Annotated in this window: 104 protein-coding genes, 1 tRNA gene, 1 other RNA gene and 2 pseudogenes (2 of these 108 cut by a window edge); 49 read left to right on the forward strand and 59 right to left on the reverse strand. The window is 65.1% G+C overall.

Annotation, left to right across the window (positions count from 1 at the left end; translation table 11 throughout):
* Positions 1-137, reverse strand: partial view of a polysaccharide biosynthesis/export family protein gene (locus CS1BSM3_RS11295; protein WP_072387197.1) — the 5' end (the start) only. Its footprint begins 673 nt before the window's first position; 137 of the gene's 810 nt are visible here — the first part of the coding sequence; the start codon lies at positions 135-137; the stop codon falls past the left edge of the window.
* 394 nt (positions 138-531) lie between these two features.
* Between CS1BSM3_RS11295 and CS1BSM3_RS11300 the strand changes: the two genes are divergently transcribed.
* Positions 532-1,077: a transcription termination/antitermination protein NusG gene (locus CS1BSM3_RS11300; protein WP_072387198.1), complete on the forward strand. Its 546-nt coding sequence runs from the start codon at positions 532-534 to the stop codon at positions 1,075-1,077.
* Positions 1,078-1,159: 82 nt separating this feature from the next.
* On the opposite strand, the gene CS1BSM3_RS11305 is transcribed toward CS1BSM3_RS11300, so the two are convergent.
* The gene (locus CS1BSM3_RS11305; protein WP_072387199.1) at positions 1,160-2,023 is read right to left on the reverse strand and encodes a fumarylacetoacetate hydrolase family protein; all 864 of its coding nucleotides are present in this window, start codon (positions 2,021-2,023) and stop codon (positions 1,160-1,162) included.
* 91 nt (positions 2,024-2,114) lie between these two features.
* Complete coding sequence (locus tag CS1BSM3_RS11310) at positions 2,115-2,738, reverse strand: tetratricopeptide repeat protein (RefSeq protein ID WP_143149174.1); 624 nt, start codon at positions 2,736-2,738, stop codon at positions 2,115-2,117.
* Positions 2,739-2,856: 118 nt separating this feature from the next.
* Between CS1BSM3_RS11310 and CS1BSM3_RS11315 the strand changes: the two genes are divergently transcribed.
* Positions 2,857-4,008 (forward strand): acyl-CoA dehydrogenase family protein, encoded by a 1,152-nt coding sequence (locus CS1BSM3_RS11315; RefSeq protein WP_072387201.1) that lies wholly within the window; start codon positions 2,857-2,859, stop codon positions 4,006-4,008.
* Between the two features lie 133 nt (positions 4,009-4,141).
* On the opposite strand, the gene CS1BSM3_RS11320 is transcribed toward CS1BSM3_RS11315, so the two are convergent.
* The 8 genes and pseudogenes from CS1BSM3_RS11320 to CS1BSM3_RS28250 all read right to left on the reverse strand — a co-directional run bounded on the left by CS1BSM3_RS11320 (position 4,142) and on the right by CS1BSM3_RS28250 (position 9,057).
* On the reverse strand, positions 4,142-5,242 hold the full coding sequence (locus CS1BSM3_RS11320; protein ID WP_072387202.1) for a WD40/YVTN/BNR-like repeat-containing protein: 1,101 nt from the start codon (positions 5,240-5,242) through the stop codon (positions 4,142-4,144).
* Positions 5,243-5,248: 6 nt separating this feature from the next.
* Positions 5,249-5,518 (reverse strand): MoaD/ThiS family protein, encoded by a 270-nt coding sequence (locus CS1BSM3_RS11325; protein ID WP_072387203.1) that lies wholly within the window; start codon positions 5,516-5,518, stop codon positions 5,249-5,251.
* Positions 5,519-5,540: 22 nt separating this feature from the next.
* Positions 5,541-6,026: a VOC family protein gene (locus tag CS1BSM3_RS11330; protein WP_072387204.1), complete on the reverse strand. Its 486-nt coding sequence runs from the start codon at positions 6,024-6,026 to the stop codon at positions 5,541-5,543.
* A 3-nt stretch (positions 6,027-6,029) separates the two neighbouring features.
* A complete protein-coding gene (locus CS1BSM3_RS11335; protein WP_072387205.1) occupies positions 6,030-6,449 on the reverse strand; it encodes a VOC family protein in 420 nt (139 codons plus the stop codon).
* A gap of 52 nt (positions 6,450-6,501) precedes the next feature.
* A pseudogene (locus tag CS1BSM3_RS11340) lies at positions 6,502-6,853 on the reverse strand (DUF1428 domain-containing protein).
* 37 nt (positions 6,854-6,890) lie between these two features.
* Positions 6,891-7,319 carry a VOC family protein gene (locus CS1BSM3_RS11345; RefSeq protein WP_072387206.1) on the reverse strand — a complete coding sequence of 143 codons (429 nt, stop codon included), beginning with the start codon at positions 7,317-7,319 and terminating at the stop codon, positions 6,891-6,893.
* An 86-nt stretch (positions 7,320-7,405) separates the two neighbouring features.
* Complete coding sequence (locus CS1BSM3_RS11350; RefSeq protein WP_072387207.1) at positions 7,406-8,689, reverse strand: RNA polymerase sigma factor; 1,284 nt, start codon at positions 8,687-8,689, stop codon at positions 7,406-7,408.
* Positions 8,686-9,057, reverse strand: coding sequence for a YciI family protein (locus CS1BSM3_RS28250; protein WP_072387208.1), 372 nt, complete (start codon positions 9,055-9,057; stop codon positions 8,686-8,688). Before CS1BSM3_RS28250 ends, CS1BSM3_RS11350 begins: the two co-directional genes overlap by 4 nt.
* Before the next feature lie 74 nt (positions 9,058-9,131).
* On the opposite strand from CS1BSM3_RS28250, the gene CS1BSM3_RS11360 reads away from it, so the two are divergent.
* Complete coding sequence (locus CS1BSM3_RS11360) at positions 9,132-9,518, forward strand: hypothetical protein (RefSeq protein WP_174263676.1); 387 nt, start codon at positions 9,132-9,134, stop codon at positions 9,516-9,518.
* An 11-nt stretch (positions 9,519-9,529) separates the two neighbouring features.
* Here the strand turns inward: CS1BSM3_RS11360 and CS1BSM3_RS11365 are convergent, their stop codons facing one another.
* The gene (locus CS1BSM3_RS11365) at positions 9,530-10,405 is read right to left on the reverse strand and encodes a DUF4846 domain-containing protein (RefSeq protein ID WP_244540481.1); all 876 of its coding nucleotides are present in this window, start codon (positions 10,403-10,405) and stop codon (positions 9,530-9,532) included.
* Between the two features lie 159 nt (positions 10,406-10,564).
* On the opposite strand from CS1BSM3_RS11365, the gene CS1BSM3_RS11370 reads away from it, so the two are divergent.
* Positions 10,565-11,368, forward strand: a complete 804-nt coding sequence (locus tag CS1BSM3_RS11370) for a helix-turn-helix domain-containing protein (RefSeq protein WP_072387211.1) — start codon at positions 10,565-10,567, stop codon at positions 11,366-11,368.
* A 146-nt stretch (positions 11,369-11,514) separates the two neighbouring features.
* On the opposite strand, the gene CS1BSM3_RS11375 is transcribed toward CS1BSM3_RS11370, so the two are convergent.
* Together CS1BSM3_RS11375 and CS1BSM3_RS11380 are read right to left on the reverse strand one after the other, a co-directional pair.
* Positions 11,515-13,299 (reverse strand): tetratricopeptide repeat protein, encoded by a 1,785-nt coding sequence (locus CS1BSM3_RS11375; protein WP_072387212.1) that lies wholly within the window; start codon positions 13,297-13,299, stop codon positions 11,515-11,517.
* Positions 13,296-14,564 carry a tetratricopeptide repeat protein gene (locus CS1BSM3_RS11380; RefSeq protein ID WP_072387213.1) on the reverse strand — a complete coding sequence of 423 codons (1,269 nt, stop codon included), beginning with the start codon at positions 14,562-14,564 and terminating at the stop codon, positions 13,296-13,298. Before CS1BSM3_RS11380 ends, CS1BSM3_RS11375 begins: the two co-directional genes overlap by 4 nt.
* 244 nt (positions 14,565-14,808) lie before the next feature.
* On the opposite strand from CS1BSM3_RS11380, the gene CS1BSM3_RS11385 reads away from it, so the two are divergent.
* From CS1BSM3_RS11385 to CS1BSM3_RS11405, 5 genes are all read left to right on the forward strand, one after another.
* Positions 14,809-15,558 (forward strand): SDR family NAD(P)-dependent oxidoreductase, encoded by a 750-nt coding sequence (locus CS1BSM3_RS11385; protein WP_072387214.1) that lies wholly within the window; start codon positions 14,809-14,811, stop codon positions 15,556-15,558.
* 307 nt (positions 15,559-15,865) lie between these two features.
* Complete coding sequence (gene ileS, locus CS1BSM3_RS11390) at positions 15,866-18,886, forward strand: isoleucine--tRNA ligase (RefSeq protein WP_072387215.1); 3,021 nt, start codon at positions 15,866-15,868, stop codon at positions 18,884-18,886.
* Positions 18,883-19,440, forward strand: coding sequence for a signal peptidase II (lspA, locus tag CS1BSM3_RS11395; RefSeq protein ID WP_083528520.1), 558 nt, complete (start codon positions 18,883-18,885; stop codon positions 19,438-19,440). Before ileS ends, lspA begins: the two co-directional genes overlap by 4 nt.
* Positions 19,441-19,510: 70 nt before the next feature.
* Complete coding sequence (locus tag CS1BSM3_RS11400) at positions 19,511-20,008, forward strand: hypothetical protein (RefSeq protein ID WP_072387216.1); 498 nt, start codon at positions 19,511-19,513, stop codon at positions 20,006-20,008.
* A gap of 157 nt (positions 20,009-20,165) precedes the next feature.
* On the forward strand, positions 20,166-20,708 hold the full coding sequence (locus tag CS1BSM3_RS11405) for a hypothetical protein (RefSeq protein ID WP_072387217.1): 543 nt from the start codon (positions 20,166-20,168) through the stop codon (positions 20,706-20,708).
* A gap of 16 nt (positions 20,709-20,724) precedes the next feature.
* Here CS1BSM3_RS11405 and CS1BSM3_RS11410 read toward each other — a convergent pair whose 3' ends face one another.
* Positions 20,725-21,189, reverse strand: coding sequence for a DNA polymerase III subunit chi (locus CS1BSM3_RS11410; RefSeq protein WP_072387218.1), 465 nt, complete (start codon positions 21,187-21,189; stop codon positions 20,725-20,727).
* 123 nt (positions 21,190-21,312) lie between these two features.
* Here CS1BSM3_RS11410 and CS1BSM3_RS11415 point away from each other — a divergent pair, with 123 nt between their 5' ends.
* Together CS1BSM3_RS11415 and CS1BSM3_RS11420 are read left to right on the forward strand one after the other, a co-directional pair.
* Entirely contained in the window at positions 21,313-22,056 is a 744-nt protein-coding gene (locus CS1BSM3_RS11415; protein WP_072387219.1) for an arginyltransferase, read from the forward strand.
* A 220-nt stretch (positions 22,057-22,276) separates the two neighbouring features.
* On the forward strand, positions 22,277-23,107 hold the full coding sequence (locus CS1BSM3_RS11420; protein WP_072387220.1) for a hypothetical protein: 831 nt from the start codon (positions 22,277-22,279) through the stop codon (positions 23,105-23,107).
* 9 nt (positions 23,108-23,116) lie between these two features.
* Here CS1BSM3_RS11420 and CS1BSM3_RS11425 read toward each other — a convergent pair whose 3' ends face one another.
* Positions 23,117-23,494: a RidA family protein gene (locus CS1BSM3_RS11425; protein WP_072387221.1), complete on the reverse strand. Its 378-nt coding sequence runs from the start codon at positions 23,492-23,494 to the stop codon at positions 23,117-23,119.
* Positions 23,495-23,611: 117 nt separating this feature from the next.
* Between CS1BSM3_RS11425 and CS1BSM3_RS11430 the strand changes: the two genes are divergently transcribed.
* A complete protein-coding gene (locus CS1BSM3_RS11430; RefSeq protein WP_072387222.1) occupies positions 23,612-24,352 on the forward strand; it encodes a dienelactone hydrolase family protein in 741 nt (246 codons plus the stop codon).
* A 28-nt stretch (positions 24,353-24,380) separates the two neighbouring features.
* Here CS1BSM3_RS11430 and CS1BSM3_RS11435 read toward each other — a convergent pair whose 3' ends face one another.
* From CS1BSM3_RS11435 to CS1BSM3_RS11450, 4 genes are all read right to left on the reverse strand, one after another.
* On the reverse strand, positions 24,381-24,662 hold the full coding sequence (locus tag CS1BSM3_RS11435) for a hypothetical protein (protein ID WP_072387223.1): 282 nt from the start codon (positions 24,660-24,662) through the stop codon (positions 24,381-24,383).
* A 90-nt stretch (positions 24,663-24,752) separates the two neighbouring features.
* On the reverse strand, positions 24,753-26,750 hold the full coding sequence (tkt, locus tag CS1BSM3_RS11440) for a transketolase (protein WP_072387224.1): 1,998 nt from the start codon (positions 26,748-26,750) through the stop codon (positions 24,753-24,755).
* A 114-nt stretch (positions 26,751-26,864) separates the two neighbouring features.
* Positions 26,865-27,710, reverse strand: coding sequence for a sugar phosphate isomerase/epimerase family protein (locus CS1BSM3_RS11445; protein ID WP_072387225.1), 846 nt, complete (start codon positions 27,708-27,710; stop codon positions 26,865-26,867).
* Positions 27,711-27,773: 63 nt separating this feature from the next.
* Complete coding sequence (locus tag CS1BSM3_RS11450; protein ID WP_072387226.1) at positions 27,774-28,688, reverse strand: PfkB family carbohydrate kinase; 915 nt, start codon at positions 28,686-28,688, stop codon at positions 27,774-27,776.
* Positions 28,689-29,113: 425 nt separating this feature from the next.
* Between CS1BSM3_RS11450 and CS1BSM3_RS11455 the strand changes: the two genes are divergently transcribed.
* Together CS1BSM3_RS11455 and CS1BSM3_RS11460 are read left to right on the forward strand one after the other, a co-directional pair.
* Positions 29,114-30,223 carry a fatty acid desaturase gene (locus tag CS1BSM3_RS11455; protein WP_244540482.1) on the forward strand — a complete coding sequence of 370 codons (1,110 nt, stop codon included), beginning with the start codon at positions 29,114-29,116 and terminating at the stop codon, positions 30,221-30,223.
* A 139-nt stretch (positions 30,224-30,362) separates the two neighbouring features.
* A complete protein-coding gene (locus CS1BSM3_RS11460; RefSeq protein WP_072387227.1) occupies positions 30,363-31,262 on the forward strand; it encodes a cation diffusion facilitator family transporter in 900 nt (299 codons plus the stop codon).
* A gap of 137 nt (positions 31,263-31,399) precedes the next feature.
* On the opposite strand, the gene pyk is transcribed toward CS1BSM3_RS11460, so the two are convergent.
* From pyk to parC, 4 genes are all read right to left on the reverse strand, one after another.
* Positions 31,400-32,845 carry a pyruvate kinase gene (gene pyk, locus CS1BSM3_RS11465; protein ID WP_072387228.1) on the reverse strand — a complete coding sequence of 482 codons (1,446 nt, stop codon included), beginning with the start codon at positions 32,843-32,845 and terminating at the stop codon, positions 31,400-31,402.
* Positions 32,842-33,231: a DUF1036 domain-containing protein gene (locus tag CS1BSM3_RS11470; RefSeq protein ID WP_072387229.1), complete on the reverse strand. Its 390-nt coding sequence runs from the start codon at positions 33,229-33,231 to the stop codon at positions 32,842-32,844. Before CS1BSM3_RS11470 ends, pyk begins: the two co-directional genes overlap by 4 nt.
* A gap of 122 nt (positions 33,232-33,353) precedes the next feature.
* Entirely contained in the window at positions 33,354-34,682 is a 1,329-nt protein-coding gene (locus tag CS1BSM3_RS11475) for a glycerate kinase type-2 family protein (RefSeq protein WP_072387230.1), read from the reverse strand.
* A gap of 87 nt (positions 34,683-34,769) precedes the next feature.
* Positions 34,770-37,025 carry a DNA topoisomerase IV subunit A gene (parC, locus tag CS1BSM3_RS11480; RefSeq protein WP_072387231.1) on the reverse strand — a complete coding sequence of 752 codons (2,256 nt, stop codon included), beginning with the start codon at positions 37,023-37,025 and terminating at the stop codon, positions 34,770-34,772.
* A gap of 199 nt (positions 37,026-37,224) precedes the next feature.
* Between parC and CS1BSM3_RS11485 the strand changes: the two genes are divergently transcribed.
* From CS1BSM3_RS11485 to CS1BSM3_RS11535, 11 genes and pseudogenes are all read left to right on the forward strand, one after another.
* Positions 37,225-38,091: a hypothetical protein gene (locus tag CS1BSM3_RS11485; RefSeq protein WP_072387232.1), complete on the forward strand. Its 867-nt coding sequence runs from the start codon at positions 37,225-37,227 to the stop codon at positions 38,089-38,091.
* 163 nt (positions 38,092-38,254) lie between these two features.
* Positions 38,255-39,835: an ABC transporter substrate-binding protein gene (locus CS1BSM3_RS11490; protein ID WP_072387233.1), complete on the forward strand. Its 1,581-nt coding sequence runs from the start codon at positions 38,255-38,257 to the stop codon at positions 39,833-39,835.
* Positions 39,836-39,990: 155 nt separating this feature from the next.
* Positions 39,991-41,569: pseudogene (locus CS1BSM3_RS11495) on the forward strand (ABC transporter substrate-binding protein).
* 69 nt (positions 41,570-41,638) lie between these two features.
* Positions 41,639-42,616: an ABC transporter permease gene (locus CS1BSM3_RS11500; RefSeq protein WP_072387234.1), complete on the forward strand. Its 978-nt coding sequence runs from the start codon at positions 41,639-41,641 to the stop codon at positions 42,614-42,616.
* Positions 42,613-43,584, forward strand: a complete 972-nt coding sequence (locus tag CS1BSM3_RS11505; RefSeq protein ID WP_072387235.1) for an ABC transporter permease — start codon at positions 42,613-42,615, stop codon at positions 43,582-43,584. The genes CS1BSM3_RS11500 and CS1BSM3_RS11505 overlap by 4 nt, the downstream gene beginning before the upstream one ends.
* Positions 43,584-44,573, forward strand: coding sequence for an ABC transporter ATP-binding protein (locus CS1BSM3_RS11510; protein ID WP_072387236.1), 990 nt, complete (start codon positions 43,584-43,586; stop codon positions 44,571-44,573). The genes CS1BSM3_RS11505 and CS1BSM3_RS11510 overlap by 1 nt, the downstream gene beginning before the upstream one ends.
* Positions 44,570-45,580 (forward strand): ABC transporter ATP-binding protein, encoded by a 1,011-nt coding sequence (locus CS1BSM3_RS11515; RefSeq protein WP_072387237.1) that lies wholly within the window; start codon positions 44,570-44,572, stop codon positions 45,578-45,580. The genes CS1BSM3_RS11510 and CS1BSM3_RS11515 overlap by 4 nt, the downstream gene beginning before the upstream one ends.
* A gap of 75 nt (positions 45,581-45,655) precedes the next feature.
* The gene (locus CS1BSM3_RS11520; RefSeq protein ID WP_072387238.1) at positions 45,656-47,971 is read left to right on the forward strand and encodes a xanthine dehydrogenase family protein molybdopterin-binding subunit; all 2,316 of its coding nucleotides are present in this window, start codon (positions 45,656-45,658) and stop codon (positions 47,969-47,971) included.
* Positions 47,972-48,010: 39 nt separating this feature from the next.
* Complete coding sequence (gene otnK / locus CS1BSM3_RS28425) at positions 48,011-49,276, forward strand: 3-oxo-tetronate kinase (RefSeq protein WP_072387239.1); 1,266 nt, start codon at positions 48,011-48,013, stop codon at positions 49,274-49,276.
* Positions 49,273-49,905, forward strand: coding sequence for a 3-oxo-tetronate 4-phosphate decarboxylase (otnC, locus tag CS1BSM3_RS28430; RefSeq protein WP_072387240.1), 633 nt, complete (start codon positions 49,273-49,275; stop codon positions 49,903-49,905). The genes otnK and otnC overlap by 4 nt, the downstream gene beginning before the upstream one ends.
* A gap of 32 nt (positions 49,906-49,937) precedes the next feature.
* Positions 49,938-50,687 (forward strand): SDR family NAD(P)-dependent oxidoreductase, encoded by a 750-nt coding sequence (locus CS1BSM3_RS11535; protein WP_072387241.1) that lies wholly within the window; start codon positions 49,938-49,940, stop codon positions 50,685-50,687.
* A 1-nt stretch (position 50,688) separates the two neighbouring features.
* On the opposite strand, the gene CS1BSM3_RS11540 is transcribed toward CS1BSM3_RS11535, so the two are convergent.
* The 4 genes from CS1BSM3_RS11540 to ispG form a co-directional block, all read right to left on the reverse strand.
* A complete protein-coding gene (locus CS1BSM3_RS11540) occupies positions 50,689-50,946 on the reverse strand; it encodes a hypothetical protein (protein ID WP_072387242.1) in 258 nt (85 codons plus the stop codon).
* Between the two features lie 23 nt (positions 50,947-50,969).
* Positions 50,970-52,130, reverse strand: coding sequence for an acetylornithine deacetylase (argE, locus tag CS1BSM3_RS11545; RefSeq protein WP_072387243.1), 1,161 nt, complete (start codon positions 52,128-52,130; stop codon positions 50,970-50,972).
* A gap of 27 nt (positions 52,131-52,157) precedes the next feature.
* Entirely contained in the window at positions 52,158-52,550 is a 393-nt protein-coding gene (gene apaG, locus CS1BSM3_RS11550; protein ID WP_072387244.1) for a Co2+/Mg2+ efflux protein ApaG, read from the reverse strand.
* 125 nt (positions 52,551-52,675) lie between these two features.
* Positions 52,676-53,911: a flavodoxin-dependent (E)-4-hydroxy-3-methylbut-2-enyl-diphosphate synthase gene (ispG, locus tag CS1BSM3_RS11555; protein WP_072387245.1), complete on the reverse strand. Its 1,236-nt coding sequence runs from the start codon at positions 53,909-53,911 to the stop codon at positions 52,676-52,678.
* A 206-nt stretch (positions 53,912-54,117) separates the two neighbouring features.
* On the opposite strand from ispG, the gene CS1BSM3_RS11560 reads away from it, so the two are divergent.
* On the forward strand, positions 54,118-54,447 hold the full coding sequence (locus CS1BSM3_RS11560) for a hypothetical protein (protein ID WP_072387246.1): 330 nt from the start codon (positions 54,118-54,120) through the stop codon (positions 54,445-54,447).
* A gap of 12 nt (positions 54,448-54,459) precedes the next feature.
* Positions 54,460-54,858: a hypothetical protein gene (locus tag CS1BSM3_RS11565; protein WP_072387247.1), complete on the forward strand. Its 399-nt coding sequence runs from the start codon at positions 54,460-54,462 to the stop codon at positions 54,856-54,858.
* 27 nt (positions 54,859-54,885) lie between these two features.
* Here CS1BSM3_RS11565 and CS1BSM3_RS11570 read toward each other — a convergent pair whose 3' ends face one another.
* Complete coding sequence (locus CS1BSM3_RS11570; protein WP_083528524.1) at positions 54,886-55,683, reverse strand: metal ABC transporter permease; 798 nt, start codon at positions 55,681-55,683, stop codon at positions 54,886-54,888.
* Positions 55,684-55,864: 181 nt separating this feature from the next.
* Here CS1BSM3_RS11570 and argJ point away from each other — a divergent pair, with 181 nt between their 5' ends.
* Positions 55,865-57,115, forward strand: coding sequence for a bifunctional glutamate N-acetyltransferase/amino-acid acetyltransferase ArgJ (gene argJ / locus CS1BSM3_RS11575; protein WP_072387249.1), 1,251 nt, complete (start codon positions 55,865-55,867; stop codon positions 57,113-57,115).
* A gap of 105 nt (positions 57,116-57,220) precedes the next feature.
* Here the strand turns inward: argJ and CS1BSM3_RS11580 are convergent, their stop codons facing one another.
* From CS1BSM3_RS11580 to CS1BSM3_RS11620, 9 genes are all read right to left on the reverse strand, one after another.
* Positions 57,221-58,000, reverse strand: a complete 780-nt coding sequence (locus CS1BSM3_RS11580; protein WP_072387250.1) for a 3-hydroxybutyrate dehydrogenase — start codon at positions 57,998-58,000, stop codon at positions 57,221-57,223.
* A 78-nt stretch (positions 58,001-58,078) separates the two neighbouring features.
* Positions 58,079-59,473, reverse strand: a complete 1,395-nt coding sequence (locus CS1BSM3_RS11585; protein ID WP_083528525.1) for a CoA transferase — start codon at positions 59,471-59,473, stop codon at positions 58,079-58,081.
* A gap of 96 nt (positions 59,474-59,569) precedes the next feature.
* Positions 59,570-61,369 carry a patatin-like phospholipase family protein gene (locus tag CS1BSM3_RS11590; protein WP_072387252.1) on the reverse strand — a complete coding sequence of 600 codons (1,800 nt, stop codon included), beginning with the start codon at positions 61,367-61,369 and terminating at the stop codon, positions 59,570-59,572.
* Between the two features lie 230 nt (positions 61,370-61,599).
* Positions 61,600-62,019: a DUF2147 domain-containing protein gene (locus CS1BSM3_RS11595; protein WP_072387253.1), complete on the reverse strand. Its 420-nt coding sequence runs from the start codon at positions 62,017-62,019 to the stop codon at positions 61,600-61,602.
* A 128-nt stretch (positions 62,020-62,147) separates the two neighbouring features.
* On the reverse strand, positions 62,148-62,876 hold the full coding sequence (locus tag CS1BSM3_RS11600; protein ID WP_143149177.1) for an ABC transporter ATP-binding protein: 729 nt from the start codon (positions 62,874-62,876) through the stop codon (positions 62,148-62,150).
* 24 nt (positions 62,877-62,900) lie between these two features.
* Entirely contained in the window at positions 62,901-64,109 is a 1,209-nt protein-coding gene (locus CS1BSM3_RS11605; RefSeq protein ID WP_348532898.1) for an ABC transporter permease, read from the reverse strand.
* Between the two features lie 47 nt (positions 64,110-64,156).
* Positions 64,157-64,846 (reverse strand): hypothetical protein, encoded by a 690-nt coding sequence (locus CS1BSM3_RS11610; RefSeq protein WP_072387255.1) that lies wholly within the window; start codon positions 64,844-64,846, stop codon positions 64,157-64,159.
* Positions 64,847-64,947: 101 nt separating this feature from the next.
* The gene (locus CS1BSM3_RS11615) at positions 64,948-65,811 is read right to left on the reverse strand and encodes an alpha/beta hydrolase (RefSeq protein WP_072387256.1); all 864 of its coding nucleotides are present in this window, start codon (positions 65,809-65,811) and stop codon (positions 64,948-64,950) included.
* 166 nt (positions 65,812-65,977) lie between these two features.
* The gene (locus CS1BSM3_RS11620; protein WP_072387257.1) at positions 65,978-66,679 is read right to left on the reverse strand and encodes a Crp/Fnr family transcriptional regulator; all 702 of its coding nucleotides are present in this window, start codon (positions 66,677-66,679) and stop codon (positions 65,978-65,980) included.
* Positions 66,680-66,836: 157 nt separating this feature from the next.
* Here CS1BSM3_RS11620 and CS1BSM3_RS11625 point away from each other — a divergent pair, with 157 nt between their 5' ends.
* On the forward strand, positions 66,837-68,180 hold the full coding sequence (locus CS1BSM3_RS11625) for an adenylate/guanylate cyclase domain-containing protein (protein ID WP_143149178.1): 1,344 nt from the start codon (positions 66,837-66,839) through the stop codon (positions 68,178-68,180).
* Positions 68,181-68,646: 466 nt separating this feature from the next.
* On the opposite strand, the gene CS1BSM3_RS11635 is transcribed toward CS1BSM3_RS11625, so the two are convergent.
* A complete protein-coding gene (locus CS1BSM3_RS11635; RefSeq protein WP_072387260.1) occupies positions 68,647-68,871 on the reverse strand; it encodes a hypothetical protein in 225 nt (74 codons plus the stop codon).
* A 230-nt stretch (positions 68,872-69,101) separates the two neighbouring features.
* Here CS1BSM3_RS11635 and CS1BSM3_RS11640 point away from each other — a divergent pair, with 230 nt between their 5' ends.
* Both CS1BSM3_RS11640 and CS1BSM3_RS11645 read left to right on the forward strand, forming a co-directional pair.
* Positions 69,102-70,220, forward strand: a complete 1,119-nt coding sequence (locus CS1BSM3_RS11640; protein WP_083528527.1) for an HlyD family secretion protein — start codon at positions 69,102-69,104, stop codon at positions 70,218-70,220.
* A 96-nt stretch (positions 70,221-70,316) separates the two neighbouring features.
* Positions 70,317-70,403, forward strand: a tRNA-Leu gene (locus CS1BSM3_RS11645).
* A 61-nt stretch (positions 70,404-70,464) separates the two neighbouring features.
* Here CS1BSM3_RS11645 and CS1BSM3_RS11650 read toward each other — a convergent pair.
* Both CS1BSM3_RS11650 and CS1BSM3_RS11655 read right to left on the reverse strand, forming a co-directional pair.
* Positions 70,465-71,601, reverse strand: coding sequence for an endonuclease/exonuclease/phosphatase family protein (locus tag CS1BSM3_RS11650; RefSeq protein WP_083528528.1), 1,137 nt, complete (start codon positions 71,599-71,601; stop codon positions 70,465-70,467).
* Between the two features lie 153 nt (positions 71,602-71,754).
* A complete protein-coding gene (locus tag CS1BSM3_RS11655; RefSeq protein WP_072388105.1) occupies positions 71,755-72,654 on the reverse strand; it encodes a LysR family transcriptional regulator in 900 nt (299 codons plus the stop codon).
* A gap of 265 nt (positions 72,655-72,919) precedes the next feature.
* On the opposite strand from CS1BSM3_RS11655, the gene CS1BSM3_RS27980 reads away from it, so the two are divergent.
* Both CS1BSM3_RS27980 and CS1BSM3_RS11660 read left to right on the forward strand, forming a co-directional pair.
* Positions 72,920-73,132 (forward strand): hypothetical protein, encoded by a 213-nt coding sequence (locus tag CS1BSM3_RS27980; protein WP_143149179.1) that lies wholly within the window; start codon positions 72,920-72,922, stop codon positions 73,130-73,132.
* A 52-nt stretch (positions 73,133-73,184) separates the two neighbouring features.
* On the forward strand, positions 73,185-73,454 hold the full coding sequence (locus CS1BSM3_RS11660) for a DUF1127 domain-containing protein (protein ID WP_072387261.1): 270 nt from the start codon (positions 73,185-73,187) through the stop codon (positions 73,452-73,454).
* Between the two features lie 81 nt (positions 73,455-73,535).
* On the opposite strand, the gene CS1BSM3_RS11665 is transcribed toward CS1BSM3_RS11660, so the two are convergent.
* A complete protein-coding gene (locus CS1BSM3_RS11665) occupies positions 73,536-73,967 on the reverse strand; it encodes a CBS domain-containing protein (protein ID WP_072387262.1) in 432 nt (143 codons plus the stop codon).
* 353 nt (positions 73,968-74,320) lie between these two features.
* Here CS1BSM3_RS11665 and CS1BSM3_RS11670 point away from each other — a divergent pair, with 353 nt between their 5' ends.
* Both CS1BSM3_RS11670 and rnpB read left to right on the forward strand, forming a co-directional pair.
* A complete protein-coding gene (locus tag CS1BSM3_RS11670; protein ID WP_143149222.1) occupies positions 74,321-75,748 on the forward strand; it encodes an aldehyde dehydrogenase family protein in 1,428 nt (475 codons plus the stop codon).
* 71 nt (positions 75,749-75,819) lie between these two features.
* Positions 75,820-76,226, forward strand: an RNA gene (rnpB, locus tag CS1BSM3_RS11675) — RNase P RNA component class A.
* Between the two features lie 166 nt (positions 76,227-76,392).
* On the opposite strand, the gene CS1BSM3_RS11680 is transcribed toward rnpB, so the two are convergent.
* The 3 genes from CS1BSM3_RS11680 to infC all read right to left on the reverse strand — a co-directional run bounded on the left by CS1BSM3_RS11680 (position 76,393) and on the right by infC (position 81,381).
* Positions 76,393-78,078 (reverse strand): Na/Pi cotransporter family protein, encoded by a 1,686-nt coding sequence (locus CS1BSM3_RS11680; RefSeq protein ID WP_072387264.1) that lies wholly within the window; start codon positions 78,076-78,078, stop codon positions 76,393-76,395.
* Between the two features lie 177 nt (positions 78,079-78,255).
* Entirely contained in the window at positions 78,256-80,679 is a 2,424-nt protein-coding gene (pheT, locus tag CS1BSM3_RS11685; RefSeq protein ID WP_072387265.1) for a phenylalanine--tRNA ligase subunit beta, read from the reverse strand.
* A gap of 174 nt (positions 80,680-80,853) precedes the next feature.
* Positions 80,854-81,381 carry a translation initiation factor IF-3 gene (gene infC, locus CS1BSM3_RS11690; protein ID WP_072387266.1) on the reverse strand — a complete coding sequence of 176 codons (528 nt, stop codon included), beginning with the start codon at positions 81,379-81,381 and terminating at the stop codon, positions 80,854-80,856.
* 416 nt (positions 81,382-81,797) lie between these two features.
* Here infC and CS1BSM3_RS11695 point away from each other — a divergent pair, with 416 nt between their 5' ends.
* Positions 81,798-83,141 carry an LLM class flavin-dependent oxidoreductase gene (locus tag CS1BSM3_RS11695; protein ID WP_072387267.1) on the forward strand — a complete coding sequence of 448 codons (1,344 nt, stop codon included), beginning with the start codon at positions 81,798-81,800 and terminating at the stop codon, positions 83,139-83,141.
* A complete protein-coding gene (locus CS1BSM3_RS11700) occupies positions 83,072-83,677 on the forward strand; it encodes an AAA family ATPase (protein WP_210188770.1) in 606 nt (201 codons plus the stop codon). Before CS1BSM3_RS11695 ends, CS1BSM3_RS11700 begins: the two co-directional genes overlap by 70 nt.
* Before the next feature lie 10 nt (positions 83,678-83,687).
* Here the strand turns inward: CS1BSM3_RS11700 and CS1BSM3_RS11705 are convergent, their stop codons facing one another.
* Genes CS1BSM3_RS11705 through hyfB form a run of 6 tightly spaced genes read right to left on the reverse strand, consistent with a single transcriptional unit; the run spans position 83,688 to position 90,832 of the window.
* Positions 83,688-84,209, reverse strand: a complete 522-nt coding sequence (locus CS1BSM3_RS11705; RefSeq protein ID WP_072387268.1) for an NADH-quinone oxidoreductase subunit B family protein — start codon at positions 84,207-84,209, stop codon at positions 83,688-83,690.
* A gap of 9 nt (positions 84,210-84,218) precedes the next feature.
* Entirely contained in the window at positions 84,219-85,742 is a 1,524-nt protein-coding gene (locus CS1BSM3_RS11710) for a hydrogenase large subunit (protein WP_072387269.1), read from the reverse strand.
* Positions 85,743-85,756: 14 nt separating this feature from the next.
* Positions 85,757-87,220: a hydrogenase 4 subunit F gene (locus tag CS1BSM3_RS11715; protein WP_072387270.1), complete on the reverse strand. Its 1,464-nt coding sequence runs from the start codon at positions 87,218-87,220 to the stop codon at positions 85,757-85,759.
* The gene (locus CS1BSM3_RS11720) at positions 87,217-87,879 is read right to left on the reverse strand and encodes a hydrogenase-4 component E (RefSeq protein WP_072387271.1); all 663 of its coding nucleotides are present in this window, start codon (positions 87,877-87,879) and stop codon (positions 87,217-87,219) included. Before CS1BSM3_RS11720 ends, CS1BSM3_RS11715 begins: the two co-directional genes overlap by 4 nt.
* Complete coding sequence (locus CS1BSM3_RS11725; RefSeq protein WP_072387272.1) at positions 87,879-88,832, reverse strand: respiratory chain complex I subunit 1 family protein; 954 nt, start codon at positions 88,830-88,832, stop codon at positions 87,879-87,881. Before CS1BSM3_RS11725 ends, CS1BSM3_RS11720 begins: the two co-directional genes overlap by 1 nt.
* Positions 88,823-90,832, reverse strand: a complete 2,010-nt coding sequence (gene hyfB / locus CS1BSM3_RS11730) for a hydrogenase 4 subunit B (protein ID WP_072387273.1) — start codon at positions 90,830-90,832, stop codon at positions 88,823-88,825. The genes CS1BSM3_RS11725 and hyfB overlap by 10 nt, the downstream gene beginning before the upstream one ends.
* Positions 90,833-91,239: 407 nt before the next feature.
* Between hyfB and CS1BSM3_RS11735 the strand changes: the two genes are divergently transcribed.
* Together CS1BSM3_RS11735 and CS1BSM3_RS11740 are read left to right on the forward strand one after the other, a co-directional pair.
* Positions 91,240-92,538: an LLM class flavin-dependent oxidoreductase gene (locus CS1BSM3_RS11735; RefSeq protein ID WP_072387274.1), complete on the forward strand. Its 1,299-nt coding sequence runs from the start codon at positions 91,240-91,242 to the stop codon at positions 92,536-92,538.
* 46 nt (positions 92,539-92,584) lie between these two features.
* The gene (locus CS1BSM3_RS11740) at positions 92,585-93,364 is read left to right on the forward strand and encodes an alpha/beta fold hydrolase (RefSeq protein ID WP_072387275.1); all 780 of its coding nucleotides are present in this window, start codon (positions 92,585-92,587) and stop codon (positions 93,362-93,364) included.
* A 4-nt stretch (positions 93,365-93,368) separates the two neighbouring features.
* Here the strand turns inward: CS1BSM3_RS11740 and CS1BSM3_RS11745 are convergent, their stop codons facing one another.
* The 4 genes from CS1BSM3_RS11745 to CS1BSM3_RS11760 form a co-directional block, all read right to left on the reverse strand.
* A complete protein-coding gene (locus tag CS1BSM3_RS11745) occupies positions 93,369-94,244 on the reverse strand; it encodes a universal stress protein (RefSeq protein ID WP_072387276.1) in 876 nt (291 codons plus the stop codon).
* Between the two features lie 89 nt (positions 94,245-94,333).
* Complete coding sequence (araD, locus tag CS1BSM3_RS11750; RefSeq protein WP_072387277.1) at positions 94,334-96,073, reverse strand: L-arabinonate dehydratase; 1,740 nt, start codon at positions 96,071-96,073, stop codon at positions 94,334-94,336.
* A gap of 87 nt (positions 96,074-96,160) precedes the next feature.
* Positions 96,161-98,080, reverse strand: coding sequence for a TRAP transporter permease (locus CS1BSM3_RS11755; protein WP_072387278.1), 1,920 nt, complete (start codon positions 98,078-98,080; stop codon positions 96,161-96,163).
* Between the two features lie 81 nt (positions 98,081-98,161).
* On the reverse strand, positions 98,162-99,124 hold the full coding sequence (locus CS1BSM3_RS11760) for a TAXI family TRAP transporter solute-binding subunit (RefSeq protein WP_083528531.1): 963 nt from the start codon (positions 99,122-99,124) through the stop codon (positions 98,162-98,164).
* A gap of 338 nt (positions 99,125-99,462) precedes the next feature.
* Here CS1BSM3_RS11760 and CS1BSM3_RS11765 point away from each other — a divergent pair, with 338 nt between their 5' ends.
* The 9 genes from CS1BSM3_RS11765 (at position 99,463) to CS1BSM3_RS11805 (ending at position 107,259) form a co-directional block, all read left to right on the forward strand.
* On the forward strand, positions 99,463-100,665 hold the full coding sequence (locus tag CS1BSM3_RS11765; protein ID WP_072387280.1) for an ABC transporter substrate-binding protein: 1,203 nt from the start codon (positions 99,463-99,465) through the stop codon (positions 100,663-100,665).
* Between the two features lie 78 nt (positions 100,666-100,743).
* Positions 100,744-101,622 (forward strand): branched-chain amino acid ABC transporter permease, encoded by an 879-nt coding sequence (locus CS1BSM3_RS11770; protein ID WP_072387281.1) that lies wholly within the window; start codon positions 100,744-100,746, stop codon positions 101,620-101,622.
* A gap of 13 nt (positions 101,623-101,635) precedes the next feature.
* Positions 101,636-102,535 (forward strand): branched-chain amino acid ABC transporter permease, encoded by a 900-nt coding sequence (locus CS1BSM3_RS11775; RefSeq protein ID WP_072387282.1) that lies wholly within the window; start codon positions 101,636-101,638, stop codon positions 102,533-102,535.
* A gap of 3 nt (positions 102,536-102,538) precedes the next feature.
* Positions 102,539-103,285, forward strand: coding sequence for an ABC transporter ATP-binding protein (locus CS1BSM3_RS11780; protein ID WP_072387283.1), 747 nt, complete (start codon positions 102,539-102,541; stop codon positions 103,283-103,285).
* Between the two features lie 22 nt (positions 103,286-103,307).
* On the forward strand, positions 103,308-104,042 hold the full coding sequence (locus tag CS1BSM3_RS11785; RefSeq protein ID WP_072387284.1) for an ABC transporter ATP-binding protein: 735 nt from the start codon (positions 103,308-103,310) through the stop codon (positions 104,040-104,042).
* A 1-nt stretch (position 104,043) separates the two neighbouring features.
* Positions 104,044-104,949 carry a branched-chain amino acid ABC transporter permease gene (locus CS1BSM3_RS11790; protein ID WP_072387285.1) on the forward strand — a complete coding sequence of 302 codons (906 nt, stop codon included), beginning with the start codon at positions 104,044-104,046 and terminating at the stop codon, positions 104,947-104,949.
* A gap of 19 nt (positions 104,950-104,968) precedes the next feature.
* The gene (locus CS1BSM3_RS11795; RefSeq protein WP_072387286.1) at positions 104,969-105,877 is read left to right on the forward strand and encodes a branched-chain amino acid ABC transporter permease; all 909 of its coding nucleotides are present in this window, start codon (positions 104,969-104,971) and stop codon (positions 105,875-105,877) included.
* Positions 105,864-106,574, forward strand: coding sequence for an ABC transporter ATP-binding protein (locus tag CS1BSM3_RS11800; protein WP_072387287.1), 711 nt, complete (start codon positions 105,864-105,866; stop codon positions 106,572-106,574). Before CS1BSM3_RS11795 ends, CS1BSM3_RS11800 begins: the two co-directional genes overlap by 14 nt.
* 175 nt (positions 106,575-106,749) lie before the next feature.
* Complete coding sequence (locus CS1BSM3_RS11805) at positions 106,750-107,259, forward strand: hypothetical protein (RefSeq protein ID WP_244540483.1); 510 nt, start codon at positions 106,750-106,752, stop codon at positions 107,257-107,259.
* 61 nt (positions 107,260-107,320) lie between these two features.
* Here the strand turns inward: CS1BSM3_RS11805 and CS1BSM3_RS11810 are convergent, their stop codons facing one another.
* On the reverse strand, positions 107,321-108,466 hold the full coding sequence (locus CS1BSM3_RS11810) for a citrate/2-methylcitrate synthase (RefSeq protein WP_072387289.1): 1,146 nt from the start codon (positions 108,464-108,466) through the stop codon (positions 107,321-107,323).
* Between the two features lie 110 nt (positions 108,467-108,576).
* Here CS1BSM3_RS11810 and CS1BSM3_RS11815 point away from each other — a divergent pair, with 110 nt between their 5' ends.
* Positions 108,577-109,578 carry a phosphate acyltransferase gene (locus tag CS1BSM3_RS11815; RefSeq protein ID WP_072387290.1) on the forward strand — a complete coding sequence of 334 codons (1,002 nt, stop codon included), beginning with the start codon at positions 108,577-108,579 and terminating at the stop codon, positions 109,576-109,578.
* Positions 109,579-109,588: 10 nt separating this feature from the next.
* Here CS1BSM3_RS11815 and CS1BSM3_RS11820 read toward each other — a convergent pair whose 3' ends face one another.
* The 3 genes from CS1BSM3_RS11820 to CS1BSM3_RS11830 all read right to left on the reverse strand — a co-directional run.
* The gene (locus CS1BSM3_RS11820; RefSeq protein WP_072387291.1) at positions 109,589-110,662 is read right to left on the reverse strand and encodes an NAD(P)-dependent alcohol dehydrogenase; all 1,074 of its coding nucleotides are present in this window, start codon (positions 110,660-110,662) and stop codon (positions 109,589-109,591) included.
* A 40-nt stretch (positions 110,663-110,702) separates the two neighbouring features.
* Positions 110,703-112,250 (reverse strand): DASS family sodium-coupled anion symporter, encoded by a 1,548-nt coding sequence (locus CS1BSM3_RS11825; protein WP_072388109.1) that lies wholly within the window; start codon positions 112,248-112,250, stop codon positions 110,703-110,705.
* 123 nt (positions 112,251-112,373) lie between these two features.
* Positions 112,374-112,468, reverse strand: partial view of an amidohydrolase family protein gene (locus CS1BSM3_RS11830; protein WP_072387292.1) — the 3' portion only. Its footprint extends 712 nt past the window's final position; the window shows 95 of its 807 coding nt (coding positions 713-807); the start codon falls outside the window, past its right edge; its stop codon occupies positions 112,374-112,376.

The following is a 112,468-nucleotide window of genomic DNA, read 5'->3' on the forward strand; positions in this document are numbered from 1 at the left end:
GTCGCCACCGTCGGCACGGTCGCCCCCGAGGCCATGGTCGCCTCGTTCAGGTCGGCGCCGCAGCCGGAAAGCGCAAGCGCCATAGCAATTGGCGCGAGCAAAACCCCAATTCCCCTGAGAAATAAACTAATCGGCATTGCCCCACTCCCAACGCAGGCACACGTCCCCACAATCCAGTGCCCTTGGAATGCCCAATGTTCGCAACGGCTGAACGCTAACACACTCAGAAGCGCACAACGAGCAGCATCTTGAATGCGGAGCGAGCCACATTGCGACCATATTTGGAGCACATTCCCGCGGCGGTGGCCGCTAGGACAAGGGCCTTGCTGATCGGCACGCCGATTCAATCCGGCTTATGTGACAGAATGAGCACATTCCCGGACGGGCCCTGTCTGCTTGCGCCACCCATTTGACATGTAAGCAACTTATGCTGCCGCTCTGTGGCGCTTGCGCCTTCGAATAGGCCGGGTTAGCAATGGTCGGCCGTGGCGGCGGTCCAGATTTTTTTGTTGGCGTATTTAAGAGCGCTCCATGAACGATGGTTTTGGCCCCGCCCTCGATGCTCACTCATCCGAAGGCGTCCCGACGCGGTGGATCGCGATCAACACGCATCCCCATCGTGAGCACATAGCCGTCGAGCACCTCAACAGGCAGAAGTTCGCCGTCTACTGTCCCATGGAGCTGAAGCGCGTCCGACACGCGCGGCGCACGCAGGATGTCACGCGTCCGCTCTTCCCGGGCTACATCTTCGCGGAAGTGATGCCCGATCTCATGATGTGGCGCCCCATTCTCTCCACCTATGGCGTGCGCGCGATGATCCGCGTCGGCGACCGACCGGCCTTCATCGACAAAAAGTTCATTCAAGCCCTGAGGGATCGCGAGGTCGACGGCGTCATTGCGAAGCCGCTCAGGCCTTACGAGGTCGGGCAGCAGGTTCGCCTCAACGGCGGGGCCTTCGACGGCCTCATTGCAACGATCATCGAGATGGACGAACGCGAGCGGCTGGTGCTGCTCGCGAGCCTCCTCAGCCAAACCGTCCGGCTAAAGGTTGTCGCGAGCCACGTGCGCCCGCTCTAGCCGTTGAAGCCGTGGCTCGATAGCTGCCGGGCATCTGGCCGGGCGCCCCCTCAAAAGAGGGGGCCGGCCCCGGCCCTCGTACCTACGCAACCACCTTGTTCTTCAGCGTGCCGAGCCCGCTCCAGGAGATCTCGAGCTCGTCGCCGGGCACGAGAAAACGCTGCGGAATGCGGCTGCCGCCGGCACCGTCCGGCGACCCGGTCGAGACCATGTCACCCGGCTGTAGCTGCGCGAAGCCCGACACGTACGCGATGAGCGTCGGAATATCGAACACCATCTTGGAAACGGTGGTCGACTGCACCTGCTCGCCGTTGAGCTTGGTCGTGAGCTGCATCGCACCCACATCGGCGATCTCGTCGGCCGTCGTGAACCACGGTCCGCAGCCGCCCGAGGCATTGAAGTTCTTGCCCGCGCCGACCGAGTGCTTCTGCCAGCCGCGCACCGAGCCGTCGTTCATGATCGTGTAACCGACGATGTGGTCGAACGCCTTTTCCTTGGGAATGTGGCGACCCGCCTTGCCGATCACGAGCACCAGCTCACCCTCGTAGTCGAAGGTCTTGGCTGGCTCGCCCTTGGGATACTCGAGCGGCTCGTTGTGGCCGGTGAGCGCGTCGTGCGTCTTGATGAAGAGCGAGACGTCCTTGGGCGGCGGCACATCGCCGTCGACCGGATGGCGCTTCGGGTAGTTCACGCCAATGCAGATGATCTTGCCGGCATCGTGCAGCGGCGGCAGATAGCGGATCGCATCGAGCTTGAGCGACGGCGTCTTGCCCTTTGCCCACGACGCCACCTCGGCCAGCGCATCGGCGGCCAGGACCGCTCGGATGGTCGGGTACTTCTGGATGAGCGCGGCGTCCGCCGGAATGATGCCGCCGCCGGCCGCATCCGGCTCCACGACCACGCCCCAGCCCTTTTTGCCGCCCTGCTCGTAGCTGACCAGTTTCATTTCGTCTCCGCCCTGTCTGGAAGATTTTGCTGGCCATTCATGCACTAAGGCGACGGGGTCGCGCAAGGTGGCACGAGTGTCCCGCTTCCGACTAGAGCGGCTTTTCGCCCGCACGGCGTTCGAGCTCGGGAATGATCGTCGCCCGCTCCTTCAGAAAGGGGTTCACGGCCAGAGCCTGATAGTAGGCGTCCAGTGCCTCCTTCCAGCGTCCCGCCTGGGCGTGGATCATGCCGCGGCCGGCGAGCGCCCCGAAGTGGCGCGGCTCGATGGCCAGGACCTTTTCGATGTCCGACAGCGACTGCTCGTGCTCGCTCATGAGGAAGAGCACCGTCGCGCGCTTGTTCCAGGCTTCGGCAAAGCCGGGTGCAGCCTCGATAGCCTCGGAAAAGCGATCATGAGCCGCTCCGAGCTGGCGCACGGAGAGATAGCCGATGCCTTCCTCCATGAGCCTGTCGACGTCCACGCGCCCGGAACGCATCCACACCTCCCAGATGCGCGCGACCACCGCGTCCGCCTCGTCGTCCCCGCGCGCGACCTTGAGACCTTTGAAAAGCGCATCGAGCGCGCGGGCGCGCTCCTCGCCCGAGGAGCCCTGGGGAACATCCGACGACTGGCCCCAGGCTGGCAGCAGGCCCCCATTGGCGGCGGCCAACATCAGCAAAGCCAACACCAGCCAAGACGCCGCTGAGCGGCACTCCCGTCTGTGCTTCGACATGGCTCACCTCCTGCCGCGCACCGCCACCATGGGACTGTCACCCGAAACGCTAACGCACGCGGATGAACTCCGCTAGATTTGAGCGGAAGAGACCAATAACAGGGTGGAGACGACCGGCATGGCCATTCCGCGCACCGTGTTCGGCGAGGAGCACGAGATGTTCCGCGCCACCGTCAAGGATTTCATCGAGCGCGAGATCGCACCCCACCACGACAAATGGGAAAAAGACGGCATCGTCCCGCGCGAGCTCTGGCGCAAGGCGGGCGAAGCCGGTCTGCTGCTCACCGGCATTCCCGAGGAATACGGCGGCGCGGGCGCCAACTTCCTCATGAGCGCCATCCTGATCGAGGAAATGTCCAAGGGTCTTTATTCCGGCCCGGGCTTCCGGCTGCATTCCGACATCGTCGCGCCCTACATCCTGCACTACGGCAGCGAGGAGCAGAAGCGCTCGCTGCTCCCGCGCATGGCGCGCGGCGAGATCGTCACGGCTATCGCCATGACGGAGCCCGGCACAGGCAGCGACCTGCAGGGCATTCGCACGACCGCGGTCCGCCAGGGCAATGAGCTCATCGTCAACGGCCAGAAGACCTACATCACCAATGGCCAGCTCGCGGACGTCATCATCGTCGCCGCCAAGACGGATCCAGGGGAAGGCGCCAAAGGCATCTCGCTCGTGATTGTCGAGGCAGATCGGCCCGGCTTCGCGCGCGGGCGCAATCTCGAGAAGATCGGCAACAAGGCGCAGGATACGTCCGAGCTCTTCTTCGACAACGTGCGCGTGCCGCCCTCGAATGTCCTTGGGGCCGAAGGCAAGGGCTTCTCCCATCTCATGCAGGAGCTGCCGCAGGAGCGCCTGATCGTCGGCCTCGCAGCCGTCGCGATCATGGAGGCGGCGCTGGAATGGACGCTCGCCTATACGCGCGACCGCAAGGCTTTCGGAAGGCCGATCGCCGACTTCCAGAACTCGCGCTTCAAGCTCGCTGAGGTGGCGACCGAGGTGCAGGTCGCGCGCGTGTTCGTCGACAAGTGCCTTGAGCTCCACATCGCCGGTCAGCTCGATGTGCCGACGGCCGCCATGCAGAAGTGGTGGCTGACGGAAGTCGAGGGGCGCGTGCTCGACATCTGCCTGCAGCTCCACGGCGGCGCGGGCTTCATGTGGGAATATCCGATCGCGCGCGCCTTTGCCGACGCGCGCGTCCATCGCATCTTCGCCGGCACGACCGAGATCATGAAGGAGATCGTCGCGCGATCGCTGATGGTGGGGAGGTGAGGCCTTCCCCTTCTCCCCGTTCTTACGGGGAGAAGGTCGGGATGAGGGGCAGCGGCAAACGCCGACGTCAGCACGTGTCGCCGCCCCTCACCCTGGCCCTCTCCCCGTAAGGACGGGGAGAGGGGACTAGTGATCACCCAAACTGCACGGCGTAGACCGGCGGCAGCGTGTGCGAGACGCACGCCCAGCTCTCGCCTTGATCCTCGCTCACCCAGAGACCGCCCGTCGTCGAGCCCATGGCGAGGCGATCGCCGCTCTCGTCGATCGCAAGCGCATGACGATAGACCACGTCATAAGCGTGCGACTGCGGCAGCCCCTTCGTCAGCGTCTGGAATGTCTTGCCGCCATCGCGCGTGCGCGTCACGACGAGCTTGCCATCGACGGGAATGCGCTTCTCGTCCTTGATCTCGGGGACGAACCACGCCGTATCCGGCTCACGCGGGTGCACGACGACGGCAAAGCCGAACGCCGAGGGCTTCACGTCCGTCAGCTCGGTGAAGTTGTGCCCCTCATCCGACGAAACGAAAACGCCGTTGTGATGCTGCACCCACATGCGGTGCGGCGCCGCCCGGCACTGCGCGAGGCAGTGAACATCCTGCGCATTGGGTTCGCTCACCTGCTCGGGCGGCATGTATTCGGCGCGCATGCCATGTCCGCGCTGCGTCCACGTTTCGCCCGCATCCCCGGTGTGCCAGATGCCGCCGGTCGAAACGGCGATCGAGACTTGCTTTGAATTGCGCGGATCGACCAGGATCGAGTGAATACCCGGAAGATCAGCGCCGCCGCCGGCCCACATCTTGCGCAGAGGATGATCCCAGAGTGCGCGCACGAACTGCCAGCTCTGGCCATCGTCCTTCGAGCGGAAGAGACCGCCGGGGAGCGTCCCGCACCACAGAACACCCGGCTCATCGGCGCCTCCCGAGACGAGCGCCCAGATACGCACGGTGCTCCAGGGCAGCGGCCGGCCCCACATGTCGTTCTCTTCGAGCCCCTCGGGCTTTTCAGGATAGGCGGGCGTCGCGATCTCCTCCCAGCCATCCGCGGTGGAGCGATGCACCTTCACGCCGAAATGGCCGTGATCGAGGGCCGCGTACTTCCGGCCGCTGCGCCTATCGCTCAGTGCGAGCGTCACGTTGTCGGCGAGGAAGTCGACCTTGGCGATCTCCCAGCCGCGGCCTTCGCGTGCGACTGTGAACAATCCTTTGCGCGTCGATACGAGAAGTTCGTCGCTCATCGTGATCTAGCCTCCCGATAGTGCTTGAAACACGTAGATGGTGCTGCGATCGCCGACGGCATCGCCCAGATCTTTGCGATCCGAGATCATCACGCCGTCGATGAAGATCGTCATGTGCCGGCGCAGCGCCGCTTGATCATCCAGCACGTAGCTGCGCGCCTGCGGGTTCGCCGCAAACACCGCATCCAGCACCTCGCGCACAGTCGCGCCCGGCGCCTCGGCCTCGGGACACGCGACGTGCCGCTGGATGTTCGGCGTGAAGACGACCCGGGCCATGGCGGCTGCCTCCGTTGCCGAACTACTTGCCGGCGTACGCGCGCTCGAGCGTGGCGATGTCGAGCTTCTTCATCTGGAACATCGCTTCCATGGCGCGCTTGACGCCCGCCTTGTCCGGTCCCTTGAAGACGCGCGAAAGAGCACTCGGCACAATCTGCCAGGACAGCCCGTACTTGTCCTTGAGCCATCCGCACTGACTTTCAGCGCCGCCATCGGCCGTGAGCTTCGCCCAGAGATCATCGACCTCCGCCTGGCTTTCGCAGCTCACCGAAAGCGAAATGGCTTCGTTGAACTTGAAAATCGGACCGCCATTGAGGGCACTGAAGCGCTGTCCCTCGATCTCGAACTCCATGACCATCACCGAGCCGGGCTTGCCGCGACCACCCTCGCTGTAGCGCGAGACGTCGATGATCTTCCCGCCCTTGAAGACCGAGAGATAGAAGTTGACGGCCTCCTCGGCGTTGTCGTCGAACCAGAGGAACGGCGTGATCTTCTGCTTGGCCGCCATAACTCAAACTCCTTCCTTCGCGGGAACGGCGCTCATGTCCATCCAGAATGGCTCCCACACGTGACCATCGGGATCGGCGAACGCGCGACCGTACATGAAGCCCATATCCTGCGGCTCGCGCGCATCCTTGCCGCCCGCTGCAACGGCCTTGCGCATGATCTCGTCCACGGCCTCGCGGGAGTCATAGCTCAGCGCGACGAGCACCTGCGTCACCTTGTTCGCATCGGCGATCTCGTTCTTGATGAAGCTCTTGAAGTGCTTGTGCGTCAGCAGCATCGCATAGCTGTGGCCTTCGCTGATGATCATGCCGGCTGCGTCGTCGTTGGTGAAGCGCTCGTCGAACTTGAAGCCCAGCGCCGTGTAGAATGCGATCGTCCGCTTCAAATCCTTGACGGGCAGATTGACGAATACACTCGTGCTCATGATGACCTCGGGTTTTGCGCGTTGATCAATCAGCCGGACTTCGCGAAGCCGCTCAAAGCTGGACAATCGGGACGAAGCCGCCCCAGAACATCCGCTTGCCATCGAATGGCATGTTCGCCGGGTCGCCTTTGAGGCGCGGGTCCTTCATGACGGCGGCGGTTGATGCGGTCACGATCCTCGCGCGACTTGTAGGTGATCCACGAGAACACGACGGTCTCGCCTTCTTCGAGCTTAACGGCTTGCGGAAACGACGTGTGCACACCTGGCTTTACATCCTCGCCGATGCACTCGACGAACGAGAGCGCGCCGTGATCCATCCAGACTTTGCCGGCGAGCGACGCCATTTCCTTGTAGGCATCCAGGTTCTTGATCGGAACGGGAAGCACGTAACCATCGACATACATGGGCATTCTCCTTGATCGGAAAGGAAGAGAGGTCGGACTACTTCTCCGAGGCGATCGACCACATGACACCGAACGGGTCGCGCAGGACGCCATAGCGGTGGCCCCAGAACATGCGCTGCACAGGCACGACAACCTCGCAGCCGGCATCGACGGCGCGCTTCCATGCCGGATCGACGTCCTCGACCTGCAGGTGCAGCGTGTAGCCCTGTGGTTTGACGTCCGGATAGCCGTGCTCCGGGAATGGATCGCACAGCATGAGCGAGCCACCATTCACATAGAGGTGGATGTGCATATCGCGGCCCTTCTCGTCGGGCGGCGCACGCCCCACCTCCTTGGCACCGAAGGCACGCGCATAGAACTCGGCAGCTTTCGCCGCACCGTCGAGCTGAAGGTAAGGCGCTACGCCACCCCGAATCTCGACCTCTCCGGCCTTGCAGGCCTCACTCGGCATCGCTTGTTCGGACATCGATCCTCCATAGTTGGTCAAAGTTGCCGTTGGGCGCTCTGTTTGATCCGAGGACGATCTGGCGCGGCGACCGCCGACACCCGCGATCAAGAATTTTTCTCAGGCACCTTCTTTTTTCCGCCAGCTCGTGCCGCACCTGCGAGCTTGTCGAGCTGGAGGCGTATGTGCGCGGCCTCCGCCGGCGTATTGGCAAGCGCGATGGCACGATCGAAGGCGACCTTGGCCTCCTGCATCCGCTCGAGCTCGAGCAGGAATGCGCCGCGCGCACCGTGGAAGTAGAAATAGCCGTCGAGTTGGCCGGCAAGCGGCTCGATCATGGCGAGTGCAGCTTCAGGCCCCTCGGCTTTCGAAACGGCAACAGCCCGGTTGAGCGTAACGACGGGCGATGGCTGCATCTGCTCGAGCGCCCCGTAGAGCAGCGCAATCTGCGCCCAATCGGTGTCCTCGGCGCGTGCAGCACGCGCGTGGAGCGCCGCAATGGCTGCCTGCACTTGATACGGACCGGGCCGGCGATGGCGGAACGCCTTGTCGACGAGCGCGAGACCTTCCGCGATCAGACTGGAGTTCCAGCGGCTGCGATCCTGGTTCGGGAGCAGCACGGTGTTTCCGTCATCGTCGAAGCGGGCATCGGCACGCGCGTGCTGCAGGAGCAGCAAGGCCAGAAGCGCCATGATCTCGGGCTCGACCGGGAACAGATGAAGCAGCAGGCGTCCGAGGCGGATTGCCTCCTCGCAGAGTACGGCCCGCGCGCCCTGCTCGGCCACGTCATTCGTGTAGCCCTCATTGAAGAGCAGGTAGAGCACGCCGGCGACAGCGGCGATCCGCTCGCTGCGCTGGACCGCTCCCGGCGCCTCGAAGGGCACGTTGGCACCGCCGATCCGCCGCTTCGCGCGCGTGATGCGCTGCTCCATGGCCGCATCGGTCACGAGGAAGGCGCGCGCGATCTGGGCAACCGACAAGCCCGACACGATGCGCAGTGCGAGTGCGATCTGCTGCGTCGCCGGCAGCTCGGGGTGGCAGCATACGAACAGAAGACGCAGGATGTCGTCGCGGTAGTCGGATGCATCGAGGCGCTCGATCGTCGGCGTCTCGCTGTCGGAGAGATCCGAGATCGCGTCTTCCTCGGGGAGCGGCTGCAGACGGCGCTGCCGCCGCGTCGCGTCGATCGCGGCATTGCGACCGACCATGATTAGCCAAGCCGCAGCATCGCGCGGCGGACCCTGGGTCGGCCACAGGCGCAGTGCCCTGAGGCAAGCCTCCTGGCAAGCCTCCTCGGCCATGTCGAGATCGCGGAAATGGCGGAGCAGCGCCGCAACCACGCGGGGACGCGCGGACGTCAGAACGGCGTTGATCCAGCGAGTGTCCGTCACGGCGCCTGCTTTCCGTCTTTGAAGGTACCGACCGGCCGGATCTCGTAGGCACCGCCCGGATTGGCCTCGGCCAGCTCGCGCGCAACGGCGAGCACCTCGTCCAGGTTCTCGGCATCGACGATGTAGAACCCGAGAAGCTGCTCCTTGGTCTCGGCAAATGGCCCGTCGATGACGATCGGCGGCTCGCGATCCTTCCTGAGCGTCGTCGCGGCCGTCGTCGGCAGGAGGCGCGCGACCGGCCCGAGCTTGCCCTGGCGCGCAACCTTCTCGTGCACGACCGACAGCTTCGCCATCACGGCGGCGTCCTGCTCCTTGGTCCAAGCACAGACCACGTTCTCGTCGTGGTAGCAGAGGATGGCGTACTGCATCGGGCATCTCCATGTGATCACGCTTCAAGGACGAACGAGAGCAGGCGCGGCCGACAGCCGCCACCAAATTTTGCGTGCGGACCAAACGACTGATCCGCCAAGCAGTTAACCGGATATTTGCCATCGTCGGCCTAGGCTCGAGCATGGCGCGCATTCTCATACTGCTGGCGATCGCCGCGATTACCTATGCGGTCATCCTGCCGGGACCTCCCGGCGGGCCGGTTCTTGTCGACCCATCCGCTGCTGCGGCAGTAGCGCCTTCTGCGACCTCCAGCCTGCCCGGCCTGGACCTCCTGTCGCTGGGGATCGGCCTGATTGTAGGCTTCATCCTCGGCTGGCTGTGGCAGTTGCCCTGGCGGACGGTTCCGGAGCTCTTCCGTGAGGTCGCCTTCCGCTCCATCCGGGGCATCGGGCTCGTCGGCCTTGCCATGGGCGCAGCCGCCATCCTGCTCTTCTACTGACAGGGACGCGCTCATCCCTGACCGGTTCCCGTGGGCCAGCGCCTGAGGCTGCCCGGCGGAAAAATCCACTCCGGCGTGACGAACGGCTGATCAGGCCCCAGACGAAACCAGGGCGAGCCGTCCGGCGTGTCGCGGCCCTTGAGAACATGCATGTCCTGCGCCGGCATGAAGCTCTGAATGAGCAGGAAGCGGCGCTCGCCTGTCGTCGGATGCTCGGCGACGTCGGCGACCAGCACGGCATGGCCGGGGAAGCCGCCCTTGATGATCACATCGCCAATCTCGACGCGGCCATCCCGCACGGGAAGCAGCTCGCGCTCCAGTGAATGCGTGCCCGCCCACGTGAAGACCGTGTCCATGTAGCGTCGGAACGAGGCATAGCTCGCATCGGGCGGCGACCGCTTGGCCCAGACGAGGGCGCGTCCCTCCGCGCGTGGGCGCTCGCCGGCTGCCCAGCGGCTGAAGGACATGGGCTTGCTTCCGCCCGTGTCATTGAAGGCAATGCGCCGGGTCTCCCCGCGCGCGAATTGCCACTCGGCCCTGAGCCGCATGACCGCATCCGCACACTGCTGGAGGTCACGCATGCCGGTATCGATGTCGATCACCGCGGCATGGACGTCCTGGCGCCACTTCGGTGCGCCCGTGTGGAGAAGGACGGGTGTGCCATCGGGCTTCAGCGGCAAGCCGCGCAGCCACGCGGCAAAGCTCCCCTCCGGCACCGGAATGCGCACAAATCCCTCCGGCGGCACGAAGCGTCGGCCGAGCCGGTCGCTCTCGGCAGGCATCTCGGATCGCCAGGCATACTGCCCGGCTGGGGCCGCGCTGCTCGTGCCTGCAAGCGCCGCCATGACGACGAGCATGGCCGCACTCATCTGCCGGATAACTTGCATATCCCTGCCTCTGACGTTTCCTCCGGGCTTTCCTTGACCAGCAACGCGGCCACAGGGCTTTGGCATATTCATGACCCCAATTGACAGCGTGACGTCAGGAGCCAATGTCAGAGAACGAAGCAAGGGTGCGGGGCCGACGGGGAACGGGAGAGCGAGGCGATGTCGTCGCTGCTGACATCGGCGCAGAGGGAAGCCTTCGTGCGGCGCGTGCGCGTCGAGATGGCGAAGCGCGGCCTCACGCGGACGGCCCTCGCCGAGATCGCCGGCTGCAAGGAGCGCACGCTCGGCAATCTGCTGGCCGGGCAGCCGGTGCGCGACGCGACCGTTGCCGGCGTCGCACGTGGCCTATCGATCGACCTCGACACGCTGCTCGGGGGCCCCGTCGGCAATGGTGCCTCGGACGGCAGTATGCAGGGCCGTGCCGATGAGAGCTACGGCGGCTACCTGCTCTCGGCCTACGAGGACTATCTCGGCCCCTACCTCGCCTATCGCCGCGTATTCTCCCGGCGCAATGCCATCTATCGCTCCGTCTACGAACTCGACTGGGACGAGGATCTCTCGCGACTGCGGTTTCTGGAGTTGCAAGGGAATCCCAACGGCCGCGGCGCCGATGCCTCGACCCAGCACGCCGGCGGCGTGTACATCAGCCCGCACACGGGAATGCTGCAGCTTCTCACGACCTTCCAGGGGGCGCTGCGCCTCGTGACCCTCAACCGCTTTCAGCGCGGCAGCGACAAGCTTCGCGGCGTCATCCTCACGCAGAGCGACCGCGAGCGCTTCTATCAGCCCGCCGTATCCGCGATCTTTCTCCATAAACTGAAGGGCCGCCAGCGCCTTTCGGAGCTCGAGCGCCGCATCGGAACGCTGGAGCCGGATCATGCCGACTTCGGCACGGCCATGGCGGAGATCGAGGAAATCGAGCGCTCGGCCATCTTCATGGCCGGGCCGCTCAGCGAGAAGTAGCGCAAATCCTCCCCTCTCCCCGTTCTTACGGGGAGAGGGCTAGGGTGAGGGGCGGCGGCACACGCAAACGTCAGCGCAAGCGGCCGCCCCTCACCCCGACCCTCTCCCCATTGAAGACAATGGGGGGAGGGGGAAAATGCAGTCACCTAATTCTCGCCCACGCGCCGCAGATGCTCCTGCGCTGCCGCGTGCCCCGGCTGGATCTCGAGCGCGGCGCGATAGTCACGGATGGCTGCCTGCAAATCGCCCTTGCCTTCCCAGGCGCGACCACGCTCGATGAATGCCTCCGGCGCACGGCGGAAAATATCCAGCGCACGATCCGCGTCGTTGATCGCCTCGTCGAATGCGCCGCTCTCGACATGACTGCGCGCCCTGCGGATATGGGCGAGCCCGTTGCGCGGCTCCAGGGCGATGAGCTGCGTGAGATCCTGGATGGCCGCGCGGTGATTGCCGAGGGCGACGTGGATCTCGGCGCGCAGGGTCAACGCAGCCCCGAGGCGTGGATCGGCCTCGATGGCGCGCGAGACATCCTCCAAGGCGCGATCGAGCCGCGGACCCTGGGCCTGATGAAGCCGTGCGCGATTGAAGAGCGCGAGCGCGTAGCGCGGATTGATCTCGAGCGCCTTGTCGTAGTCGGCGAGCGCACCGGGGAACTCCCGGATCTGCACGCGCGAGAGGCCGCGGTTGTTGTAGAGAGCGGCATCATCGGGACGTATTTCGAGGGCACGGTTGTAGTCTGCAATGGCGAGATCGAACGAGCGTTGCGACTGGAGCGCAAAGCCGCGCTGCGCATAGGCGCGCCACTCCCGCGGATCGAGCTCGATGGCGCGTGTCAGATCGGGGATTGCCCGCGCGTGCTCGCGGGCCTGATTGCGGGCCCAGCCGCGCACGAAATAGGCCTCGGCAGCCTCGGGATAGCGCTTGATGACATCATCGCAAGCACTGATCGCCTGCTGATACGGTCGGTCGACCCGGCATGCGGTGGATCTCAGATCCGGGCGCTGGACAGCGGTGCCGCCCGACTCGTTCGGCGTCGATACAGGCGGTGGCGGCTGGCGCGCGGCGGTCTGCGTCTCACCGGTCCTACCAGAGAGACGGTCAAGCTTGCGCCGCATCTCCTCCACGATGTCGTCCGTACTCGGGCGCTTGCCCGCGGGCCCGCTTGCTGGCGGCGCAGGCTGTGCCACAGGTGGGGATGCCGGCTCAGCCGGGAATGACGGCGAGGTCGGCGACGTCGGCACCGTGAGCTGCTTGCCCGTCGCCTGCTCGAGCGCGCGCTTCGCCTGCTCGATGATCTCGTTCGGCTTGAAAGGCTTCGGCTCGGGCTCCCGGGGCGGAACGGCGTGCGAGGGTGGTGGCCGGTCAGGAAGGCGCGCATCCCTCGGCAAGGTGGTCGACGGCGGCGGGACTGGCTGTCGGGCTGCGGTCTCCCGCTCGCGGCGGCGCGCCTCCTCGTCTGCCTTTGCCTTCTCTTCTGCAGCCTTTTGCCGGCGCGCTTCCTTCTCGGCCGCGCGTTTCTCGTCCTCCCGGCGCGCTGCAGCCTCGCGCTCGGCTGACTTGCGAAGCTCTTCGCGGCGCTGCGCCTCCTGCCGCTCCGCAGCCTTGCGTGCTTCCTCCTGCTGGCGGGCGGCCTCGCGCTCGGCAACCTTACGGGCTTCTTCCTGACGCTCAGCAGCCTTGCGCGCCGCTTCTCTGCGCGCCTCCGCCTGTCCGGGCAGCGACCACACGCCGAGCACGTTCGTCGCGCCGAGGAGCAGGACGAGCGCAATGCCGATAACGATCAGAAAGCGCGCCGGCGATGTGCCACGATCGGCAAGCCCGGCCGTATTCTGGTCGAGCGTCGAGCGCGTGCGGCGCGTCTCGGTTCTCCTCGCGACTGCGGACGGGCCCGGCTCAGTGCCGGTCTCCGGCTTTGGATCGTGCTCCGTCATAATTTTTCACCGAGCCTCGTCAAATTCTCGCGTGCTGCCGTGAAATTCCCGTCGGCATCGAGGGCGCGCCGATAGTCGGCGACGGCCTGGTCGCGATTGCCCTGTCGCTCGTATGCGACGCCGCGCGCATTGAGCGCACGCGCCGAGCGCGGGTTCAGCTCGACCGCGGTGTTGAAGTCGGTCAGTGCCTTGGCAAGATCCTTCAGCTCGAGATGGCTGAGCCCGCGGTTCTCGAAGGCGAGCGCATATTTCGGATTGAGCTCGATCGCCCGGTCGAGATCGGCGATGGCGCGCGCATGATCGCCCTGGCCGAGCACGACCGACCGCGCGCGATTGTTGTAGGAGAGCGGATAGCGCGGATTGATCTCGATGGCCCGATCGAAATCGGCGACAGCGCGCGCAAAGTCTTTGAGGTCCATGTAAGCGACGCCGCGATCGTTGTAGAAGCCCGCGCTCTGTGGGCTCAGCTCGATGGCCCTGTTGTAGTCGGCAAGCGCGCGATCGAAATCGCGCATACGGACGTAGGTAAGCGCCCGCTGGGAATGCGTCGCCGCATTGTCCGGCTGAAGCTGCAGGGCGCGATTGAAATCCGTGAGCGCACGCTCGGGCTGCTGGCGCTCGCGCAGAGCCCAGCCGCGCACGGCATAGGGATCTGCATAGTCATTGTGCTTCGCGATGATCTCCGAGCAAGCCGGAACGATCACCGACAGAGGTTTCGAGGTCTGGCAGTCGCTCTCGGCCAGATTGGGCCGCGCAGGCACTGGCGGCGGGCGACCTTCCTCCTTGGCCTTGCTCTTCTCGGCCTCCTCGCGGGCGCGCCGAGCCGCGGCGTCGTCGGCGGCCTCACGCTGTGCCTCGCGCTCGCGGGCGAGCTTCTCCGACTGGATGCGATCGGCCTCGCGCCGCTCCATGGCAATGCGCTGCTTTTCGATCGCCTCCTTCACCGGGCCGGGGCGCTTGCGCTCGACTTCGAGACGCGCATCGCGCTGGCCGTCGGACTCCCAGAGCCCGGCATAGTTCGATCCGAAGATGAGAACCGTGGCGGCGAGCGCGCCGATGGCCACCCTGCGTCCGAGGCGCGCATCGCGGTCCGTGGACGCGCGACCAGCGCCGCCGAACGACCCTCCCGTATCAAACCGGCGCTGTGGCTGAACTACCGAGACGCGCGGCTTGGCCACGGCAGGCACGGAGGTTGTCGATGCCGGCTTTGCCCCCGTGTCGCGCTGCTGCCCGCTGCCCCATTTGGCCGGCTTGTCGCTACTCATGGAACGGCCATCCTCCGGCAAATTCCAGCGGGCGTGGCGAACTCGTCGATTCGCCGTCAATCCGCGCACTGTTGCACCAGCGGCAGAGTGCGCGCAACCGATAGCCATTGATAGTCAAGGGAATTGCCGCGCATGTGGCTTGCGCGCTGAGGTGTGGCGCCACCCAGCCGCCGCGCTATGGTGGGGCATGGCGCCGGCACCACGCTCGAGCGCGCAGGATCATAGCTATAAGGGAGGACGTCATATGCCATCGCTCGATGGGCGGGTCGCCATTGTCACGGGCTCGGCCCGCAATATCGGCCGCGCGACGGCGAAGATGCTGGCCGGCGAGGGTGCATCAGTCGTCATTCACGCGCGCAAGGACAAGGAAGGCGTCGACGAGGCCGTCGCCCTGCTCAAGTCCGAGGGCGCGGCGGCCATCGGCCACATCGCCGATGTTTCCACGGAAGCCGGCGCGCAGAGCCTGATCGAGGCGGCGGTCGGCCGCTTCGGGCGCGTGGACATCCTGGTCAACAACGCCGCCATCCGCCGCAACACGCCCCTCGTCGAGATGACCTATGCCGAATGGCGCGAGGTGCTGGCCAACAGCCTCGATTGCGCCTTCCTGTGCACACGCTACGCCGCCCCGCACATGATCAAGGGGGGCTGGGGCCGCATCGTCAACATCGGCGGCATCTCCATGTTCAAGGGCACGGCGGGGCGCACGCACGTCTCTGCCGCCAAGGCCGGCATGATCGGCATGGCCCGCTCGCTCGCTTCCGAGCTCGCCCCCCACAACATCACGGTGAATGTCGTCGCCCCCGGTGCCATCGATACGGTCCGCAGCGGCGCGGCCGGCGCCCGGCCGAGCGGGACGGCCTCTTCCGCCAATCCCATGGGCCGCGATGGGCGCCCCGAGGAGATCGCCCATATCGTCACCATGCTGTGCAAACCGGACGCGGCCTACACCACCGGCCAGACCATCGAGGTCAATGGCGGATCGCACTACCTCTGAGGGTGGCCACGGCGCGCCGAGGGCCTATGGCTCTCGGCCGCACACGGGTCGCAGTTGAAAGCGCTCCACCGGGCCGCTAAGAGAAGCGCATCATGGTGCTTCGCGCGTCCATATGCCGTTCCAGGCGAATTCGCGTCCCGGCCGCCTCCGGGCGCCGGGTCAGGGCACGTCTGCCAGCCAGAAGTGCACGTCAATTCAACACGTAAGGCTTACCGGACGCATCGCGGCCCGGCGCCACTACGATCTGAGACGGAGCGGGCTCCACTGAGGCCGCCTCCCGACCGTCCGAGCCCCCGAGGCTGACCTCATGAACGACACTACGACCCAAGCGCGCGACTGGAGCAAAACGCTCTTCCTGCCCAAGACCGATTTTCCCATGAAGGCCGGGCTCCCCCAGATGGAGCCGCGGATGCTCGAGCGGTGGGCGAGGATCCGCCTCTATGACAAGCTGCGCGAGACCGCCAAGGGCCGCGCCAAGTTCGTCCTCCACGACGGCCCGCCCTACGCCAACGGCAACATCCACATCGGCCACGCGCTCAACAAGATCCTCAAGGACCTCGTGACGCGCTCGCAGCAGATGCTTGGGCACGATTCCAACTACGTGCCGGGCTGGGACTGCCACGGCCTCCCGATCGAATGGAAGATCGAGGAGGAGTACATGGCCAAGGGCAAGGCCAAGCCGAACCTCAAGGACCCGGCGGCGATGAAGGCATTCCGCGCCGAATGCCGCGCCTTTGCCGAGCATTGGCTCAATGTGCAGCGCGAGGAGTTCAAGCGCCTCGGCGTCGAGGGCGACTGGGATCATCCCTACACGACCATGACGTTCCCGGCGGAAGCCCAGATCGCACGCGAGCTCATGAAGTTCGCCGAGACGGGCCAGCTCTATCGCGGCTCGAAGCCCGTCATGTGGTCGGTCGTCGAGAAGACCGCGCTCGCCGAGGCCGAGGTCGAGTATCAGGACTATCAGTCGGACATGGTGTGGGTGAAGTTTCCGGTGGTGAAGGGGAACCTGCCCACTGGAAGCGCCGTCGTCATCTGGACGACGACCCCGTGGACGATCCCCGGCAACCGCGCCATCTCGTTCCACTCGAAGATCGAGTACGGCCTCTACGAGGTCACGGCATCGCCCGAAGGCAACTGGGCCAAGGCCGGCGACAAGCTCGTCCTCGCAGACAAGCTTGCGGCCGACGCCATGAAGGCCGCGAAGGTCGAGGCTTACGAGAAGCGTGCGACCGTCAGCGCATCGGACCTCGCGAATGTCGTCTGCGCCCATCCGCTCCGCGATGCAGGTCTCGGCGGTTACCAGTTCAACGTGCCCCTCCTCGACGGCGATCATGTCACGGACGACGCGGGCACCGGCTTCGTGCACACGGCGCCGGGCCACGGCCGCGAGGACTTCGACATCTGGACAGCCTCAACGCGCCTCCTGCAATCGCGCGACGTCGATCCGGCGATCCCCTACACAGTCGACGAGAACGGCGCCTTTACGAAGGATGCGCCGGGCTTCGAGGGCAAGCGCGTCATCACCGACAAGGGCGAGAAGGGCGATGCCAACCAGGCCGTCATCGACGCGCTGGTGAAGGCCGGGATGCTGCTCGCGCGCGGGCGCCTGAAGCACCAGTATCCGCACTCCTGGCGCTCGAAGAAGCCGGTGATCTTCCGCAATACACCCCAGTGGTTCATCCACATGGATAAGGAGATCCCCTTCCTCGAGAAGATCTCGCGCGAGTTGCGCGCGAAGACAGCTTCGGCCAGTGGCACAGATCACAATCAGCCGATCCCGAAGACACTGCGCGAGGTCTCGCTGCAGTCGATCCGCGATACGGAGTGGGTGCCGAAGTCGGGCGAGAACCGCATCACGGGCATGATCGAAGCCAAGCCCGACTGGGTCATCTCGCGCCAGCGCGCCTGGGGCGTGCCGATCACCGTGTTCGTGCGCAAGAGCGACGGCGAGGTGCTGGTCGATGCCAAGGTCAACCAGCGCATCTATGACGCCATGTATGCCGAGGGCGCGGACGCGTGGTTCTCGGATACCGACGGCGCGCGCTTCCTGAAGCCCGACCACAATCCGACCGACTTCGAGAAAGTCAACGACGTGCTCGATGTCTGGTTCGATTCAGGTAGCACGCACAGCTACGTCCTCAATGATCCGCATTTCCCGAGCCTCATGGGCATCGAGCGGCAGGTCGACGGCGGGCGTGATCGCGTGATGTATCTCGAGGGCTCGGACCAGCATCGCGGCTGGTTCCATTCCTCGCTGATCGAATCCTCAGGCACGCGCGGCCGCGCGCCTTTCGACGTGGTGCTGACGCACGGTTTCTGCCTCGACGAAAAGGGGCAGAAGATGTCGAAGTCCGTCGGCAACGTGACGGCGCCACAGGACGTCATCAAGACCTCGGGCGCGGACATCCTGCGCCTTTGGGTGGCGGCCTCGGACTACTCGGACGACCTGCGCATTGGGCCGGAGATCCTGAAGAACTTCGTCGAGACCTATCGCAAGATGCGCAACACCTTGCGCTGGATGCTCGGCACGCTCGCGCATCACGATGCGGCGCAGGAAGTGGCACCGGCCGACATGCCGGAGCTCGAGCGCTACATGCTCCACCAGCTCGCTGCGCTGGAGCCGATCGTCCGCAAGGCCTATGCCGAGTACGACTACAAGCGCGTCGTCTCGGCACTCGCGCAGTTCATGAATACCGAGCTTTCGGCCTTCTATTTCGACGTGCGCAAGGACGCTCTCTACTGCGATGCGCCTTCGAGCATCCGCCGGCGCGCGGCGCTCACCTGCGTCGAGCATATCTTCCAGTGCGTGACGACATGGATCGCGCCGATCCTCGTCTTCACGTCCGAGGAAGCTTGGCTCATGCGCTATCCGAGCGAGGACAGCTCGGTGCACCTCGAAACGTTCAAGGCGGCACCCGCCGATTGGCGCGACGAAGCCCTCGCCCAGAAGTGGGAGCGCATCAGGCGTGTGCGTTCGGTGGTCACTGGGGCGCTCGAGATCGAGCGGGCAGCGAAGCGGATCGGATCGAGCCTCGAAGCGGCGCCGGTGGTCCACGTGACGAACAGCGAGCTCGCCGCTGCACTCTCAGGCGTCGACTTCGCCGAGGTCTGCATCACATCGAGCATCAAGGTGGTCGATACGCCGGCACTGGACGGCGCCTTCACGCTGCCGGAGGTCTCGGGCGTGGCCGTCGTCCCGGCTCGCGCCGAGGGCCGGAAGTGCGCGCGCTCCTGGCGGATCACAACGGATGTCGGGAGCGATCCAGCCTATCCCGACCTCTCCGCCCGTGATGCCGCCGCAATGCGCGAGCTGGATGCGGCATGAGCGAACTCGAGGAGCGAGCGGCACCAGCCAATAACCTCAGCCGGCGCAGTGGCTGGCTCTGGGGTGGGCACGCGCCGCTCGGGTTCTCGCTGCTGCTCGCAAGTTTCGTGATCGACCAAGCCTACAAGTGGTGGATGCTCAACGTCTATGACATCGCCACGCAACAGCCTGTACAGATCACGCCGTTCTTCGAGCTCGTGTTCGTCATCAACAAGGGGATCAGCTATGGCATGCTGGCCCAGGACGGACATGGCGGACAGTGGGCACTCGCCGGATTCGCGCTGCTGACCTCGATCGGGCTCTGGATCTGGCTCGTGCGCGGCGGCGTCGGGCCGCTGATTGCTGCATCGCTCGGGCTGATCATCGGTGGGGCGCTCGGAAATGCGCTCGACCGGGTCGTCCTCGGTGGCGTTGCCGACTTCTTCCACTTCCACGCGTATGGTTGGAGCTGGTACGTATTCAACCCTGCCGACGTGGCCATTGTCGCCGGCGTGGTGGGGCTGCTATACGACTCGTTCAAGCCGAGTCGCAATGAGGCCGCAAAGGGCTCATAACTAATAGGCATTCCGCCGTCTGACGCGCCCGGGGGATGGGCCGCAGAAGGCAAGACAGGGGTGGCAAGGTATGGCCGGCAAATCTGCACGCATCAGCCGTCGCATCCGAGTGGGACTTGCGGCCGTCATTTCGGGCGCCGCACTCCTGGGCGGTTGCGCGGACGGCGTCGAGGTCAACAGCCCGCTGCTCGACGCGGTGGGCCTTAGCACGGCGGCGCTCTCCAAGAGGGAAGAGCCCAAAGTGGCGCCGCGGGCCCCGCTCGTCATGCCGCCGAGCACCCAGCGTCTGCCGGAGCCCGGCGAGACGCCCGCTCCGGCTGCGGCGGCCGCAAGCGCCGACCCGGCATGGCCGAAGGATCCGGACCAGCAGCGGGTCGCCTCCGCGGCCCGGAAGAAGACGGAGCACGACCAGTACTGCCGCGATGGCAACTGGAAGGAGCGGGCCAAGGACAACGATTTCGGCGGCAGGAGCGGTCCGCAGGGTACGTGCGGCTCGATCTTCAGTGTGATCAGCGGCGGCTGGTTCGGCGGCGACGGCCCGCCGAAAGAGGACGTGCCGAAGCCCTGACCGGCAGGCCCCTCAGGTTTCGGCCTAACCCTCGGATCTGCCTCGACGCCGGTCTCTGCTCGCGCTTCATTTTGCACTGCAAAAATTGCAGTTGCTGCAATGCAAAATTACGTTTATATTGCGCGTGATATGCCAGCATAGCGCTGCGAGGCTCCCCATGAGTGCGCGTCCCTTCGATATTCCAGCTGCCTTCGCCCGCATGTGGGTCGACAGCTCGCTCCAGATGATGCGCGCAACCACCGAGCTGTGGACGAGCCTTTTGGACAACGCGCCCGCGCGCACGCCCACCTCGACCGCATCACCCTGGTGGATGCCTCCCCAGCAGTCGCGTTCGATCGTCCCGTTCGGGGTCTGGCCTCCGTACTGGCCACAGGCCACTGTGCTGCCCGCGATGCCGGTGGCATCCGACGCACTCTTTCCCTGGCTGCCGAAGACCCAAACCGCCGCCGGCAATCCCTTTGCTATGTGGCAGCAAATGTGGCTCCAGGCCGCCGCGCAGCCGGCCCAGTGGCCTTGGCAACCGGCGGCGCAAGCCGCTACGACGCCAGACGTCTGGCAGCCCATCGCCACGGCCTACAGGACGGCGAACGGCCATGCCATGGCCGCCGTGCTGCGCACCATGGCCGACGTCGTGGAGCCGAAGCCGCGCGTCCTCACGCCGGCGGACTACTGGCCCATGCCCCTCGGCACCCGCCACTGAGTGCATCCCACGCGCTTCAGGCTTTCTGCTCCCAGCGGCCGGCATCGCTCTGGCGCCAGTAGGTCGCTTTGCATCCCTGCGCCTTGACCCTCTGCCACTGAGCCCGCGCGGCGGCGACAGCCTCCTCGTCGCGCCCGTCGAAGATCACGACGATACGCACGTAGCCCGCATAGGCCTCCATGTCGGCCCCATCGAGCAGGAAGCGGACACCGGCGCCGTTGGCATTCTCCTGGTCGAGCGTAAGCAGGATCGGCTGGCGATCAGGCGGACCATCCTTGGCCGTACCATGTGGCAGGAAGCTATCGTCGGCGAACGTCCACAGATGCGCATCCAGCGCTTCGAGACGTTCCGAGTTGCCGACCTGCACGACCGCGCGCCATCCTCGCTCCAGCGTTCGCTGAAGCAGGCTCGGCAACACCCGCTCAAGCGGCTGGCGCTCGAGGTGATAGAAGAGCACTTCCGTGGTCGTCGTTTCGGCCATGCGCCCGATGCCTGCCCCTTAACGCTTTGTATCAGAAACCTGCGATCTTGCGTGTCGCTTGAAACCGCTGGGCGCGCTCACGTATGCTAACGCCCGTGCGGACCGATCAGAGGGCGGCGCTAGGTGACGGAACAACAAAAGCAGTTTCCCGAGTTCTACGTGACTGCTCCGCAGGCCTGTCCCTACCTGCCGGGGCGGGCAGAGCGCAAGCTCTTCACCCATCTCACGCACGACAAGCCGCGCGTCCTCATCGACAACCTGCTCAAGGGCGGCTTCCGGCGCAGCCAGAACATCGCCTACATGCCCTACTGCGAGGGCTGTCAGGCGTGCGTGTCCGTGCGCGTGCTCGTGAACGAATTCGAGCCCGGTCGCAACTTCCGGCGTATCCAGGAGCGCAATCGCGACCTCAAGGCGCGGCGCATTCAGGCCGTCGCGACGTCGGAGCACTTCAGCCTCTTCCGCAGCTACATCGATGCTCGCCACGGCGACGGCGGCATGGCCGACATGAGCGTGCTCGACTACGCCATGATGGTCGAGGACTCGATCGTCGACACCTTCCTCACCGAGTATCGCGTCGGACCGGACAAGCCGCACCTGCATCGTGCCGAGAGCGCACCGCTCAAGGCCGTCGCGCTTTGCGACCAGCTCTCCGACGGCATTTCGATGGTCTACAGCTTCTACGATCCCGAAGACGACGCCCGCAGCATCGGCACGCACATGATCCTCGAGCATATCGAGTATGCGCGCCGTCTCGGGCTGCCGTACCTCTATCTCGGCTATTGGATCGAGGGCTCACGCAAAATGAGCTACAAGTCCCGCTTCGTGCCGCAGGAGCGCCTAGGCGCCGAGGGCTGGACGCGGGCTTGACCGTCCGCACGGCGCGGCCCATACGGGTTCTCAGGCGCGCGTTGTATCAAAGCCCTCGTTAGCGACACCACACCACAAGAAAGATCAGGCGTTACGTGCGGACGACCTTGTCGCCCCGCCGAGGAACGCCGTCGCCGCCAACGCGCGGCTGGGAGAAGGCGCAGTTGCGCGTGGCGGTGCCGACGAAACGGCGCCACCGCACGCAGCGGGACGGGATCGAATGACGGAAGTCTTGGCGGCATTGGCGGATCTGCCAATCGCGCAACTTGCGGTGCGGATGGTCTCGGTTGCCGTCTTCATTGTCCTTGTATCGTTGATCTCCGAGCGCGTCGGCCCGTTCTTCGGCGCCATGGTAGCTTCGCTACCCGTCTATACCGGGCCCGTCTATCTGTTCCTGGCACTCGACCATCCGCCAGAGTTTCTCGCGCGCGCCGCCGTCGCATCCGTGGCTGCCCTCGGGGTCACGCCCATCTACCTTCTGATCTACGGGCTGTTCGCACGCGCCGGCCACTCGATGCCGCTGAGCCTATTGGCCGGACTTGCTGCCTGGATCGTTTGTGCCGTGCTCATCCAGTTTCATGACTGGTCCCTGATCGAGGCGCTTCTGTTCGGTGTTCCGATCTTCGCCGTCGCCACCCTGCTCGCGCCGCGCTTCACGGACGCCATACCGCTGAAGGCCGGTGAGCGCAGGTGGTCGGATCTCGTGGTTCGCGTGCTGCTCGTGACGATCGTCGTCGGTATCGTCAACGCGCTGAGCCCATTCCTGCCGACTCAGCTCACCGGCATCCTCTCGATCATGCCGACAATAACGACGAGCCTCATCGTCGTCCTTCACGGACGCATCGGCGGCCCAGCGACAGCGGCACTGCTCGCGCACTCCATCGGTGGCCTTATCGGAATGTTCTCGGCGGTCGCGCTCGTTGCCGCGACCGTCGCCGTCTGGGGACCAGCGCTTTCCCTCTCGCTTGCGCTGGCCGTCTGCGTGGCATGGAATCTCATGCTCATTGCAGCCAAGCAGGGGCGCGCACTCTTCAAACGTCGCTCGCGCTGACGCGGCGTCTCAGCCGACCACGGCCTGGCACTCGATCTCGACCTTCATGCGCGGATCGACGAGCCCCTTCACTTCGACCAGCGTCGAGGCCGGCAGATGCTCACCGAAATAGGCAATGCGGCGCGGATTGATGGACGCCCGCTCGCTGATGTCGGTCATGAAGACCTGCACTTTCGTCACGTGCTCCGGACCGGCACCCGCCGCCTTGAGGCACTCGTCCATGACATCCATGGCGATATCGAACTGAGAGACCGTGTCCGGCGGGATATGGCCATTGGCCTCCATGCCGACGACACCGGAGACCCAGACGAGATTGCCCGCCCTGACGACGTGGCAGTAGTGGCTGACCGGAGTCATGATGCCCGGAACCATGATGCGCTGGATCATTGCCGTCTCCTCCCGATGCACTGCGGATCTGCATCTGCGGACTATAGCGCTCTGCAGGCACGAGTCGATCTTTGGCCGGGCGCGATCTAGTCTCGGGTGCCAAGGAGGAACAACACCATGATCGAAGAAACGCTCGACATTCAAACGCGCGACGGCGCCATGGAGACCTTCGTCTGCCGGCCGGACCGCGGCACGCACCCCGCCGTGCTGCTGCTGATGGATGCGCCCGGCATTCGCGAAGAGCTGCGCGACATGACGCGCCGGCTGACATCGGTCGGCTACTGCGTGCTGCTCCCCAACCTCTACTACCGCGCCGGGCGCGACTCGAAGTTCGATCCCGCGACCGTGCTCACGCACGGCAGCCCCGAGCACACGCGCATGCGGGCGATCCGCACCAAGATGACGATCCCGCCGATCATGGACGATGTCGCTGCCATGATGAAGTTCCTCGAGGGGCGCGAAGGCGTGAAGCCGGGCCCCATCGGCGTGCATGGCTATTGCATGAGCGGGCCGTACGCGCTCGCCGCCGCCGCGCGCTATCCGGACCGCGTCGCTGCCGCAGCTTCCTTCTATGGCACATGGCTCGTGAGCGATGCCGAGGAGAGCCCGCATCTCACTCTCGGCAAGGCCAAGGGCGAGCTCTATATCGCCTGCGCCGAGATCGACGAGCTGGCGCCGCTGCCGATGGTCACCGAGCTCAAAAAGCTGTTCGACGCATCAGGAAACCCGGGCGAGCTCGAGATCTATCCCGGCGTGCACCACGGCTTTGGCTTTCCGCAGCGCAAGATCTACGACAAGGCCGCCGCCGAGCGGCACTGGGAGCGCCTGATCGCGCTCTATCGGAGGCGGCTCGGATAGCGAACTTCAGGCGCTTCGAGGCAAGCGGTCAGCTACACCACTGCACGAGCCGCCAGCTCTTGACCTTGCAGGTCTCGCGGCCGCGCTTGTCGGTGGTGCACACGCGGTTCGGCTCGCGCCGGTAGGAGCAGTAGACGCCGGGAGCAGGGAAACCCTCGTAACCCCGCTCGGGCTTCTTGGTATTGTACTGCCACTCCTCGTAGCGATAGCGTTGGGCTTCCGCCTCACTTGTTGTGAAAACGAGGGAGGCAAGAACGGCGAGCGACAGCCCGACGGCCGCGGTCCGCCTGATCAGATTTCTCGATCTCATTGTGTCCTCCCAGATGAAACTGGTCTGGCCCACTGCTCTGACACAATCAACCGGCGCGGCAAAGGGTTCCCTGCGACCCGCAATCGGCCGCTAACCACCAAGCTTCGCCGCCACCTCGGCCACGCGCTCCGGCGTGAGGCCGAAGTGGGCGAAGAGCTTGCCTGCGGGCGCCGAGGCGCCGAAATCCGAGAGGCCAACAAAGGCATCGCTCGGACGCAGCCACTCGCGCCAGCCCTGCTCGATGGCAGCTTCGATCGCGACCCGCGGCGCATCGCCGAGGACCGCCTGCTGATAGGCCGCGCCCTGCTTGCGGAAGAGCTCGAAGGAGGGCAGCGAGACGACCGCCGCCGCGATGCCCTTGGCCGCCAGCAGATCCGCCGCCTTTGCGGCAAGGCCGACCTCGGACCCGGTCGCGATGAGCGTCACGGCGCGCTTGCCGCCCGCTGCCTCGCGCAGCACATAGCCGCCCTTCGCGCTCGAATTCTCGCCGAGCGGGCCCTTGCGCAGGTTCGGCACGTTCTGGCGCGTGAGCGCGAGCACGGATGGCGTGCTGCCCTGCGCCACGGCAAGCGCCCAGCATTCCGCCGTCTCGACGCCGTCGGCCGGGCGGAAAACGTTGAGATTGGGGATCGCGCGCAGCGCCGCCAGATGCTCGATCGGCTGATGCGTCGGGCCGTCCTCGCCGAGGCCGATCGAGTCGTGCGTGAAGACATACACGACCTGCTGCCGCATGAGCGCCGCGAGGCGGATCGAGGGCCTGCAGTAATCCGAGAACACGAGGAACGTGCCACCGTACGGAATGAGACCGCCGTAGAGCGCCATGCCGTTCATGGCCGCGGCCATGCCGTGCTCGCGGATGCCGTAGTAGAGGTAGCTTCCCGAGAAGTCGCCCTTCACGATCGGCTTCTGGCTCTTGGCCTTCGTGTTGTTCGAGCCGGTGAGGTCGGCCGAGCCGCCGATCAGCGCGGGCTGCGCCGCGACGAGTGCCTCGAGCGCCCGCTCAGACCATACACGCGTCGCCCGCTCGGCAGTCTCTGCAGCGGCGGCGGCTTCACGGAGGTTCGCCACGGCGGCATTGACGGCCTCCGTGCGCGCGGCCGAAGGATTCTCGAAGGCTTCGCGCTCGCGCGCGTCGAGCTTCTTCCAGCGCTGCTCCCAGGCCTCGCGCGCCGCGCGACCGCGCGCGCCTGCCGCGCGCCACGCATTCAGCACCTCCGCGGGCACCTCGAAGGGCGCACTCTTCCAGCCGAGCTTCTCGCGCGTGCCGGCAATTTCTTCAGCGCCGAGCGGCGAGCCGTGCGTCGAGGCCGTGCCCGCCTTCTTCGGCGCGCCATAGCCGATCACGGTCTTGCAGGCGATGAGCCACGGCTTGCTGTCGTCGGCCTTCGCTGTCGCGAGGGCCTTGCGCACGGCGTCCATATCGTGGCCGTCGATCGCGAGCGTATTCCAGCCGGCAGCTTTGAAGCGCCCGATCTGATCCTCGCTCGTCGAGAGCGACGTCGGACCGTCGATCGAGATGCCGTTGTCATCGAAGAGCACGATCAGGCGGCCGAGACCGAGATGGCCGGCGAGCGTGATCGCTTCCTGCGAGATGCCTTCCATGAGGCAGCCGTCGCCCGCGATCACATACGTGCGGTTGTCGAACAGCTCGCCATGGCGCGCATTCCAGATGCGCTCGGCGATCGCCATGCCGACGGCATTGGCGAGCCCCTGGCCGAGCGGGCCCGTCGTCGTCTCGATGCCTTCGGCATGACCGTACTCGGGATGTCCCGCCGTCTTCGATCCGAGCTGACGGAAGTTCTTGATCTCCTCGATGGTCATGCCGGGCGTGCCGGTGAGATGGAGGAGCGAATAGAGCAGCATCGAGCCGTGCCCGGCCGAGAGCACGAAGCGGTCGCGCGCCGGCCAACGGGGCGCCGACGCATCGAATTTCATCACCTCGGCAAACAGCACCGTCGCCACATCGGCCATGCCCATGGGCATGCCGGGGTGACCGGACTTCGCCGCCTCGACGGCATCCATTGCCAGCGCCCGGATGGCATTTGCCATGTCGCGGGTCGCGAGGGCGCCCTTCGCCTTGTCAGTCATACGCGCGGTCCCTGCTGGTCGTGTGCCCCAAAACTCGATGGAGAACCGGGAAGATGGCGCACCATTAACGGTGCGGCGGGCAGGCGTCCACCATCCTCGGCTGGCTTATCCCGTTCATGCGGTCGCAGCGGCGGCCAGCTCCCTGAGGCGCACCAATGAACGCTGTGTGGCGCCGACAGGGTCGTCGGGGACGTGGGTTTCGACGGAGAGCGTCAGCGAGCGCTCCGGCGCGGCGGCGAGACAGGCCGCGATGAAGGCTCCGTAGGGCACATCCCCCTCGCCCACGGCGACATGCCGCCGCCCGGCGCGGATGGAGAAGTCCTTGAAATGCATGTGATCCACGAACGGCATGAGCGCCGCCATGCGTTCCGCGTCCGGGGTGGTGCCGGTCGCATAGATATTGCCGATGTCGAGGAGCGCCTTGAGGCGCGGGTGCCGCCGCGCCTGCATGAGCGCCATGAGGTCCGTCTCATCGCGGACATTGCAGACGGGCTCATTCTCGACATGGAGAACCAGGTCCTCGCGCTCAGCCACGGCCAGCAGCTCGTCGAGCGCAGGCCCGAGCTCGGCGAGCTTGAACCCCTCGTAGGTCAGGAAGCTGAAAATGCGGACGTTGCGCGTGCCGAGCCTGTGCGCCGCCTCGGCCGTCAGCCGCGCGATTTCGCCAAGAGAGCGGGAGCCGATCTCGAAGCCGAACTGGTCGCCCAAGCGACCGGCGGACCGGCCGGGCGCCGCCCATTTGAGCAGGGGCGAGGCGAGCCCGACCACCTTGAGGCCCGCATCGGCGATCTGTCGCGCCGCATCCTTCTGCTCGTCCGGCGAGAGGGCGAGGAAATTGCGGCCCTCGATGGAGCGCATTTCGAGCGCGCCGACGCCATTCTCCTGCGCGAAAGCGATTGTTTCGGCGAGCGGCGCCTTCAGCTCGTCGTTGACGAACGCAATGGTGTGTTGAGCGGCCATGCGAGACCTCGTGCCGGCATCCCTACGCCTACAATGCAGGCGTAGGATCACGCAGCAAACCCGTCAACCGTCGTGCAGTGCAACAAAGAGCTCGAGCTCGGTGCGCGTCGGCAGGCCAGCCCGGCTGCCGAGCCGGGTGCACTTCAACGCGGCGACGGCGGCCGCGCGCCGCACATTGGCCTCGACCGGCAGATTTTCGGCTACGCCCAGCGCAAATGCACCGTGGAAGGCGTCGCCGGCGCCCGTCGTGTCGACGACATCGATCTGGAATGCGGGCTGATGACCGGTACGACCGTCGCGCTCGGCCCAGAGATAGCCGCGTCCCCCGAGCGTCACGCCGGCATGCCGCGGCCCATGACGGAGCACCTGCTGGAGCGCATCGGCGTCACTCATACCGCGGGCAAATTCGTGCAGCGACGGCGCCGAGAAGACCGCATAGTCGACAAGGCCGAGCAGCTCGGGCAGGGCCTCGCGGCCCCCGAGATCGGCATCGAGCACTGTCGGCACGCCCTCGCGCCGCGCCCGCGTCAGCACGACCCGCACGGCCTCCAGCCATCGCAGATCGCAGAGCACGGCTTTCGCCTCCGCGATCCGCTCGATCGGCAGCCAGCTCGTGCCCGCCGGGATCGAGGTATCGCGCTGCGTGATGATCATGCGCTCGCCCTGGCTGTCGACGATGACGGCCGAGGTCGACGAGCGGGCCTCCTCGAAGGCGTGCACATAGCGGATGTCCACCTTCTCCGCCTTGAGACCATTGCGGATGGCGACACCCGCCTGATCGTCGCCGACGCGCGACCAGAGCTCAGCTTTGGCGCCCAGGCGTGCGGCCGCAACCGCCGCATTGGCGGCCATCCCCCCGCCAACCTCGATGTGCTCGAGCGCGCGGATCTTGGTCGGCTCAGGCGGAAAGCTCTCGATCCTGTAGATCCGGTCGAGGGCCGCATGTCCGACGCAGATGAGGGGAACCGGCTGAGCCATTGCATTCCGCTGGGTGAGGGCGCACCACCAGGAGCGTGGCGGACGCTGCAAACCGAAATTCCGAATGAATTTCGGCGTTTCGACGATCGCCAGCGAGGCAGAAACTTGGCAACGGCGCACAGGCCACCGCCATCAAGCAGCGCCTCCGCCACACACCCGAACCGCCGCACAAACAATCGTTCGAACCATAACGTGCGTACGACAACCTGACCAGCGCGCAGATTTCGGCGGCAAACCGGTCGCCCGGCGACGCTTTTGCACAACCGGCGCACGTTTCCCACGCCCCCCGCGCGGCCATGTCCCAGGACAGGACGGCGAAAACATGCTTATTCACGCCGAAAATGCCGCGGGGGGCGGCGGGGGCGCGAAGGCTTCCGGTTGCCATCATCGCCAATCGTTCACACCGTTTGGAGGCATCCGTCGCTTTGCCTAACTCAGAGATGCTCGCCACCCGCGATCCGGTGGAGCACCGAGCTGAACCCAGCCACGCCGATACGCTGAAGATCGAAGCCCGGCGGCTTGCAGCCCATTGCGCCAAGTACCGCGGCGCCGACCTCAGCCGCGCCCTCATCCAGCTTTTGACCACCACGGTGCCGTTCCTGGCTCTGCTCGCCGCGATGTGGGCGACCGTGGATCACGCCTATTGGCTGACCATACTTCTCGCCGTACCCGCTTCCGGCTTGCTGGTGCGCTTTTTCATCATCCAGCATGATTGCGGGCATGGCTCCTTCCTGCCGTCCGCGCGCGCCAACGACATGCTCGGGCGGATGATCAGCCTCTTGACCATGACGCCCTACGGGCTCTGGCGGCGCGTCCACGCGAGACACCACGCAACTTCGGGCAATCTCGACCGCCGCGGCTACGGCGACATCGAGACGCTGACGCTCGCCGAGTACCGCGCCTGCTCGCCTTGGCAACGCCTGCGCTACCGCATCTACCGCCATCCCCTGTTCCTGTTCCCGATCGGCGTGCCCTTCTTCTTTGTCGTGCTGCAGCGTACGCCTTGGGGGCATCCGCTCGAGCCCAAGGAGGGCTGGCGAAGCGTCGTCGGCCTCAACATCGCGATGATCGTCTTCTATGGTCTGCTCGGCGCTGCCATCGGCTTCTCCAAGCTCGCGTGGATCGTCGCCCCGATGATCCTGATGGCTTCGGCCCTCGGCGGGTGGCTGTTCTTCATCCAGCACCAGTTCGAGGACGGCCACTGGGACGCGAGCGAGGAATGGGACTTCCAGGTCGCCGCCATTCGCGGCTCCTCGTACTACGTCCTGCCGAAGCCGCTCGAGTGGTTCACGGGCAACATCGGGCTGCACCACATCCACCACCTGAATAGCGTCATCCCGAACTACCGCCTGCATGACTGCCTCGCAGCATCACCGGAGTTCCAGGCCATGAACCGCGTCACGCTCTGGGAGAGCTTCAAGTGCGCGCGCTTGGCGGTGTGGGACGAGGCGCAGCGCCGGCTGCTCACATTCCGCGAAGCGCACGCCACGATGGCCGCGGACGCGGCAGGGATCCGCGCGTCCGCGTCGGGCTGACGGCTCGCGCTATCGCCAACCATTTGCAATTACTGGCAAAAGTGCTTTCGCCAGTTGATTTTGCACGATCCTACGTGTTCAAGGATCCGTGCACGGCGCTGTGTCGGGCGACATCGAAACGCGAGATTGCGAAGCACCTATGCCCACGGTCGAAGCTCGCACCCATAAGATGGCGATTGCCAGCATTGCCGTCGCCTGCGCGGTTCTGGGCATCAAGTACGTCGCCTACTGGGTGACGGGGAGCGTCGCCCTCTTCTCGGACGCGCTCGAAAGTATCGTCAATGTCGTGACGGCCCTCGTTGCGCTGATGGCGGTCCGCATCAGCGCGCGGCCTGCTGACCGCCGCCACCAGTTCGGCCATCACAAGGCGGAGTACTTCTCGGCCGTGATCGAAGGCGTGCTGATCATCCTCGCGGCGCTCATGATCCTGCACGCCGCGTGGCAGGCGCTGCGCGAGCCGCGCGCCTTCACCGAGCCCTGGCTCGGCCTCGCCATCAGCGGCGTCGCCACGGTCCTCAATGCCGGCTGGTCCTGGGCGCTCATCACCTATGGACGGCGCTGGCGGTCACCCGCACTCGTCGCGGACGGCTGGCATCTATTTTCCGATGTCGCGACCTCGATCGGCGTCATCGTCGGCCTCATCCTTGCCATCGTGACCGGCTGGCAAGTGCTCGATTCAGCTCTTGCGGCGCTGGTTGCGGTCAACATCCTGGTCGCCGGCTGGCGGGTCATGCGCTCGTCGATCAGCGGGCTCATGGACGAGGCCGTCGACGGCGATATCGGCCGCCGCATTCGGGCTGTCATCTCGGAGAGTGCGGCGGGCGCGATCGAAGCCCACGACATCCGCACGCGCACGGCCGGACGCGCGACCTTCATCGACTTCCATCTGGTGGTGCCGGGCGCCATGAGCGTCGCCGATGCGCACCGCATTTGCGATCGCATCGAGCAGGCCCTCGAAGCGGAGATCGAGGGCGCCGAGATCGTCATCCACGTCGAGCCGGAGGGCGAGGCCCGCCACCGCGGCGTGGTGGTGATTTGATGCGCTCCTTCCCCTTCTCCCCGTGTTTACGGGGAGAAGGTCGGGATGAGGGGCGGCCGCTTGCGCTGACGTCGGCGTATGCCGCCGCCCCTCACACTAACCCTCTCCCCGCGAAGGGCGGGGAGAGGGGATGAGGTCTAGACCGACAGCGATGTCGCTTCGCCGTGCTCGTTGACGTAGGCAATGCGGACCATGTTGGTCGTGCCCGGCGAACCGAGCGGGACACCGGCCGTGATGATCACGCCGCTGCCTGCGCGCACAAAACCCTCTTCGAAGGCAATGCGGCACGCCTTTTTGACCATGTCGGCAAGGTTCTCCGGGTCGCTCGTCAGCACGCAGTGGACGCCCCAGACGGCCGCGAGCCGCCGCGCCGTCGCGACCACCGGCGTCAGACCGATGACCGGCAGCCCCGGCCGCTCGCGCGCGACGCGCAACGCCGTCGAGCCGGTCGCCGTAAAGCAGATGATGGCCGAGAGCTTCAGCGTATCGGCGACGGCATGAGTTGCAGCGGCGATCGCATCGGCGGCCGTCGGCTGCGGCGGCGTGCTCGTCGCGTGAACCAGCACGTCGTAAGTCGGATCAGCCTCGGCCTCGATCGCAATGCGGTCCATCATGCCGATCGCTTCGATGGGGTACTTGCCGACGGCCGACTCCGCCGACAGCATGATCGCATCCGCGCCATCGAATACGGCCGTCGCCACGTCCGACACCTCGGCGCGCGTCGGGACCGGCGCGCTGATCATGCTCTCGAGCATCTGCGTCGCGATCACGACCGGCTTGCCAGCCGCACGGGCCTTGCGCGTGATCTGCTTCTGGAGGCCCGGCACGCGCTCCACCGGCATCTCGACGCCGAGGTCGCCACGCGCCACCATGATCGCATCCGATTGCGCGATGATCTGGTCGAGATCGGCGATCGCGGAAGGCTTCTCGATCTTCGACATGATCGCGGCGCCCTGGCCGATCATCCGGCGCGCGAGCGCCACGTCCTCGCCACGCTGCACGAACGAGAGGCCCACCCAGTCCACGCCGAGCTTCAGGACGAAATCGAGATCGGCCTTGTCCTTGTCGGTCAGCGGGTTGATCGGCAGAACCGTGTCGGGCATGGACACGCCCTTGCGGCTCGCGAGCGGGCCGCCGACGATCACTTCGGCCGCAATGCGCGAGGGATCGGCCTCGATCACGCGCATCCGGATCTTGCCGTCGTCGAGCAACAGCGTGTGGCCCGCCTCGACCCCCTCGAAAATCTGCGGATGCGGCAGGAAAACCCGCTTGTCGTCGCCTTCGCGCTCCTCGGTATCGAAGATGTAGGTCTGACCGGTCTTGAGCTCCACGCGGTCCCCGCCGAGCTTGCCGACGCGGAACTTCGGGCCCTGCAGGTCGGCGAGAATGCCGATCGGGCGGCCATGCTTGAGCTCGGCAGCGCGGACAGCCGCATGCAGGCCACGCACCATGTCGAAGCTCGAATGGCTCATGTTGATGCGGAAGACGTCGACGCCGGCTAGGAAGTAGCTCTCGATCACTTCGGGCGCCGATGACGCCGGGCCCAGCGTCGCGAGGATCTTCACTCTCCGGTTTCGTCTCATCGTCCCTTCCCGCCGCTGTCGCCCGGATCTGTCAGGCGGATCGTCCAGTCATTCGAGTTCTGTGTATCGACTTCGAAGAAGCCTGTCCGCTTGAACCCCCGCCGCATGCAGTCCTCGACGCCACGAATTGTAAAGACCTTGTCGGCCGTGCACATCATGTTGGTGCCGCCCCACTCGCCGCCGCGGTCGTAGTCTACCGCATGCACGTAATAGAAGCGGCTGCCAAGCTTTCCCTTTAACAACGTCTCACAAGTCTGTGACGCGATGTTCCACCAACCCTCGGTCGCCCATCCTTTCGGGTCCTGGTAGCCGATGGCGACGCCAATTCTGCTCGACGTTGCATTGCAGAGTTTCAAGTCTGCACGCGCGACGCTTGCGCCAAGCATGACGGTCAACACCGTGAGGCACGCGGTCGTTGCCGGTCGAGAACAAAATAAAGGCAATAGGCGACGCGCATCAGCAGGCTTCCGGCCGTGGTCGGCCCCTTCATGTGCATCGGTCATGGGTGTCAGATCGGTTCGACGAGTATCGCGCGGAAATCATTGACGTTGGTATGTGTCGGCCCCGTGTGCACGAGGTCGCCCAGCGCCTCGAACAAAGTCGTGGCATCGTTGTTATCGAGGGCCTTTCGGGCGTCCGCGTGGCACGCCTGGGCGCGCACCAGCGTATCCGGACCGATAATCGCGCCTGCAGGGTCGTCGACACGGCCTTCGCCGCCATCAATGCCGTCCGTGTCCGCAGCAACGGCTGCGACGCCCGGCAGGCCATCGAGTGCACAGGCGAGTGCGAGCGCATATTCCTGGCTGCGTCCGCCGCGTCCGGCCCGGTTGCGTACAGTGACCTCCAGCTCGCCACCGCTGATGATCGCAAGCCGCCGGCCTTCCGCCTTGGCTTTTCGGGCGAGTTCGGCATGGGCAGCCGCGACGTCGCGCGCTTCACCCGTCACCTGGTCGCCCAAACTCAAAACCTCATATCCGCGCGCCCGGGCGAGCGCTGCCGCCGCCTCCAGGGCTGCAACCGGCGTCGCGATGATCTGATAGCGGTCGCCGGCAAAGAGCGCGGCCCCTGGTTTCGGCGTCTCGTTGGCCGAGTTCTCGAGCGCGCGATAGACGCCATCAGGCACCGGCAGATCCAGCTCCGCCATGCGCGGCGATCGCCGTGCAATGACCGCGCAAGCATCCGCGAGCGTCGTCGGATCGGGCACTGTCGGTCCCGAGCCAATCGTCTCGGGATCGTCGCCCGGCACATCGGATATGGCGAGCGTGATGAATGTGCCGGCCTTGGCCGCTGCTGCGCGCAACCGCCCGCCCTTGATCCGCGAGAGATGGCGGCGCACCGCATTCATTTCGTGGATATCGGCGCCGGACTTGAGGAGGCCGCGCGTGAGCGCCGTCTTGGCCGCGAGATCGAGCCCGGCCGCAGGTGCTGCCCACAATGCTGAGGCCCCGCCCGACAGCAGAACGAGCACCGTATCGTCAGGACCTGCCGACCGCGCCAGCTCGAGCGCACGCTCGGCAGCGGCGAGCGACGTTTCATCCGGTGTCGGATGGCGGCCTTCCAGGATTTCCAGGCACTCGGGCTGGGTGCCGGCATAAGCCGCCGCATAGCCTTGCGGCGCCGTCGCGACGCCCGTCAGGCGATCGCCAATGCCTGCTGCCCGATAGTGCGCCTCGGCGACGGAGGCCATGGCAATCGCAGCCTTGCCGGCGCAGAGCACGATCAACCGCCCTTTGGCCGGCACAGGCGGCAAATGCGGCGCGAGGCAGGTCCGTGGATGGGCTGCCGCCACCGCCGCCTCGAACATCTCGAGCAGGAGCCCGCGCGCTTCGGCCGGCATGATCTGGGGAGCCCTCGAGCAGAAAAAGTTGTCGCCGCCATTACTTGCGGTCGGCGACAGCGATACGTCAAGCGCTGAAGACCTAAGCTAGAAGGCTGGCCCGAAGCGGTTGGAGCGTGGGAAACCCTTCGGCGCCGTACGGCCCGCCTGGGCGCGCTGCCCCACCCATTCCTTCAACTCGCTGCTCTCGAGCGTATACGTGCGCCCCGCGGAGTCGAGCCACGTCAGACCGGCCTTCTTCTCGAAGGGCCGGACATCCGAAAGCCCGCCATCCTTGAAACGCTGCAGGATGATGCCCTTGCCGCGCGTCATCTCGTTGATTTCTTCAAGGCTGAAGACGAGCATCCGGCGGTTCTCGCCGATGGTCGCGCACATGTTGGCGCTCGGCGGTACGGGCACGCAGACGCGCGCCTCTGCATCCGCATCGACATTGAGGACCTGCTTGCCCTTGCGCGTCGAGGCCAGCACCTCGTCCTCGGGCACGATGAAGCCGTGCCCCGACGTGGCCGCCACAATGAGCTTGCGCCCCGGTTCGTGCACGAACATGTCGACGATCTCGTGGCTTTCCTCCAGATCGACCATCAGGCGCACGGGCTCGCCGTGGCCGCGCCCACCTGGAAGCTGGCTGCCTTCGAGCGTGAAGAACTTGCCGTTCGTCGTGAAAACCAGAAGCTTGTCCGTCGTCGAGGCGCGCACGGCCCGCTTGAGACCATCGCCGTGCTTGAAATCGAGCTTGGAGAGATCCTCCGGGTGGCCCTTCAGAGCGCGGATCCAGCCCTTCTCCGAGAGAATGACTGTGATCGGCTCCTTCTCGATGAGGGCCTGATCCAGATCGACCTCGATGGCCGGCGCGTCGGCAAGCTCCGTGCGACGGCGGCCGAGCTCGGTCTTTTTGGAATAGGTCTCGCGGATGGCCTTGATCTCGGTGCTGATCCGCTCCCACTGCAGGTCTTCGGACTTCAGCAGCGCCTGCAAATCGCGCATCTCGCCCGTGAGCTTGGCGTGCTCGGCCTTGATCTCCTGCTCCTCGAGCTTGGACAGCGACCGCAAGCGCAGGTTCAGGATGGCTTCGGCCTGCACATCCGTGAGCTTGAACTTGGCGATCAGCTTCGCCTTGGGCTCATCCTCGAAACGGATGATGCGGATGACCTCATCGATATTGAGGTACGCAATCAGATAACCGTCGAGCACCTCGAGGCGGTGCCTGATCTTGGCGAGGCGATGCTCCGAGCGCCGGACCAGCACCTCCTGGCGGTGCTCCAGCCAGTGCTTGAGCACATCGCGCAGCGACAGAACGGCCGGGATCTGGCCCGCCGTCAGCACGTTCATGTTGAGCCCGAAGCGGGTTTCCAGCTCCGTGACGCGGAACAGGCTCTCCATGAGCACGAGCGGATCGACCGTGCGGCTCTTCGGCTCCAGGATCAGGCGGACGACCTCGGCGCTCTCGTCGCGCACGTCGCCGAGCAGTGGCAGCTTCTTCGCCTGCATGAGCTCGGCGATTTTTTCGACGAGCCGCGCCTTCTGCACCTGATAGGGGATCTCGGTGACGACGATCTGATAGCCGCCGCGACCGGTATCTTCCTTCTCCCAGCGCGCGCGCAGGCGGAAGCCGCCACGGCCCGTGCGGTAGGTCTCGATGATGCTGTCACGCGGCTCGACGAGGATGCCGCCGGTCGGGAAATCCGGCGCCGGAATGAAATCGACGAGCTTCTCGACGGTCGCGTTCGGGTGCTTGATGAGATGCAGCAGCGCCGCGCATAGCTCGTCGACATTGTGCGGCGGGATGTTCGTCGCCATGCCGACGGCAATGCCCGACGAGCCGTTCGCCAGCAGATTCGGGAAATTGGCCGGGAGGACGACCGGCTCCTTGTTGGTGCCGTCGTAGGTCGCCCGGAAGTCGATCGTGTCCTCGTCGATGCCGTCGAGGAGCGCCTCGGCGACGTGCGTCAGGCGGCTCTCCGTGTACCGCATGGCCGCCGGGTTATCGCCGTCGATATTACCGAAATTGCCCTGGCCATCGACGAGCGGGTAGCGGACGGCGAAGTCCTGGGCGAGGCGCACGAGCGCGTCGTAGATGGCCTGGTCGCCGTGCGGGTGGAAGTTACCCATCACCTCGCCGACGATCTTCGCGCACTTCTTGAAGCCGCCCGCGGGATCGAGCTTCAGCTCGCGCATGGCGTAGAGAATGCGCCGGTGGACCGGCTTCAGGCCGTCGCGCACGTCGGGCAGCGCCCGGTGCAGGATCGTAGACAGCGCGTAGGTCAGATAGCGCTCTTCCAGCGCCTCGCGCAGATTGACGGGTTCAATGGGGCCCGGGCCGGGCAGAATCGGTCTGTCGCTCATGGCCTGGGGATTAACGCGCCGGCCAGCGGCTCTCAAGTGCCCGTGGCGCCACAGAGGCCCCAATCGCACAGCCTGTAACGCTCGGCCGTCTCATGCCTGCAACGCCCGGTGGAAATTTCGCTGCAGGCGGCGGGCAGACCGTGGATTGTCCACAACCTGCGCTAAACTCTCGCAAATCACCCCACGACACGAGGCCGCCTTGTCGCCGCTGCCGACCGATGCCCCTATCCTGCCGCTGAGCCAGACGGTCTCGGCGCAGCGTTCGGGTGATGCGCCGGCATTGGTAGCTGCCCTGGAGCGCTGCCGCGCCGAGGACGGCGCCTTCGCCTACAGTGCTGGTCAGGAGATCGGGACCTTCCGCATTGAAGCCCGGACGCTCAATGAGCTGGCGCAGCGCCTGGCGGGTGTCACCGCCGCGGCTGCCGTCGCGCTCGGGACCGGTCCGATCGCTATCCAGCCCTGCTGGACGCCCGGCCGGCTTGCCGAGGCCGAGCACCGACTCGGCAGCGCCGATAGCGGCACCGGGGACTTCGCGGTCGTGCGCCTGCGGATCGTCCCCCGGCGCTCGGGAGAGGGCAACATCTTCGAGACCGAATTTGCCGGCCCACCCGAGATCGATGCCCTCAATGCCGCCGTGGCGCGCGGCGTGGCGCGTGCCTCTGCCGAGGGCGTGGAGGGCGAAGGCCGGATCATCGACACGCGCGTCGTCTTCATCGACGGCGCCTTCCATCCCAAACGCTCGACGCCGAGCGGCTTCGAGGAAGCTGCCGTCTCGGCCATGCGGGCTGCCTGCCGGACGGCAGGCTTGCGGCGACTCGAGCCGCTGATGGAGATCGAGATCATGGCGGAGCGGGATCATGTTCTGCCCGTCGTCAACGATCTTGCCACGCGCGGCGGCAGCGAGCTGCGCCGACGGCTCGCGCAGAAAGGTGTGGCAATCGCCGCCGAGCTGCCGCTCCGCGCCTTCCTCACCTACGAGGGCGATCTCGCCGCGCTGACCCAAGCCCGCGCGAAGATCATCGGCGAGCCGCAACTCGCCCGCTGGGCCGAGGTCCGCCGCCGCTAGCGGACAAGCGCCACGTCCCCCTTCGCCCTTAACCATGCGGGCAGCTATGCGCTCACGTCATGGTTAAGGAGCGCTCATCATGAAGAGATTGTTCACGAAATTCTTCTTCCACTAACCCGCACGTCCGCTGGAGGCAGTCGGTGGGGCGGAAAGCGAGGGGTCAATGAAGCGCGGTGTAATCTCCATTGCGGCGGCTCTTGCCATGGCCGCGCTTGCTGTGCCTGCGGAAGCCAAGACCTTCCGCTTTGCTTTCCAGGGCGATCTCAACGCGCTCGATCCCTATGCGCTGAACGAGACTTTCACACTCGGCACGATCGGCAATGCCATGGAGGGCCTCGTCACGCGCGACAAGGACCTCAAGATCGTCCCCGCGCTCGCCGAACGCTGGGAGATCGTCGAGCCGACCCGCTGGCGCTTTCATCTGCGCAAGGGCGTGAAATTCCACAGCGGCGAGGACTTCACCGCCGACGACGTGCTCTTCTCGCTCGAGCGGGCGCTCTCGCCGGAATCGAACATCCGCACGCGCTTTGCGGCCAAGCTGAAGGCCGAGAAGGTCGACGCTCACACGGTCGACTTCGTTCTTGCCGTGCCGAACCCGATCCTGCACGCGGAGTGGGATTCCTGGTTCATGATGTCGAAGTCCTGGGCCGAAGCGAATGGCGCCCTCAAGGTCCAGAGCAAGAGCAATCAGCTAAGCCCCTTCGCGCTCAAGGCCAACGGCACCGGCCCGTTCATCGTCGAGAGCCACGAGCCCGGCGTGAAGACGATCTTCAAGCCGAATCCCAACTGGTGGGGTAAGCCCGAGCACAACCTCACCCAGGTCGTCTTCCAGACCATCAAGTCCGATGCAACGCGCGTCGCGGCCCTTCTTTCGGGCGAGGTCGACATGATCGATCCCGTGCCCGTGCAGGACATTCCGCGCGTACAGGCAAGCGCCAACACCGTCGTGCTCACGGGACCCGAGCTGCGCACCATCTTCCTCAATATGGATCAGGCGCGCGACGAGCTTCTCTATTCGGATGTGAAGGGCAAGAACCCCTTCAAGGACGCCCGCGTACGCAAGGCCTTCTATCAGGCCATCGATATCGACGCGATCCAGAAGCGCATCATGCGCGGCCACGCAGCGCCGACGGCGCTGCTCATTTATCCGCCGCTCTTCTCGCGCTCGGCCGAATTCAAGCGGCACCCCTATGATCCGGCTACTGCGAAGAAGCTACTCGCCGAAGCGGGTTATCCCAACGGCTTTGCCCTCGAGATGGATTGTCCGAACGATCGCTACGTCAATGACGAGGCAATCTGCCAGGCCGTCGTCGCCATGCTCGCGCGCATCGGCATCAAAGCGAAGCTCAATGCCATGCCAAAGGCGCGCTACTTCGACAAGGTCGGCGCGCCGCAGAAGTACGACAGCTCATTCAACCTGCTCGGCTGGACGGCGAGCTCCCTCGACGGCCTCAATATCCTGCGCTCCGTTGCCGGCTGCCGGGATGCCGACGGCAAGGGCGCGACAGCCAACTTCGGCGGCTATTGCAATCCGGTTGTCGATGAGCTCGCTGGTGCGATTGCCGTCGAGAACGACGTCCAAAAGCGTGACCTGATGCTCGCCAAGGCATTCCACCACATCCATGACGAGGTCGGAATGATCCCCCTCCATCAGCAGGCGCTGAGCTGGGGCGTCTCCAAGAAGGTCAGCATGGTGCAGCGCGCCGACAACCGCATCCTCTTCTATTGGGTGCGGATGCAATAGCGGCTCCTCGGCCCCATCCACCTTAGGACCAGCTAGACCGCCGGCTCGGGATACGACAGTATCAATGCAGGCCGGCATGGCACGCGAAGGACGCGCGCCATGCCGGCAGCCTTACTTATGCTCATCCTGCATCGAGCCGTCGGGAGTAGAGTTCCATGAAGCTGCGCATCATGACATTGGCTGCGGCTCTTGCCGCTGCCATGCTCACCGCACCTGCTGAAGCCAAGACATTCCGATATGCCTTCCAGGGCGACCTCAACGCCCTCGACCCGTACACGCTGAACGAAACCTTCACGCTCGGTGCCCTCGGCAATGTCATGGAGGGGCTTACGAAGCGCGACAAGGATCTGAAGATCATCCCGGGCCTCGCCGAACGCTGGGAGATCGTCGAGCCGACGCGATGGCGCTTCTATCTGCGCAAGGGCGTGAAGTTCCACAACGGCGAGGACCTTCACCGCCGACGACGTCCTCTTTTCCGCCGAGCGCGCGCTCTCGCCAGAATCGAACATCAAGAGCCGCATCGCCGCTGGCACAAAGCTCGTGAAGGTCGACGATCACACGGTCGATTTCATCACGACCGCGCCGAACCCGATCCTGCACTACGAGTGGGATACCTGGTACATCTTCTCCAAGAAGTGGTCCGAGGCGAATGGCGCGACCAAGGTCCAGACCAGCTCGAGCCAGCTCAGCCCCTTCACGCTCAAGGCCAACGGCACCGGCCCCTTCATCGTCGAGAGCCACCAGCCCGGCGTGAAGACCGTCTTCAAGCCGAACCCGAACTGGTGGGGCAAGCCCGAGCACAATCTCACCGAGGTCATCTTCCAGACCATCAAGTCCGACGCGACCCGCGTCGCCGCCTTGCTCTCGGGCGAAATCGACATGATGGACCCGGTCCCGGTTCAGGACATTGCCCGCATCAAGGCCAATGCCGGCACCGACGTGCTGACGGGCCCGGAGTTGCGCACGATCTTCCTCAACATGGACTCGCTGCGCGACGAGCTGCTCTACTCGGACGTGAAGGGTAAGAACCCCTTCAAGGACGCCCGCGTGCGCAAGGCCTTCTATCAGGCCATCGATATCGACGCGATCCACTCGCGCGTCATGCGCGGCAACTCGGCCAACTCGGCCCTGCTGATCTCGCCGCTGCTGTTCTCGCGGGCCGCCGAGTTCAAGCGCCACCCCTATGATCCCGATGCCGCGAAGAAGCTTCTTGCGGAAGCCGGCTACCCGAACGGCTTCGGCGTCGAGATGGACTGCCCGAACGACCGCTACGTGAACGACGAGGCGATCTGCCAGGCCGTCGTCGCCATGCTTGCGCGCATCGGTATCAAAGCAAAGCTCAATGCCATGCCGAAGGCCAAGTACTTCGAGAAGGCGGGCGCGACGCAGAAGTACGACAGCTCGTTCAACCTGCTCGGCTGGACGCCCGGCTCGTTCGACAGTCACAACGTGCTGCTGAACATCACCGGCTGTCGCGATGACAAGGGCGCCGGCTCCTTCAACTACGGCGGCTACTGCAATCCCAAGGTCGACGAGCTCGCCAGGCAGATCCTCGTCGAGAACGACGCGACGAAGCGCGACGACCTGATCGCCCAGGCCTTCCGCATCGTGCATGAGGAAGCCGGTATCATTCCGCTCCACCAGCAGGCGCTGAACTGGGGCGTCTCGAAGAAGGTCAAGATCGTCCAGCGCGCCGACAATCAGATCCTCTTCTACTGGGCGCAAAAGGAATAGCGCTTCACAATCTCGGACGGGGCGGACAACTGTCCGCCCCGTCTTGGTTTCAATGACCGAACGGCGCTGATGCTCGCATTCACGATCCGCCGACTTTTCGAAGCCGCCATCGTCATGCTGACGGTCGCGCTGCTGGCGTTCGTGCTTTTCCGCTTCGTCGGCGATCCGATCAACCAGATGGTCGGGCAGGACACGAGCATTGCCGAGCGCGAGGAGTTGCGCGAGCGCCTCGGCCTCAATGATCCCGTGCTCGTGCAGTTCGGCCGCTTCATCTGGAATGCTGCGCGCTACGACTTCGGCATTTCCTATCAGGTCAAGCGTCCGGTCACCTCGCTGATCGCCGAGCGCTTCCCGGCGACATTCGAGCTGGCGATCACGGCAGCGCTCTTCGCCATCCTGCTCGGCATTCCCATGGGCGTGTACACGGGCATCCACCGAGATAGCTGGCTCTCGAAGCTCTTTTTATCGGTGTCCCTCGTCGGCATCTCGCTCCCGACCTTCCTGATCGGCATCCTGCTCATCTACGTCTTCGCGGTGCAGCTCGGCGTGCTGCCCTCCTTCGGGCGTGGCGAGGTCGTCAGGATCGGCGGCTGGACGACCGGACTTCTCACGGCTTCCGGCCTCAAGGCGCTCATCCTTCCCGCGATCACGCTCGGCCTCTTCCAGATGACGCTCGTGACGCGTCTCGTGCGCTCACAGATGCTCGAGGTCCTGCGCACAGACTACATCAAGTTTGCACGCGCCCGCGGCCTCTCCGATCGCGCCGTGAACTTCGGCCACGCACTGAAGAACACGCTCATTCCCGTCATCACGATCATCGGCCTGCAGCTCGGCGCCATCATTGCCTTCGCGATCATCACCGAAACGGTCTTCCAATGGCCGGGCATGGGCCTCATGTTCATCCAGGCCGTGCAGAATGCCGACATCCCGGTCATGTCCGCCTACCTGCTGCTCGTCGCCTTCCTGTTCGTGCTGATCAACCTGATCGTCGATCTGCTCTATGTGTGGATCGATCCTCGCGTGCGCATCTATGGGCGCGAAGCATGAGCACTGAGGAACAAGGCCTGCCCGTGCTCAAGACGCCAAGCGCTGCGCGTGCCGCACCGCGGGGGCTCGTCACCCGGTTCTTCGACAGCGATCTCTGGTACAGCTTCCGCTCCTCGCGCCTCGTGGTTCTTGCCGGCATCGTCACACTCCTGATGGTCGGCGCCGCACTTCTCGCGCCCGTCATCGCGCCGCATGATCCTTATGACCTGCGCGCGCTCAACCTGATGGACTCGGATCTGCCGCCCGCGTGGGTCAAAGGCGGCGATCCACGTTTCCTGCTCGGGACGGACGACCAGGGCCGCGACATCCTCTCGACCATCCTCTACGGCACCAGGAGCTCCATCGCGATCAGCGTGCTCGCGGTACTGCTGGCCATCGGCATCGGCGTCAGCCTCGGCCTCGTCGCGGGCTACTTCGGCGGCATCGTCGACACGATCATCATGCGCATTGCCGACGTGAAGCTCACGTTCCCCGCCATTCTCGTCGCGCTACTCATCAACGGCATTGCGCAGACGCTCTTCCGCGGGCGGCTCGGCGGCGCTGAGTTCTGGATCCTCGTGTTGTCGATCGGCCTGTCCTTCTGGGTGCAGTACGCCCGCACCGTGCGCGGCATGACCCTCGTCGAGAAGAGCAAGGAGTACGTCCAGGCCGCACGCCTCATCGGCATGAGCCGCACGGCCATCATGTTCAAGCACGTGCTGCCGAATGTGCTCTCGCCCGTGCTCGTCATCGGCACGATCAATCTCGCACTCGCCATCATCACCGAAGCTACGCTCTCCTTCCTCGGTGTCGGCCTGCCGCCAACCGAGCCCTCGCTCGGCACCATGATCCAGATCGGCAACAAGTATCTCTTCTCCGGCTCCTGGTGGATGGTCGCGTTCCCCGGCATCACGCTCGCCGTGCTGGTCCTCGCCGTGAACCTGCTCGGCGACTGGCTGCGCGACGCCCTCAATCCGAAGCTGCGCTGATGACCGAGACGCCCACCCTCTCCGTCCGCAATCTCCGCATCGAGTTCCCGACGCGACGCGGCACGCTCGTCGCCGTCGATGATGTCTCGTTCGACATCGCGCCGGGCGAGGTGCTCGGCATCGTCGGTGAGTCCGGTGCCGGCAAGTCGCTCACCGGTACTGCGATTATCGGGCTGCTGGAGCCGCCCGGCCGCATTGCCGGCGGCGAGATCCGCTTGAATGGCCAGCGCATCGACAATCTCGCGCGCGAGGCCATGCGCCCGATCCGCGGCAAGCGCATTGGCATGGTCTTCCAGGACCCGCTGACGAGCCTCAATCCGCTCTACCGCATCGGCGATCAGATCATCGAGACCATCCGCACGCATCTGCCCATGAGCGAGCGTGAAGCCCGCGCACGCGCCATCGACCTGCTGACCGAGGTCGGCATCCAGGGTGCCGAGCGGCGCATCGACTCCTACCCGCACGAGTTCTCCGGTGGTATGCGCCAGCGCGTGGTGCTGGCGCTGGCCCTCTGCGCGGAACCCGACCTCATCATCGCCGATGAGCCGACGACCGCACTCGACGTCTCCATCCAGGCGCAGATCATCCAGCTCCTGAAGCGCCTCTGCCGCGAGCGCGGCACGGCCGTGATGCTCATCACGCACGACATGGGCGTCATTGCCGAGACCGCCAATCGCGTCGCGGTCATGTATGCGGGCCGCATTGCCGAGATCGGCCCCGTGCGCGAGGTCATCAAGTCGGCCCATCATCCCTACACGCGCGGCCTCATGGGCTCGATCCCCTCACTGGAAGGGACGGGCGATCGCCTCACGCAGATTCCAGGCTCCATGCCGCGGCTCACGGCCATCCCCAAGGGCTGTGCCTTCAATCCGCGCTGTCCGCACGCCTTCGACCGCTGCCGCACGGAGCGGCCCGACCTCATGCCGGTCGATCACTCGCTCGCCGCCTGCTGGCTCGTCGCGCCCCAGACCGCAGAGGCGCCGCAATGACCGGCCGCTCCTTCGTCGAGGTGAGAAACCTCTCGCGCGTCTTCGATGTCTCGAAGCCTTGGCTCAACCGCGTCATCGAGCACGAGGAGCGCAAGCTGCTCCGCGCCGTGACGGACGTCTCCTTCGACATCGGCAAGCGCGAGACGGTCGCCCTCGTCGGTGAATCCGGCTCAGGCAAATCGACCGTGGCGAAAATGGTCGTCGGCCTCCTCGAACCCACTGGCGGCAGCGTCACGATCGACGGCGTCGACATGTGGTCGCTGGCCGATGCCGAGAAGCGCCAGGCGCTCCGCCGCCGCATCCAGATGATCTTCCAGGATCCCTACGCCAGCCTCAATCCGCGATGGCGTGTCGGCAGCATCATTGCAGATCCGATCTGCGCCTTCGGCCTCGCCAAGGACCGCGCCGAGATCGAGCATCAGGTCGGCGAGCTGCTCCGCCTCGTCGGTCTCGACCCCGCCGATGCCGCGAAGTACCCGCACGAATTCTCCGGCGGCCAGCGCCAGCGCATCTGCATTGCCCGCGCGCTCTCCTCCAAGCCCGAGTTCCTCGTCGCCGACGAGCCGACGAGCGCGCTCGACGTCTCCGTGCAGGCGCAAATCCTCAATCTCATGCGCGAGCTGCAGGATCGCCTCGGGCTCACCTACCTCTTCATCAGCCACAACCTCGCCGTGGTCCGCCACATGGCGACGCGAATCGGTGTCATGTACCTCGGCCGCATTGTGGAGATATCGCCGAGCGAGGAGCTGTTCCGCACGCCCCGCCACCCCTATGCGAAGATGCTGCTCGACGCCGTGCCCGATCTGGCCATGACCGGCCGCCCCCGCAAGATGGTCGAGGGCGAGATCCCGAACCCGATCAGCCCACCGCCGGGTTGTGCCTTCAATCCCCGCTGCCCAGCCGTGCTCGAGCGCTGCCGGCGCGAAGTACCCGAGCTCAGCGCGACCGCGACGGCCTCTTCAGCACACGCGATCGCCTGCCATGCTGTTGCCGAGGGTCGAATCTGACGGCGAAACGCTTGCCGATCGGCGCTCGGTCACTATGGTTATGTCCGGACCTGCCGGACTTTACGGAGAATACTGATGACCGAGACGATTGCGTACACGGGCCGGATCGAGGACGAGCGCCTCGCAACAGGCCGCGGCCGCTATGTGGCCGACCTGCGCCTGCCGCGCCTCGCGCACGCCTTCACCGTCCGCTCGGTCTACTCCCACGCCAAGATCCGCAGCATCGACACCGCCGCCGCCAAGGCTGCGCCGGGCGTGCTCGCCGTCCTGACCGGCGCCGATCTCGCCGCCGACGGCATCGGCGATCTGCCGTGCGGTGTCGAGCTGCCGAAGTCCGATGGCCAGAAGGCCCATCAGGCCAAGCGCCCGGTTCTTGCTCGCGATCGCGTGCGCTTTGTCGGCGAATGCGTGGTGCTGATCGTCGCTGAAAGCGTCGAGCAGGCCGAGGCTGCGGGCGAGCTTGTCGAGATCGATTATGAGCCGCTCGATGCCGTTGCGGATGTCGAGCCCGCACTCGCGTCTGGTGCGCCCGCCGTGTGGGACGAGGTTCCCGACAACATCGCCTATGTCTGGAAGAAGGGCGACAACGACACCTTCGAGAAGGCCGCTGCCGGCGCCGCGCACGTCGTCCGCCTGACCTCGCACGTCTCGCGCGTGACCGCCTGCAGCATGGAGCCGCGCGGCGCCCTCGGCCTGATCGACGATGAAGGCCGCTACGTCATTCATGCCTCGACGCAAGGTCCCTTCAACATGCGACCAACGCTGGCCGGCCTCTTCAAGGTCGACCAGTCCAAGGTGCGCATTCTCGCCGGCGACGTCGGCGGTTCCTTCGGCATGAAGAGCGGCGCCTATCCCGAGGACGTGCTCGTGCTCTGGGCGGCCAAGCGCCTCGGCCGGCCCGTGCGCTGGATCTCGGAGCGGCGCGAGTCCTTCCTTTCGGACGACCACGGCCGTGATGTGCACATCGACGCCGAGCTGGCGCTCGACAAGGACGGCAAGATCCTCGGCTTGCGCGGCAAGTTCGACGTGAACATCGGCTGCTACCTCTCGGGGCGCTCGCTGTTCATGATCGGCAATCTCGGCGGCATCGCTGGCGTCTATCGCATACCGACGATCGTCGCGAGCGTGCGCGGCATCTTCACCAATCAGCAGACCTCGGCGCCGTACCGCGGCGCCGGCCGTCCCGAGGCGACGTACGCCATCGAACGCCTGATCGACCTCGCCGCGCGCAAGATGAAGATCGATCCCTATCAGCTTCGCCTTCGCAATCTCGTACCGCCGACGGCCATGCCCTACGACACGGGATTCACGTTCGTCTATGACTGCGGCGAGTTCGAAGGGAACATGACCGGCGCCGCCGAGCTTGCCGACCAAGCGGGCTTCGAGGCGCGCCGCGCGGAATCGGCGAAGCGCGGCAAGCTGCGCGGCCTCGGCATCGCCAATCCGATCGAGGTCGCCGGCGGCCCGTTCGCAAAGCCGGGCAAGGACTACTCCTCGATCCGCGTGTCGAGCGACGGCACGGTCACGCTCAACACCGGCGTCATGAGTGTCGGGCAAGGCATCGAGACAATGATGTCGTATCTGGTTGCCGAGCGTCTCGGTGTGTCCGTCGACAAAGTCCGCTATGTGCAGGGTGATACGGACCTCCTGCCGGGCGGGCGCGGCAATGGTGGCTCGAGCAGCACTGGCGTCGGCGGCGCCTGTGTCGCGATCACGCTCGACAACACGATCGCCAAGGGCCGCGAAATTGCGGCCGACATGCTGGAAGCCAAGCCCGATGACATCGAGTTTGCCGATGGGCACTTCCGCTTGGGCGGCACCAACCGCGCGGTGACGCTCTTCGAAGTCGCCGAGCACGCGGAAAAGGCGAACGACGACGGCTTTACTGCAGCAGGCGAGTTCCAGCCGCCGTCGGTCACCTACCCGAATGGCTGCCACATGTGCGAGATCGAGATCGATCCCGACACGGGCGCGCTCGAGATCGTGCGCTACACGATCGTCGAGGACATCGGCACGGTCATCAATCCGACGCTCGCGCGCGGGCAGATCCACGGCGGCGTCGCACAGGGTGTCGCGCAGGCCATCGGTGAGAAGCTCATCTATGACGCGGAGTCGGCGCAGCTCTCGACAGGCTCGTTCATGGACTACATGATCCCGCGCGCGCACGATCTGCCGAACATCAACATCCGCACGCGCGAGGTGCCGACCAAGGTGAATTCGCTCGGCGCGAAGGGCGTCGGCGAGGCCGGCACAGTCGGCTCGCTGGCCGCGACGATCAACGCCGTGTGCGATGCGCTGTCGCCGCTCGGCATCACGCACATCGAGATGCCGGCGACGCCTGCGCGCATCTGGCAGGCCATCGAGAATGCCCGCGAGGCCAAGGCGGCATAAGACCGCCAGGCCACAACGCCGCCCAGGGAGGGCCGTCCCATGTTGCTCGGATGCATCGCCGATGATCTGACGGGCGCAACCGATCTCGCGCTCATGCTCACGCGCGGCGGGATGCGCACCGTGCAGGTCATGCAGGTGCCGGACAAAGGCACGGACCTCTCGGGCTTCGATGCAGTCGTGGTGGCGCTCAAGACGCGGACATGTCCGGTCGGCGAGGCCGTCTCGCTCTCGCTCGCAGCAGCCGATGCACTGCTCGCGGGCGGCGCGCGGCAGCTCTTCTTCAAGTACTGCTCGACCTTCGACTCGACGGACGAAGGCAATATCGGTCCGGTGGCAGAGGCGCTCCTGAACCATCTCGGCGCGCGGCAGGCCATCGTGTGTCCAGCCTTCCCGACGAACAAGCGTACGGTCTACCAGGGCAATCTCTTCGTCGGCGATGTGCCGCTCGCCGAGAGCCCGATGAAGGATCACCCGCTGACGCCGATGCGCGATTCGAACCTCGTGCGTGTCCTGCAGCGGCAGACGAAACTCAAAGTCGGCCTCGTGCCCTTCGCGGTGGTCGATGCCGGCGCGGAGGCCATCAAGATCACCATGGCGGCGGCGGATCAACGGGACGAGCACTTCCTCGTGCTCGATGCGATCACCGACCGCCATCTCGTCGACATGGGCACGGCCGCAGCCGGCATGAAGCTGATCACGGGCGGCTCCGGCGTCGCGCTCGGTCTGCCGGCGAACTTCGTGCGCCAGGGCCTGATGAAAGCGGCCGCTGCGCCGGCGTCCATGCGTGCACCGACGGGCCGCGCGCTCATCCTCGCCGGGAGCTGCAGCGCCGCGACACGCGGACAGGTGCAGGCCGCGATTGCTGCGGGCCTGCCGACACTGCGCCTCGATCCCCTCGCACTCGCATCCGGCGAGATGAATTCCGCACGCATCATCGCCTGGGCGAAAGACCAGTCGGCGGAGCGACCGCCGCTCGTCTATTCGAGTGCGGATCCCGATACCGTCGCCACCGCCCAGGCCAAGCTCGGCCGCGACAAAGCAGGTGTTATCGTCGAAGAGGCGCTGGCGAATGCAGCGATCGGTCTCGCCGACGCGGGTTTCAGCCGCATGATCGTTGCTGGCGGCGAGACCTCCGGCGCGGTCGTCAACGGCCTCGGCGTTACGACGCTGGAGATCGGCCCGGAGATCGATCCTGGCGTACCCTGGACGCGCGCCATCGGTGGCCGCGACATGGTGCTCGCGCTCAAGTCCGGCAATTTCGGCGCGCCGGATTTCTTCCTCAAGGCCTGGGACAAACTGTCGTGAGCGAAAGCCGCCTGCGCGAAGAGATCGTGAGAGCCGGCGCCTCGCTCTTCAATCGCGGGCTCACGCATGGCTCGACGGGAAATATTTCCGTCGCACTTCCCGACGGCGGCTGGCTCATGACGCCGACCGGCTCGTCCCTCGGCACGCTTGATCCGGCGCGGCTCTCCAAGCTCGATGCTTCGGGCAACCTCATCGACGGCGACAAGCCGACCAAGGAAGCCTTCCTGCACACGACCATGTACGGCGCGCGGCCGGGGAGCGGCGCGGTCGTGCATCTTCATTCGACGCACTCCGTCGCCGTGAGCTGCCTCGATGGTATCGATCACAGCAACTGCCTGCCGCCGATCACGGCCTACTACGCCATGCGCATCGGCCGCTTGCCGCTCGTGCCCTATTATCCGCCGGGCGACGAGACGCTCGCAAACGCCGTCGGCGCACTCGCCGGTAAGCACCATGCCGTGCTGCTCGCCAACCACGGCCCCGTGGTCGCCGGCACGAGCCTCTCGGCTGCGCAGGACGCCATCGAGGAGCTCGAGGAAACCGCCAAGCTCTTTCTCATGCTGCGCGGCGAGCGCCTGCGCCTTCTGACTGACGAGCAGGTTGCCGAGCTCGAACGCCGCTTCCGCTGAATTGAACCAACAATCAGACCCGAGGAAACGCCATGGCCAACACAATTGATCTCAAGGGCAGGATTGCCGTCGTCACCGGCGGCGCACAGGGCATCGGCCGCGCCATCGCCGAGCGCTTCATCGCCTCGGGCGCAAAGTTGGCGATCTGGGATATGGATAAGCCTCTTGCCGACAAGACGGCCGCCGCCCTCGGTCAGGCATCCAAGGCTTATGCGGTCGATGTGACCAATCCGGAATCGATCGAAGCCGCCGTGAAGGCGACGCTCGCCGACTTCCAACGCATCGACATCCTCGTCAACAACGCCGGCATCGCAGGCGGCAATGCGCCGACGTGGGAGCTGCCCATCGCCGACTGGCAGCGCGTCATCCGCATCAACCTCGACGGCCCCTTCTACTGCTGCCGCGCCGTCGTGCCGACCATGATCGCGCAGAAGTACGGCCGCATCGTCAACATCGCCTCCATTGCCGGCAAGGAGGGTAACCCGAATGCCGTGCACTATTCGGCGTCGAAGGCCGGCGTGATCGGGCTCACGAAGAGCCTCGCCAAGGAACTCGCGCAGTACGACATCTCGGTGAACGCCATCACACCCGCCGCGGCCAAGACGGCCATCTTCGATCAGATGACGCAGCAGCAGATCGACTACATGCTCTCGAAGATCCCGCGCGGACGCTTCGTGAATGTCGAGGAGATCGCTGCGCTCGCGGCGTTCGCGGCTTCGGAGGACTGCTCCTTCACCACCGGCAGCATCCTCGACATCTCGGGCGGCCGCGCGACGTATTGAGCTAGCGCTTGCCCCGCGGCTTTGGACGGCGGCGGGGCAATCCACCTGCATCATTGGCAGGAATGGCGCGCGTGCTGGCCTTCAGAGCTTCACGCAGCGTCACCGGGCGGCCGTGTTTCCTGAGAAGATCGCGGAAAGCCTCGTCCGCCAGCTCCTGGATGCTTGCCAGACGATCGCGCGAAAGGCCTTCGAGCGCGCGCCACGTCTCGCCATCGAACTCGATGAGCTTGCGGACGGAGCCGTTGGTCTTCGTTGCCATGCGACCTCCGCGAAGATGCGCGGCTATTCGCTCGCTGTATCGATCACCCGGCCCAGATACGTCAGGCAGCGCTCGAGCTCGCCGATGGCGACGAACTCGTTGGCCTGATGGGCCTGGTCGATGCTACCGGGCCCGCAGACGACCGACGAGCAACCGGCTGCCTGGAAATGGCTCGCCTCGGTGCCGTAGGGAACGGCGAATGTCTCGTTCTGCCCGACGAGCTTGAGCACCAGCGAGGTCGCCGCGGAATTCTCGCCCGACGAGAACGCCGGCAGCACGCCCGTCGGCGTCATCACGATCGCGCAATCGTCACTCACGGCCCGCATGGGCGGCAGAACATGCTCCTGCGCGTACGCGTCGAACTCGCGCACGAGCGCCGGCACATCGAGACCCGGCAGCGCGCGGATGCCCCAATTCATCTCGCAGTGCGGCGGGATGATGTTGTGCGCGACGCCGCCCGAAATCGAGCCAACCGAGATCGACGAATAAGGCGGATCGAAGCGCGGGTTGATCTGGCGCGCCTTCAGCCGCTCCTCGATGCGGCGCAGCTCCATGGCGAGATCGGCCGCCGCGAAGATCGCCGAGGCTCCGAGCTGCGGCTTCGAGGAATGGGCTGCCTGACCGGTGATCTCCGTGCGGAAGCGATAGCCGCCCTTGTGCGCATCGACGACGGTCATGAGCGTCGGCTCGCCAACGAGCACGATACCCGGCGTCGGCAGCCTCTTGCCGAACTCGGCGATCATGGGCTTCACGCCCGTGCAGCCCACTTCCTCGTCATAGGAGAACACGATATGGAGCGGCCGCTTCAGCGCGCGCTTCTTCATTTCCGGCACCAGCGCCAGAACGCACGCGAGATAGCCCTTCATGTCGCACGTGCCGCGGCCGTACAGGCGCCCATCCCGCTCGACCATCTCGAAGGGATCGGTGTCCCAGGGCTGACCGGCAACGGGCACCACGTCCATGTGGCCAGAGAAGGCAATGCCGCCGTCCCCGCGCGGTCCGATCGTCGCAAAGAGATTGGCGTGAATGCCGTCGTCCGAGGGGAGCAGCGTGGTCTCGACGCCGTGACCTGCGAGGTAGTCGCGAATGAACTCGGCGCAGGGCAGGTTGGTCTTCGCGCTGATGGTGTCGAACGACACCAGCTTCGCGAGCAAAGCCTTGGCGTCGGAAAGAAGGGACGACATTCAAACTCCTTGGATCATCACACTAGCTCAATTCAGGCTGCGCCGCGCGAACGGGCTGTCGAGCGAGAATGCGGGGATGGCGATATCGATCATCGTGCCGTTGGTCTTGGTCATCTGGTAGGAGCCGACCATGATCCCCGACGAGGTCCGAAGCGGACAGCCCGAGGTGTACTCGAAGGACTCGCCGGGGCCGAGCACGGGCGTTTGCCCGACCACGCCCGGCCCGCGCACTTCCTCGACGTGGCCGTTGGCGTCGGTTATGCGCCAGTAGCGCGAGCGGAGCTGCACCGTCTCGCTGCCTTCATTGACGATCTCGACCGTGTAGGCCCAGAAGAACCGCCCTTCTTCGGGAGCGGACTGCGCTTCGAGGTACTCCGGCCGGACACGCACGCGGATCGAGCGCGTGACCTGTTCGTACATGGGATGAGCTCGGTGGATTGGCACGAGCGGCTGCGCGGAGCAGCCGTCACAATCTTACGAGGTCGTGCCCCTGCTTGTCTCGGGCAAATCGTGCATGGAAGGCCGGCAACGCGCCTGCTCGGTCGCTATTGGGCGGCCTTGGTCCCGTAGCGCTTCTCGATGTAGTCCTCGACGATCGTCTTGAACTCGCTGGCAATATTCGGCCCGCGGAGCGTCATGGCCTTGCGCCCGTCGATGAAGACGGGGGCCGCCGGCTGCTCGCCCGTGCCGGGCAGCGAAATGCCGATGTCGGCGTGCTTCGACTCGCCGGGGCCGTTCACGATGCAGCCCATGACGGCAAGGTTCAGCCCCTCGACGCCGGGATAGCGCGCGCGCCACTCGGGCATGCGCTCACGGATCATGGTCTGCACGTCGCGGGCGAGCTCCTGGAAGACCGTCGACGTCGTGCGCCCGCAGCCGGGGCAGGCCGCCACGATCGGCATGAAAGTGCGCAGGCCCATGGTCTGCAGGAGCTCCTGCGCCGCCTGGACCTCGAGCGTACGGTCGCCGCCGGGCTCGGGCGTCAGCGAATAGCGGATCGTGTCACCGATGCCTGCCTGCAGAACGATGCCCATAGCGGCTGACGACGCGACGATGCCCTTCGAGCCCATGCCCGCCTCGGTGAGTCCGAGGTGCAGCGCGTAGCGGCAGCGCTCCGCCAGCATCGAGTAGACCGCGATGAGATCCTGCACGGCCGAAACCTTGGCCGAGATGATGATGCGGTCACCGCCGAGGCCCAGCTCCTCCGCGCGCTCCGCCGAGAGCACCGCCGATTGTACGATCGCCTCGTGCATGACCGAGCGTGCGGGCTTGGGCGTGGCGCTCTTGGCATTCTGATCCATGAGGTGCGTGAGCAGCTCCTGGTCGAGCGAGCCCCAGTTCACGCCGATCCGCACGGGCTTGTTGTGCTTGAGCGCAAGATCGATGATCGCCGAGAATTGGCGATCCTTCTTGTCCTTGAAGCCGACATTGCCGGGATTGATGCGGTACTTGTCGAGGGCCTCCGCGCACGCCGGGTTCTCGGCGAGCAGGGTGTGGCCGTTGTAGTGGAAGTCGCCGACGATCGGCACGCTGACGCGCATCTTCGCGAGCTTCTCGCGGATCAGCGGTACGGCCTTCGCGGATTCATCGCGATCGACGGTGATGCGGACGATCTCGGAGCCGGCTCGTGCGAGTGCTGCGACCTGCCGTGCCGTGCCTTCGGCATCGGCCGTGTCGGTATTGGTCATCGACTGAACGACGATCGGGGCGCCACCGCCGACGATCACACCACCGACGTTCACGGCATGGGTCTGGCGACGCTCAGCGGGACTTGTCAGCATGTCTCAGCCTGTTCGCTGTTGGGAAGCGCGGCTCGCGCGCCCCTGCTTGCCACACCTTCCTGTCATAGCCAACTGGATAGCCTCACTCGGAAATCGCCGGCACTCGCTGGCTATCCATACACCGGCGGGCGGGACGCCAAAGACACGACACACTCCTTGGGCTATCTTACGGCATTCTTAGCGCACTCCGGAGTTGGAGACATTCCATGGACGAATCGATTATCGCCGGCCGGCTTTACGAAACCGCCGATTTCGCAGCGAGGATCAGAGGCTATAAATTCAACTCCGGCGCAGAAAGCGAAATGCGCGAGAGGGCAATGATTGCAGCCCACAATATTGCGATTCATCCCGTCAGCAAGACGAACTTGCCCGGCCTTGTGAAAATTGGCGAGCTGACTTTCGAATATTTCGTCGAGGAGATGATGAAATCATCCGAGATCGAGAGGAGCCTCGATCCGGAATTCCCGAGCATTATCGGGACGCATACTATTCGGGACTCGATCCTCCGGTTTTGCCCTATGTGGCCCATCTGCTAGGGAGCTGAGAAAATGGCAGATAAACCGCAGCTCGAAGGATTGAAATCGGCCGCTGACGTAGCAAAGCAGATCATCGCACTCTCGACTGGAGTTATAGCGATCACGGTCACATTTCTTGAGAAGATCGTTCAACCCGGCTCAGCCACGACCGCACGCGAAGTGCCGCGATTATTGAAGTTCGCTTGGGGAGGCTATGGCCTATCCATCTTGTTTGCTTGCATCACCCTTATGGCCATAACCGGTACATTCACGGCGTTCGATCGCAAGGCCAATGGCCTGCCGTTGAACGAGCAACAAGAGCGAGCTGTTACGGGTTACGAAGGCCACATCAGAATGCCGGCTGGCGCGATGGTCTTTGCCTTCCTTGGCTCATTGCTCCTGACGATCCTTGTTGGCGTAACCTGGCTGTAGTTCGCAGGTCAGGTCTTGCTGGCAGTCTCACCGCCGCTGCAAGGAGAACGCCGCGGCCAGCGAGGCAAGGCAGAAGGCCGACAGGATCACAACGACCGCGGGTCCCGCAGGCACGTCCCAGGCGACTGAGAGCGCGAGACCACCGGCCGTCCCGACGACACCGAGGCCAGCGGCCCCCATCACCATGGCCTCGGGCGTCGCCGAGAAGGGCCGCGCGGCGGCAGCCGGCATGATCAGGAAGGCAACGATCAGCAGGACGCCGACGACCTTCATCGCCACGGCAATGATGAACGCGAGCAGCATGATCAGCGCCGCCTCGGCGCGCGCCGTATTGTGTCCCTCGGCAGCGGCCAGCTCCTTGTGCACGGCAACAGCCACCAGCGTCTTCCAGAAGAGCGCGATCGCTGCCAGCACGACCGCGCCACCAACGTACACCCAGAGCAGATCGCCTTCGGTAACGGCCAGAATGTCCCCGAAGAGGTAGCCCATGAGGTCGAGGCGCTGGCCGGAGAGGCGCGCCGCCGCGATGAGCCCGAGCGCCAGCGCCGCGTGCGAAAGTATGCCGAGCAGGCTGTCCACCGGCAGCAGTGGTTGGCGCTCGAGCACTACCAGCATGGCGCCGATCGCCAGCGAGACCACGATGACGCCGAGCGTCAGGTCGATGTCGAAGGCGATGCCGAATGCGACCCCGAGCAGGCCAGCGTGCGCCACCGTCGAGCCGAAATAGGACATGCGCCGCCACACCACGAGGCAGCCGAGCGGGGCTGCCACAATGGCGATGCCGAGGCCGGCAATGAGCGCGCGAAGCAGGAAAGGCTCCATCATGGCGGAGACTTTTGGGCTGTGCCGGCCCCCCTGTAAAGGGTGAACGCAATAATGTTGCATCCGTGTCCCGCGTCACGCGCAGAGCGCGCCCGTGCTGCAATGGCTCACGTCCGCCTTGCGCCGCTGGCATGGCAGGCAGTATTGCGTTCCCTCCTGATCCGTTTCGCTCCGGAGCCGCTCCATGGCCAAAGCTGATGCCGCCGTGTCCCCGTTCGCCCCCAAGGCGCTCCCCGAGGTTCCCGTCATCGACGGCGTGCGCTTTGCGGCGTGCGAAGCCGGCATCAAGTATCGCAACCGAAAAGACCTGATGATCGCGGTCATGGACGAGGGCACGGTTGCCGCGGGCGTGCTCACCCAGTCCAAGACCTGCTCGGCCCCGGTACTCTGGTGCCGCGAGAGCCTGAAGTCAGGCCGCGCGCGTGCGCTCGTGGTGAATTCCGGCAATTCCAATGCCTTCACGGGCAAGAAGGGGCGCGAGGCCGTCGAGATGACGGCTGACTACGCCATGAAGGCCGTCGGCTGCGCGCAGAGCGATGTCTATCTCGCCTCGACGGGCGTGATCGGCGAGCCGCTGGAGGCGGGCAAGTTCGCGCACCTGCTCGATGGGCTCGCGAGGTCAGCGAAGCCCGATGCCTGGGCCGACACGGCGCGCGCCATCATGACCACGGATACGTTCCCGAAGCTCGTGACGCGCACCGCGACCATCGGCGGCGTCCAGGTCTCGATCAACGGCTTCTGCAAGGGCGCGGGCATGATCGCGCCCGATATGGCGACCATGCTGTGCTTCATCTTCACGGATGCGGCCATTGCGGCGCCGGCCCTGCAGAGCCTCCTCGCCGCCGGTGCGCAGAAGAGCTTCAACTGCATGACCGTCGATGGCGATACCTCGACCAGCGATACCATGCTCATGTTCGCAACGGGCAAGGCAGCGGCTCGCGGTCAGAAGGCAATTACCAGCGCCGATGATCCCGCACTGGCCGACTTCACGGCCAAGGCGCACGATCTCATGCGCGAGCTGGCCATCATGGTGGCCAAGGACGGTGAGGGCCTGTCGAAGTTCGTGACCATCGAAGTGCAGGGCGCCGAGAGCGACCGCGCGGCGCGCACGATCGGCCTCGCGATCGCCAACTCGCCGCTCGTCAAAACCGCGATCGCCGGCGAGGACCCGAACTGGGGCCGCGTCGTCATGGCTGTCGGCAAAGCCGGTGAGGCGGCAGACCGCGACCGGCTCGCCATCTGGTTCGGCCCGCATCAGGTGGCGAAGGACGGCGAGCGCTCTCCGACGTATGTCGAGGAGACCGTCGCTGCCTACATGAAGAACCCCGAGATCACCATCAAGGTCGACCTCGGCATCGGCGCCGGCAAGTCCACGATCTGGACGTGCGATCTGACGCACGGCTACATCTCGGTCAACGCAGACTACCGGAGCTGAGCCACTTGCGGGTTCACCCTGTGCGACATCACCGAATGACGGCCGCGGGCATGGCATGACGGCAAGAGGCGATAGCACCTCTTCCCAGCAGCCCGCGGCAGATAACTAACGCGCCGTCCAGCCGCCATCGATCGAGTAGTTGGAGCCGGTGATCGAGGCCGCCGCATCGCTCGCGAGGAACGCCGCAAGCGCGCCAATTTCCTCGATCTCCACGAAGCGCCCTGTCGGCTGCGGTTCCAGCAGCTCCTTCTGCGCCTGGGCCTCAGGAACGCCCCTGCTCTTGGCGAGGTCGGGAACCTGCTTCTCAACGAGCGGCGTCTTCACGAAGCCCGGCGAGATCGCGTTCACCGTGATGCCCGCCGTCGCCAGCTCGAGCGCGACCGTCTTCGTGAACCCAGCGAGGCCGTGCTTCGCCGAGACATAGGCCGACTTGAACGGTGACGCGACGAGCGAATGCGCCGAGCAGAGATTGATGATGCGGCCCCACTTGCGCTTTTTCATGCCGGGCACAGCGGCGCGCGTCGTATGAAACGCCGAGGTGAGGTTGATCGCGATGATCGCGTCCCACTTCTCGATCGGAAACTCCTCGACGGGCGACACGTGCTGGATGCCGGCGTTATTGACGAGAATGTCGACCGAGCCGAGCTCGCGCTCGCATCGCTCCACCATCTCGGCAATCTGATTGTGACGCAGCATATTGGCGGGGTCGTAGACCACGCGCGTACCTGCGGCTGATACTTCCTTGGTCGCAGCCGCGATCTCGGCCTCGCTGCCGAGTCCATTGATCATGACGTTCGCGCCGGCCTTCGCCAGCGCCGTCGCGATCCCGAGGCCAATCCCGGACGTTGAGCCCGTCACAATCGCATTCCGACCCTTTAAGCTCATGATCTCGTGCTCCGTCCCTGTCGCTGTCCGAGTTCGCCGCACGTACTAGTAGTACCCCAGCCAATAGCAATAGCGCCATCAGGCCATCGGCCAAGCCGCCGCATGGGTGCCGAGCGCGACCGAGGGACGATCCCACTGCGGTGGGGTCTCCGACAACCGACCGGCATGGCTCATCACCGACATCGTGCCGAACGTGCTCGGCAGATCCACGAGCAGATCCTGCACGGCACCCCGGTCGATCTTGGCCGCCTTCTGTCCATCCGGCACCCGGCCCAAGCCAGTCAGCCAATGCCCGACCTGCGCGAGGGACACGCGCACGAGCCATGAGCCGCCGATCTCCGCGCGCCGCTTGAGTGCCATCATGGCGCCGGCGGCCATGAGGTAGCCCGCGCCATGGTCCAGCGCCTGGCACGGAAGCTCGACCGGCTTGTCGACGCCCGCGACTTCGGCTTCCGCGCGATTGATCCCCGTCGCTGTCTGCACGAGCGAATCGAAGCCGCGCCGCCGCGCCCAGGGTCCGACATGGCTCCAGGCACAAAGCGAGACATAGACAATCCCGGGACGCACCTCGGCGACCTGTTCCGGCGAGAACCCGCGTTCGGCAATGCCGCCCGGCCGATAGCCCTGCACGAAGATATCCGCGGACTTGAGCAGGCCGGCGAGCGTCGCCTTGCCTTCCGCTCCGCGCAGGTCGATGTGCGCGGAGAGCTTGCCGCGCCCCGTTTCCACATCGAGACCGGGAATGTCAGGAAGATGCGGCCCCGTCACGCGCAGCACATCCGCACCGTGCGCGGCAAGCGTGCGCCCACACACCGGCCCGGCCAGCACCCGCGTCAGATCGAGCACGCGCACACCCGAAAGCGGCCGCGCACCCGGCGGCAAGGCCTGCACCGGTGCATCCGCGATCTTTACGATCTCCATGAGCGGAAGTGCAGCGACCGCCGCTCCCTGCAGATGAGCGGCCCACTCGGCGGGACTGCGCATCATGGTGCCGACGAGACCGCGCCGCGCGACCTCGTCCTCGTAGTCCTGCGCGGTCCAGCGCTTCAATGCCGCGGCCACTTGCTCGCGATCATAGGGAACGCCCAGCATGTCGAGAATGCCGTCGCGATGATGCGGGAAATTCGTGTGCAGACGCACCCAGCGGCCATCGCCGGTCTGATACGTGCCCGCGATCTTGTCCCAGGCCCAGGCGGGCGGCTTGCCGTCGATCGTATAGAGGCGCTCGCTGACAAACTCCGCAGCCGCGTGGCGCATGTCGACTGCCACTTTCTGGGCGCGCCCATTGCGCACGCGATCGACCTCGCTCGCCGCCAACGCCGAGGCGGCAATCGTGGCCTGGGCGATCGTGCCTGTTTTGAAGGAAGAGGGCTGCGCCGGCTCTGCGCCGGTCAGGCTCACGCGCGCGAGGGCCGCGCTGTCGCCGCCGATCGTCCGCCAGATATCGGCCAGGGCATTGCTCGGGGTCACCATGGGCGTTTGCTCCATCAAGCACCGTGGACCGGCCACGCTCCCCAAATGAAGTAGAACGGCTTTGTCCGGGAGGGAAGAGTGGCTGTGTGAGCACGACTATCGTACGACGGCGTGACCTGCGTTCCGCAGCAGATCGATCTCCTTCAGCCCCCAAGCATACGTCGCCTCGTAGAGCTCGCGATGGCGCCCCCAGTCCATAACGGTCATGCGATCGAGCAGTGGCGGCACGAGCAGCGCGTCGGTAGGGCGCAAGTGCCGTTCAAAGCCATGGCGATTCGCCATGAGTGCACGCACGATCACCTGCCGCGGGCTCGGCGCCGGCGGAACCGCAGCCTGCTTGAAGGGCAGCAAGAGACGCAGCAGCAGCTCAGCGCGCGATGGCAGCGCCTCATATTTGACGTCGAAGCGCTGAAGCTGCGGCATCTCGAAGGAGACGACAACGTTCGGCCCCTGCTTCAGGTCGTGCATGATCCCGATCGGCACATTGTCCATGAGCGCGCCATCGACCAGCATCTCCCCGTCGGGCGTGTAGTAAGGCGGCAGCAGGCCAGGGATGGACCCCGACGAGCGGACTGCAGCCCATAGCTCGCCCCGCCGATGACAGTGCACCGTATGGCGCGAGAGATTGGTCGAGACGGCGAAGTAGGGGATCCAGAGATCCTCGATATCGATGCCGCCATAGTGCGCATGGAGCTGGCGGTCGAAGTGCGTGTGATCGAGCAGGCTGAAACGCGGCCACGTGTAGCGGCGCAGGGCCTTGCCCCGCACGAACATCTCGTGCGTCGCCTCGACGATCTCCTCCGGCGAAATGCCCATGGCGAAAGCGGCCGCCATGGCGCTGCCGCCCGACGTGCCGCCCATGATGTCGAACGTGATGCCATGCTCGAGCATGGCCTTGAACAACCCCGTGTGCGCCGCGCAGAACGCCCCACCGCCACAGGCGACGAAGCCCAAGGCCGTACCGCGGAGAAAACGCGCAAGCCGTTCGACATCCTCGTCATCGATGAGGGCGACGTGGTGGTGCGCGCCGACATGCCGGCCGTCGAGCCAATGCCCCGTGCCTTTGGCATGGCCACGCTTCGGATGGATCAGCACGAGGCGGTGAGCATGAGGGCGGAAATGGCCGTTCGCGAAACGCTCTTGGGCACTGAGGGGGACAGTATGGGACACATCGCCGTCTGCTGTTCCCACGCTCAGGACGACATCGGCGTGCCGGATGACCTTCTCGGACCAGGACGTCATCTCCTCGTCGGCCACCAGCAATACGAAATCGTGGCGGATCTCGAGCGCATTGAGCGCGCGCGTTGCCGCGTGGCTGTCGAGATCCGAATAGCCATCGAGCACACGGCGGATATTGCTCGCGCTGACAACCTCGATCGAGCCATCGCGCGCCAGCACGGCTTCGAGTCGTTCAACGAAGCGCGACGGGACAGGGCGCGGCCCAGCAGGAATGATGGCGATCACGCGCGGCGTATGATCCCGAGGCGCGGAGCGACCGGCAGTCTGATCGGCCAATCTCCTGGCGAGTGTCGCAGCCAACCGCGGCCAGATCGTCGGATGGCGGGCGCACAGGCGATCGAACTGCTCGCGCGAGAGCTTCATAACCACGCTGTCGCGCGCAGCCGTCACGGTGGCCGTGCGCGTGCCGCCCGCAAAGAAGGCGATCTCGCCAATGGGCGCGCCACCTCCGAGCTCGGCGATCGGCTGGTCGCGCCCGGCGACGGTCACTTCGAAGCGGCCACTCTCGACGATGAAGAGCGCGTCTGCCGGCGCATCTTGCCGGACCAGGACCTCGCCGCGCGCGAGCCGGAGGACCGTGAGCTCATTTGCAAGCGCTGCCCGCTCGTCCGGCTGGAGGTCGCTGAAGATGTCGATCGACGCGAGAGAACTGCTCATGCGTTGCACCAACCTCTCGGGCCGGTCGATGCACAGCTTGGAGCTTCAGCCCACAAGCCGCGCCGCCTGCCATTTGGCCGATCGCAGTATAGGCCAAGCGCGCCAGATTGTGCCCGGCGCGTGAGAGATTGGTTCACATGGAATGGAAATAACGCTGCGGTGCAGCGCACACGACGACGCCCCGCCCTGCATGAACGCAACATGCAGGGGCGGGGCGTGGATAAAGCGGATCAGGCATTGCAACGCTTGAGGTCGGCCGGCGCGCGGCGCCAGGTCATGGTCTCGCTCAGCATCTTGCTGCCCATGTAGCCCATGACCTTGAGCCGGTCGCCGCCCATGGGGGTGATCTCGACATTGTAGCGCGCATCGTCCTCGGGATCGTAGATCCAGCCCTTGTCCCATTTGCCGGCGCCGACGGCCTTCACGTTGCCGATGACCTGCCTGCCGCACGTCTTGTTGTCGGCAGCGTCCTTCAACCAGATGATGCGGCCGCAGAGCGCGCCGCCACAGTCGGTGATCTCGACGGCGCCGCGGCCGGTATGATCGAACCAGATGCCGGTCGGCTCGTTGGCAGCGGACGGCGTCGTGGTCGCAATGGTTGCTGCGAACAGAGCGGCAGCACGAACGATGCGCTTGACGGAAACGATCATGGCACTCTCCTTTGGCTTGTCTGTTGGGTTCCTGGTGTTGACCGCCCCGCTGTCTGGGTCGGCGCAGGAACCACTATGTTGAAGATCTCGATCGGGCGCTGTTCCGCCCGAAACAGGCTTGAAGATTCTCACGCCGCAGCAGGCGCGAGCATGGCGTCCGACATGCTCCGGCGACGGGCACGGCTCGCGATGCGGCCATCCTCGATGCGGATCATGCGATCGCCGTACTTGAGTGTGCGATGATCATGCGTGACGACGAGAACCGCGCGCCGCGTGTCCTTGGCCACTTCGGAAAGCAGCGCCATCACCGCTTGGCCGTTCTCGCTATCGAGTGCCGCCGTCGGCTCATCCGCGAGGATCACGGACGGCGCACCCGCGAGTGCACGAGCAATCGACACGCGCTGCTTCTCGCCACCCGAGAGCTTGCTCGGCATGACATTCGCGCGATGCGAGAGCCGGACAGCGGCGAGCGCTTCCCAGGCGAGGTCCGGCGCTTCGGCGCGCGAGGCGCCACGGAGGTCGAGCGCCAGCATGACGTTCTCCAGCGCCGTGAGCGTCGGCACGAGGTTGTAGGACTGGAAGACGAAGCCCACGTGCCGACGGCGGAGATCGGCCATGCCTTCGGCGCTGAGCCCATTCGTCGAGTAGCCGGCAATCTGGAGGCTGCCGCTCGTCGGCGAAAGAATGCAGCCGAGGATCGAAAGCAGTGTGGTCTTGCCGCTGCCGGAGGGCCCCATGAGCAGGGTGAGCTCGCCGGCAGCCAGCTCAACGCTGACGCCCTTGAGGGGCATGATGTCGCCGGCTTCCGAGTGGTAGACCTTGGTGATGTCGCGGGCTTCGAGCATGTAGTTGGTCATGGTCGTAATTCCTTGTGAGCGCGGTCAGCGGCTGAACACCACGGCCGGATCGATGCGGATGACCTTGAAGATGGCGCAGATGGCGGCGAGCACGCACATGCCGACCGTCAGGGCGAGCAGCATCAGCGCGAGGTTCGGGGTCATGACGATCAGGAGCGTCGAGTCCTCGGCCGCCCAGATGACGGCCAGGCTCAACGCCATGCCGAGCACGTAGCCGATCATCGCGCTGAGCATCGCCTGGATCAGAATGACCTTGTTGATGTAGCCCGCAGAGGCGCCGAGCGCGCGGAGCGTGGCGAACTCGTTGAGATGATCCTTCGTGCTCGCGTAGAGCGTCTGCGCAACGATGACCATGCCGACGATGATGCCGAGCAGCGCGCCGGCGATCAGTGCCGCGCCCGCGCCGGTCTCGAAGAGCCAGTAGTCGAGGCTGCGCTTGCGGAACTCGGCGTGCGTCAGGATCTCGGCATCCGGCAGGCGCTTGGCGATGGCAGCCCGCAGATCCTCGATCGACGTACCAGACGCGGCCTTGACCAGCGTGTAGGAGGACTGATCCGCAGGGGCGCCGAGGAGCGTGCGTGCCGTCGAAAGCGTCGTGAACACGTAGGGCAGCGTCGTGAACGAGCGGATGCCCTTGGTCACGGCCTGCACGGTGACGTCCATGTTGTTGATCTCGGCGCGATCGCCCATGCGCGTGATGCCGAGCTCCTGGAAATAGGTGCTGTCGACAGCCACCGCCGAGGGTGCAGCGAGCGCGCTCGCGCTCCCTTCCGCGACGTTCCACGGCAGTGTCGAGCCTTCGCGGATTTCGGAGCCAACTAGCAGCGCCGCAGTCGATCCGCCCTTCGGCTTGCGCCAGTTGACGAAGCCGACGGCCAGCTCCTGAACGCTCGCGACGCCGGGCGTCGAGAGCACGCTGTGACGCTCGCGCCCGGACAGCATGGCGGGATCGTCAAAGCTCTTGGTGCCGAGCGGCACGACCCACAGATCGCCTTCTGCATGATCGAACATGGCGGCGATGCGATTCTCCGAGCCGAGGTACAGCCCGAACTGGACAGCCACGAGGACGACCGAGAAAACGATACCGACGATCGTCACGACCAGCCCGAGGCGATCATGAAAAAGATTGCGATAGGCGAGCTTCGGGATCATGGGGAGCCGCATCATCCCTTTCCGGGCCGGCGCGGGCCGGCCCGGCAGAGCGATAGGGGCTGCATCGGCTGTCGTGTGCATCGCTGGTCTCCGAGGCGCGTCGTTGGCGTTGGTGCGGGCGATCCGCGCTACTGATTGCAGGGAACGGAAACGGTCTCGCCGAGGCTCGGGAGGTACTTCTTGCAGTCGCTCGCGTTGGCCGTGGTTTCAGGTGCCTTCGGCTCGGCGCGGGCCGCCTTGGGCTCAGGAGCGCGCGCGGGCACTTCCTTCGCCGATGCCGGCTTCGCGACCTCGACAGGAGCAGCCGCGGGAGCTGCGGCAACGGGCTTCGCTGCTTCGGCAGGGGATGCCTCGGGAGCGGCGGCAACAGGCTTGATCTTGCCGGCGAAGGCCTTGGTGTCGGCGCAGTCGATCTGCTCCGGGACCTCGCCCGAGGAGACGCCCCAGCCATTGCTCGTCTGAACCCATCGCGCATTGCCGTAGAACCAGGCGCCACTGCGATAGGCGAACGTCTTGTTGCCCTTCCAGCAGGAGCCGGCGCCGTCGAACCACGTCTTGCTGGCGCGGTCGAACACACGGCCTTCGCCATCCGCGAACTTCACGACGGGCGCAGGCGCAGGGGCGGCCACCGGTCGCCGAACGACGCGCGGCTTGCGATAGACGTACACGGGCTCTTCATGACGGATCATGGGGGGGCCGAAGTGATGAAAGCGGAAGTGTCCGCGAAAACCACGGCCGGCATCGGCTTCGGTGGAGAGCGGGATGGACGACACCGTGGCCAGAGCCAGAGCGGCGAGAGCGATCGGGAGCTTGGACATTGGGCGTTCCTTTCGTGTTCGAGATGGGAGGACTATGCGGGAGGTTCTGCGCGGGGGCTGTTCCGCGGGGTACAGGCGCAAAACTTTCGCCCAATCCCCGCTCAGGCGGCGGCGCGCGCCGGCGCGGCGGTGCCGGCTATGGCACCTGCCTTCGCACCCATGCGCTGAGCGACATTCGCGACAAAGGCCGCAGTCCGCTCGACGACCACGTGGCGCTGACGATCGACCGTGACGATGTGATAGCTGTCGTCGAGCACCACCATGTCGACCATGCCCTTGAGCTGGCGCTGGAGGTACCAGGCGTTGTCGAGGTCGGCGTAGTCATCCTCGCGCGGGTGGATGATCAGCGCGGGCTGGTGGATCCGGCCGAGCTCGGCGCGGGCCGCCTGAACGAGCCGCCGGTGCTCGAGGACGGCACCACCCGGCGTCGACGGCAGACCAGCCACGGAGCTGTCACCGCTGAAAAGGGCATTGCGAATGAACTCGCGGATGCGCTCGTCCTTGATGCCGTGCGGGTGGAGGTCGGGAAAGCCGATCAGATTGGCAATGCGCTTGCTGAAAACCAGCCGGAAAAGGCGCGCGTACCAGGGAATGAGCCAGCCATTGAGCCAGAGCGTCGGGGCGAGAAGGGTGGTCCCCTGCACGTCGGCCGGACGGCGCGCCGCGAGCAGCAGGGCAAGCACGGCCCCAGTCGATAGCCCGCCGACGATGACGGTGTCGCAGTCCTCGCGGAGGCGGTCGAGGGCCCGTTCGGCGCTCGCGTACCAATCCTGCCAGGACGTGCCTTTGATGTCCTCTTCGGTGCCGCCATGGCCTGCCAGCATGGGGCAGTAGACGGTGCAGCCCGTCCGCGCGAGGCCATTCGCCACGAAGCGCATCTCGGTCGGCGTCCCGCACAGACCGTGCATCAGCAGCACGCCCGTACGGCCGCCGCGGACGTAGTAGCCTTGGGTCTCGAAGGTCATGTGCAATACCCCGGTTCGAGTGACGATGCTCGAACCGTAGGCACGGGAGGGCGCACGCGCTGTTCCGGCAGGAACAGGCAGGGCCCCAAAGAAGCGGCCTAGAGAAAAATCGGCAATTCATGGAGGCGGGGGACCCGCCGGCGCGTCGCAATGCGAGGGGAGCGCCTCAGCCCATATCCATATCCGCCACGGAGCCGAGGATCTCAAGGTCGCAGACATAGGCCGCGCCCGACCTCGTGATTGCGCCCATGTCCTCCAGCGCCGTGAGCGCCAGATTGACTTTCGGCCGGCTGGCCCCGATCAGGAGGCCGACTTCACTCTGCGAAAGCCCGAGATCGAGCTTGGCTTGGCCGTTCTTCGCCACCACGCCTTGCAGCTTGATCGCAGACAGCATGAGCCTCGCAAGCCGCACTTCGATGCGATGCAGCGCAATGGCTTCGAGCTTGTGGTCCGTATCCCTGAGGCGCTGACAGAGAAAACGAATCGCCGCTTTGGCGACTTTGGGATGGCCCTCGATGAGCTCGATCATCGCCCTTTGCGGAAGCGTCATTGCACTGACCGGGCCGATCGCCGTTGCACCCGCAGTCCGCTCCCCGCCATCGAGTGTTGCAATCTCGCCGAAAAGCTCGCCCGGTCCCGCATGCGCGAACGACAGCTCGCGCCCCTCGGCGGACAGCACGGACAAGCGAATGCGGCCGTCGAGCACGAGGTAGATCTCGCGGCCAGGGTCACCGCGCGCGAAAATCATCTGGTTCGTCTCGAATTGAACGCGCCTCATGCGCCCGACGACCGTTAACCGGTCGCCATCGTCGAGATCGCCGAAGAGGTCTGTTTGCGCCAGCAGATGGGCAATAGCCTTATGATCCATTGCGCCAGATCCCGAAGTGCCTATGGCCCCCGACGTACCATCAGGCTAAAAGGCGTGAAAGCTGCGTATCCTAACACAGCGGAGGCATGGACCAAGCCATCTGAATTGGGTTGAGATGGCTCGTCGTTGGCGGGAAAGTCCAAACCGGAGACGCAGGATGGGGACGTCTCGCATCCCACTGTTGGGCAACGAGCGCGTACGCAAATTCGCCGATCGGCTCGCACAACTATCGGCGTATGGCACCGAAGCCTACCCGCTGAACGTGCGGCGGCGCCTCAAGATCATGAATGTCACCGCGTACGTGATCGCGATCTTCACGCTCGTCTATGCCATCCAGCAGATGTTCCTGGATTTCCAGACCTGGAAGCCGGTCATCATCATCAATCTGGTCATGGCGGCGGTCGCGCTGACCGTCCCCTTCCTGCATCGGTATGGCGAACTGGTCGGGGCGTCCGTGATCCTTGTCTCGGAACTCGCCGGCATCTTCCTGCTAACCTCCTATCTCGGCCGCAACTCCGGCCTTCACATTCAGTATTTTGCCGCGCCCGCGGCTTTCTTCGTGATCCTCGGACTTGAGCGGCTGAAGCTGATCGTCCTTGCCGTTGCCATCTCGTTCGCTCTCTATCTCGGCGCCTGGCTGCTGTTCCTCGAGAGCGCCGACGGGTTCAAGATCTCCGACGCCGACGAGGCTGCCCATCACGCCATGGCGGTTGCGACGACGTTCTGCGTGATCTCCATCGTGCTCTTCTACGCCTTCCGGCAGGTCGAGCAGGCCGAAGCCCAGACGGATGCACTCCTCCACAACATCCTCCCGGGAACCGTCGTCAATCAGTTGAAGGAGGAGCCCGACGCGACCATCGCCAATGAATTCGAGGAGGCATCCGTCCTCTTTGCGGACATCAAGGGCTTCGTGTCGCTCGCCAAGGACCTGGGCCCCGCGCGAACGGTTGCGCTTCTCAATACGATCGTGCGCGCCTTCGACGAGCTCGCCGACCGGTGGGGCGTCGAGAAGATCAAGACCATCGGCGATGCCTACATGGCGGCAGCCGGCTTGCCCGTACCTGCCACCAATCACGCCGATCGCATTGCCGGCATGGCGCTCGACATGATCGATGCCGCCGCGCGCATATCGAAAGAGCACGACATCGACATCGCGCTCCGCGTCGGCATCGCCAGCGGCCCCGTTCTGGCGGGCGTGATCGGCGCCAAGCGCCTCATCTACGATGTGTGGGGCGACACCGTGAACCTCGCCTCGCGTCTCGAGAACCTCAGCCGGCCCCACGCCATCCTGGTTTCCGAGCTGACGCAGATGCGTCTCGGCGATAGCTACCGCCTCGAGCCGAACGGCAGCATCGACGTCAAGGGATATGGCGTCGTGCACACATGGTTCCTGCAGGGACGCCGGACCACGGATAGCCGCACGGCAATCCCCGCGAACGATGAGCGCGAAACGCCGCGAAGCGCGGCGGCGGGGGATGCCGCGGCGCGCTCCTCGGCCTGATCCGGGTTTCTCGCGTCTGGCGGTCGAGCCTGTACCGCACGGAACAGCTTTGCATCAGCCGCGTCTGGCACACTTGCGGCACACTCGTTGATGTGGAGCCGCTGACATGTACACGCTGATGAATCCCCGTCGCCTGGCCATGGTCGTCGTAGTCATGGTTGGCACCTTCGTTGGGAGCTGGGCGACAGCATCCCCCACCCCGCCGACGACACACGTCGCGTCCAGCACACGCCATTGCGCGAACACGCTCTGCACGAACTGGCTCTGGCTTCGCGCGCCCGTTCTGCGCGTACGCTCCTTGTGACCTGAGCGGTACGCCCCCTCGAAGGATGAGAATTTCCGGCCGCCGGCAGCCTCTGCCTGCGGCCTTGTTCGCGTAGATCACATCCGCGCCTAGTCCAAAGCAGGAAGCCCTCCGACCGGCGTCGGAGGGCTTAAATCTGGCCAATCTGCATGTGATCGACTCTCAGGCTGTACCGGCAATACCGCCGAACGCGGTCCAGGCGGATCCTGAGAGGACGATGATCTCAGCCGGCTGGCTGGCCGAAATGACGAAGTCGACTTCCTGGCCGACAAGGTCTGCCGCTGCGCTGATGATCTGTTTCCTGGCAAACCGGAAGCGGCGGCCGTCGTCCGTCATGATGACACCGAAACCGAGGTCGTCGCGATACTTCGTGATCTCACCTTGCATGACACTCTCCTTTGATGTCGCCTCCGGCTTGTCCCGGCTTTGGCGAGTTGCTTGATAGGAGAAGCATCGCAGAGCGGCGGCAGCAGCGCTGTTCCCGGCATAACAGGGCGAGATTTTCCTCATCGAGGCAGATGTATCGACCTGTTCCCTGCGAAACAGACCGCGCGCCGTGCGGCACCTAGGGTGAGGCATCGAACAAGCCCTGCGGGGCGACCTTGGAGGACGATGTCATGCAACCGCACCCGACCACGAACCCGTCCCACGCGATGCCCATTGGCGCCAATGCGCCGCGGCGTGGCCGACGCATTGCCCTTATGATGGGGCTCTTCGCAGCGGGCTCGGCGTCCGTCCTCATGGTGATGCAAACCGCACCGAAGCATTTCGTGGCGGCAATTGCGCCGGCTTCAGCCATCCCCGCGCCTGCCGTCACCGACCGCCCGCAGTCCACGTGGATCGCGGCAGCACCGGGACGGGTCGAGCCGCGCTCAGGCCAGGTGCGTGTCAGCGCTCTCGCGCCGGGGCGCGTCCTGGAGGTGAGCGCCGCCACTGGCGATCGCGTGCTGAAGGGAGACGTGCTCATCCGCCTCGATGACAAGGAAGCACGTGCCCGCCTTGCAGCGGCCGAGGTCGAAGTCACCGTGCGCCAGCGCGAGCGTGATGCACAGCCGGAGACGGCAGGCCGCGAGGACGTGCGCAAGGCAGAAGATGCGCTCCACGCCGCCGAACGCTCGGCAACCAACGCGCGCTTTGCTCTCGATGGCGTACTGGCGGCCGACCGCCGGGCACCCGGCAATCCGCAGGCCCTCATCCAGGCGCGCAATCAGTTGACCCAGGCCGAGGACAAGCTGAAGCAGGAGCGCACCGCGCTGGCCATGGCACATGCCAAGTCCAAAGTGCCGGCGCCTAACCGGGCCGAAGCGGCGCTCATTGCGGCCCGCGCCGAGCTGACGCTTGCCGAGGAGATGGTCGAGAAGATGCGCATTCGTGCACCGCTCACCGGCTCGGTGCTGCAGGTTCATGCCAAGGCCGGCGAGCTCGCCATGCCCGCCGTCGAGCAGGCGCTCGTCGTCATGGGCGATCTCACGCTCATGCGTGTGCGGGCCGAAGTGGACGAGCAGGACGTGGCTAAGATCAAGACCGGACAGCAGGTCTTCGTGCGCAGCACCGCCTATCCCGGCCGCGAATTCAGCGGCACGGTCAAGGAGCTTGCGGCGTCCCTGGCCATGCCGCGCATGGGTTCGCGCGGTGCGCGGCGGGCGACCGACGTCGAGGTCATGGAGGTCATGGTCGACCTCGAAGGCACCTCACCACTGCTGCCCGGGATGCGCGCCGACGTCTTCTTCCGGTAACGAAGATCGCGCCAGAGCCATAGGCGGTGTTGCCGAAGAGTCGCGAGCCATTTATAGCCCGGCTGCGGGGAGCCCGGTCCGAGCCGGGCTTCACGCGCGGACGTGGTGGAACTGGTAGACACACAGGACTTAAAATCCTGAGACGGCAACGTCGTGTGGGTTCGATTCCCACCGTCCGCACCAGTGCTCCCCAATCATGAGAAAGCTGGCCCGGCCCTTCAGCCGGACCTGACTTAGGAACCCGCTACTCGACTCGGGTTTCGCTCTTGAGGCGCTCGAGATAGGCCGCCGCGTCATTGGAACGAAAACGCGCCCAAAGCGGCTTGTGGTCCGACCACTGGTACGTGAGCCAGTCACGATAGTATTTTTTGAGATCGGTCTCCGACGACAAAGCCTCCCCGTTCGGCGACTTCTTCATCTGGTCGACGTAGTCTGACCACTGCGCCGGCCGGTAGATGCTCTTGAAGATATCTACGATGCCGGCGTTCATTTCCTTCGGCTTGTCGGAAACTGCTTCGAGGTGCTTGAGGACGTCAGGGTCGGCGACGATCGCGATCTGATCATAGTATTTGTCGCCGCTGAAGTTCGTCGGGTTGCGCAGCGTCTTGGGCACGCTGAAGCCGGCTTTGAGCAGCGCCGTCATCGTTTCATGCTCTGGGTGCACGATATTGAAGTCGCCCAGAAGGATGAGGGCCTTGCCCGCCTTCGCGGCCGCATCTGCCCTCTTGCCGAAGTAACGGGCAATCCGATCGATCTCCTCGATGCGCTCTCTGAGCGCCGGCCCCGATTCCTCGCCGTAGTAGAGATGGACGGTGCAGATATCGAACTTGAACCATCCCGACTGGAAGCTCGTCAGAAAGGGCGTACGGCGAAATTGCTTGCCGCTATAGAGCCGCTTGCCTTCCTCGGTGTCGACGATGGCTTTGCTGATCAGCATGGACGGGGGCAGGACGATCTCGCCGGAGATGTTCTTGAACCACATCTTGCGCTTGTCATAGCAGTAGGTGAGCCGCTCGCCATTCCCGCCAAGGCTGGTGTCCGTCACGTCCGTCGCGATGTAGTCCCAGTGGGAACCGAGGATGTTCATGACCTCCTCGAACTCCTCCAGCTCGTTGATCTCCTGAATAGCAATGAAATCAAATCGAGACAGCACCTCTGCAATGTAGAACAGCGTCTCCGGCTCCCGCTTGCCGAAGCCTCTGCGCGTGCCCACCTTGCCGAAATCGCGAATGTTCCAAGTGGCAACGAGAAGATTCTGGTCTGCGTCCTTGTCGGGGATATCGCTGTCGAGCTGCTTCGAGAGCTTCTGGAGGTTCTCGATGACGCGGCCCCGCTCCTTCTTGTCTCTGATCTTGTTTCTCAAATGAAAGTAGTAAGGCATGAGTTTAGCTCCCGAAAATCCGTGCTAAATCCGAATTCACGAGCAGCGCACGCCAGCGCTACTGCCTAGCCATTCACTCGTCCCAATAGACGGAGCGTAGCTGGAGGCAACGAGGGTGCGCAAGCTGATCCAGGTTGCTCAGCGCCTGCCGACCTACCGCCACCCTTCCTGCTCATAAGCCTCGGCGAGGAAGTCGATGAAGGCGCGGACCTTCGGCGAATTCTGGCGGCCCTGCGGGACCACCGCGTGCAACTGCACAGCCTCTGGCACGTGATCGGCCTCGAGAACGGGCACGAGGCGTCCGACCTTCAACGCGCGGGATGCCTGCTCGTTCGACAGACGAATGATCCCGACGCCGGCGAGGCTCGCGAGATAGCAGGCCATGCCATCGTCGAAACGGTAGCGGCTGTTGACCTTGATGCGGCGCGTGCGTCCTCCGTCCTTGAACGGCCAGAGATCGAGATCGGCCGTGGTCGAGGCAAAAAGGCACTCGTGCTCCAGCAGATCATCGGGCGCCTCGAGCCGCGGGGCTTTCGCGAGATATGCCGGCGCCGCGCAGAGGATCCGGCGGAACGTCGCAAGCTTGCGTGCGACGAACGAGCTATCAGGCAGCGCACCGAGCCGGATCGCGACATCGATCTGATTCTCGACGAGGTCGATGCGGCGGCTGCCGATCGCGAACTCGATGCGAACATCGGGATAGCGCTCACGAAAGCGCGGCAACGCACTGACAATGGTCGTGAAGCCGACGCCGGTCGCACAAGCGACGCGCAGCTCTCCGCGCGGCGCGGCCCCTTGTGCGATCACATCGGCCTCGCACTCGTCGATGTCGGCTAGAATTTTGCGCGCGCGCTCGACGTAGCGCTCGCCTTCGGCGGTCAACGTGACGCGGCGCGTCGTGCGGTTCAGCAAGCGCACGCCGAGGCGCTGCTCCAGGCGCGACACGAGCTTGGCAACGGCCGACGGCGTCAGGCCGACATCCTCCGCCGCCGCCGTGAAACCGCCGCGATCGGCGACGCGGACCATCACAAGCATTTCATCAGGCTGTCGCATTGGCACACCTGCTGGATCGCAATCGAAGGCCGTATGGAGGGCGCACATCCCCCGCCCCGCCTGCAGAGGCGGGCGCACTTGCGCCAAGTCATGGGGTATCCGGGATCACCGTATGTAGCACGGACATGACAGGATCTGTGAATGGAATTCCGCAATCTTTGTCCGAAACTGCGGATTATCAGATCACGCGAAGCATGACATTAAGCTCGCCCGCGCGCGGTTATTCCTCGGCCGACGCGCCTGATGACTCAGAGGAGAGATGACAATGAGCGAGAGCACCACCATGAGCGCGATGCACACGAAAGACGGCGCGCTTCAGTCGACGCCGAACACTGCCGCTTTTCCGAGCGCGTTTGTAACGCCGCCGAAAATGCACGCAGCACGAGTGCGTAAACAGGTGGTGTGTCATTGGACGGCACAACGCAACGTCCAACTCATTTGGAATGTGAGCCGCATCCGACGATTCAACATCGTCTGATCGCCACCGAACTCACATTCAGTCTCAACGCGAACTGCGAGAGCGATTTCCCATGTCTACGCCAAAGTATGAAATAGGCGCGCCCTATGGCGCTGCCGACGGCCCCCTTGCGACCTCACCCACCGGCCCGCTGTCGAGCTTCTTCGGCTTCATCGAGCGGATTGCGACGGAGATCATCCGCTACCGGGCATTCCGGACCGCGGAGAAGGAACTCCACGCACTCGATGACAGGATGCTGAAGGATATCGGCATCAACAGAGGCGAGATCAGGTCGGCGTTGACCAACGCCACCGACGTCCGGCGCAAGCTCTGGCGGATCTAGCTCCTCGCGGAGCTACCGGCGAAGCCTCGAGAAAATGCCACGCAGCGCCAAGCCGCACTGCGTGGCATTCGGCGTTGCGTATCAGGCCGTCGCGATGTAGTCGCGCATGGCCATGGCCTCCATCTCGACCTCGGCGATGTGATGCTTCACGACGTCGCCGATCGAGATGATCCCGGCAAGCCGGCCGCTGGAAACGACCGGCAGGTGCCGGCACCGCCGCATGGTCATGCGGCTCATGATCTCGTCGATGGTGTCATCCTCGCTGCAGGTGAGCACCTCACGCGTCATGATCTCGGACACCGACCACTCGAGACACTCCGCCCCTTCGCGGGCGAGTGCATGGACGATGTCGCGCTCGGAAACGATGCCGGCAATACCGCCGGTCCGATCGGTCACGACCACCGCACCGATCCGCTTGTCCGTGAGCCGACTGGCAACAGCCGTCAGCTTCACATCGGCGCGGACCGTCTCGACGGCGTGGCCTTTGACCTTGAGAATCGAGGCAACATGCATGGATGTCCTCCCGTTCACCGGGTGGATGACCCATCGCGCGGGTACAGGGCGCCCCGCCCCCCAAAGCCCTGTCGCTCCACGAACCGGTCACCGTGGCCGATGAAACCGTTCGTCGCTGCATATCGGCGCGCATCGTACTTCGGATCGCTGCGCCAATTTAGTTAAGTTGGGCCATTGCCAATGGCCTTGCAAGGGGAAAGATCCGTTCTCGCACGGAAGATACGTGCGGCGCACAAATCAACTCGGCCTTTCAAACCATTGATCATTGGGGCGCGGGCGCCTAATGCTGGCCACGACATCGCTTGCGCCCGGTTGCGGTGCAGCAGAAATTTCGCGGGAGAACGAGCATGAGTGTGGAGAAGGGCCTCAAGTATTTCATCAACGGTTCCTGGGCCGATCCGGTCGGTGCGACGGCGATCGACGTCATCAATCCCGCGACCGAGCAGCCCTTCGCCAAAGTAGCGCTCGGCACGAAGGCCGACGTGGACCGCGCCGTTGCCGCCGCGCGCGCGGCCTTCCCGGCATTTGCCGCAAGCTCGCGCGAGGAGCGCCTCGCCCTCCTCGAGAAGATCGCGGCGATCTACAAACGCCGCTTCGGCGAGATGGGCGAAACCATCAGCCGCGAGATGGGCGCGCCGCTCTCTTTCGCGACTCGCTTTCAGGCCGGCGCCGGCATGGGCCACTTCCGCACCATGCACGGCATTCTCAAGACCTATCCCTTCGAGGAAGCACACGGCGCGACGGAGATCCTGCGCGAGCCGATCGGCGTCGTCGGCATGATCACGCCGTGGAACTGGCCGGCGAACCAGATCTCCTGCAAGATTGCGGCGGCGCTGGCTGCAGGCTGCACGATGGTGCTCAAGCCTTCGGAAGTCGCGCCGTTCTCCGCCATTCTCATCGCCGAGATGCTGGAAGAAGCAGATGTGCCGGCTGGCGTCTTCAATCTCGTCCACGGCGACAGGGTCGTCGGCCAGGCCATGGCCGAGCATCCGCAGATCGACTGCATGTCGTTCACGGGCTCGACGGGCGCCGGCATCGACGTCGCCATTCGCGCGGCGCCGACGGTCAAGCGCGTCGGCCAGGAGCTCGGCGGCAAGTCGGCCAACATCCTGCTTGATGATGTCGACTGGTCGAAGGCCGTGACGGAAGGTGTGAAGCTCTGCTTCCGCAATTCCGGCCAGTCGTGCAATTCGCCGACGCGGATGCTCGTACCTGCGGAACGCATGGGCGAGGTCGCCGAGATCGCGAAGGCCGCAGCACTGAGCATGAAGGTCGGTGATCCGGCAGCGGCCGACAGCGAATTGGGACCGGTCGTCTCGGACCTGCAGTGGCGCAAGATCCAGGATCTCATCCAGTCCGGTATCTCGGAGGGCGCGACGCTCGTGACCGGCGGTCCCGGCAAACCCGAGGGCCTCAACCAGGGCTACTACGTGAAGCCGACCGTGTTCGCGGACGTGAAGCCGGACATGCGGATCGCGCGCGAGGAGATCTTCGGACCCGTGCTCTCGATCCTGCCCTACAAGGACGAGGCCGATGCCATCCGCATCGCCAACGACCACATGTTCGGCCTCGCCGGCTACGTCCACTCGTCCGATCGCGATCGGGCGAAGCGCGTCGCGCGGCAGGTGCGCGCCGGCATGGTGACGCTGAACATGGCAGCCGCCGACCCGGCTGCCCCCTTCGGCGGCTATCGCCAGTCCGGCAATGGCCGCGAATGGGGCCAGCACGGCATCGAGGAGTACCTCGAGATCAAGGCCGTCATGGGCTGGAACGCCGCCTGATCGCCCCTGCTAACCGGGACTGCTGGAAGACCTTGACGGGGGGCCATGCGCCCCCCTTATTGCTGCTCATGTCAGCCGGCCGGACGGTCGCTGCCGAGCGCCGCGCAAGCGATGCAAGGTGGAGGAAAGTCCGGGCTCCATGGATCGACGGTGGCGGCTAACGGCCGCCGGGGGCAACCCCAGGGAAAGTGCCACAGAAAGCAAACCGCCGAAGCGGGCTCGCCCGCGGCAGCAAGGGTGAAAGGGTGCGGTAAGAGCGCACCGCGCCTCTGGCAACAGAGGTGGCAGGGTAAACCCCACCGGGAGCAAAACCGAATAGGGGCGGCAGGACGCGACAGGTTCGCCTGTCACGTCGAGCGTGATCCACGCCGCTGCCCGGGTTGGTTGCACGAGGCGTCCAGCAATGGGCGCCCCAGATGAATGGCCGTCGCGGAGGGAAACCTCCAGACAGAACCCGGCTTACAGGCCGGCTGACATGATTTTTTCTTGCCGCGGGCTGCTGGGAAGGAGTGCTAACGCCTTCCAATGTGGTGCCATGCCCGCGGCGGCCATAGCGATAGTGGATCATTCGTAGCCACGGGGCTGCTGGGAAGGGGTGCTGTCGCCTTCCGCAGCTATGGCGCAGCAGATGGCCCGGCACGGCGTCAGCTCGGGCGGTGCTGCGGCTCGCCCGGCACCGTGTCCTCATCCCGAAGCCGCGAGCGCCTGATGGAACCCGTCCGCTCGAGGATCGGATAGGCCACCGACGCAATATGTGCCGCGATACGCTTCAGATCGCGCGTTATGTCGATGTGCAGCGAGCTCGTTTCGATGCTCTGCGGCTTGCCCTCTCTGAGCCGCCGCAGATGGTTGTCATTGGCCTCCTGCTCGAGATCGCGCATCCGATCCTTCTCCGCCATCAGCGCTCTCGCAGACTGGATGTCGCCGAGCACGAAGACGCTCGTCGCGAGATGGAGATTGTCCAGCAGGCAACGATGCATGTTGCTGATCTCCTCCAGGCCATCGTCGGAGAAGGTGAGCTTGCGCTTGATCTTCTTCGCGGCCAGCTCGCGCAGGTTCTTGTCCAGGATGTCACCGACGTGCTCGAGATTGATCGTGAACGCAAGGATGTCCGAGCAGCGATTCGCATCGACCTCACTGAGCCCGTCCTGACGGCTGATGGCCATCAGGTGCTGCTTGACGGCGTTGTGCAGCCGGTCGAGGTCATCGTCCATCTCCGCCAGCGTCGCAAGGAGCTTGCGGTCGTCGCTGCGCAGGGCCTCGAGGAACGTCGTGAGCATCGTCTGCACGATATCCACCATGCGCAGCACTTCGCGCGTCGCGTCCGCAAGCGCGAGGCTCGGCGACTTCACGACCGCGGCATCGAGGTACTGCGGCGCGCCAGGATCGGCAGCAGTCGGGCCGGGAGGGATCAGCTTCGCGCAGAGGCGCGCCAGCGGGTCCAGCAGTCCGATGAACACGACGGCCAGCGCCACATTGAAAAGCGTGTGAAAGTTGGCCACCTGACGGGCGGGGCTTGCATCCAGAGCCGCCATCGCATCGGCAAGCCACGGCAGCACCGGAATGGCGACCAGGCATCCCGCGCAGCGCACAATGAGATTGCCGAGCGCAAGCTGCCGCGCGGCCTTGTTCGTGCCGGCGGCGAAGTACTGCGGAATGACGTTGCCGAGATTGGCGCCGAGCACGAGCGCGATTGCCGCGACGGGCGCGACGATCTGGTGCTCCGCCAGCGTCATGATCAGCAGCACTGCCGCAATGCTCGAGTAGGCGGCCCACGTCAGCAGCGCGGCGAGCACGATGTCGATGATCGGGTCCGCCGACACGATCGCGAACAGATCGCGCAGCGCAGCCGTCTTTTCGACCGGCTCGATGGTCGAAACGATGAGATGCAGGGCGAGCAGGATGAGCCCGATGCCGATGGATACGCGCCCGAGATCGCGCGTGCGCGTTCTGCCGCCCCGATTGAAGGCGATGACGCCCGCCAGCATGAACAGCGGCGCCACGGCCGACACCTTGAAGCTCAACACCTGCACGATCAGCGTCGTGCCGACATTGGCGCCGAGCGTCACGGCAAGGGCCGGCACGATCGTCATGAAGCCGGCGGCGATGAAGCTCGTCGACATCAGCGCGGTTGCCGTGCTGCTCTGAAGAAGCGCGGTAATGCCCATACCGGCGAGAAACGCCTTCCAGCGGCTCTTGAGACCGGTCGCGAGGAACCGGCGCAGGTTGCCGCCGAAGGCGCGCACCATGCCCGTGTGCACCATGCGCATGCCCCACAGGAGGAGCGCAACGAAACCAGCAAGCTGGAGCAGTACGAAGGTGGCTGACATAACCCGCGCTCCTTGGTCCTGGCAGCGGCGAGCTGCCCCAAGCTATGAGCCAAGCAGGGGAATTTGGCCCCGTCCGACATGGGACGCAAGCCTAATATGACAGTTTTATGACAGTCTGTTCCGCAGGACGCCAACGCCCTTGCAGAACGTTCCGCGACAGGATCGGTTCAAGGGCGTTCAGCCGCGGACGTCACCGCCCGTCGCGCGCTTCACCTCGGCGATCACCTTCTTGGAAACGGCGTCGATTTCGGCGTCCGTCAGCGTCTTCTCCGTCGGCGAAAGCGTCACCTCGATGGCGAGCGACTTCTTGCCGGCGCCGAGCGCATCGCCTTCGAACAGGTCGAACACCCGGACGTTGGAAATCAGCGCCTTGTCGGCCGCAGAGGCCGCCTTAATGACATCGCCAGCGGCCACATCGCGATCCAGCAGGAAGGCGAAATCGCGTCTCACGGGCAGCAGATCAGCAGCCGCGAGTGGCGACCGCGCGCGTGCCTTCCTCTTCTCGGCCGGCAACGCGCTCACGAACACCTCGAAGGCCGAGGCCGGCCCCGTCACGTCGAGCGTCTTCAGCGTCGCGGGATGGATCTCGCCGAAGTGGGCGAGCACGACCTTCGGCCCGAGCCGTAGCGTACCCGAGCGGCCCGGATGGAACCATGCGGGGGCATCACGCGTGATCTGCGCGCGCGCCGGATCAATGCCGAGCGCCGCCAGCAGCGCCGCCGCGTCCGCCTTGACGTCGAAGACATCGGCGGGCTTTGCGGCACCATCCCAATGGCGGCCGTGCCCAATGAGTTGCGCTGCGCCGGCACGCACGCCGGACGCGAGCAGGAGCTGGTCCTCGGGCTTGTCGCCCTTATAGGCCTGCCCGACCTCGAAGAGCGCCACATCGGCAAAACCGCGATTGCGATTGCGCTGCGCCGCCGTCAGCAGGCCCGGGAGCAGGCTCGGCCGCATGGAGCTCATCTCGGTCGAGATGGGGTTCGCAAGCTCCAGCGCATCGCTGCCACCACCGAAGTGCTCGGCCCAGGCGCGCGGCGTGAACGACCATGTGATAGCCTCGACCATGCCCCGCGTCGCGAGGACGCGGCGCGCACGCCGGGCGCGCTTCTGCACGTCAGTCAGCACCGCGCGCGTGACGCCGTGCTGGCGTGGCATGGCGGCCGGCGGCACCTTGTCGAGACCGGCAATGCGCACGATCTCCTCGACGACGTCGGCCGCGCCATGGACATCCGGGCGCCACGTCGGCACCGTCACTTTGACGTTCTCGCCCGGGCCATCGATCTCGAAACCCAATGCGTTCAGCGTCTTGCGCGCATCGCTCGTCTTGAGATCGAGACCCGCAAGCTTCTTCACGCGCGAGAAGGCGAACGAGATCACGGTCTTCTTGATCGGCTCCTTGCCGGCAATCTTGGCGCGAGACGGCTCGCCGCCCGCGAAATCGAGCATGAGACGCGTGCCGAGGTCGAGCCCACCCTTGATGAAGGCCGGATCGACACCGCGCTCGAAGCGGTAGCGCGCATCCGTCTGCAGGCCGGCCTTGCGGCCCGTCGCGGCGGTCAGCAATGGATCGAAGTAGGCGCACTCGATCAGCACGTTCGTCGTCTCGTGCGTCGAGCCCGACTCTTCGCCCCCCATGATGCCGCCGAAGCCGAGCACGTGCTGCGTGTCGGCGATCACGCACATGCCGTCCTCGACAATGTGCTCCTTGCCGTCGAGACCCAGAAAGCGCTCGCCGTTGCGCCCGTTGCGCGCCCGGATGGCACCGATCACGCGGTCGGCATCGTAGACGTGCAGCGGACGGCCGCGGTCGATGCTCACATAGTTGGTCACGTCGACGACGGCATTGATGGGCCTGAGGCCGATCGCCTTCAATCGCTGCTGCACCCACGCGGGCGAATGGCCGTTCTTGATGCCGCGGATATAGCGGCCGGCGAACACCGGGCAGGCGTGCTTAAGCTCCGGCGGGAATTCGAGCAGGATATCGATCGGGCACTCGTACTTGCCTTCGACGCCGGGTGTCGGCAGCTCCGGCTTGAGCTTGCCGAGACCGCAGGCGGCGATGTCGCGCGCAATGCCGCGCACGCCCGTGCAGTCCGGCCGGTTCGGCGTGAGCTTGACCTCGATGACGGGATCATCGAGGCCCATGATGTCGACATACCGCTTGCCGACATCCTTCGCGTGGGCCTCGCCGAGGTCGATGATGCCCTCGTGATCCTCGGAAAGCTCGAGCTCGCGCTCGGAGACGAGCATGCCGTTCGAGACGACGCCGCGCACGGGGCGCTTGTCGAGCGTGATGCCCGTGCCGGGGATATAGCTGCCGAGCGGCGCGAACACGCCGATCATGCCTGTACGCGCGTTCGGCGCCCCGCAGACCACCTCGACGACACCCGAGCCGGTATCGACCTGACAGACGCGCAGCTTGTCGGCGTTGGGATGCGGCTTGGCATCGACCACGCGCGCGATGACGAACGGGCTCAGCGCCTTGGCCGGCTCCTCGACGCCTTCGACCTCGAGGCCGATGATCGACAGGCGGTCGACGATCTCATCCAGCGGGGTGGTCGTGTCCAGGTGGTCCCGGAGCCAGTTGAACGTGAATTTCATGAACGGGTCTCGCAATGAGGCGCGGCCGCCGGGGTCTGCCGGCGGCGCCACTCATGGAACGATTTCAAGGGAATTTCAACCGCACGGGCAGGCGGCGGCGCCATCCGGGTGCCGCCCGGCCTGCCACTTGATGCCCTCCGAGCCCGATGGGGCGGGGAGGGCGGCGGCTCGGCGCTATTTTGGCGCGAGCACCATGACCATCTGGCGGCCTTCGAGGCGCGGCTCAGACTCGACCTTGCTGATCTCCTGGACCTCGGCCTTGACCCGCTGGAGCACGGCCATGCCGAGCTGCTGGTGGGCCATCTCGCGGCCACGGAAACGCAGGGTCACCTTGACCTTGTCCCCTTCCTCGAAGAAGCGCTTGATGGCGCGCATCTTCACGTCGTAGTCGTGATCATCGATGCTGGGACGCATCTTGATCTCTTTGATCTCGACGATTTTCTGCTTCTTGCGGGCCTCGGCCTGCTTCTTCTGCTCCTGGAACTTGAACTTGCCATAGTCCAGGATCTTCGCGACCGGGGGTACGGCGTCGGGCGACACCTCGACGAGGTCGAGCCCGGCTTCCTCTGCCTTGCGGAGCGCATCGAGCGTCTCGACAACGCCAATGTTCTCCCCATCCGCATCGATCAGGCGTACTGTTCGCGAGCGGATGGAATCATTGATTCTGGGGCCGGATGGTTCGCGCTCCGGGCCTGCGCGCATTGGACGGCGTATGTTGCATCTCCTGAAATTGGCCGAACGATCAAAATTTGAGGAACCTGCCCGAGTATATCGTGTCACCCCGGCCGCAGGCGACAACTCGACGCAGAAACGGCACTAGAGAAGGGCGATTTTCCGACGCCTGTCAAGCGGGCGCAGGGACTTCGACGGTGACAGTTGCATGAGCCGCAGGGCAGCCGCTCCCTGAGCGCTTCATCGCCTGCGTGCCCGCGCGGAAAGGCCGACTTTTGCAGTCGGGACTTGTCTCCGGCGGATGATTAACTCACTCTGTCCGGACATCTGCTCAGGCCATACCCGGCCAACGCCGGCAACCATAGACGAGCGGCAGCCCATGCCGCCGGACGAGGAGACGCAGGACCGCCGATAGCGGCACAGCCAGCCCGTATGGAGCGCCCCCCATGAAGCTGATGTGGTTCCACCTCATGCCATACACCGAGCTCCCCGATGACTTCCGGGACAAGCATCCCTCGGTGTGGGTCGACATCCATTCCTCGCTCTTCGACCCCAAGCGCGCCCACCATATGTACAACGACTTCATGGACGAGATGGAGTTCGCGGCGGACTGCGGCTTCGATGCCATCTGCTGCAACGAGCACCACTCGAACGGCTATGGCCTCATGCCCTCGCCGAACTTGATCGCGACGGCGCTCGCGCGACGCACGACCGACACGGCGATCTGCGTGATGGGCAACAGCCTCGCGCTCTACAATCCGCCGACGCGCGTCGCGGAAGAATTCGCGATGATCGACTGCATCTCGGGTGGTCGCCTCATCGCCGGCTTTCCCGTCGGCACGCCCATGGACACGACCTTCGCCTACGGTCAGAACCCCTCGATGCTGCGCGAGCGCTATCTCGAAGCGCACGATCTCGTGATGCGCGCCTGGCAAGAGAAGGACACGTTCGCCTTCAACGGTCGCTTCAATCAGCAGCGTTACGTGAACATCTGGCCGCGCCCCGTGCAGCAGCCGCATCCGCCAGTGTGGATTCCCGGTGGCGGCTCCGTCGAGACGTGGCGGTGGTGCGCGGAGATGGACTACGTCTACTGCTATCTCTCCTACTACGGCTACAAGGCCGGGCAGGCGACGATGCAGGGCTTCTGGAGCGAGATGGATCGGCTCGGCAAGGACCGCAATCCCTACCGCGCGGGCTTCCTCCAGTTCGTCGGCGTCGCCGAGAGCCGCTCCGAAGCCATGGAGCGCTACGCGGAAGCCGCCGAGTACTTCTACGGCCGCTGCCTGCACGTCGATCCGCGCTTTGCTTCCCCGCCCGGCTACAACACCGAGGCGACGATGCGCGCGGGCCTCGAAAGCCAGGTAAAACGTGCCGCGGAAGAGGCTGCCCGCGCGCAAAGCGAGAGTGCGCAGCCGGGCCACAACAAGCCCAAGGACCAGCTCGCCGGCGTCACGACGGGCACCACCGCCGGCACGCGCTTCAACATGGTCGCGCGCAATATGGAGGACATCGTCGAGCGCGGCTATGTCGTCGTCGGCTCGCCGAAGGACGTGGCGGAGCAGCTCGAATACGTCGCAAAGACGCTCAACGTCGGGCACTTCATGCTGCTTCTCCAGTACGGCAACATGTCCAAGGAGCTGACGAAGTACAATACGAAGCTCTTTGCCGAGCAGGTCATGCCGAAGCTGAAGCCTTTGTTCTCGGAGTGGGAGGACAAGTGGTGGCCGAAGCCCATGGAGAAGTCCGCGCGCGCCGCGCTGCCGGCATTCCGACCAGCGGCCGCGGAGTAGAGGCGAGCGCCGGTGGCATCATGGAGCGCGTGCTCATACTCGGCAGCCCCGGCGCTGGCAAAACAACGTTTGCCAGGCGATTGGCCGAGCGCTCGGGGCTACCGCTAGTCCATCTCGATAAGCACTTCTGGCAGCCCGGCTGGGTCGAGTCGTCCCCCGACGAATGGCAGCGGACCGTCGAGAAACTGGTGCAGCAGCCGCGCTGGATCATGGATGGCGACTACAGCCGGACGCTCGGCCTGCGCCTCCAGCGCGCCGATACGGCCTTTCTGCTGGACACGCCGCGCTGGCTGAATTTGACGCGCGTCATGCGGCGCGTTGCAATCGGCTATGGGCGCACGCGTCCCGACCTTGCGGATGGATGCCCGGAGCGCCTTGACTGGGAATTCCTGCAGTACGTCTGGAACTACCCGAGGAAACTCCGCCCGCGAATTGCAGCGATGCTGGAGGAATATGGCGGAAAGGTCGTCACGTTCCGGAGCAGCCGGGAGATCGACAAGTACCTCGCCGAGTACGCTCCACGGACACGCGTTTAAGGTACGCCCCCTACGTCGCTGCCGCCGCGCGCTCCATGAGCGCGACCAAGCCCTGCAGCAGCGCCGTCGGCGTCGGAGGGCACCCGCGGATGTGCAGATCGACCGGGACCACGGCCTCGACACTGCCGATATTGGCATAGCCGCCAAAGAAGCCGCTGCCGCACGCGCAATCACCCGCAGCCACGACCCACTTCGGATTGGGCGTGGCGTTGTAGGTTCGCTCCAGCGCCTCGCGCATGTTCTTGGTCACAGGTCCCGTGACGAGCAGAACATCCGCATGTCGCGGTGACGCGACGAAGCGCAGGCCGAAGCGCTCGAGGTCGTAGTAGACATTGCTGAGCGCGTGGATCTCCAGCTCGCAGGCATTGCACGAGCCGGCATCCACCTGACGGATCGACAGGCTGTGGCCGAGCACACGGCGGGCCGATTTCTGCAACCGCTCGGCCAGCTCGGCGAGCATGGCGTCGTCATCGCCGGGCCGTGCCTCGGTGAGTGGCGTCTTCAGCAATCCCTCGATGAGCAGTCGGCGCATGAGGCAGCCTCAGAGATCGTGCCCCGAGTAGGAGCAGTTGAACGACTTGTTGCAGATGGGGAAGTCCGCGACGATGTTGCCTTCGATCGCAGCCTCGAGCAGCGGCCACTGCAGCCATGAGGGATCGCGAATGTAGGCGTTGGCGATCGTGCCACCCGCACCGAGCCGGACCCAGGCGAGTACATCCCCGCGGAATCCCTCGACGAGCATCGTTGCTTCCTTTCCGGCTGCATCGGCAATCGCGCTCTCCACCGAGATGGCGATCGCTCCTTCCGGCAGCTTCTCCAGGCACTGCTCGATGATCGAGAGACTTTGCGTGATCTCCTCGATGCGGATCCAGACACGAGCATCGACATCGCCCGCGGTTCGCGCCGGCACGTCGAAACGCAGCATGTCGTAAGGCGGATAGACGACATCACGGCGCGTATCGAACGCGCGGCCCGAGGCGCGGCCGACATAACCGCCGGCACCGTACTGCCGTGCCAGATCAGGCTTCAAAATACCCGTCGTGACCGTGCGATCCTGCAGTGAGGCCGTACGATCATAGATCCTCACCAGCTCGGGCAAATGCTGACGAATGTAGGCGATGAGCGCTCTGATATTGGCCGCACCTGCTTCACCGAGATCGCGCGCGACGCCGCCCGGCACCACGCGATCCATCATCAGGCGATGACCAAAGGCCGCGTTGGAGCACCGGAGGACCTGCTCGCGCAGCGCGCCGCAATGGGCATGGATCAGCGAGAAGGAAGCATCATTGCAGATGGCGCCGAAATCACCCAGGTGATTGGCGACGCGTTCCAGCTCGGCCATGACCGCACGCAAGATCTGCGCGCGCGGCGGCGCTTCGACGCCGGCTGCCGCCTCGACGGCGCGGGCGAACGCGAGCGCAATGGCGACCGTGCTGTCGCCCGATACGCGCCCCGCGAGTTGAACGGCACGCGCGAGTGGCGCCCCGCGCATCAAGCCTTCGATGCCCTTGTGCACATAGCCGAGCCGCTCTTCGAGCCGCACGACCGTCTCGCCATTGGCATGAAAGCGGAAGTGTCCCGGCTCGATGATACCCGCGTGCACCGGCCCGACCGGGATCTGGTGCAAGGGCGGCCCCTCGGCCGGAAGGAAAGTGTACGGCAGGCCCTCTGCAGCACACGCCTGCGCGGCCCCGAGCGGATGGCGCACGCCCCAGCGTCCATGATCTGGCCAGGGCCGCGTATCGGTCGCGTCCTCGGCAATGAGCCCATAGAGATCGACGATCGCGCGCTCGAAGCGCACGGCCGGAGGATGCGTCCGCCCGACGGACGGGAAGCGCCCGTTCGTGCAAGCGAGGCTCGCGATGCTGACCTCGCCGGCTGCTTCGTCGAGCACGGCCATGTGCACCTCGCGACCGTCACTCCACAGCGCAAGCAGTGTCGCATGTCCCTGCGCGACTTCGAGGGCGGCGCGCCACCACACCTCGCGATCGACCACGACGCGTGGCCATGGCCGATGTGCCTCCACCGGCGTTCCGAGTTCGAGAAGGGTCGCTCGATAGCTCATGTCCAGCGCCTCCCTCAACCCAGCAGCCGCGCGACGTTCTGGAACCAGACAACGAGCGGCCCCGGCAGATAGATGCCGGCCCCGACGACCAGTGCCAGATGCGAGTAGAGCGGCACATAAGAGGCCTCGACCGGCGCCATGCCGCCAGTCGGCTCACCGAAGGCGACCTCCGTCAACCGCAGCATGAGCGCGCCGAAAGCCACGAGCAGGCCGAACACCAGCGGCACCGCCAGCAGCGGCTCGCGCGCGAACGTCGAGCTGACCACGAGGAACTCGCTCATGAAGATACCAAGCGGCGGCAGCCCCGCAATGGCGACGACACCGATGACCAGGCCCCAGCCGAGTACCGGGTGGCTCTCCGTCAGGCCGCGGATCTCTGCCAGGCGCTGCGTGCCCTTGACCTGCGCGATGTGACCGACCGCGAAGAAGATCGCCGATTTGGTCAGGCTGTGCATGGTCATGTGCAGCAGCCCGGCAAAGTTCGCCAGCGGTCCGCCCATGCCGAAGGCGAACGTGATGATGCCCATGTGCTCGATGGAGGAATAGGCAAACATGCGCTTGATGTCGCGACGGCGGTACAGCATGAACGCCGCGAAGATCAGCGACACGAGCCCAAGCACCACCATCAGCGGCCCTGGAGCGATGGCGCCAGGATTGGCGCTGAGCAGCATCTTGAAGCGCAGCACGGCATAGAGCGCGACATTGAGCAGGAGCCCCGAGAGCACGGCCGAGATCGGCGTCGGGCCTTCGGCGTGCGCGTCCGGCAGCCAGGCATGGAGCGGCGCAAGGCCCACCTTTGTGCCATAGCCGAGCATGAGGAAGACGAAGGCGACATTGAGCAGGTCGGGGCTCAATAGATGCGCCTTGGTAACGAGCGTCGTCCACACCATGGAGTCGTAGCCCTCGCCGATGACCGGCTGCGCGGCCATGTAGACGAGGATCGTGCCGAAGAGCGCGAGCGCAATGCCGACGCTGCCGAGGATGAAGTATTTCCACGCGGCTTCGAGCGCCGCGTGCGTGCGGTACATGCCGACCATGACCACCGTCGACATGGTTGCGAGCTCGACCGCCACCCACATGAGGCCGATGTTGTTGGCCAGCAGCGCGAGGTTCATCGAGAACATCAGCGCCTGGTACATGGCGTGATAGAAGCGCTGGTTCGCCGGCGTGAGGCGCCCGATCTCCAGCTCGTGGCCGATGTAGCTCGCACTGAACACGCTCGTCGTGAAGCCGACGAACGTGCCGAGCACGATGAAGACCACATTGAGGTCATCGACGAAGAGATAACGGCCCATCGGCGGCCGCTCGACGAGGAGGTAGAGCGCAGAGAGCAGCGTCGCAAACGTGAGCAGAACATTGAGCCGCGCGCCGAGCCGGTAGAAGGGCAGCACGGCAAGCAGAGCCACGCCAAACAGCGGGATCAACAGGACAGCCATCGTCGGATCGAATGGCAGCGGAAAGGGCGGCACCGCGATCATCGCCGCTCTCCGCGATAGTCATCGAGCACCTGCAGCTCCACGGAGTCGAAGCGCTCGCGGATGCGGAACAAGAAGACGCCGATGACGATGAACGCGACGAGGACCGAGAAGGCGACGCTGATCTCGACCACCAGCGGCATGCCTTTCGCGCCGGCCGCCGCCAGGATGAGCCCGTTTTCGACCGACATGAAGCCGACGATCTGGCTCACGGCATTGCGCCGCGTCACCATGATGAGCATCCCGAGCAGCACCACCGAGAGCGCAAACGCCAGATCCTCGCGGGTGAGCGGATCGGCAGCAGCCATCGCCTTCATCATCACGACCATGGAGAGCGCGACGCAGCCCATGCCGGCGAGCATGGTCAGGCTGATACCGCCGACAGTCTCGATGGAGCGATGAATGCCGAGACGCACGACGACACGGCTCAGCGCATAGGGAATGATGATTGCCTTGAGGATGAGCGCGATCGCCGCGGTGATGTAGAGATGCGGGGCGTGCTGGACGTGCGCCTGCCACCCCACGGCCAGCGTCAGCACGAAAGCCTGAAGGGCGAAGACTACCAGGAGGCTCGACATGCGCGTCTGATAGAGCAGCATGAAGCTCGTCAGCACGAGGCCGCCGGCCAGCAGATGCGCAACGTCGAGGAAGAAGCGTTCCATCAGAATGTCCTCGAGACGAAGAGCAGGAGCGTGCCGAGCAGCCCGAGCATGAGCGCCGCGCCGAGGAACTCCGGCACGCGGAAGACGCGCATCTTGGCGATCGATGTCTCGAAGGCGACCAGGAGAAAGCCTCCGGCCGCGAGCTTCGCGAGATAGGTCACGGCGCCGAGCGCATAGGCGGCAGGGCTCGGCTCCCCGCTCGCAATGCCCCAGGGAAAGAAAATGCAGCCGACGAGCGACACGTAGAGGAGCAGCTTGAGCGCTGCCGCAAGCTCGATGACGGCAAGATGGCGGCCCGAATACTCGAGAACCATCGCCTCGTGGACCATAGTCAGCTCGAGATGCGTCGCCGGATTGTCGACCGGGATGCGGGCATTCTCCGCGAGCGCGACAATGACGAGCGCCACGAGCGCCAGACCGAGCGAAACCCGCAGGCTCGCGTGCTCCTGCATGAAGATCGCGATGTGCGAGAGCTGTGTCGAGCCGGCCACGAGCGCGACGACGAAGACGATCATGATCATCGCCGGCTCGGCGAGCGAGGCGAACATCATCTCGCGGCTCGAGCCAATACCGCCGAAGCTCGTGCCCACATCCATGCCGACGAGCGCGAGGAAGACGCGCGCGCTCCCAAGCAGGGCGGCGATCGCGATCAGGTCCGCTGTCCAGCTGAAATGCAGGCCCGTCGCGAATGTGGGAACGAGCGCAGCCGCCACCCAGGTCGCGGCGAAGATCATGTAGGGCGCGCTGCGGAACAGCCACGAGGCATTCTCGGCGAGCACGACTTCCTTGCGGGACAGGCGAAGGAGATCGCGGTAGGGCTGCAGCAGCGGAGGGCCTTGGCGGCGCAGGAGCCGCGCCTTGACCTTGCGCGTAAAGCCGAGCAGCAGCGGCGCCAGCGCGAGCACGGCCAGCATCTGCACGCCCTGCACGGCGAGATCGAGGATCAGGACCATATGGCGCCCCCCAGGAGCAGGATGATAAGTGCGGCGAAGACGAGGCTCAGGTAGCGGCGGATCGTCAGGAACTGCAGGTGATTGAGCTGCTCGGCCGCATAGGAGATGAAGCTGCTGAGCGGCGCATAGGCCACTTCCCAAATCGGATCGCGCACGGTGACGGTGAGACGCGCCGGGCGCGGATCACCGGGCGGCGGCATGTCCACCGTGTCGCGCGCCATGAGCACATTCTCGCCGAAGACGCGGCGAACGGGCTGAGCGAAACTGTCGGCCGTGTACTGCGTCGCCGGATCGCTGTTCGGGAAACCACAATCCCAGGCGGGTGCGCGCCGCAGCGCGTCACTCGCAAAGCGATGGATGAACTGGATGGCGACGAGCGTCGACACCGTGATGAAGATGAAGACAAGGAGGCCGTTGTAGGAGCTGCGGCTCTCGGCAATGGGCACGATCGACCACCCGGGAATGGTGGACTGGGCCGGCATGCTCTGGCCGATCTGGCCGGCAACAGTCGGCGCGATCGCGTCGATCAGCAGGCCGGGAAGCACGCCGGCAATCAGACATAGAGCGAGCAGCACGAACATGCTGGCACGCGAGGCGGTATCGACCTCGGCAGCCTTAGCGGCCTCTGGCGTGCGCGGCCGGCCAAGGAAGGCAATGCCGAAAGCGCGCACGAAACAGGCTGCCGACAGTGCTGCCGCAAGGGCCAGCATGGCGCCGACGGCCGGCACGGAGAGCTTCAGCCCCCATTGCGGCAGGTCCGGGCTCAGCAGCACGGCCTGGAACATCAGCCACTCCGAGACGAAGCCGTTGAGCGGCGGCAGCGCGGAGATGGCGAGCACGCCGCCGAGGAACACGAAGGCTGTCTGCGGCATCCTCAGAATGAGCCCGCCGAGCTTCTCGATGTCGCGCGCGCCCGTCGCGGTGAGCACGGCGCCAGCGCCGAAGAACATGAGGCTCTTGAAGAGCGAATGGTTGAAGGCATGGAAGAGCGCCGCCGTGAATGCGAGCGCGGCCGGCCCGGCCATGTTGTTGGCCATGAAGGCCAGCGCGAGACCGAGGCCGATAAACACGATGCCGACGTTCTCGACTGTGCTGTAGGCGAGAAGGCGCTTCAAGTCGCGCTGCATGAGCGCATAGAGAACGCCGAGCACAGCCGTGCTGCTCGCCAGTCCCAGAACCGGAAGGCTCCACCACCAGCTCGGCGGCCCGAGCAGGTCGAAGACAATGCGGATGAACCCGTAGATCGCGACCTTGGTCATCACGCCGCTCATGAGCGCGGAGACGTGGCTCGGCGCCGCCGGATGCGCGAGCGGCAGCCACACGTGCAGCGGCACGAGGCCGGCCTTCGAGCCGGCACCGACCAGCGCCAGCACGAGCACGAGCCCTTCGAGCCAACCGGCGTGCGTCATGCCGCGGATGTCGCCGAAAGCGTACTGACCGCTCGGACCTGCGAGCAGCCCGAAGGCCAACAGCAGCGCGAACGTCCCGAAGCTCGCCATGAGAATATAGATGTAGCCCGCCCTCGCGTTCTCGCGGTCATGGTGGTGCGCGAGCACGAGCGCCCAGGAGGAAAGCGACATGAACTCCCAGGCGACAAGGAAGGTAAAGGCGTCGTCGGCCACGAGCACGAGGTTCATGCCGGCCAGAAACACCGGATAGAACGGCAGCACGCGCCCGGGCGCTTCCTCATGCCGGCCATAGCCGAGCGCGTAGAGGCTCGCCGCGGCGGCGCCGAGATTGATGACGATCTGGAAGAAGGCCGTGAGCGCGTCGATGCGGAAACGCGCGCCGAGCCAGGGGAGGCCAATGGGCAACGTCAGATGCTGGGCCGGCTGGCGGCCGAGCAGGCTCGTCCCTGCCAGCGCGAGCAGCAGAAGGCTCACCGCGAGACAAATGCCATAGATCAGCGCCGTCGCCGATGGGCGACGGTGGGCGGCAATCGCCAGCGTTGCCGTCCCGAGCAGGACGGCTATGGCCGCAAGAGTGGCCGAAACAGCCATGTGTAGTCGCCCCCCTGCACCCACGAAGCGATGCAGAAATGCACTGGCAACGTCCTCTCCATCCTCACCGCACAGCCAGCAGGATGCCCGCTCCGCGAGATGCCGGAGCCTCAATCCATGGTGGCTTGGTGGCGCGTTCGGATGACAGCCGGTCCCGCATCAAAAGACAAGACGCTGCGGGCGGACAATATTCGTTGCGTCGGTCAAAGTCTGCATAACCGGCCGCATAAAGCAACCGTCATTGCTGCGCCTTTTTGCCCGGGCAGCCGAGCCGATCGAGCGCAGGGCAGCCATCACATCGGGCCGCGCCGACGGGACTTGCGCCGTGCGCGGACTTCCCACAATCTTTCGGCAACAAGCGAGAATGAACACGAGCGGCAAAACACCGCCAGCAGGGAGCGCGCCATATGAAGATGCTCTGGTTCCACCTGATGCCCTATACGGAGCTGCCGGACGACTTCAAGGAGAAGCATCCGTCGGTGTGGGTCGACATCCATTCCTCGCTCTTCGACCCCAAGCGCGCCCATCACATGTACAACGACTTCCTCGATGAGCTCGAGTACGCGGCCGAGTGCGGCTACGACGCCATCTGCTGCAACGAGCATCACTCGAACGGCTACGGCCTCATGCCCTCGCCGAACCTGATCGCCACCGCACTAGCACGGCGCACGACTGATACCGCCATCTGTGTCATGGGCAACAGCCTCGCGCTCTACAATCCGCCGACGCGCGTCGCGGAAGAGTTCGCGATGATCGACTGCATTTCCGGCGGCCGGCTGATCGCAGGTTTCCCCGTCGGCACGCCGATGGATACGACCTACGCCTATGGCCAGAACCCCTCCATGCTGCGCGAGCGCTACAACGAGGCCCACGACCTCGTGATGCGCGCCTGGCAGGAGAAGGACACGTTCGCCTTCAACGGCCGCTTCAACCAGCAGCGCTACGTCAATATCTGGCCGCGGCCCATCCAGGAGCCGCATCCGCCGATCTGGATTCCCGGCGCTGGCTCGGTTGAGACATGGAGATGGGCGGCAGAGCGCGACTACGTGTTCTGCTACCTCTCCTACTACGGCTACAAGATGGCCCAGACGGTCATGAAGGGGTTCTGGGCCGAGATGGACCGGCTCGGCAAGGACCGCAATCCCTATCGCGCCGGCTTCGCGCAGGTCGTCGGCGTCGCCGAGAGCCGTCAGCAGGCCATGGACCTCTACACGGAGCCGGCCGAGTACTTCTACGGGCGCTGCCTGCATGTCGATCCGCGCTTTGCCTCGCCGCCCGGCTACACGACCGAGGCGACGCAGCGTGTGGGCCTCGAGAGCCAGGTGAAGATGGCGGCGGAAGCGTCGAAGGCCGGGCCTTCTGCGCAGCAACCATCAGCCATGAAGATGCAGTCCCTCGCCCGCGATATGAAGGGCATTGTCGATAATGGCTATGTCATCGTCGGCTCACCGGACGATGTGACCGACCAGCTCATGGAGCTCGCCAAGACACTCAATGTCGGTCAGCTCATGCTGCTCATGCAGTTCGGCAGCATGTCCAAGGACGTGACCAAGTACAATCCCCGCCTCTTTGCCGAGAAGGTCATGCCGCGCTTGAAGCCGCTCTTCTCCGAGTGGGAAAACAAGTGGTGGCCAAAGCCACTGAGAGTCGCAGAGCGCGCGGCACTGCCGGCCTTCGCCGGATCGTCGCCGGCTGCTGCCGAGTAAGCGACGCACGGACTACAGCAAATCAACGATCAGGGGAGAGCGTCCATTGAGCGAGCCCACGACCACCACCGTCGATGTCAATGGCCATCCCTGCCGCGTGTGGACCAAGGGCAGTGGCCCGAAGATCGCCTTTCTTGCCGGTTTCGGCGGCCTGCCGCGCTGGATCCCGTTCCTCGACCGCCTCGCCGAGAGCCGCACGGTGATCGTGCCGTCCCTGCCGGGCTTTCCGGGCGCAACCGGCCACAACATCCTCGATACGCATCTCGACTGGCTCGTCGCCGTGCGCACGCTGCTGACTAAGGCAGGGCTCGATGGCGCGGACCTCGCGGGCAGCTCGGTCGGCGGCTCGTTCGTCGCGGAGATCGCAGCGCTCTGGCCGCAAAGCGTGCGACGCATTGCGATGATCGCGCCGTTCGGCCTCTTCGATGAGAATGATCCAGCGACAGATGTGTGGGCACAGCGCGCCGACGACGTGCCGGCCCTGCTGTGCGCCAAACCCGAGGCCTACAAGGAGCTGAAGGCCATACCGGCGGGCGCCAACTCAGTGGAATGGCCCATCGAGCAGACGCGCGCGGCAGAGGCAGCGGCCCGCATCTTCTGGCCGCTCGGCAACAGCAAGCTCGAACGGCGGCTGCCGCTGATCACCGCACCAACACTGCTGATCTGGGGCGAGGCCGACCGCGTCATGCCACACTCGTACGCCGACAAGATTGCAACGGCGATCCCCGGCGGCGCGAAGATCACGACGATTGCCGACGCTGGCCACCTCGCCGAGCTCGATCAGCCTGACGCGGTGGCCAAGGCGGTACTCGCGCATGTGAGCTAGTCGCTCACTCTTCGGGGCGGATGGCGAGCACGTCGCAGGCGAGCGTGTTGAGCAGCACCTCTGCCGTGCTGCCGATCATGTGCTCGGGTGTGCCCGCACGGCTGTAGGTGCCCGTCACGACCATGTCCGGCCGCCGCTCATCGACGTAGTCGGTAAGCACCGGCCCCGGCCGCCCCTCTATCATGACCGACTTCATCTTGCTTTTGTCCTTGCCGATGAGGCGGGCCATCTCCTCCTCGGCAATTCGCTGCACACGGGCCCGCTCGGCCGCCTCGATCTCCCCGACCGACTTGTTGGCCCCGTTGCCCGACCAGTCGGGCTGCACATCGAAAGCGTGCACCAGCGTCAAGACAACGGCCGGAAAGAGCGCGCGCGTGGCGGCCACCGCGTCACGCGAGGCCGTGGAGAAGTCCACGCTGACGGCGATGTTCTTGTATGCGCCCTCAGCCCGCCGCCGCACCGCCAGCACAGGCACGTGCGCCTGCCGCAGGATACGTGCCGCAGTGCTGCCGAGCAGATGCTCACCGTAGGCTTTTGCGTGCGCCGGGCCAGTGACCACGAAATCACTCTTGATCGCGCGCGCGTGCTCGATCACGCGTCCGGCCGGATCGCCAATCACGACATGCCTCGGGACAGCCCGCTTGAGGACGCCGCTTGCGCGCGCCTCGAGCTCGGTCATCTCCGCCTCGACATTGCGGATGCGCCGCTCGATACCGATCGGCCGCGCGGAGCTCGCCTCGACCACATGGCAGAGAGTGAGGTCGGCGTTCCACTCCTTGGCAAGTTGCACAGCCCGGTCGAAGGCGCGGTCGCCAGCGGCGGTCAGATCGGTCGCAAGGAGGATGTTCTGGGGCTGCTTCGGCGCGGGGGACTTGGCCATATCACCACCTTGTCTGCTTGAAGGACAAGGCAATGCAGCCGAGAGTTGGTGGGCCCGCCTTGATACTTATCAAGACGGGCCTGTAGCGCTCAATAAATCTCCGGCTCGGGCACAGGCGCCCCGTGCTCCGTCTCCAGGAAGTCGAAGTCGCAGCCCTCGTGCGCCTGGCGGACGTGCTTCGTGAACATCCAGCCAAATCCGCGCTCGTAGCGCGGTTTGCGCTCGGGCAGCTCGGCACGGCGCCGGGCGAGCTCGGCGTCGGAGACCTTCATATTGATCGTGCGTGCCGGCACATCGAGCTCGATCATGTCGCCCGTCCGCACGAGCGCGAGCGGCCCGCCGATGAAGGACTCAGGCGAGACGTGCAGCACGCAGGCGCCGTAGCTCGTGCCGGACATGCGTGCATCGGAGATGCGGATCATGTCGCGCACGCCCTGCTTCACGAGCTTGGTCGGGATCGGCAGCATGCCCCACTCGGGCATACCCGGTCCGCCGTGCGGCCCCGCATTGCGCAGGACCATCACATGATCCGCCGTCACGTCGAGATCCTCGCGATCGACGGCCTTCTTCATGGAGGGATAGTCGTCGAAGACGATGGCCGGGCCCGTATGCTTGAGGAGGCGCGGCTCGCAGGCAGAGGGCTTGATCACGCAGCCATCGGGCGCGAGATTGCCCTTGAGCAGCGCCAGCGCGCCCTCGGCATAGATCGGGTTGTCGATCGGACGGATCACATCGTCGTCGAAGACCTTGGCCCCTTCGACGTTCTGGCCGACCGTCGTGCCGCCGACCGTCAGCGCATCGAGATGCAGCTTCCCCTTCAGGCGCCCCATGAGCCCAAGAATGCCGCCCGCGTAGTAGAAGTCCTCCATCAGGTACGTCTTCCCACTCGGGCGCACGTTCGCGATCACCGGCACCGTGCGGCTGAGTCTGTCGAAATCCTCGAGACCGACCGCTGCCTTCGCGCGTCGCGCCATGGCGATGACGTGGATCACGGCGTTGGTCGAGCAGCCCATGGCCATGGCGACAGTGACGGCATTCTCGTAGGCATCGCGCGTCTGGATGCGATCGGGCGTCAGGTCCTCCCACACCATCTCGACGATGCGCCGGCCGGATGCTGCGGCCATGCGGATGTGATTGGCGTCCGGCGCAGGAATGGACGAGGCGCCCGGCAGCGTCATGCCGATGGCCTCGGCGATCGCGGTCATGGTGCTCGCCGTGCCCATGGTCATGCAGGTGCCATGGCTGCGCGCGATGCCGGCTTCGATGTCCAGCCAGTCCTTCTCGGTGATCGTGCCGGCGCGCCGCTCGTCCCAGTATTTCCAGCTGTCGGAGCCAGAACCCAGCACCTTGCCATGCCAGTTGCCGCGCAGCATCGGCCCGGCCGGCACGAAGATTGCCGGAAGCCCCGCGCTGGTCGCGCCCATGAGCAGACCCGGCGTGGTCTTGTCGCAACCACCCATGAGAACGACGCCATCGACGGGATGCGAGCGGATGAGCTCCTCCGTCTCCATGGCGAGGAAGTTGCGGTAGAGCATCGTCGTCGGCTTGACGATCGGCTCGGAGAGCGAGATCGCCGGCAGCTCCAGCGGGAAGCCGCCTGCCTGCAGCACGCCGCGCTTCACGTCCTCGACGCGCTGCTTGAAATGCGCGTGGCACTGGTTGAGGTCGGACCAGGTATTGATGATCGCGATGATCGGCTTGCCGCGCCAGTCTTCGGGACCATAGCCCATCTGCATGGCCCGCGAGCGGTGGCCGAAGGCGCGCAGGTCGTCAGGGCCGAACCAGCGGTAGGAGCGCAGCTCCTCGGGGCTCTTGCGGCGGGTCGTCATGAGAATATCACTCCGGGTGGGATGCGCTCGAAATCGGGGCTCCGGTGCAGTAGCAGCCGGAGCCCCAAACTTCAATTCAGCCGGATATCAGAAAGCTGAGCCGGCGCTCGGCGAGGTCGTGGCCTTGGCCGTTGCCGGCGCCCCCGGCTCGGGCGGCATGACGAATGCCGCCGCTTCGGGACGGGGGATCATGACCTGAGACAGGATCGTCAGCGCAATCAGGCTCGCTCCGATGAGATCGGTGATCAAGCCAGGCGTGATGAGCACCATCGCCGCGCCGAGAAGCATCAGCCGCTCCCACCATTTCGCAGGCTTGATGAAATATGCGTGCAGGCCGGCCGCGAGGCAGACCACACCGATCGACGCCGTTACTGCCGCGAGAAGGACGTCCTGCCAGGGCCCCATGAGCATCAGGGCCGTGGAATAGACGCACATGAACGGCACGATGTAGCCCGTGGCGCCGAGCTTCACCGCGGCCCAGCCCGTATCCCAGAGATTGCCGCCCGCGATACCCTTGGCAGCGAAAACCGCGAGCGCGACAGGCGGCGTGATCGTCGACAGGCACGAGTAGTAGAACACGAAGAGATGCGCGGCCTCGATCTGCACGCCGAGCTTCACGAGCGCGGGAACGAGCAAGGCGACCTGAATAATGTAGGCCGGCGTCGTCGGAAGACCCATGCCAAGCACGATCCCGGCGATGGCCGTCAGAACGAGGGCCACAGTCAGCGTGTCTTGCGAGATGCGCACGATGAAGGCCGTGAACTCGATCGCCAAGCCCGAGAGAAGCACCACACCGATGACGATGCCGGCAGCCGCGCACGCGAGCGCGATGGTCAGGGTATCCTTGGCAGCCGAGGTCAACGCGTCGATGATCACGCCGATCCGGACGTAGTGGCGCGTCGATTTACGCAGCAGGGCCGTCGGCAGGACAGAGAAAATCCCGCAGAGCGCGGCATAAGGCGCCGAGTATCCGGCAAACAGCACGGCCGTGATCACCAGAAGCGGGATGAACTGATGTCCGCGCTCCTGAAGCACCGCACGCATCTGTGGAAGATCAGGCTTCGGCAGGCCCCTCATGCCGGTACGCCGCGCTTCGAGATGCACGGCCGCGTAGACCGCCAGGTAGTAAAGAAACGCCGGAAGCAAGGCCATCACGGCGACCGTGAGGTAGCTGACGGCCAGGTACTCCGCCATAACGAAGGCGGCAGCGCCCATGATCGGCGGCATGATCTGGCCGCCGGTAGAGGCCACCGCTTCGACGGCGCCCGCAAACGCCGGGCGATATCCGATGCGCTTCATCATCGGGATCGTGAAGACGCCCGTCGTCATGACATTGGAGACGGCGCTGCCGGAGATCGTACCGAACATGCCGGACGTAATAACGGCCACCTTGGCGGGACCACCCGGTTTGGCTCCGGCCAGGGCCAGGCCGAAATCCATGAAGAGCTTGCCGGTGCCGGTCTTCTCGACAAATGCCCCGAAAATGATGAACAGCACCACGTAAGTCGCCGACACGCTGATCGGGATGCCGAGGATGCCGTCCGTCGTCATATAGAGCTGATCCAGCATCATCTGCGCCGACACGTTCGTGAACGTCAGGCAGTACGCCATGAACACGATCGCCGTGATGGAGAGCGCGGCGCCGAGCACCCGCCGCGTTGCCTCGAGTATGCAGACGATGAGCGTCGTCCCGAGAATCCAGTCGGCGGGGCGCAGATCGTCGACAGTGGCAAAGCGCGTGATGAAATACTCGTACTCGTAGAAAATATATCCGACCGAGGCGAGGCTCGCGGCCACAAACAGCCAGTCGACGAAACCGGGAGGCTCATCCCGCCGCCCCGAAAAGCCCGCGTAGACCAGAAACGCAAGCACCAGCATCCACAGGAGGTGCGTGCCGCGGAAAATCAACGGCTCCGGCACGCCCACAAAGGCCACGTAGAGATGATAGACGGTGAATGTCGTGCCCAACACGGTCACGAGCATCTGCGTCGCGCGCGCGTACGTCATTGAAAGCTCCCCACAGCCGAACGGGTCGAGCGCAGCGCCACGAGTGGCGCTGCACAGATTGCTGAGGTCGCAGCGGCGCGACTACATCGCGCCCTTCTCCTTGAAGTATTTTTCGGCGCCGGGATGAAACTTGATCGAGACCTTCGCCCCGAAATCCTTCACGCTCTGGCCCTTGAACACGGAATTCACGCTGACCAGCTCCGGCAGTGCGTCGGTCATGGATTTCGCCATGCCGTACACGACGTCATCGGGCAGCTTGCAGCTCACGATGACATGGGCCGGGAATTGCACGGTCTGCACGTCCTTGTCCTGGCCGGGATACGTGCCCTTGGGGATGGTGAAGCGCGAGAAGCCGGCGTTCTTCTTGACCAATTCGTTGTAGATATTGTCGGGAATGTCGAGCATGCGGACCGGGCGGCTGTTCGCCATATCCATGATGCCGCCGGTCGGCAGCGTGCTAATAATCATCGAGACGGAAATCTGGCCGTCCTTGAACATATTGGCCTGATCCGCGATGCTCGCGAAATTGACCTTGCTCAGGCCTTTGTAGCCGACTCCCGTGGCATCCATGATCCAGGACGCGACGACTTCCGTCGTGTTGCCGCGCGGCAGCGTCCCGAGGCTCTTGCCCTTCAAGTCAGCGAGCGCGTTGATGCCCTGATCGCCGCGCGCCGCGATCTGCTGGACCTGAGGGTAGATGTTGGCGAGATGGCAGACGTTGACATAGGGCTTGGTGATACCCTGGCCGATGCCGTTCAGCGCATCGACCGTCGAGATCAGGTTCCCCATGCCGATCTCGGCCTTGCCCTCTTCGATTGCCTTCAGGTTGACGAGACCGGCGCCCGGACGGTTCTCGATCGAGAGACGCTTGTCAGCTTTCTCCCAGATCGATTTGAGCGCACCCGCGATCGGGATCCAGGATCCCCCTGTCGGCCCGGTGAAGTATGTGAGCTTGACGTCCTGCGCCTTCGCCTGTGTTACCGATAGTCCTGCGACCAGGGCCGCAAGCGCAATGGTACACGAGCCCATTTTTGAGCGTTTCATACCGAATATTCCTCCCTTTGGCAGTCTAGTGACGGACGGTTGTTTTTGTTGTCCTTCAATGTTGGGTACCGTGTAGCGCGACCGTTGTAAACCGGGACTGCGCTATGACCGGACAGAGCCTTCGCGCCTACGCGAGGCTGGGCGCAGCGAGCACCGAAATTTCTCCCTGTAGACGAACGATATTCTTCGGGAGGCCTTGCGGCCGTCTTGACTTCTATTCGGGCAAAAGCCTCAATACGCGCAATGAGAGGCTGCATCAGAGCGGCCGACAAGGGCGGTGCACTGCACAAGCACAACAACAGCCCACCAAGGAAGCGCACTGCAGGGAGGTTCCACACATGACGATTCCACGTCTGTTAGCAGCTTCGGCCTTCGTCACGACGATGGCCATCTCGAGCGCGATGCCCGCCGCGGCTCAGGAGCGCGAGATAAGACTCTCGGGCTTCGGCGCCATGTCCGGTGTCGTGCGCTCCTTCGGCATCAACTCCAAGGCTGCGCTCGAAGCTGCGGCCGACGAGATCAACAAGTCCGGCGGCGTCAAGCTCGGCGACGGCACGAAGGGCAAGATCGTCATCGACTACTTCGATGACCGCTGCAATGCCGAGGAAGGCATCTCGGTCACGCGGCGCATCGCCTCTACATCGTCGCTGGTCGGCATCGGCCCAACCTGCTCGAACGTCGCCGAGCCGCTCTTCGGCGTTCTCCAAAAGAAGGTGGGTGACGCCGGCGACAGCGGGCTGCAGTTCCCGATCTTCACCGATGTCGCCATCAAGGGCGGCCTCGCAAAGATCTCGGAGTGGGCATTCCGCAACGTGCCCGACGAGGGCGCGATGTACGCCGCTCTTTTTCAGTGGCTGAAGAAAACCCGGCCGGAGCTGAAGACGATCTTCGGCGGCGTCGAGGAGGACTTCGCTCACTCGCGCGCGACCTGGTACGCGGTGATGAAGGAAGTGGCCGCGAAGGAAGGCTTCGAGATCAAGGGTGAAGCCAAGTGGCTGCTCGCCGACACGAACTTCACCAACCAGGCGCGTGAAGCCCGCCGCGCGGCGGCGGATATCGTCGCCATCTCCGCGCATCCGTTCACCACGTGCGGCATGCTGAAGGAGCTGGGCCGCCAGGGCGTGAAGCCGAAGCTGGTGATCGGCCTCACGTCATCGTCGAGCCTCGAGACGCTGCAGGGCTGCGCAGCCGAGGCCGAGGCCATCATCATTCCCACGAGCTTCGCGCCGGTCACGCCCGAAGCCCGGGCGGCAGCCGACCGCGCTGCGAAGTTCAATGGTAGCCTCGATCTCCACTCGGGTGCGGCCTACGAGATCGTCGCGATCCTGAAGGACGTGATCGAGGGCGAGGGCGTGCTGGCGAAATCCGATACGGTCCAGGCCGATCGCGCGAAGATCCGCAACGGCCTCTCGAAGCTGACCGAGACCAAGGGCCTCATCGGCATCTCCAAGCGAACGGAGGAAGGTGAAGCCGTGAAGCCCTTCCTCTTCGTGCACGCCAAGGGCGGCAAGTGGGAAGTGCTGCACAACCCGACGAAGTGATGGCCTTCAGTCGATTTCCAGAGCCGGCGCCTCCCACTCCGGGGCGCCGGCTTCCCATTCTCACATCCCGCGTGCATCATGCTGATCGTTGATCTCGTCCAATCGATCGTCGATGGGCTGCTATTCGGCGCCACATATGCCCTGATCGGCATCGGCTTCACGCTGGTGTTCGGCGTCATGCACAAGATCAATATGGCGTACGCGGCCGCCTCCGTCGGCGCTGCCTACGCGGCATTGCGCCTGATCGCCTTGATCGGCGGACCTGCCTGGGCCTCGCTGCTCATCGCGGCGGCCGCAGGTGGTGTCTTCGGCCTCATCATCTACTGGCTCTGCTTCCGTTTCATTCCATTGTCGAACCCGCTTGCGACGCTGATGTCGACCGTCGGCATGTTCCTTCTTGCCGAGGAGATCATCGTCCACACGACCGATGGCATGCCTCAGAACTATCCCGTCGTCGTGCGCGGCATTCTCGATATGGGCGAGTTCATGATCCGCGGCGATCTTGTCTTTGTGTTCGTCTGCGCTCTGCTGGCGATGGTCGTGCTTCTGTACCTGCTCTACCGGACCAAGCTCGGCATAGCGACGCGCGCCGTCTCGCAGCAGCCGGTGGCCGCTCAGCTCGTCGGCATCCGTCTCAATCACATCAACGCGCTGACGTTCATCGTCACCGGCATGCTCGGCGGCTTCGCTGGTGCGCTCATCGGCTCGGCGGTCGGTCTGCTGTCGCCGCTTCTGGTCATCCCCCTGACCATCAAGGGCCTTATCGTGACCGTCATCGGCGGGCTCGGGAGCATTCCAGGCGCGATCATCGCGGGCCTTCTGGTCGGCATGGCGGAGAATGTCTTCCAGTACTTCCGCGGCGTGACCGAGCGCGACATCTACGTCATGCTCTTGCTCTTCGTTTTCCTCGTCTTCCGCCCCGGCGGCATCTTTTCGAATACCGTAAAGCGCGATTGAGGCTGAGCAGACAATGGATTTCTATCTCGGCCTCCTTCAGATCATGGGCGTGCACACGCTGCTTGGTCTCTCCGCCTATGTGGTTCTGCAGACAGGGCAGGTCTCGCTTGCGCAGGCAGGCTTCATGGCAATCGGCGCCTACATTGCCGCCATGCTGACGGTGCTCTCCGGCTGGCCGCTGATCGCGGCGCTGATTGCGGGTGCGCTGGTCGCGGGCCTCACGGCCTGCCTCGTCGGCTTCCCCGCGCTCCGTGTCCACGGGCTCATGCTGGTCGTCGCGACGATTGCCTTCACGGAGATCGTGAGGCTCTTCTTCTTCAACTTCGACTACCAGATCGCGCGCGGCAGCCTTCGCGTCGGCCCGCTCGGCGGCGAAGGCTTTCGGCAGATCCGCTACTTCCCCGAGAACGGATGGACGACACTGCACGTCGCCATCTTCATCTGGACCGTCGTGGCACTCGTCATGGCCGCGCTGTGGTGGATGGACCGCTCGCGGGCCGGCGCTGTGCTGCGCGCTGTCGGCGAGGACGAGATCGCGGCCCAGAGCTGCGGGATCAATCTGACGGCCGTCAAGGTCTCGGCCATGACTGCGGGCGGTGCCATTGCCGGTCTCGCCGGCGGTCTCTATGCGCACTACACCACACACATCGAGCAATCGAACTTCACGATCCTCCTGGCGACTTTCGCCATTGCCTATCCCATCCTCGGCGGGCTCTCGAGCGTGTTCGGCACCGTTGCGGCGGTGATCTTCATCCAGGGCTTTCTCGTCGAGGGCCTGCGCTTTCTCGGCGACTGGCGCAACCTGCTGTTCGGCGCCCTCATCGTGCTCGTGATGAACATCCGGCCGAGCGGGCTGCTCGACGCGCGCACCATGGCTACGCTTCGCCGGCTCTTCAGCCGGAAGGAGCACTAAGCCATGCTGGAGCTTTCAAAGCTCTCCAAGCACTTCGGCGGCGTGCGTGCTGTCGATAGCCTCGATCTCAAGATCGAGCCCGGCCAGATCTTCGGCCTGATCGGCCCGAACGGCTCGGGCAAGAGCACGACCGTCAATCTCATCACAGGCCTGCTCGGTGTCACGCACGGCAGCATCAAGCTCGCCGGCGAGGAGATCACCAACCTGCCGACGCACGTACGGCTCGAAAACGGAATCGCCCGCACCTTCCAGAATATTCGCCTGTTCGGGCAGCTCACGGTCTGGCAGAACCTCTGGGTCGCGGAGAACGCTCGCGCGCAACGCGAACGCTCGAGCTTTCTCTCGCGCTGGCTCGGCGGTGAGCGCGGCGCCCGCGCACGCATCACGCGCGCCCTCGAATTTTCAGGCCTTGCCGACAAAGCCGACGAGCTCGCCGCCAACCTCGCCTTTGGCGAGCAGCGCCGCCTCGAGCTTGCGCGCGCCTTGGCCGCGGAGCCGAAGCTGCTCCTGCTCGACGAGCCGGCGGCCGGCATGAACCCCGAGGAGATCGGCGCGCTCGACGACCGCATCCGCCAGATTCGCGACAGCGGCATTACCGTTCTATTGATCGAGCACCATATGGAGCTGATCATGGCGATCGCCGATCGTATTGCCGTCCTCAACTTCGGCCAGAAGATCGCAGAAGGCACGCCGGCCGAAGTCCAGGCTCACCCCGCGGTCCGCGAGGCCTACCTCGGCGCGGCCGATTGAGATTCGAGAGAGGCGCCGCGAGATGCTCGACGTCCAGGACATCGTCACCGCTTACGGCAAGATCGAGGCGCTCAAGGGCGTCAGCCTCGCCGCTGCCGAAGGGCGCATCACGTGCCTGCTCGGGCCGAATGGTGCCGGCAAGACGACGCTCATGTACTCGATTGCGGGCGTGCTCAAGCCGCGCCGCGGCGCGATCCGTCTCGGCGGCGTCGATATCACGGGCCAGTCGCCCTCCGCGATCGTGGCGCGCGGGCTCGCGCTCGTGCCGGAGAACCGTCTCGTCTTCCCGCAGATGACCGTCGCCGAGAACCTGGAAGCCGGTGCCTACCAGCGCCGCGACGCGGCGGAAGTCGCCGTGGACATCGAACGCATGTACGCGCGCTTTCCGCGCCTCAAGGAGCGGCGCACTCAGCTCGCGGGAACACTCTCGGGCGGCGAGCAGCAGATGCTCGCGGTTGCGCGCGCGCTCATGAGCCGGCCGCGCATCCTGCTCATGGACGAGCCTTCCCTGGGCCTCGCGCCGCTCATTGTCGAAGAGATCTTCCGCATTGTCGGCGAGCTCAACAAGGACGGCGTCACGATCTTTCTCGTCGAGCAGAACGTGCACATGGCGCTCAAGGTCGCCCATCACTTCTATCTCATGGAGCAGGGGCGCGTGACGTTCTCAGGCGAGCCCGGTAAGCTCGCCGAGGATGAAGTGATCCAGCGCGCCTACCTCGGCACAAGCCGCCAAGCTTCCAGCCACAAGACGGGATGATATGGCGGCCGTCGATCTCGCCCAGAACACGCTCGATGGGCTGATGATCGGCTCTTCCTACGCGCTGCTGGCGATCGGCTTCACCTTGATCTTCGGCGTCATGCGGCGCCTGAACCTCGCCTATGGCCCGACGATCATGGCGGGCGTCTATCTCGGCACAGCAGCGTTCATCTCCTTCGGCGCGCCGAGCCTCGTCGTGCTTGCGATCGTCATCATTGGCGCATCGCTCGTCGGTCTCTACGTCGAGCGGCTTTGCTTCCGTCCTTTCGGCGAAGCCGCGCGCACGGCTTCCATGGTCGCGAGCTTCGCGCTCTGGATGCAGATCGAAGAAGCGGCCATGCACATGCTGCCCCAGCATATGAACCCCTTCCCACCTCTCCTCGCGGCCTCGCCATTGGAGATCGGGCCGCTCATGCTGCGCGCCGACCATCTCATCATGCTCGCGGCGACGCTGCTGCTCGCGGGAGCCGTCACCTATCTGCTCGCGCGCACGAAGCTCGGGCTCGCCATCCGCGCCGTGATCGACCAGCCGCGCGCGGCGGCGATCGTCGGCATCCATGTCGAGCGCATCATGATGCTGACATTCGTGCTCGCTTCGGCAATCGGCGGGTTTGCGGGCTTTCTCATTGCTGCGACGGACGCGCAAGTGACCGCCATGATGGGCATGTGGGCAACCACCAAGGGCCTTGTCGCGATGATGCTCGGCGGGCTCGGCTCGGTAAAGGGCGCCATCGCTGGCGGGCTTCTGCTCGGCGTCCTCGAAGCGCACGCGCAGTGGTTTCTCGGTCCCCAGGTGCGCGACATGGTCGCCTGGGGCCTGCTGTTCGTGATTCTGGCTTTCTGGCCCGGTGGCCTGATGGGAGCAAAGGCGCTCGACCGCACAATGGCGGTCGGTCGGCGCGTCTGAGGCGCTGAGGGGCGGAGCCATGGACACCTACGTCATCACGGTGCTCAGCAACATCGGGATGATCTCCTTCGTGGCGCTGTCGGCCTACATCCTTCTGCTGTCCGGGCAGATTTCATTCGGCCAGCAGGCTTACTTCGGCATCGGCGCCTATACGGCGGGCATCGCCACCGTCATGTGGCAGTGGCCGATCGCGGGTGCACTCGTGCTCGGCGCGCTCGCGGCCAGTGTTGCAGCGGGCCTCGTCGGCCTCGCGACGCTTCGCCTGAGCGGCATCTATTTCGCCATGGCGACGCTCGCCTTTGCCGAGATCATGCGCATTGCCGCAGAGCTCTTTGTCTATCGCCGAGAGATCGGCGGCGTCGAGACGGGGCCTGACGGCATCGATGGCTTTCGCGACATCCGCTATTTCTTCGCGAACGACATCTCGCCGTTCCAGTCCTGCCTCATCGTCTATGCGCTCCTAGCGGCAGTGCTCGCCGCACTCTTCATCGTCGAGCGCACGCGCGGCGGGCGCCTGTTACGCCAAGTGGGCGAGGATCCACTGCTCGCCGAGGTGCAAGGCATTGACGTCATGCGCGTGCGCATGGCCGCAGCGCTCTCGGCAGGTGCGGTCGCCGGGCTCGGCGGTGGGCTCTACGCGCACCTGATGACTTATGTCGAGCCGCGCAGTTTCGACATCATGCTCGGCGTGCACGCGCTCGCCTACGGGCTGATCGGCGGCCTTGGCACCGCACTCGGACCTCTGCTCGGCGTGCTCATCGACATCGGCCTGCTCGAATCGACGCGCATCTTCAGAGGCTACCGCATGATCGTTTTCGGCGGTCTCGTCGCGGTGCTGCTGATCGTCAGGCCGCGCGGCCTCCTCGACGAGGTCGCGATCAGCCGCATCCGGCAAGCCTTGCGGAGACGCCGTCATGCTGGAGGTTGATGGCCTCACCGTGCGCTTCGACGGCGTCGAGGCGCTCCGCGAACTCAGCATCACAGTGCCGACGGGCGCGCGCGTCGGCGTGCTCGGGCCCAACGGCTCCGGCAAGACGACGCTCTTCAATGCGATCTCGGGGCTCGCCGGCATCGCCGCCGGCACGATCCGCCTCGATGGCATGACGATCTCGAAACTGGCACCGCATCGCATTGCCGCTGCCGGTGTCGCGCGGACATTCCAGTCCGTGCGCCTCTTCCAGCGCCTGAGCGCGCTCGACAATGCACTGCCGTCGGTTGGCGCCGCGTCCTCCCATGAGGCTCGCGAGAATGCCCTTGCCGCCCTCGATACCGTCGGCCTCGGCGAACGACGCGACACGCTTGCGGGCGACCTCAGCTTCTACGAGCAGCGGCAGCTCGAGATCGCGCGCGCCATTGCGCAACGGCCGCGGCTCCTGCTCGCCGACGAGCCGACAGCAGGCCTTTCGCCGGCGGAGTCCGATCACGTGATCGCGCTCCTCGGCCGTGCTTTCGGCGCCGAGACCGCGATCCTGCTCATCGAGCACAAGATTGCTGCCGTCGAAGCGCTCTGTCCGCGCGCGCTCCTGCTCATCGAAGGGCACGTCGCAGCGGACATGCCGACGCGCGAGATGATGAGCGATCGCGATCTCGCGAGCGTGTATTTCGGGTCACGGCTGACACCATAGCGCAACTATTGCGCTGCAAAAGACGCCGGACTTATCTCAAATTTGGCGATAATCTCCGAGTATGAATAAGTGTTCATGGCGAATATTGAGATTCAATGCTTGAAATTAATCAAGAAACGCGCCAGCTATAACATTACGCCGGGGTAATGTCGGAAAGTTGAGGAGAGCGTTCCGAATGTTGAGAACTCTCGCAATATCGGCGGTGGCAGCGGCAGGGCTGCTGCTCCTGCCGGGTCAAGCCACTACTACAAACGCCGCACCATCCATTGCACCGAAGATGGCGACGCCGGACAGCGCCGTCGAGCAAGTACGGCGCGGTGGCGGCCGCAGCTTCGGCGGTGGCCGTGGCTTCAGGGGCGGCAGCTTCCGCGGCGGCCGTTCATTCGGCGGCGGTCGCAGCTTCCGGGGCGCGCGGTTCCACAGTGGCCGCAGCTTCCGGGGTGCGCGCTTCCACAGCGGTCGCAGCTTCCGTGGTCGCCACTTCCGCGGCGGCCGTAGCTTCGCCTACTACGGCGGACGACGGCACCGCGGTTGGCGTCGTGGCGTCATCATTGGCGCCGGCCTGCCGTTCTTCTATGGCGGCGGCTACTACTACGGCGGCTGCAATTACTACTATCGCAAGTGGATGCGCACCGGCAGCCGGTACTGGCGCGCCCGCTACTACTCTTGCGCCGGCTATTGGTGATCGGCGCCACACAATAAGAAGAGAGGCCAGCCAAACGGCTGGCCTTTCTTTTTTCTCCAGCTTAGCCGCGCTGGCCGATCGGAACGTAAGCCCGCGCCTCCGGTCCGGTGTAGAGCGTGAGCGGCCGTATGAGGATGTTGTTGTCGAGCTGCTCGAGCACCTGGACGGTCCAGCCCGGCACACGCCCGACAGCGAAGATGGGTACGAACAGGTCTTTCGGGATCTTGTGCAGGTAGTAGATCACGCCCGAGTAGAAATCGACATTCACGTTCACGCCGTGCCGCGCGTACGGCTTCATTTCAGCGACGAGCGACTCCAGAATTTCGTACCATTTCGGCTCGCCCATCTCTTTCGATAGCTGCTTCACGCCTTCGCGCATGTGCCGCGCTCGCGGATCTTCCGCGCGATAGACGCGATGACCAAAGCCCGTAATCGGCTCTTTCGCCGCGCGCTTTGCCTTCACGTATGCCGCGGTATTTGCGGGATCGCCGATCTCCTCGGCCATGCGCATGACATCCTCGGCAGCGCCACCGTGCGCAGGTCCCGATAGCGCGGCAATTGCCGCGGTGATGGCCGCGTGAATGTTGGCATCCGTGCCGATCACCACGCGCGCCGTGAACGAGGACGCATTCGAGCCGTGCTCGGCATGGAGCACGAGGTCCGTGTCGAGCAGCTTCGCCGCATCTCCCGAGGGCTTATCGCCCTTCAGCAGCCAAAGGAAGTTCGCGGCGTGGCCGAGCGTCGGATCCGGCGCGAGCGGCGCGAGACCATTGCGGATGCGCTCGTGCGCCGCAACGATCATCGGCACTTGCGATGAAAGCCGCACGCCCTTGCGGATCGTCGCCGCGCGGGACGTATCCGCGGTCTCGGGATCGAAGGCCGCGAGTGCCGAGACCGCCGTGCGCAGCACATCCATGGGATGGGCACGCTGGATCAGCCGGATAACCTCGAGAACGTCTGCGGGCAGCGTCCGCGCGGCCTTGAGCTCGGCGTCGAAAGCCTTGAGCTCGGCGACCGTCGGCAGCTCGCCATGGATCAGCAGGTAGGCCGTCTCCTCGAAGCACGAATGGGCCGCGAGATCATGGATCGAGTAGCCGCGATAGCGCAGCTCTCCGGCCTTGCCATCGATGAAGGTCGTGCCCGACCGCTCGAAGTAAACGTCCTTGAGACCCCGGTAGATGCGGGGCTCGTTGCTTGGTTCGGTCATGGTCTGCCTCCCGAGCCGTTTCGTATCATATTCCGGAACGGTACTTGCACCATTCTTGCCATGGCCTACAAGTGCAATCGAGGTCCAGGGGCAAGATGAAGGGGACGCGGATGGACATCATTGCGTCGTGCAAGGCCGCCGTAAAGGGGCGCGGGCTCCGGGTGGTCCTGCCCGAGGGTGAGGACGAGCGCATTCTCGCCGCAGCGGCCCAAATTGCGCGCGAAGGCCTCGCCCGGCCGATCGTGCTCACGGACGACGTCAGCACCACGCGGGCGAAACTCGAGACCGCGGGCGGGCCCGCAGGCGCGATCGAAGTCCGCAGCCCCGAGAGCGACACCGCCGGCCCCGCCCTTGCCGGCCACGTCGCGGCCACCCGAGAGCGCATGAACGAGCGCACGGCTGCGCGCCTTGTCAGAAAGCCCCTCTATTTTGGTGGGGCCCTGGTCGCGATCGGGCAGGCCGAGGCGCTCGTCGCGGGCGTCGCCAATCCGACGCGCCGTGTGATCGAGGCCGGCCTTATGACCATCGGACCGGCGCCCGGCATCGCCACGCCGTCGAGCTATTTCCTCATGATGGTGCCGGGGCGCTCGGGCATCGAGCCTCGCGCGCTCATTTTCGCGGACTGCGCGGTCAATGCCGATCCGAGCCCCGAGGAGCTCGCCGACATCGCCATTGCCTCGGCAGCGAGTGCCGAAGCCCTGCTCAGGACGCCTGCGCGGGTCGCTCTGCTGTCGTTCTCGACCCATGGCAGCGCCACGCACCCGCGCGTCGACAAAGTGCGCGCGGCGCTGGCGCAGATCAGAGAACGCGCGCCCGATCTCATGGTCGACGGCGAGTTGCAGGCCGATGCGGCGCTCTCCGCCGCCGTCGCAGCCAAGAAGGTGAAAGAGGCAAGCACCGTCGCCGGCCGCGCCAACGTGCTCGTGTTCCCCGATCTCGACTCCGGCAACATCGGCTACAAGCTTTCGCAGGAGCTCGCCGGCGCGCAGGCCATCGGCCCCTTCCTGCAGGGCTTTGCCAAGCCGGTCTCCGACCTGTCGCGCGGCGCCACGGTCGCCGACATCGTGGCAACCGTGGCCGTGACGCTCGCGCGCGCGGCGCCGCCGTCGTAGGACGTCCCGGTCAGGGCGTGATGGCCACCTTCAGCACGCCATCGCGCTGGTGCGAGAAGAGTTCGTAGGCGGCCTCGATCTGGTCGAGCTTGAAGCGATGCGTCACCAGCGGGCGCGTATCCACCTTGTTGGCAGCCACGACGCTCATGAGACGGCGCATGCGCTCCTTGCCGCCGGGGCAGAGCGTCGTCGCGATGGTGTGGTCGCCGAGACCAGCCGCGAACGCGCCGAGCGGAATCTTGAGATCGGCGGAATAGACGCCGAGCGACGAAAGCGTCCCGCCGGGCCGCAGCACTTTGAGCGCCCACTCGAAGGTCTCCTGGCGCCCCAGGGCCTCGATCGCCACATCGACGCCGCGCCCATTCGTGAGGCGCATGATTTCCGCAACAGGATCGGCCGTTTTGAAATCCACGACGTGGCTGGCACCCATGCGGCGCGCCATCTCCATACGCGCAGGCACGCTCTCGACAGCAATGATCGTCGTCGCGCCCATCAACTGCGCGCCAGCCGTCGCGCAAAGACCTATCGGGCCTTGCGCAAATACAGCCACGGCGTCACCGATGCGAACGCCGCCGCGCTCGGCACCGGAAAAGCCTGTCGAGAGGATGTCCGGGCACATGAGAACCTGCTCATCCGTGAGGCCGTCCGGCACCGGCGACAGATTCGCCATGGCATCCGGGACGAGAAGGTACTCCGCCTGCGCGCCATCGATGGTGTTGCCGAACTTCCAGCCGCCGATGGCCTTCCAGCCGCTCTCCGTGCCCGCGCCGTCTTGCGAATGAAAGCCGCACAGGCAAGCCGTGGATGTGCCCGAGGGCGTGATGGCGCCTGCAATGACGCGTTGGCCTTCCTTGAAGCCGCTGACCTGCGCGCCGAGCTTGGTGATGATGCCAACCGGCTCATGTCCGACCGTCAGTCCCTTGGCCACGGGGTACTCACCCTTGAGGATGTGAACGTCCGTGCCGCAGATGGTCGTCGTGGTGATGCGGATCACCGCGTCGAGCGGACCTGGATCAGGAATGGGCTTCTGATCGAGAACGATCCGACCAGGCTCAACGAAAATCGCAGCTTTCATCTTAGGCATGACTTATCTCCTATATGTCTGCGTCTGCTGGGCCTGCGGCTCAGACGTAGCCAAGCCAGCGCCAGTACGTAGCTCCGAGCAGCATCACGAGTGCGAAGGCGATGACGGTCAGCACGAGCCCCGTGCGTACGAAGTCCTTCGCTTCGAATGTCTCCGTGCCGTAGGCCACCATGTTCTGTGGGGCGTTGACGACCAGGATGAACCCGAAGCTGACGACGAACTGCAGCAGCATGGTCATGCCGACGATGTTCATGTCCGGCGTCGCTACGCTCTGCAGGACGGCGATGATGATCGGGATCATTGCCGAGGCGAGTGCTGTCGCGCTGGCAAAGCCGAGGTGGATGACGGTGAGAAAGAGGCTCATGACGCCGAGGATGAAGAGCGCCGTCGCATTCTTCAGTCCGAACTGGGCAACCACGATGTCGGCGAGCCAAGTTGCCCCGCGGGTTTGCAAGAGCGCAGTGCCGAGGCTGATGCCGATCCCGAACAGCACGATGGTGCCCCAGGGAATTTTCGGTTGAGCCTCTTTCCAGGTCATGATGCCTATGCCGGGCAGAAACATCAGAGCGACTGCCGCGACCGTCGTCGTCGACGTGTCGAAGATGTGGAACACGCCTTCCGTGGCCCAGAAGGCCAGCAGCGTCAGCGAGATCGCGAGTAGTTTCTTTTCAGAGGTCTTCATCGGGCCGAGATCGGCGAGGGACTTGCGGATGGCGTCACGACCGCCGGGCACTTCCTTGATCTCGGGCGGCATCATCCAGGACATCACGAAGTAGAGCGCGATAGACATGATGATCGCAAAGGGCGCGGCCGCGATGAACCACTCGAGCCAGGTGATCGTCTGCTTCAGCGTGCGCTCGATGAAGCCGACGGCCACCATGTTCTGCGCTGCCGCTGTCTTGATGCCGACATTCCAGATGCTCGCGGTCTGGACCGTCGTGATCATCAACATGCCGGCGAAGGCGCCTTTCTTGTCGACGCCGAACGCGGCGATGATGCCGAGCATGATGGGCACGAGACAGGCAACGCGCGCCGTCGTCGAGGGCACGAGGAAGGCCATCACGAAGCCGACGAGGATCGCTCCCACCACCACTTGGCGCGTCTCGGTGCCGACGCGGGAGAGAATGACGAGGGCAATTCGCTTGTCGAGCCCCGTGGTCGCCATGGCCGCCGCGAGGAAAAGCGCCGCGGCAACGAGCGCCAACGCGGTGTTTGCGAAGCCGCTGAACGCGAGACCGAGGCCGGCGCTCGTTCCCATGAGCACTTTCGGATTGGCCGGATTAGGCGAGAGCCCGAGCAGGAAGGCCATGAGAGCGGCGATGACGACCGCAGAGACCGCGTAGTCGAGCGCCTCGGTCATCCAGACGATGACCGCAAACGCCAACACTGCCAGCATGCGGTGGCCCGCAACGGGGAGCCCCTCTGGCGTGGGTATAAGCAGAACCACCACCATTGCGGCGATGGCGGCGAGCAGTCCCCAGTATTCCCGCCCCCAGAACGGCGCGGCAACCGCCGCCTCAGCTCGCTTAGCGCTAGCTACGACGCTCGCGACAGGAGCAGCTTCGCGTCCCTCACTTACTTCCCTCATCGGGTGATCCTCCCACCGGCATTCGGCCGGCAAGATCACCGCAACAGAGCGGAATTTCATTGAGCAAGATCAATAGACTCTCAGATCGCCGCGACCGATCTGCGAGCAACGTATGTCACAATCTCAGCGCTTCCAGCCGATCCACGCGCAGATGGCATCGCCCATGATGAGCTTCTTGTCGGCTGCAGGAATCCAGTCGATCTCCTGAAAGTGCGCGA

It is taken from the genome of Hyphomicrobium sp. CS1BSMeth3 (assembly GCF_900117415.1).
GTDB lineage: Bacteria > Pseudomonadota > Alphaproteobacteria > Rhizobiales > Hyphomicrobiaceae.

Bases quoted from the DNA above. Each gene is read 5' to 3' on its own strand.
- CS1BSM3_RS11300 (WP_072387198.1), top strand. From the start codon at position 532: ATGAACGATGGTTTTGGCCCCGCCCTCGATGCTCACTCATCCGAAGGC.
- CS1BSM3_RS11305 (WP_072387199.1), bottom strand. From the start codon at position 2,023: ATGAAACTGGTCAGCTACGAGCAGGGCGGCAAAAAGGGCTGGGGCGTG.
- CS1BSM3_RS11310 (WP_143149174.1), bottom strand. From the start codon at position 2,738: ATGTCGAAGCACAGACGGGAGTGCCGCTCAGCGGCGTCTTGGCTGGTG.
- CS1BSM3_RS11315 (WP_072387201.1), top strand. From the start codon at position 2,857: ATGGCCATTCCGCGCACCGTGTTCGGCGAGGAGCACGAGATGTTCCGC.
- CS1BSM3_RS11320 (WP_072387202.1), bottom strand. From the start codon at position 5,242: ATGAGCGACGAACTTCTCGTATCGACGCGCAAAGGATTGTTCACAGTC.
- CS1BSM3_RS11325 (WP_072387203.1), bottom strand. From the start codon at position 5,518: ATGGCCCGGGTCGTCTTCACGCCGAACATCCAGCGGCACGTCGCGTGT.
- CS1BSM3_RS11330 (WP_072387204.1), bottom strand. From the start codon at position 6,026: ATGGCGGCCAAGCAGAAGATCACGCCGTTCCTCTGGTTCGACGACAAC.
- CS1BSM3_RS11335 (WP_072387205.1), bottom strand. From the start codon at position 6,449: ATGAGCACGAGTGTATTCGTCAATCTGCCCGTCAAGGATTTGAAGCGG.
- CS1BSM3_RS11345 (WP_072387206.1), bottom strand. From the start codon at position 7,319: ATGTCCGAACAAGCGATGCCGAGTGAGGCCTGCAAGGCCGGAGAGGTC.
- CS1BSM3_RS28250 (WP_072387208.1), bottom strand. From the start codon at position 9,057: ATGCAGTACGCCATCCTCTGCTACCACGACGAGAACGTGGTCTGTGCT.
- CS1BSM3_RS11365 (WP_244540481.1), bottom strand. From the start codon at position 10,405: ATGCAAGTTATCCGGCAGATGAGTGCGGCCATGCTCGTCGTCATGGCG.
- CS1BSM3_RS11370 (WP_072387211.1), top strand. From the start codon at position 10,565: ATGTCGTCGCTGCTGACATCGGCGCAGAGGGAAGCCTTCGTGCGGCGC.
- CS1BSM3_RS11375 (WP_072387212.1), bottom strand. From the start codon at position 13,299: ATGACGGAGCACGATCCAAAGCCGGAGACCGGCACTGAGCCGGGCCCG.
- CS1BSM3_RS11380 (WP_072387213.1), bottom strand. From the start codon at position 14,564: ATGAGTAGCGACAAGCCGGCCAAATGGGGCAGCGGGCAGCAGCGCGAC.
- CS1BSM3_RS11385 (WP_072387214.1), top strand. From the start codon at position 14,809: ATGCCATCGCTCGATGGGCGGGTCGCCATTGTCACGGGCTCGGCCCGC.
- ileS (WP_072387215.1), top strand. From the start codon at position 15,866: ATGAACGACACTACGACCCAAGCGCGCGACTGGAGCAAAACGCTCTTC.
- lspA (WP_083528520.1), top strand. From the start codon at position 18,883: ATGAGCGAACTCGAGGAGCGAGCGGCACCAGCCAATAACCTCAGCCGG.
- CS1BSM3_RS11400 (WP_072387216.1), top strand. From the start codon at position 19,511: ATGGCCGGCAAATCTGCACGCATCAGCCGTCGCATCCGAGTGGGACTT.
- CS1BSM3_RS11405 (WP_072387217.1), top strand. From the start codon at position 20,166: ATGAGTGCGCGTCCCTTCGATATTCCAGCTGCCTTCGCCCGCATGTGG.
- CS1BSM3_RS11410 (WP_072387218.1), bottom strand. From the start codon at position 21,189: ATGGCCGAAACGACGACCACGGAAGTGCTCTTCTATCACCTCGAGCGC.
- CS1BSM3_RS11420 (WP_072387220.1), top strand. From the start codon at position 22,277: ATGACGGAAGTCTTGGCGGCATTGGCGGATCTGCCAATCGCGCAACTT.
- CS1BSM3_RS11425 (WP_072387221.1), bottom strand. From the start codon at position 23,494: ATGATCCAGCGCATCATGGTTCCGGGCATCATGACTCCGGTCAGCCAC.
- CS1BSM3_RS11430 (WP_072387222.1), top strand. From the start codon at position 23,612: ATGATCGAAGAAACGCTCGACATTCAAACGCGCGACGGCGCCATGGAG.
- CS1BSM3_RS11435 (WP_072387223.1), bottom strand. From the start codon at position 24,662: ATGAGATCGAGAAATCTGATCAGGCGGACCGCGGCCGTCGGGCTGTCG.
- tkt (WP_072387224.1), bottom strand. From the start codon at position 26,750: ATGACTGACAAGGCGAAGGGCGCCCTCGCGACCCGCGACATGGCAAAT.
- CS1BSM3_RS11445 (WP_072387225.1), bottom strand. From the start codon at position 27,710: ATGGCCGCTCAACACACCATTGCGTTCGTCAACGACGAGCTGAAGGCG.
- CS1BSM3_RS11450 (WP_072387226.1), bottom strand. From the start codon at position 28,688: ATGGCTCAGCCGGTTCCCCTCATCTGCGTCGGACATGCGGCCCTCGAC.
- CS1BSM3_RS11460 (WP_072387227.1), top strand. From the start codon at position 30,363: ATGCCCACGGTCGAAGCTCGCACCCATAAGATGGCGATTGCCAGCATT.
- pyk (WP_072387228.1), bottom strand. From the start codon at position 32,845: ATGAGACGAAACCGGAGAGTGAAGATCCTCGCGACGCTGGGCCCGGCG.
- CS1BSM3_RS11470 (WP_072387229.1), bottom strand. From the start codon at position 33,231: ATGCTTGGCGCAAGCGTCGCGCGTGCAGACTTGAAACTCTGCAATGCA.
- CS1BSM3_RS11475 (WP_072387230.1), bottom strand. From the start codon at position 34,682: ATGCCGGCCGAAGCGCGCGGGCTCCTGCTCGAGATGTTCGAGGCGGCG.
- parC (WP_072387231.1), bottom strand. From the start codon at position 37,025: ATGAGCGACAGACCGATTCTGCCCGGCCCGGGCCCCATTGAACCCGTC.
- CS1BSM3_RS11490 (WP_072387233.1), top strand. From the start codon at position 38,255: ATGAAGCGCGGTGTAATCTCCATTGCGGCGGCTCTTGCCATGGCCGCG.
- CS1BSM3_RS11500 (WP_072387234.1), top strand. From the start codon at position 41,639: ATGCTCGCATTCACGATCCGCCGACTTTTCGAAGCCGCCATCGTCATG.
- CS1BSM3_RS11505 (WP_072387235.1), top strand. From the start codon at position 42,613: ATGAGCACTGAGGAACAAGGCCTGCCCGTGCTCAAGACGCCAAGCGCT.
- CS1BSM3_RS11510 (WP_072387236.1), top strand. From the start codon at position 43,584: ATGACCGAGACGCCCACCCTCTCCGTCCGCAATCTCCGCATCGAGTTC.
- CS1BSM3_RS11515 (WP_072387237.1), top strand. From the start codon at position 44,570: ATGACCGGCCGCTCCTTCGTCGAGGTGAGAAACCTCTCGCGCGTCTTC.
- CS1BSM3_RS11520 (WP_072387238.1), top strand. From the start codon at position 45,656: ATGACCGAGACGATTGCGTACACGGGCCGGATCGAGGACGAGCGCCTC.
- otnK (WP_072387239.1), top strand. From the start codon at position 48,011: ATGTTGCTCGGATGCATCGCCGATGATCTGACGGGCGCAACCGATCTC.
- CS1BSM3_RS11535 (WP_072387241.1), top strand. From the start codon at position 49,938: ATGGCCAACACAATTGATCTCAAGGGCAGGATTGCCGTCGTCACCGGC.
- CS1BSM3_RS11540 (WP_072387242.1), bottom strand. From the start codon at position 50,946: ATGGCAACGAAGACCAACGGCTCCGTCCGCAAGCTCATCGAGTTCGAT.
- argE (WP_072387243.1), bottom strand. From the start codon at position 52,130: ATGTCGTCCCTTCTTTCCGACGCCAAGGCTTTGCTCGCGAAGCTGGTG.
- apaG (WP_072387244.1), bottom strand. From the start codon at position 52,550: ATGTACGAACAGGTCACGCGCTCGATCCGCGTGCGTGTCCGGCCGGAG.
- ispG (WP_072387245.1), bottom strand. From the start codon at position 53,911: ATGCTGACAAGTCCCGCTGAGCGTCGCCAGACCCATGCCGTGAACGTC.
- CS1BSM3_RS11560 (WP_072387246.1), top strand. From the start codon at position 54,118: ATGGACGAATCGATTATCGCCGGCCGGCTTTACGAAACCGCCGATTTC.
- CS1BSM3_RS11565 (WP_072387247.1), top strand. From the start codon at position 54,460: ATGGCAGATAAACCGCAGCTCGAAGGATTGAAATCGGCCGCTGACGTA.
- CS1BSM3_RS11570 (WP_083528524.1), bottom strand. From the start codon at position 55,683: ATGATGGAGCCTTTCCTGCTTCGCGCGCTCATTGCCGGCCTCGGCATC.
- argJ (WP_072387249.1), top strand. From the start codon at position 55,865: ATGGCCAAAGCTGATGCCGCCGTGTCCCCGTTCGCCCCCAAGGCGCTC.
- CS1BSM3_RS11580 (WP_072387250.1), bottom strand. From the start codon at position 58,000: ATGAGCTTAAAGGGTCGGAATGCGATTGTGACGGGCTCAACGTCCGGG.
- CS1BSM3_RS11585 (WP_083528525.1), bottom strand. From the start codon at position 59,473: ATGGTGACCCCGAGCAATGCCCTGGCCGATATCTGGCGGACGATCGGC.
- CS1BSM3_RS11590 (WP_072387252.1), bottom strand. From the start codon at position 61,369: ATGAGCAGTTCTCTCGCGTCGATCGACATCTTCAGCGACCTCCAGCCG.
- CS1BSM3_RS11595 (WP_072387253.1), bottom strand. From the start codon at position 62,019: ATGATCGTTTCCGTCAAGCGCATCGTTCGTGCTGCCGCTCTGTTCGCA.
- CS1BSM3_RS11600 (WP_143149177.1), bottom strand. From the start codon at position 62,876: ATGACCAACTACATGCTCGAAGCCCGCGACATCACCAAGGTCTACCAC.
- CS1BSM3_RS11605 (WP_348532898.1), bottom strand. From the start codon at position 64,109: ATGCACACGACAGCCGATGCAGCCCCTATCGCTCTGCCGGGCCGGCCC.
- CS1BSM3_RS11610 (WP_072387255.1), bottom strand. From the start codon at position 64,846: ATGTCCAAGCTCCCGATCGCTCTCGCCGCTCTGGCTCTGGCCACGGTG.
- CS1BSM3_RS11615 (WP_072387256.1), bottom strand. From the start codon at position 65,811: ATGACCTTCGAGACCCAAGGCTACTACGTCCGCGGCGGCCGTACGGGC.
- CS1BSM3_RS11620 (WP_072387257.1), bottom strand. From the start codon at position 66,679: ATGGATCATAAGGCTATTGCCCATCTGCTGGCGCAAACAGACCTCTTC.
- CS1BSM3_RS11625 (WP_143149178.1), top strand. From the start codon at position 66,837: ATGGGGACGTCTCGCATCCCACTGTTGGGCAACGAGCGCGTACGCAAA.
- CS1BSM3_RS11635 (WP_072387260.1), bottom strand. From the start codon at position 68,871: ATGCAAGGTGAGATCACGAAGTATCGCGACGACCTCGGTTTCGGTGTC.
- CS1BSM3_RS11640 (WP_083528527.1), top strand. From the start codon at position 69,102: ATGCAACCGCACCCGACCACGAACCCGTCCCACGCGATGCCCATTGGC.
- CS1BSM3_RS11650 (WP_083528528.1), bottom strand. From the start codon at position 71,601: ATGCCTTACTACTTTCATTTGAGAAACAAGATCAGAGACAAGAAGGAG.
- CS1BSM3_RS11655 (WP_072388105.1), bottom strand. From the start codon at position 72,654: ATGCGACAGCCTGATGAAATGCTTGTGATGGTCCGCGTCGCCGATCGC.
- CS1BSM3_RS27980 (WP_143149179.1), top strand. From the start codon at position 72,920: ATGAGCGAGAGCACCACCATGAGCGCGATGCACACGAAAGACGGCGCG.
- CS1BSM3_RS11660 (WP_072387261.1), top strand. From the start codon at position 73,185: ATGTCTACGCCAAAGTATGAAATAGGCGCGCCCTATGGCGCTGCCGAC.
- CS1BSM3_RS11665 (WP_072387262.1), bottom strand. From the start codon at position 73,967: ATGCATGTTGCCTCGATTCTCAAGGTCAAAGGCCACGCCGTCGAGACG.
- CS1BSM3_RS11680 (WP_072387264.1), bottom strand. From the start codon at position 78,078: ATGTCAGCCACCTTCGTACTGCTCCAGCTTGCTGGTTTCGTTGCGCTC.
- pheT (WP_072387265.1), bottom strand. From the start codon at position 80,679: ATGAAATTCACGTTCAACTGGCTCCGGGACCACCTGGACACGACCACC.
- infC (WP_072387266.1), bottom strand. From the start codon at position 81,381: ATGCGCGCAGGCCCGGAGCGCGAACCATCCGGCCCCAGAATCAATGAT.
- CS1BSM3_RS11695 (WP_072387267.1), top strand. From the start codon at position 81,798: ATGAAGCTGATGTGGTTCCACCTCATGCCATACACCGAGCTCCCCGAT.
- CS1BSM3_RS11705 (WP_072387268.1), bottom strand. From the start codon at position 84,209: ATGCGCCGACTGCTCATCGAGGGATTGCTGAAGACGCCACTCACCGAG.
- CS1BSM3_RS11710 (WP_072387269.1), bottom strand. From the start codon at position 85,742: ATGAGCTATCGAGCGACCCTTCTCGAACTCGGAACGCCGGTGGAGGCA.
- CS1BSM3_RS11715 (WP_072387270.1), bottom strand. From the start codon at position 87,220: ATGATCGCGGTGCCGCCCTTTCCGCTGCCATTCGATCCGACGATGGCT.
- CS1BSM3_RS11720 (WP_072387271.1), bottom strand. From the start codon at position 87,879: ATGGAACGCTTCTTCCTCGACGTTGCGCATCTGCTGGCCGGCGGCCTC.
- CS1BSM3_RS11725 (WP_072387272.1), bottom strand. From the start codon at position 88,832: ATGGTCCTGATCCTCGATCTCGCCGTGCAGGGCGTGCAGATGCTGGCC.
- hyfB (WP_072387273.1), bottom strand. From the start codon at position 90,832: ATGGCTGTTTCGGCCACTCTTGCGGCCATAGCCGTCCTGCTCGGGACG.
- CS1BSM3_RS11735 (WP_072387274.1), top strand. From the start codon at position 91,240: ATGAAGATGCTCTGGTTCCACCTGATGCCCTATACGGAGCTGCCGGAC.
- CS1BSM3_RS11745 (WP_072387276.1), bottom strand. From the start codon at position 94,244: ATGGCCAAGTCCCCCGCGCCGAAGCAGCCCCAGAACATCCTCCTTGCG.
- araD (WP_072387277.1), bottom strand. From the start codon at position 96,073: ATGACGACCCGCCGCAAGAGCCCCGAGGAGCTGCGCTCCTACCGCTGG.
- CS1BSM3_RS11755 (WP_072387278.1), bottom strand. From the start codon at position 98,080: ATGACGTACGCGCGCGCGACGCAGATGCTCGTGACCGTGTTGGGCACG.
- CS1BSM3_RS11760 (WP_083528531.1), bottom strand. From the start codon at position 99,124: ATGAAACGCTCAAAAATGGGCTCGTGTACCATTGCGCTTGCGGCCCTG.
- CS1BSM3_RS11765 (WP_072387280.1), top strand. From the start codon at position 99,463: ATGACGATTCCACGTCTGTTAGCAGCTTCGGCCTTCGTCACGACGATG.
- CS1BSM3_RS11770 (WP_072387281.1), top strand. From the start codon at position 100,744: ATGCTGATCGTTGATCTCGTCCAATCGATCGTCGATGGGCTGCTATTC.
- CS1BSM3_RS11775 (WP_072387282.1), top strand. From the start codon at position 101,636: ATGGATTTCTATCTCGGCCTCCTTCAGATCATGGGCGTGCACACGCTG.
- CS1BSM3_RS11780 (WP_072387283.1), top strand. From the start codon at position 102,539: ATGCTGGAGCTTTCAAAGCTCTCCAAGCACTTCGGCGGCGTGCGTGCT.
- CS1BSM3_RS11785 (WP_072387284.1), top strand. From the start codon at position 103,308: ATGCTCGACGTCCAGGACATCGTCACCGCTTACGGCAAGATCGAGGCG.
- CS1BSM3_RS11790 (WP_072387285.1), top strand. From the start codon at position 104,044: ATGGCGGCCGTCGATCTCGCCCAGAACACGCTCGATGGGCTGATGATC.
- CS1BSM3_RS11795 (WP_072387286.1), top strand. From the start codon at position 104,969: ATGGACACCTACGTCATCACGGTGCTCAGCAACATCGGGATGATCTCC.
- CS1BSM3_RS11800 (WP_072387287.1), top strand. From the start codon at position 105,864: ATGCTGGAGGTTGATGGCCTCACCGTGCGCTTCGACGGCGTCGAGGCG.
- CS1BSM3_RS11805 (WP_244540483.1), top strand. From the start codon at position 106,750: ATGTTGAGAACTCTCGCAATATCGGCGGTGGCAGCGGCAGGGCTGCTG.
- CS1BSM3_RS11810 (WP_072387289.1), bottom strand. From the start codon at position 108,466: ATGACCGAACCAAGCAACGAGCCCCGCATCTACCGGGGTCTCAAGGAC.
- CS1BSM3_RS11815 (WP_072387290.1), top strand. From the start codon at position 108,577: ATGGACATCATTGCGTCGTGCAAGGCCGCCGTAAAGGGGCGCGGGCTC.
- CS1BSM3_RS11820 (WP_072387291.1), bottom strand. From the start codon at position 110,662: ATGCCTAAGATGAAAGCTGCGATTTTCGTTGAGCCTGGTCGGATCGTT.
- CS1BSM3_RS11825 (WP_072388109.1), bottom strand. From the start codon at position 112,250: ATGAGGGAAGTAAGTGAGGGACGCGAAGCTGCTCCTGTCGCGAGCGTC.